Genomic DNA, 110,233 nt, shown 5'->3' on the forward strand with positions numbered 1-110,233 from the left:
CGAGGCCATCGATCGCGCCGTCGCCGACTGCCTTGCCGGTCACGCGGCCGCGGTCGTCACCTGTCCGATCGCGAAGAAGCCGCTTTACGATGCCGGCTTCGGCTTTCCCGGTCACACCGAATATCTGGCGCATCTGGCCTCGCTCCACACCGGCGGCACGGTGACGCCGGTGATGCTGCTCGCCGGCCCCGAATTGCGCACCGTTCCGGTCACCATCCACATAGCGCTGGCCGAGGTGCCGAAGACGCTGACGACGGAGCTGATCGTTGCCATCGCGCGCATCACCGCCGGCGATCTTGCACGCCGTTTCGGCATCGCCAGGCCGAGGCTCGCGCTGGCCGGCCTCAATCCGCATGCCGGCGAAAGCGGCGCCATGGGGACAGAGGACGAGCGCATCATTCGTCCTGCGGTCGACATGTTGCGGGCGCAAGGCATCGATGCCTTCGGACCGCTGCCGGCCGATACGATGTTTCATGCGCGCGCCCGCGCCGGCTACGACGTGGCGGTCTGCATGTATCATGACCAGGCGTTGATCCCGGCCAAGGCGCTGGCCTTCGACCAGGCCGTCAACGTCACGCTTGGCCTGCCGTTCATCCGCACCTCGCCCGATCACGGCACAGCCTTCGACATCGCCGGCAAGGGCATCGCACGTCCCGACAGCCTGATCGCGGCGCTAAAGCTGGCCCGCCGGCTGGCCGATACCGGCGCAAAGCCCGCGGTTGCATGAGCCAAAAATCATGAGCCCAAATCATGAGCCCAAAATTCATGAGCATTGACGGGCTGCCGCCGCTGCGCAAGGTGATCGAGCGCCATGGACTGCAGGCAAAGAAGGCGCTTGGCCAGAATTTCCTGCTCGACCTCAATTTGACCGGCAAGATCGCGCGCGTCGCCGGGGACCTTAGCGACAGTACGGTAATCGAGGTCGGCCCCGGCCCCGGCGGGCTGACCAGGGCGCTGCTCGCTGCCGGTGCCCGCCGCGTCGTCGCCATCGAGCGCGACGAACGCTGCCTTGCGGCCTTGGCCGAGGTCTCCAACCACTATCCGGGCCGGCTCGAGGTGATCAGCGGCGATGCGCTGAAGACGGATTTTGCCGCTCTTGCCAAGACCGCGTCACAAGGCGGCCCGGTGAGGATTGCCGCCAACCTGCCCTACAATATCGGCACCGAGCTGTTGATCCGTTGGCTGACCGTGACGGACTGGCCACCCTTCTATCAATCGATGACGCTGATGTTCCAGCGCGAGGTGGCCGAGCGCATTGTCGCCGGTGCCGGCAGCGATGCTTATGGCCGGCTCGGCGTGCTGGCGGGCTGGCGGACCGAGGCGAGGATCGCCTTCGACGTGCCGCCGCAAGCGTTCACGCCGCCACCCAAGGTAACGTCCTCGGTGGTGCATCTGGTGCCGCGCGCCAGCCCTTTGTCAACCGACGTGAAAAAACTCGGTCGCGTCACCGAAGCCGCTTTCGGGCAGCGCCGGAAAATGCTGCGGCAGAGCGTGAAGAGCCTGGGTGGCGAGGCACTGCTGACGCGCGCCGGCATCGATCCGACCCGGCGTGCGGAGACGCTCAGCGTCGAGGAATTCGTGCGGCTGACAAACGCGGTTTGACCGGCGGCGCTGGTCGGCCGTGGACCCAAATCGCATCCTGTGTGACAGCGACGACAAGCAGCATATAGCGGCATGCAGTTGCCGGTGAGTCGCCGAGCGTGATATTGTCGTCATATGAAAAAGAGTACCTCAAGCCTCCGGCCGACCCAAAATGGCCAGTTTGTCCTGACCAGCGGCAGGGGCGAAAAAATCAGCGCGGTTGAAGGCTTGAAGCTATCGCAACGTATGGGCTTCATTCTGAAGGAAAGCCGTGAGCGCGGCCTGAGCGGGGATGAGCGCAGGGCGCTTATCAAGGACCAAGTAACCCGCAAGAAGTAGGATCGGCAGGTGGTCTATGCCGCTGAACATGATCCGCTGTGCTACCCAGGCACGACCGTTCTCCGCAACAGGCTGAATATCAAAGACCAGGCCCAACTCGATGAATTCGAGTTGGCACTTTTCCTGACCAGGGCCGACGAACATATCCCCGCAGGCCGTCTGGATTTCGAGCACTACAAGGCTGTCCATCATCACCTGTTCCAGGACGTTTATGAATGGGCGGGAGAGGTTCGCGCCATCCGCATCGGCAAGGGGGGCAACTGGTTCTGCTATCCTGAGTATATCAACCAGGAAATGCATAGAATTTTCGGCGAACTCGCCGACGGTGATTATCTCTGCGAACTCGACCTCGACGCCTTCGCCGTTCGGGCCGCGCATGTTTTGGCCGAAATCAATGCCGTCCACCCGTTTCGCGAAGGCAACGGCCGCACGCAGCTTACCTTTCTGGCAATGCTGATGGAGAATGCGGGATTCCCATTCAATGCCGATATGCTCGGTCGCGAAAACGTCCTGAATGCGATGATTGAGAGCTTTGCCGGCGAGGAAACCCCATTGGCAGAACTCATAAAAGATATCGCCAGCCAGTAACAGATGCCCACAGCGTCCATATTGCCAGATCGTTTGCCAAAGACGCCTTCATGGGGACAGCCGGCCATCGGGGAACGACAGCTGCCTATTCCGTCTTCTCGTCCAGCAACCCCGAGACGAAATCGAACAGCCCGGGCCGGCGGTCGCGCCGCAGCCTTTCCGCCGTCACGATGCCACGCACTTCGGCGAAGGCGCGGTCGAGATCGTCGTTGACGATGACAAAGTCATATTCCTTCCAGTGCTCGATCTCGTTGCGGGCGTTCTTCAGCCTGGTCTCGATCACGTGCTCCTGGTCCTCGGCGCGGCGCTTGAGGCGCGACTTCAGTTCCTTCATCGACGGCGGCAGGATGAAGATCGAGACGATGTCGGCGCGCATCTTCTCCTTGAGCTGCTGGGCGCCTTGCCAGTCGATGTCGAAGAGCATGTCACGGCCCTGCGCCAGCGCCAGTTCGGCCGGCTCGCGCGGCGTCGCGTAGCAATTGCCGTGCACCTCGGCCCATTCGAGCAACGCGTCGGAATCGCGCAGCCGCTCGAACTCGCGCGTGGTGCGGAAGTGATAGTGGACGCCCTCGATCTCCGAGCCGCGGCGTGGCCTGGTGGTGACCGAGACCGATAATTCCAGGCTGCCGTCGCTTTCCAGCAGGTTGCGCGCGATCGTCGACTTGCCGGCGCCCGACGGCGACGACAGGACCAGCATCAGCCCGCGGCGGCGAATGCGGGATCCGAGATCCCTGGCAACCATCGGCTCCTTGCCACCCATTCGGGTTTACTCCAGATTCTGGACCTGTTCGCGAAACTGGTCGACCACCGCCTTCAGTTCCAGCCCGATGGCGGTGACAGTGGCGGCGTTCGACTTGGAACACAGCGTATTCGATTCGCGGTTGAATTCCTGCGCCAGAAAATCGAGCTTGCGGCCGATGGCGCCGCCATTTGCCAGCAGCGCTCTGCCCGACGCCACATGCGTCTTCAGCCGGTCGATCTCTTCACGGATATCGGCCTTGGTGGCCAGGAACGCCGCTTCCATGTGCAGCCGGCCGGCATCGAGATTGGCCGACGCATCCATCAGCAGCCGCACGTGTTCGGCGATCCGCTCGCGGATCGCCGCGGGTTCGCGCGACGGGTCGGCCTCGGCTTGAAGCGTCAGCGCCTCAATGGCGTCGATATGGCCAGAAAGCAGCGAACGCAGCGCTTCGCCCTCGTTCTGGCGTGCCTGCTCGAGACCTGTAAGCGCCGTTTCCAGCGCGGACAGGATTGACGCGTCGAGTGCTGCCCGCACCTCCTCGGTTTCGCTGGTTTCAGGGATATCGAGCACGCCGCGCAGGGAAAGCAGACCGTCGGCAGTTGCCGGACCAACACCGAACTGGTCCTGCAGCCGCTTGGCCAAGCCCGCCAGATCCCTGAGGAAGGCTTCGTTGACCACCGGCTGCGCCTGCTGGCCGGCGGCGCGGCCGACGGTCAGCGTCGCTTGGAAATTGCCACGCGAAAAGCGCTTCTGCAGCGTCTGCCGCACAGTCGGTTCGAGCCGCTCGAAACCTTGCGGCAACCGCAACCTGACCTCGACGCTCTTGCCGTTGACCGACTTGACCTCCCAGGCGATCGAGGCGCCGTCATGTTCGGCAACAGTGCGTGCAAATCCGGTCATGCTCTGCAAATTCATGATGCGGCTCGTGTCTCCCTGATGGTCCGATTCTATAAATTGCGCATGCGTTCGATATCACGGGCGGCGCGAATGTCAGAATCGCAATACCGGCAAGATGTTGATTTCCGCTGTCGTTTCGATCTCGCAGGGCTGAAATAGAGAAGCAGAGGCACCCGAGCAAGACCGAAAACGCTTCGAACCCCGCTACTCGTTCAAAGCAGCAGCGCGTCCGCCTCTGTCCGCGTTGCTTAAGGTCGATCCGTCTGAAAGCGCCGACCTGCTACTGGGCGGCACCCGTATCGCCGCCGGCATCACCGCTGTCACCGGCGGCATCGCCACTTGCGTCACCGTTGTCGTCGCCATCCGCCGGCGCATCGGTCTGGCCCGGAGTCTTGGCGCCCTTGGCGGCGTCTTCAGCCTGCTTCTTCTGCAGTGCCCGGTAGCGGGCAACGTTCTCATTGTGCTCGGCAAGCGTGGTGGCAAAGACGTGGCCGCCGGTGCCGTCGGCGACGAAATAGAGATCATCGGTCTTCGACGGGTTGGCGACGGCTTCGAGCGCGGCGCGGCCGGGATTGGCGATCGGCGTCGGCGGCAGGCCGTTGATCAGATAGGTGTTGTAAGGCGTCTGTTTCTGGATGTCAGATTGATAAATCGGCCGGTCGGCGGGTTTGCCCTTGCCGCCGAACAGGCCGTAAATGATGGTCGGATCGGATTGCAGCCGCATGCCCTTGGCCAGACGGTTGAGGAAGACGGCGGCAACGCGCGAGCGCTCGTCGCCCCGGCCGGTTTCCTTTTCGACGATCGAGGCCAAGGTGACGAAGTCGTCGACATTGGCCAGAGGCAGGTCGGGCGCGCGCCGCTGCCAGACCTCGTCGACCAGCTTCTTCTGGTCGGCGAGCAGCTTGTCGACCATCTGTTGGCGCGTGGCGCCGCGGGTAAAGCGCAGCGTGTCGGTGGCGAGGCTGCCCTCAGCCGGCTTGGCGGCCGGCATGTCGCCGGTCAGCGCATCCTGCTCGGCGATGCGCTGCAGCGCCTGCTCGACCGTCAGGCCCTCGGGAATGGTCAGCGAATACATCACCGACTTGCCGCTCTTCAGAAGCTCCATGATGTCGCGCATGGAGGCGCGCGGCTTTATCTCGTATTCGCCTGCCTTCAGCGCTGAATCATTGCCATAGACCCGCACGGCGATGCGGAAGATGCGGGCATCGCTGATCAGCCCACGCCGTTCGAGCTGGTCGGCAATATCCTGGACGCCGGTGCTCGGCTTGACCAGGAAGGTGTCGCCGGCCACCGACGGGCCCGGTTCGTTGAATGCCTGCTTGCCGAAATAGAGCGAAACGCCGGCGGCGAGGATCATCAACATCACCGCGGAGATGACGAAGTTCATGAACACGACGACTTGGCTGCGCGAGGCGCGCGAGCGCTTTGGTGGTGGTGTGCCGGCTTCCGGGCGCAAAGCTTCGGCCGCGGTCTTCGGCACGATCGGGCCGGTCTGCTGGTTTTGTCCGAATTGTCCGCTGCCGCCCGGATTGGTGTTCATTAGCGCCCTACCATCTGATCTCTTAGAGCGACCATGCGCCCGATTGGACGCACAGCGTGCCCTAACATTTCAAGCCTACGCATCGTGCTTTTAAAAAAAGCGCCTTCGGTTTCAGGCCGATGCGACGAATCCCCAGCGGCAGAGTAGGCTTGAATATGGCAAAATTGACGACAGACCGCTGGCGCGCCGGTCGATACCGCAATCAGCCTGTATAACGCTGGAATACCAGCGAAGCGTTGGTGCCGCCGAAGCCGAAGGAGTTGGACAGCGCCACGTCGACCTGGCGATGCCGTGGCGTGTTCGGAACAAGATCGATCGCGGTTTCGCGTTCCGGGTTGTCAAGATTGATGGTGGCTGGCGCGATGTTGTCTCTGATAGCGAGGATCGAAAAGATCGCCTCGGCGGCGCCCGCGGCACCCAGGAGATGGCCGATCGACGACTTGGTCGATGACATCGAGATTTTCGAGGCGGCGTTGCCGACCAGCCGCTCGACGGCGCCGAGTTCGATCGTGTCGGCCATGGTCGAGGTGCCGTGCGCGTTGATGTAGTCGACGTCGGCGGGCGTCAGCTTGGCCCGGTTCAGCGCCGCCGTCATGCAGCGGAAGGCGCCGTCGCCGTCTTCGGCCGGTGCAGTGATGTGATAGGCATCGCCGGTCAGGCCGTAGCCGGTGACCTCGGCATAGATCTTGGCGCCGCGCGCCTTGGCGTGTTCGAGTTCTTCCAGCACGACGACCCCGGCGCCCTCGCCCATGACGAAGCCGTCACGGTCGCGGTCATAGGGACGCGAGGCCTTCTCAGGCGTGTCGTTGCGGTCGGTGGACAGTGCCCGGCAAGCAGCGAAGCCGGCAAGCGATAGTCTGGTCACCGGCGATTCCGCGCCGCCGGCCAGCATCACGTCGGCATCGCCGAAGATGATCAGGCGGGCGGCATCGCCAATGGCGTGCGCGCCGGTCGAGCAGGCGGTGACGACGGCGTGGTTGGGGCCTTTCAGCCCATGCCGGATCGATACCTGGCCAGATACCAGGTTGATAATGTTGCCGGGAATGAAGAATGGACTGATACGGCGCGGTCCGCGCTCTTTCAGGATGATAGCGTTCTCGGCGATGCCCTCGAGGCCGCCAATGCCGGAGCCGATCATGACGCCGGTGGCGCAGCGCTCGGCTTCGGTGCTGGGCTCCCAGCCGGAATCCTTCAGCGCTTCGTCGGCGGCCGCAATCCCGTAAAGGATGAAGTCGCCGATCTTGCGCAGTTCCTTGGGCTCGAGCACGGCTTCGGGATTGAGCGTGCCGTTGGTGCCGTCACCGCGCGGAATGACGTGGGCTATCTTGCAGGCAAGATCTTCCACTTCGAACTCGGTGACGCGCTTGGCGGCGCTGCGGCCGGTCAGAAGTTCCTTCCAGCTGTGCTCGAAGCCCATGCCGAACGGCGAAACCAGGCCAAGGCCCGTGACGACGACACGCCTCATCGCAGGTCCTCCCCGGTGATGACTGCGGATAGTGTCAGGCCGAAGCCTTGTCGATGTACTTCACGGCATCGCCGACGGTCAGGATGGTCTCGGCCGCATCGTCCGGAATCTCGACGCCGAACTCTTCTTCGAAGGCCATGACGAGTTCGACCGTGTCGAGGCTGTCCGCGCCCAGATCATCGATGAAGCTCGCCTGCTCCGTCACCTTGTCGGCATCGACGCCAAGATGTTCGATGACGATCTTCTTGACGCGCTCTGCGGTGTCACTCATTTGGGGCATCCTCGTCTTTTGTTTGTCTGTCTTCGTTAGCGGGCAGAATGCCGCTAATCAAGCTGAAAGATGGTCCTGCCGGAAACGCAACGATGCCGGACCGGTTTTTGCCCGAACCGCCGGGTTGCGGGCCGCATTACACGAAAAATGGCTGAGGTCCAAGGCGAAATGGTCTCTTTTCACAAGCCGGCCATGTCTTCTTATCACCAGGCAATATCCCGTCAGATCATGGCCATGCCGCCGTTGACATGGATGGTCTGGCCGGTGACGTAGGCTGCCTCGTTGGAGGCGAGATAGGCGACGGCCGACGCCACTTCAACACTCGTGCCCATACGGCGCGTCGGGATCGCGGCCATTATCGCGTCTTTCTGCTTGTCGTTGAGCTTGTCGGTCATGGCCGATTCGATAAAGCCCGGGGCGACGCAGTTGACGGTGATGTTGCGGGTGGCGATCTCCTGCGCCAGCGACTTGGAAAAGCCGATCATGCCGGCCTTGGAGGCGCAATAATTGGTCTGGCCAGGATTGCCGGTGACGCCGACCACCGAGGTGATGTTGATGATGCGGCCATGGCGGCGGCGCATCATCGGATGGGTCAGCTCGCGGGTCAGCCGGAACACGGCGGTGAGGTTCACCTCCAGCACGCTGTCCCAATCCGCGTCCGCCATGCGCACGAACAGGCCGTCCTTGGTGATGCCGGCATTGTTGACCAGTATGTCGACGCCTTCGAGTTCGGCTTCGGCCTTCTGACCAAGCGCCTTGACCTCGTCACGGTCGGCAAGATTGGCCGGGAACAGCTTTACCCGGTCGCCGAGTTCGCCGGCCAGGGTCTCCAGTTTCTCGATGCGGGTGCCGTGCAGGCCGACAATGGCGCCTTGCGCATGCAGCACCCGGGCAATCGCCTCGCCAATGCCGCCCGATGCGCCGGTGACGAGCGCCTTGCGGCCGGTCAGTTCGAACATTTTCGTCTCCTGATCTTAAGAGAACACCCTTCCCACGGGAGGGGTTGAATCGCCAGTGGATTATGCAAGAGCGGCCAGCGCCGCCTCGACATCGGCCGGCGTGCCGACGGCCGATGTGGCGATGTCGCGGCTGATCCGCCGCGCCAGGCCGGAAAGCACCTTGCCGGCGCCGATCTCAAACAGCGTGGCGACGCCATTGGCGCCGAACCACTCCACCGTTTCGCGCCAGCGCACGCGGCCGGTGATCTGCTCGACCAGGCGGCGCGCGATCTCGTCGGGGTCGCTGGTCGGGACTACAGTGACGTTGGAGACGACGGGCACCACCGGTGCATTCTTGGTCACCCCGGCCAGCGCCTCGCGCATGACATCGGCCGCCGGCGCCATCAGCGCCGAATGGAAGGGGGCCGAGACCTGCAGCATCAGCGCCCGCTTGGCGCCCTTTTCGGTGCACAGTTTCGCGGCGAGTTCCACCGCCGCCCTGGCGCCGGAGATCACCAGTTGGCCGCCGCCATTGTCGTTGGCGATCTGGCAGACTTTGCCGGATCCCGTTGCGGCCTCGGTGCAAGCGGCTTCAACGTCGGGCTGTTCCAGTCCGATGATCGCCGCCATGGCGCCCTCGCCGGCCGGCACCGCCGCCTGCATGGCGTTGCCGCGGATGCGCAGCAGCCGGGCGGCATCGGCGACCGAAACGAAACCGGCCGCGGCAAGGGCGGAATATTCGCCGAGCGAATGACCGGCAACGTAGGCAACCTTGTCCTTCAGCGAAAAGCCGCGCGCTTCCAGCGAGCGGATTCCCGCCAGCGAGACCGCCATCAGCGCCGGCTGGGCATTGGCAGTCAGGGTCAGCGCCTCTTCCGGGCCTTCCCAGATCAGTTTCGACAGCTTTTCGCCCAACGCATCATCGACTTCCTCGAACACCCTGCGTGCCTCGGGGAAGGCGTCGGCGAGGTCCTTGCCCATGCCGACAGCCTGGCTGCCCTGTCCCGGAAAGGTGAATGCGACGGCCATTTGGGCGCTCTCCAGCGGCTGATTTTTCCTGCCTGTGACGCAAGGCGGACCGTCAAGTCAAGCCCGGAGGCGGCATTTCCGCTCTCGCTTGAACCGGAGCTGACCTCGAGTCCCTGTTCCCAAAGGCTTTTCGCCGATCACACCTGATGAAAACCGCTCACGAATCGTTTGCTGGCTCTTCTTATTTTCGCCACAGGCGCTAGCTTTTGCATGACAGTTCTATGACAGAACGGTGGCGCGAGTGGAAATTCGCGTTGCTTGGGCCGGGGGAAGAGACGTGGCTAGGATCAGGAAGGGCGCGGCCGTATCCGCGCCACAGTTCTTGGAAGACGATCCGTCCACCGGCTACCTGCCGGGGCGCAGATGGCCGGTCATCCGCTACGGTCTGGTCACGCTGCTTGCCTCCGCCATCCTGGTGTTCGCCATCGAATGGATCGTGCGCGGCGACTTCTTCGGCACAGTCGACTTCTTCCTGCAGCCATTCAAGCCGGGCTGGACCACCATCATTGTCTTTGCATTGGTGCTGATGGGACTGGACGCCGTGCTTGGCCGCAGTCACCAGAGCCTGATGATCGTGGCGCCGCTGACGCTGGCGCTGGCCTTTGTCGGGCATCAGAAGTCGCATTATCTCGGCGATCCGCTCTACCCAACCGATTTTCTTTATTCGCGCCAGATCATGGCACTGATGCCGCTCCTGGTGCGCGAGCGGCCTTGGACGGCGCTCGCCATGGCGGTCGGCATCGTCGCCGGCCTGTCGCTGCTGATCTATGGCTGGCGGTTGTGGCGCCGCAAGGTTCCGATCCTCAGCCGCAAAGGGCGGCTGGCGCGGCTGACGCTGGCAGTGCCGCTGCTCGCCTTCTTCGTCTCGATCATGGACTACGCCACCTTCTCATGGACCCGCGACCGGCTGCAGATCATCCCGATCATGTGGGACCAGAAGGAGAACTACGCCTCCAACGGGTTTGCGCTGGCCTTCGCGCTCAACGTGCCGATGGCGCATGTCTCGGCGCCGGCGGGCTATTCCGACAAGGCGATCGACGCGATCGACAGGCCTGCTGTGGCGGCCTCGGTACCGGATGAGAAACCCGACATCATCGTGGTGATGAGCGAATCTTTCTGGGATCCGACCAAGCTGCCCGGCGTCACAATCACGCCTGACCCGATCCCCAATGTGCGGGCGCTGCGTTCCGGCTATATGTTTTCGCCGGAATTCGGCGGCATGACCGCCAACATCGAATTCGAGGCGCTGACCGGCTTTTCCAATGCCTTCCTGCCGGCAGGCTCGATCCCCTACCAGCAATATGTGCGCACGCCGACGCCGTCGCTGGCGACCTTCCTGAAAAGCGAGGGCTACCGGGCGCGCGCCATCCATCCGGGCACCAACTGGTTCTGGAACAGAGGCGCCGTCTATGCCGATTTCGGTTTCAACGATTTCCGCTCGGAAGAGACGCTGCCGCCACTGGAAAAGCGCGGGCCGCTGGCTTCCGATGCGTCGATGACCGACGAGATCATCGCAGAGGCCGACGCCAGCGAGCGGCCGGTGTTCTTCTTCGCCGTCAGCCTGCAGAACCACGGTCCCTACGAGCCGTACCGCTATTACAATCCGACCCACAAGGTCGCGGCGCCGATCAGCACATGGGCGCGGGAATCGCTGCTCAGCTATGCCGAAGGCTCCGCCGATGCCGACCGTGGCCTCGAACGATTGATCGAATGGGCGAAGAAGCGCGAGCGGCCGACGGTCATCGCCTTCTTCGGCGACCATCTGCCGCCGCTCGGCCCCGTCTATGTCGAAACCGGTTACCTGAAGGACAATGTCGCGCCGCGCAAGGAACCGACGCCGGAGGCGGCACTGGAGCATCATCAGACGCCGCTGGTCATCTGGTCTAACCGCACCGGTCCGGCGCAGGATATGGGCGCGGTGAGCCCGGCCTTCCTGCCCTACCATATCCTTACCACGGCCGGGATCACGCACCCCTACTATACCGGCTTCTTAGGCGCGCTGCGCGAACGCTATCGCGTCGTGGATCGCAATCTGCTTCTGACACCGTCAGGTGAGGCCACGGCGGACTGGGCGCGGCAGAAGGACATCGATCCGGCGATCAACGATTTCCGCATGCTGCAATACGATATGATGTTCGGCAAGCGTAAGGCGGCTCCGGACTTCTTCCCCGAAACGATCAACGGTCGTACCCCGCATACGAGTTGATGCCTGGTCTTTTCCAACCCTGCGACGCCAGGACGCTGTCCGGAGCATGCGTTACCCTTGCCTTCCAGCCAAATTGCTAATATAGACGCCCGCAATCTGCCGGTCCTTGCTGGGGGCTGAACGGAGGGCCGGAGGTTTTACCCAAAACCTTCGTGTGAAGCCAGAAGCGCTTCCGCCTCCCGTGTCTCCGCTCTCGACCGTCTCGAAATGCTCCTTTCTTCCTCGCCCCCTCGGGACCAGCGGGTCAGAGAAGTTGCAGAGGCTTTTGCCGCGAGGATCCGGGAGAGAAACGAAGAAAGGCACTGAACCACTATGGCTCTATACGAACATGTGTTCCTTGCCCGGCAGGACCTCTCGCAGCAGCAGGTCGATGCGCTTGTCGAACAGTACAAGGGCGTCATCTCCGCAAATGGCGGGTCCGTCGGCCGGGTCGAGAACTGGGGACTGAAGTCCCTCACCTACCGGGTCAACAAGAACCGGAAGGCTTACTACACGCTTATGGACCTCAACTGCCCGCCGGCAGCGCTCAACGAGATGGAGCGCCAGATGGGCCTGTCCGAGGACGTGCTGCGTTTCCTGACCGTCAAGGTCGAGGCGCATGAGGAAGGCCCGTCGGCCATGATGCAGAAGCGCGAAGAGCGCTCGGAACGCGGCGGCTTCGGCGACCGCGACCGTGGTGATCGTGGTCCGCGCTCGTTCGGCGACCGTGATCGCGGCGACCGTGGCGATCGTCCGCCGCGCTCATTTGGCGACGCCGGTGGTGATCGTGGTCCGCGCCGTCCGCGCGAAGGCGTTGAAGGAGGTGCAGAATAATGGTCGACATCAATCAGATCCCGACCCGGCGCCCGTTCCATCGCCGCCGCAAGACCTGCCCGTTCTCCGGCGCCAACGCGCCCAAGATCGACTACAAGGACGTGCGTCTTCTGCAGCGCTACATTTCCGAGCGCGGCAAGATCGTGCCGTCGCGCATCACCGCCGTCAGCCAGAAGAAGCAGCGCGAACTCGCCAAGGCGATCAAGCGCGCCCGCTTCCTCGGCCTGCTGCCCTACGTGGTTCGCTAAGACTTTCGAGCGGGCGGTTCGCCGCCTGCTTCCTTCTCCCACGGCGACGGGCGCCGCAGGGGTAATTTGATGATGCATGTCGTTGTCCCAAAACCGGGACCACTCTTGGCGACATGCATTGAAATCCCGAGTTGAGGTGAAAAGCCTCTAACTGCCGCGACAGGCAGGACAGCGACACCGGCGCCAAGGCGCTCAGAGCTTCCTGACCTGTTCCATTCAATTCGGCGCCGATCCCGCGGTCGGTGCCCAGACGAAGGAACAAAACCATGCAAGTGATTCTTCTCGAACGCGTTTCCCGCCTCGGCCAGATGGGCGATACCGTCAAGGTCAAGGACGGCTTTGCCCGCAACTTCCTCTTGCCGCAGGGCAAGGCGCTGCGCGCCAACGAAGCCAACAAGAAGAAGTTCGAAGGGCAGCGCGCGCAGCTCGAAGCGCGCAACCTCGAGCGCAAGTCGGAAGCCAGCCAGGTTGCCGAAAAGCTCGACGGCAAGAGCTTCATCGCCGTGCGTTCGGCCGGCGAGACAGGCCAGCTCTACGGTTCGGTGTCGACCCGCGACATCGCCGACCTGCTGACCGCCGAAGGGTTCTCGGTCAACCGCAACCAGATCCAGCTCAACCAGCCGATCAAGACCATCGGCGTCACCAATGTGGCGATTGCGCTGCATCCGGAAGTCGAGGTCACCATCAGCCTCAACATCGCCCGCACGGCCGACGAAGCCCAGCGCCAGGCCAAGGGCGAGACGCTGACCACCGCCGAAGCCATCTATGGCGATGACATCAACGACAACGCACGGCCGGAGAACTTCTTCGACCCGAACACCGAGTTCGAAGGCGGCGAAGAAGACAACGCCTGATCCCGCACTGGGCCTGATCGGGAAGCGAGGGAGCAGCGCTCCAATCACTTCCTCGTCATCCAGCCTTTCTGGACCAATGCCCGGGCCTCTCGCCCGGGCATTTTTGTGCCAAATGGAACTTTTCGAACCCCTATATATTGTTGCAGAATTGGTCCGCCAGTCTGACCGTGAGGGGACATTTGGTGATGAATATTCTGTTGAAACGCGTTCTCGACCGCCTGGTGCGTACGGGCAATCTGAAAGTCACCGGCCCGAAGGGCTCGACAGTGGTTTTCGGCGACGGCAGCGGCGAGCCGGTGCATATGCACATCAAGACCGCGCATGCCGAGCGCGCCATTACCTTCGATCCGATGCTGGCGGTGCCGGAAGCCTATATGGACGGCGAACTCGACATCATCGAGGGCGGCGTACTGGGTATGATGCGCATCGCCTTCCAGAACATGGGCAGCGGCGGTATCGACGCCACCTGGTCGAAGGCTATCGAGGGCCTGCGCCACGCCTTTCGCCGCCTGCAGCAGATCAACACCGCATCGCGGGCGCGCCGCAACGTGCAGCGCCACTATGATTTGTCGGGTGACATCTACCGGCTCTTCCTCGACGAGGACATGCAGTATTCCTGCGCCTATTTCGAACAGCCGGACATGACGCTCGACGAGGCGCAGATGGCCAAGAAACGCCATATCGCCGCCAAGCTCAGGCTGAAGGCCGGGCAGACCGTGCTCGATATCGGCTCCGGCTGGGGTGGACTCGGCCTCTATCTCGCCAAGGCTTTCGATGTCGACGTGCAAGGCGTGACGCTGTCGACCGAGCAGCACGGCGTCGCCACCGACCGGGCGCATGCGCAAGGCTTGCAGGACCGCGTGCATTTCGACCTCAAGGACTACCGCGAGCTCAACGAACGCTTCGACCGCATCGTCTCGGTCGGGATGTTCGAGCATGTCGGCGTCAACCACTTCCGCACCTTCTTCGACAAGTCGGCGACGCTGTTGAAGCCCGATGGCGTCATGCTCTTGCACACGATCGGCCGCTCCGGCGTGCCGTGGGCGACCAGCGCCTTCATCCGCAAGTACATTTTTCCGGGCGGCTACATTCCCTCGCTGTCGGAGGTGATGCCGGCGATCGAGAAGTCGGGGCTTGTGGTCACCGACATCGAGATTCTGCGGCTGCACTATGCCGATACGCTGAAGCATTGGGGCCAGCGCTTTGCCGCCAACCGCGACAAGGCCAAGGCCATCTATGACGAGCGCTTCTGCAGGATGTGGGAGTTCTATCTGGCGGCTTCGGAAGCCGCCTTCCGCTGGCAGGATCTGGTGATCTTCCAGATCCAGATCGCCAAGAAGAACGACACGCTGCCAATGACGCGCGACTACATGGCAAAATGTGAAAAGGCGCTCGAAATGCGCGAAATGGGGCATCGTCAGGAGGCGGCGGCCGCCGAGCCTGCTGTCGCCAGGTCTGTGCCTGCCAGGTCCGTTGCTGTCAGGTCCGTTGCGGCCAAGCCAGCGCGCCGTCGCAAGGTGGCGGATCGCGAATAACGCCTCGATTGCGATTGCCGCTTGCCATTGACGGCTCTGACACTGAAAAAGGTCTCGTTCTCGCGAGACCTTTTTTAATGACCTGCCTGCCCACCATCGCCACCACCCTTGTCGAGTTCGCCCGCGCCTCGGTGCTCGCGGCACGCGGAGCCTGAGCGTGGAACTCCCCGCCTCGCTGCGACAAGGCGTCGAGCGCCTGCTCGAAACGATACCGCTGGCGGTGCTGCGCCAGGCGGCGAAGACGCTGTCTGACCGCTACCGCGCCGAATTGCGCGACGGCCGCCTGCACATGGCCGAAGAGATGGCGGTAAAAGCCTATCTGGCGACGCGGCTGCCGGCGACCTACGCGGCGGTACGGGCCGGTCTCGACGAACTCGCCTATGCGCGGCCCGATTTCCAGCCAACGAGCCTGCTCGATGTCGGCGCCGGTCCTGGCACGGTGCTTTGGGCCACTACAGACCTGTGGCCCGACCTCGAAGAGGCGGTTCTGGTTGAAGCAAGCGCCGCGGTGCGCAAGGTTGGCCAGTCGCTCGCCCTTGATACCATCGCCACCAGGATGGACTGGCGCGCCGGCGACGTGACCATCGACCTTGCCGATCTCAAGCCTGCCGATCTGGTCACCTGCGCCTATGTGCTGGACGAAATCGCGCCGGCATCGCTGCCGAAGCTTGTCGGCCGGCTCTGGCAGTTGACCGGCGACACACTGCTGATCGTCGAGCCCGGCACACCGGCCGGCTGGCAGCGCATCCTGGCAGTGCGCAGGCAATTGCTGGAGGCCGGGGCGCATGTGCTGGCGCCTTGTCCGCATGAGGCGCCCTGCCCGCTTGAGCCCCCCGACTGGTGTCATTTTTCGCGCCGCGTCGCCCGCTCGCGCCTGCATCGCCTGGCCAAGGACGCCGACGTGCCGTGGGAGGACGAGAAATTCATCTACGTCGCGGCTTCGCGGCAACCCGCGCCTGCACGTCAGCCGCGCGTGATTGCGCCGCCGAAATCGGGCTCCGGCAAGGTGCTGCTCAAACTGTGCCAGCCGGATGGCGGCGCCGGCGAGACACTTTTCACCAAGCGCGAGGGCGAGTTGTTCAAGGCAGCGCGGCGGCTGGACTGGGGCGATACATTGGACGGAAGAAGCGGATAATCACCGAGATTGTTCTTGCTCTGTTCCAACGACTCGGATAAAAGTCAGCGCCTTTCTGAGTCAACCGGAATCGGGGCGCGGAAACACTCTTCTGTGGACGGTTTGCCGCCCCTGTGAACAAACGGGGCATCAAGGTTGATTGGTCGTGCGGTGATGCAGAAAGGTCAGCACCGATTTATCTCGTTCTGATATCGAGAAGCCGGGATCAAAATCGGGGACATCATGGCAGAGGCAGCGCGAAAATTCGGCGTGGCGGAGCAGCAACCGCTTTATCGTGAAGCGCCGAACAACATCGAGGCCGAGCAGGCGCTGCTCGGCGCCATCCTCGTCAACAACGATGCCTTCTACCGCGTCTCCGACTTCCTCAAGGCCGGCCATTTCTACGAGCCGCTGCACCGGAAAATCTTCGAGGTCGCGGCCGAGCTCATCCGCATGGGCAAGGTGGCGACGCCGATCACGCTGAAAACCTTCCTGCCGGCCGACGAGAAGGTCGGCGACATGACGGTGGCGCAATATGTGGTTCGTCTGGCGGTCGAAGCCGTCACCGTCGTCAATGCCACCGATTATGGCCGCGCCATCTACGATCTGGCCACGCGCCGGGCACTGATTACCGTCGGCGAGGACATGGTCAACATCGCCTATGACGCGCCGGTCGACATGGCGCCGTCCGAACAGATCGAGGATGCCGAGCGGCGGCTGTTCGAACTGGCCGAAACCGGCCGTTACGACGGCGGCTTCGAGAGCTTCACCGACGCGGTCAAGACCGCCGTCGACATGGCCAACGCCGCCTATATGCGCGACGGCCATTTGTCGGGCCTCGCCACCGGCATGCGCGATCTCGACCGCCGCATGGGTGGCCTGCAGGCGTCGGATCTGATCATCATTGCCGGCCGTCCGGGCATGGGCAAGACGTCGCTCGCCACCAACATCGCCTTCAACATCGCCGAGATGTATGAGCCGGCGCAACAGGCCGACGGCTCGTTCAAGGCAGCCAATGGCGGCGTCGTCGGCTTCTTCTCACTGGAAATGTCGTCCGAGCAGCTCGCCACCCGCATCATTTCCGAACAGACGGAAATTTCGTCGTCAAAAATCCGCCGCGGCGAGATTTCAGAGATGGATTTCGAAAAGCTGGTCGCCTGCTCGCAGACCATGCAGAAGATCCCGCTGTTCATCGACCAGACCGGCGGTATCTCGATCGCGCAGCTGTCGGCGCGGGCGCGGCGGCTGAAGCGTCAGCGCGGCCTCGACCTCATCGTCATCGACTATATCCAGCTGATGCAGGGGTCGAGCGCGAAATCGTCGCAGAACCGGGTGCAGGAAATCACCGAGATCACCACCGGCCTGAAGGCGCTGGCCAAGGAGCTCTCCGTTCCGATCATCGCGCTGTCGCAGCTGTCGCGTCAGGTCGAAAGCCGCGAAGACAAGCGCCCGCAGCTGTCCGATCTTCGCGAATCCGGCTCGATCGAGCAGGACGCCGACGTGGTGATGTTCGTCTATCGCGAGGAATATTATCTGAAGAACCGCGAGCCGAAGCCCGGCACCGACGAGTACATCAAGTGGGAACACGAGATGAACGAGATGCGCGGCAAGGCCGAAGTCATCGTCGCCAAGCAGCGCCACGGCCCGACAGGTTCGGTGAGCCTCGCCTTCCAGGGCGAGTTCACACGGTTTTCCGACCTCGCCGAAGAGCATCATATTGCGGAGAGGTTCGAGTAGCTTTTTGGCCTACCGCAGCGCTCCGTCACACCCCCCTCTGGCCTGCCGGCCATCTCCCCCGCAAGGGGGGAGATCAGCAGCTTTGCGAATGGCGCTCATCTTGCGACGTTGGGGATTGGCGAAAGCAGCGACGATAGCCAATCTCCCCCCTTGCGGGGGAGATGTCCGGCAGGACAGAGGGGGGTGTGCAGGATCACCCTCCTTCGGTCATTTGCAGGCAGCATCACTCCATGGCTAAATCGCGCGTCCAGTTCATCTGCCAGAATTGCGGCTCGGTGCATCAGCGCTGGGCCGGTAAATGCGATGCTTGCGGCGAGTGGAACACACTCGTCGAGGAAGGCACGTCCGGCGGCATCGGCTCGGGACCGGCCAACACGCGCAATGCGCGCAAGGGCCGCGCCGTGGTGCTGACCAGCCTGTCCGGTGACATCGAGGATGCGCCGCGGATCATCTCCGGCATTGGCGAACTCGACCGCGCCACCGGCGGCGGTTTCGTGCGCGGCTCGGCGCTGCTGGTCGGCGGCGATCCCGGCATCGGCAAGTCGACGCTGCTCACCCAGGCCGCAGCAGCATTGGCGTCAAAAGGCCACCGCATCGTCTATGTCTCGGGCGAAGAGGCTGTCGCGCAGATCCGGCTGCGGGCGCAGCGGCTTGGCGTCGCCGACACGCCGGTCGAACTTGCCGCCGAGACCAATGTCGAGGATATCCTGGCAACAATAGCCGACGGCAGAAGGCCGGACCTCGTCATCCTCGATTCCATCCAGACGCTGTGGACCGACATGGCCGACTCGGCGCCCGGCACCGTCACCCAGGTGCGCGCCTCGGCGCAAGCGATGATCCGCTACGCCAAATCCACCGGTGCTGCCATCGTGCTGGTCGGCCATGTCACCAAGGAAGGCCAGATCGCCGGTCCGCGCGTCGTCGAGCACATGGTCGACGCCGTTCTCTATTTCGAAGGCGAAGGCGGCCATCACTATCGCATCCTTCGCACGGTGAAGAACCGTTTTGGGCCGACCGACGAGATCGGCGTCTTCGAGATGTCGGACAAGGGCTTGCGCGAGGTCGCCAATCCGTCGGAGCTGTTCCTCGGCGAACGCCACGCAAAATCGCCGGGTGCCGCGGTATTTGCCGGCATGGAAGGGACACGTCCGGTGCTGGTCGAGATCCAGGCACTGGTGGCGCCGTCCACATTGGGCACGCCGCGCCGTGCCGTCGTCGGCTGGGACGGCGCACGGCTGTCGATGATCCTTGCCGTGCTCGAAGCCCATTGCGGCGTGCGCTTCGGCACCCACGATGTCTACCTCAACGTAGCCGGCGGCTACCGGATTTCCGAGCCGGCGGCCGATCTGGCGGTTGCCGCTGCACTGGTTTCGTCGCTCACCGGTCTTGCCCTTCCCGCCGATTGCGTCTATTTCGGCGAAATCAGCCTGTCGGGCGCAGTGAGGCCGGTTGCGCATGCGCAGCAGCGCCTTAAAGAGGCCGAAAAGCTGGGTTTTGGAAGTGCGGTTCTGCCCTTGGGCAGCGAGGAGGTTGTCGGGGGGATCGGGGCCGGCGCTTTCCAGCCGACCGAACTTGCCGATCTCGTCGCACGCATAGCCGGCTCACGGCGCAGCCGTGTCGACGTGGAAGATTGACGCGGCTCGCCCGAGCCGTGAAAAGACAATCTGAGTGGGGCGAATGACATGCCGATTACGCTGCTGGACGGAATTCTCGTCGGCTTCACCCTGGTCTCGGCGATGCTCGCCATGGTTCGCGGCCTGTCACGCGAAATCCTGTCCGTCGTGTCCTGGGCGGCTGCCGCCGCGGCGGCATTCTTCTTCTACAAGCCGGTGCTGCCTTACGTTCAGCCCTATGTCGAAAGCGACAAGATCGCCATGGCGGCATCCGCCGGCATCGTCTTCCTCATCGCGCTGATCGTCGTTTCCGTCATCACCATGAAGCTTGCCGACTGGATCATCGATTCCAGGATCGGCGCGCTCGACCGTACGCTGGGCTTCCTCTATGGCGCCGCGCGCGGCGTCCTCGTCGTCGCCGTGGCGCTGCTGTTCTTCAACTGGCTGGCCGGCGCCAAGGCCCCTGCCTGGATCGCCAACGCCAAGTCGAAGCCGCTGCTCGAGACCATCGGCGCCAAGCTGGAAAGCCTGCTGCCCGAAGATCCGGAAAACGCCATCCTGAAGAAGCTCAATCCGAATCAGCCGGCAGCCGAGACGCCTCCGGCGGCCGATGCACCGGCGGCGGATGCTCCGGCAACCGGTGACGATACTCCCGCGCCCGACGACGAGACCGACGCTCCGGCCGATAACGCACCCGCGCCCGCTGCTCCGGCCGCGCCGGCAAACTGATACGGACGGATGGTGCCGGACAGGCGCCATCCCGGCAGTTCCGGCCTGACTACGTTGCTTTCGCGGCGCTATCGCACTATATGGCCATTTTAGCGGAGCTTGAGCCCCATGGCAGTTTCGAAGGCAGACGCGGACGACGTGCTTTCCGCCGAAGCAGACGATCATTTTCACGACGAATGCGGCGTGTTCGGCATTTTCGGCCGGCAGGACGCTGCGGCCATCGTCACGCTAGGCCTGCATGCGCTGCAGCATCGCGGCCAGGAAGCGGCCGGCATCGTCTCCTATGACGGCACGCAGTTCCATGTCGAACGCCATGTCGGCCTGATCGGCGACACCTTCACCAAGCAGCACGTCATCGACAGCCTGCAAGGCAACCGTGCCATCGGCCACACGCGCTATGCCACGACCGGCGGCGCCGGCATGCGCAACATCCAGCCTTTCTTCGCCGAACTCGCCGATGGCGGCTTTGCCGTCGCCCATAACGGCAATCTCACCAACGCCATGACCGTGCAGCGCGCGCTGCAGAAACAGGGCGCGATCTTCTCGTCGACCTCGGACACCGAGACGCTGCTGCATCTCGTTGCCACCAGCAAGGAACGCGATTTGAATTCGCGCTTCATCGACGCCGTGCGTCAGGTCGAAGGCGCTTTCTCGCTGGTCGCGATGACCTCCAAGAAGATGATCGGCTGCCGCGATCCGCTCGGCATCCGCCCGCTGGTGCTCGGCGACCTCGACGGCGCCTGGATCCTGGCCTCCGAAACCTGCGCGCTCGACATTATCGGCGCCCGCTTCGTGCGCGACCTGAAGCCCGGCGAAATGGTCGTGGTGACCTCGAAGGGCATCGAGAGCCTGTTCCCCTTCGAGCCGCAGAAGACCCGCTTCTGCATCTTCGAATATGTCTATTTCGCCCGCCCGGACTCCTCGGTGGAAGGCCGCAATGTCTACGAAGTGCGCAAGCGTATCGGCGCCGAATTGGCGCAGGAAAGCCCGGTCGAGGCCGATATCGTCGTGCCGGTGCCGGATTCCGGCACGCCGGCGGCAATCGGCTTTTCCCAGGCGGCAGGCATCCCCTTCGAACTCGGTATCATCCGCAACCACTATGTCGGCCGAACCTTCATCCAGCCCGGCGATTCGATCCGCCATATGGGCGTCAAGCTCAAGCACAACGCCAACCGCCGGATGATCGAGGGCAAGCGCGTGGTGTTGGTCGACGATTCGATCGTGCGCGGCACCACCAGCCAGAAGATCGTGCAGATGGTGCGCGACGCCGGCGCCAAGGAAGTGCACATGCGAATCGCCTCGCCGCCGACCAGCGCGTCGTGCTTCTACGGCGTCGACACGCCGGAGAAGTCGAAGCTTTTGGCATCGCGCATGTCGATCGAGGAAATGGCCGAGTTCATCCGTGTCGATTCGCTCGGCTTCCTCACCATTGACGGGCTCTACCGCGCCGTCGGCGAAGCCAGCCGCGACAATGAGCAGCCGCAATTCTGCGACGCCTGTTTCACCGGCCAGTACCCGACCCGCCTGCTCGACTTCGAAGGCCACGACAATGTGCGCACGCTGTCGCTGCTGGCGAACAACGGGGCGTAAAGCCCAACTGCTATCCTTGAAAGCGCTCGCATGACCCTCGACCTCTCCGGCCGCGTCGCGGTGGTTACCGGCGCCTCGCGCGGCATCGGCTACTTCATCGCCAGGGAACTTGCCGCCGCCGGCGCGCATGTCATTGCGGTTGCCCGGACCGTCGGCGGGCTGGAAGAACTCGACGACCAGATCAAGGCCGCGCGCGCGAAAACCGGCAAGGGCGAAGCGACGTTGGTGCCTCTCGACCTCTCAGACATGGCCGGCATCGACCGGTTGGGCGGCGCCATTCACGAGCGCTGGGGCAAGCTCGACATTCTGGTGGCCAATGCCGGTGTGCTCGGCGTCATCTCGCCGATCGGCCATGTCGAGGCCAAAACCTTCGAGAAGGTAATGACCATCAATGTCACCTCGACCTGGCGGCTGATCCGCTCGGTCGACCCGCTGCTCAGGCTGTCCGACGCCGGCCGCGCCATTCTCATGTCGTCCGGGGCCGCGCATTCGGCGCGCGCCTTCTGGGCGCCCTATGCGGCGTCGAAGGCGGCTGTGGAAGCCATGACGCGTTCCTGGGCGCATGAGACGCAGAGCCTGGCGCTCCGCATCAATGCCGTCGACCCCGGTGCCACCCGCACCGCCATGCGTGCACAGGCCGCGCCCGGCGAGGATCCGGAAACGCTGCCGCACCCCTCAGAGGTTGCAAAACGCATCGTGCCGCTGGCGAGCCCCGAGCTGAAAGAGACGGGGCTGATCTTCCAGGTCAAGAACAACCGCTTCGTCGCCTACCGGCAGCCGGAATAAACCGGGTTGTAGCGGGATTAAACAGGCCCCCAGTTACGTTTCTTCGAATGTAGGACATTCGAAACCGGAGGACCGACATGCGTAGACTTCTTCTCGTTGCCGCCGCCGCGATTGCCGCCACAGCCGGCGTGGCGCTGGCGCAAGACGCAAAGATGAGTTTCTTCGTCACCAGCGTCGGTTCCGGCAAAGGCGCCGATCTCGGCGGTCTCAAGGGTGCCGACGCGCATTGCGCCTCGCTGGCGGAAGCGGCTGGGGTTACCGGCAAGGAATGGCACGCCTATCTCTCGAGCGCCAATGTCGATGCGCGCGACCGTATCGGCAAGGGTCCCTGGGTCAACGCCAAGGGCGAGAAGATTGCCGATGACGTCGCCTCGCTGCACAGCGACGCCAACGCCATCAACAAGCAGACGGCGCTGACCGAGAAGGGCCAAGTGGTCAATGGCCGCGGCGACAAGCCGAACCGGCACGACATATTGACCGGCTCGAAGCCTGACGGCACCAAGATCGCCGACCAGACCTGCGGCGACTGGACCTTGAGCGGGGCGGAGGGCGCGGCGATGATGGGCCATCACGACCGCACCGGCCTTGATGAGTCGGCGGCGGCGAAATCCTGGAACTCCTCGCATGCCTCGCGCGGCGGCTGCAGCCAGGAGGCGCTGAAAGGCACCGGCGGCGACGGCCTGTTCTACTGCTTTGCCGCGAACTGAGAGACGTCTGGGAGCGGTTCGTTCACGGGTCTGTGATGGTCCGGCAGGTCCCTCCCCCATGGCCCTGCTTTCGCCATCAGCCGGGAGTTGCTAGGGTCGACCCGACTCCGACACCCAGCAAAGCGAGGAATTCCCATGGCTGCTCCCAGCGTAGCATTGGTCTGGTACCTGGTGATCGCCGGCCCGCAAGGCGGCATGGTGGTGCTGCCCAGCACCTTCGACACCCGCGAACAGTGCACAAACGCGATTACCGAATATCAGAAGCAGCCGACGCCGGCCGGCTGGGCGGTCAACTGCGTGCCGAGCGCCTCCCCGTTTACCGATGAGGGCGACGCGGAAGAGCCTGCGGCGCAGTAGCGCAATCTCCCCCCTCGAGGGGGAGATGGCCGGCAGGCCAGAGGGGGTCGCCTCGCGTAGAGTGCCAACCTCCTTCCGCACAAAGGGCGTCGCGTCCAGTCGGCCCGACCCCCTCTGTCGCCTTCGGCGACATCTCCCCCTCAAGGGGGGAGATCAGGCGCGCGCCTTCACCGTCAGCTCCGGCTTGCTGTTGATGGTCTGGAAGACCACGCAATAGCGTTCCGTCAGCTTGATCAGCGCGTCGATGCGATCCTGCGGCTCATCCGTGTCGAGGTTGAAATTCAGCCGGATGGCGCGAAAGCCCACGGGGGCGTCCTTGGCCACGCCCAGCGTGCCGCGAAAATCGAGATCGCCTTCGGCCTCGACGGTCGCCGCGCCGAGTTTGAACTCTAGTGCGGTGGCCACCGCCTTCAGCGTCACCCCGGCGCACGCCACCAGCGCCTCCAAAAGCATATCGCCCGAACACAATTCGAGCCCGGAACCGCCGGTCGCCGGATGCAGGCCGGCGACCGCCAGCGCCCTCCCCGTCTCGACCTTGCAGGCAATCGACTGGTCGTCGATGGAGCCTTTGGCGCGAAGCGTGATCAGCGCTCGAGAGGAATCGTCGCGATAAGCCTCCTTGATCGGTGCCTGCATGGCCTTGAGTGCGGTGGCGTCCATGTTGCATTCCTTTTCGAGTCCGTCGCGCTTTGATAGCACTGATATGCCGGCGAGACAGCGCCCCCCTCTGCCTGCCGGCCACCTCCCCACAGGGTGGAGATCTGCAGCTCCGCCGATGGCGCTTTCTACGCCGGCGATTAGCGAAGGCGGTCGCGACATCCAATCTCCACCCCTGTGGGGGGAGATGTCCGGCAGGACAGAGGGGGCTGAAGGAATGCTACCTCACGAAGAGTTACTTTGACTTCGACCGCCCCGGCCATACCTAAGCAGAGTCATTCCCGCGGAGACATCATGCCGTTCAAGCTGAAACTGATCTCGCTTACCCTGTTGGTGCTTGCAGCCTTCGCGCAGCCAGTCCTCGCCGAAACGCCCGAGCGCCCCGCACCGGCAGGCGGCGTGCTGTCGCTGCTGCCGGCACCGCAGACGACCAGCCATTCAATCACCATTGCCGGGCGCAAGCTGGACTATCAGGCTAAGGCCGGCACGCTGTCGCTGCTATCCGGCAAGGGCGAGGTCACTGCGGAAATCTTCTATGTCGCCTATACGCTGCCGCCACTGGCGGGCGCGGAGAAGGCTCGCCCCATCACCTTCGTCTTCAATGGCGGCCCGGGCGCGGCATCCGCCTATCTGCATCTCGGCGCACTCGGCCCGCGTGTCGTCGCGACCGGCGCCGATGGCCAATTCCTGCCGCCGCCGCAAAAGCTGATCGACAATCCCGACAGCTGGCTCGACATGACCGACCTCGTCTTCGTCGATCCGGTCGGCACCGGCTACAGCCGCGAGGCCCCCGGCCAGGACACGAAAGATTTTTGGGGCGTCAGCCCGGACGCCAGTTCGATCGGCGCTTTCATCCGGCTCTATCTCGCCCAGAACGGCCGCACCGGATCGCCGCTCTTCCTTGCCGGCGAAAGCTATGGCGGGTTCCGCGCGGCACTTCTCGCCAGGACCCTGCAGGAAGATGTCGGCCTGAGCCCCAACGGCATCGTGCTGATCTCGCCTGCACTGGAGTTCACGCTGGTGCTGCCCGACGAATTCCAGCCGCTGCATTGGGCGCTGGAACTGCCCTCGCTGGCGGCGGTGCGCCTGCGCAGCGAAGGCCTCAGCGGCGAAGCACTGCGCGAAAAGCTCGCCGAGGTCGAAAAGTATGCGCTGGGCGACTACCTCACGGCTCTGACCGGCGGGCTGGAACAGGGCGGGCGGCTGGCCAGCCAGCGCGTGGCCGATATCACCGGCCTGCCGCTCGACCTCGTGCAACGCAATTTCGCCCGCATCCCGACCGCCCTGTTCGCGCGCGAATTCCAGCGCGCCAGTGGCAAAGTGCTCAGCCCGTATGACGGCACCATCGCCACCAGCGACATCGCCCCGGAGAGCGCCCGCAGCGCCGGCCCGGATCCGGTGCTCGACCGCAGCGTGCCGGCGCTGACCTCGGCCTTTGTCGGTTATGCGCGCGACGAGCTGAATTTTCGCACCGATGTCAGCTACAGGTTGCTCAATGGCGATGTGACCCACGCCTGGGACTATGGCGGCTCGCGGCAAGGCTATGCCGGGGTGATGGACGATCTGCAGCGGGCGCGCTCGCTCAACCCGGGGCTCGGCGTGGTGATCGTCAACGGCGACACCGATCTGGTCACTCCCTATCTGGCCTCACGCTATCTGGTGAGCCAAATCCCGACGCTCGGCGGGGCAAAACCCATCCGTCTCGACGTCATCGAGGGCGGCCACATGATGTATCTCAGGCCGGGCGGCCGGCGCGCCCTGAAGGAGGCCGCTTCACAGCTCTACCAGGCAACACAGTGACGGCGTGCCCACGCTGTCGGCCAGGCTGCGCCAACGCAAGCTTGCCAGTGGCGTAGCGCCCCGCAGGCTTTCGCCCGTATAGCCTGCAATGGGAGCCTGATTGGGGCAGGCTTCTTCTTCGTCCTCTTGACAGCGCCGGACACGCCGCATGGCCGATATTGCCATTCTGGAAACCCGCGAAAGGGTGCTTGCCGGCATCCTGTTCACCGGCTGCGCCTATTTCCTGTTTTCGACGCAGGACGCCGCGATCAAGCTTCTGGTCGTCGGCATCAGCGTCTGGCAGATCATGTTCTTCCGCTCGATCGCTGTGCTTATCGGCTGTGCTGCAATCGGCGGACCGCCCATCTTTGCCGACACAATGCGCTCGCCCATCGTGCGGCCGATGCTGGTGCGCAGCGCCTTCACGCTCGGCGCCTGGCTCTGCTACTACAACGCGGCCCGCTCCCTGCAGCTGGCCGAACTCACCACCATCTATTACGCCGCCCCGATCATCGTCACCGTGCTGTCGGTGGTGATGCTTGGCGAAAAGGTGCCTCTGTTGCGCTGGCTGGCGGTGTTCATCGGCTTCGTCGGCGTCTTCATCGCCTGTGATCCCACTCGTCTCGGCTTGTCCGTGCCGATGCTCTTGGTACTGGCTGCGGCAGTGCTGTGGGGCATTGCCGTGGTGCTGTTGCGCAAGACGGCGCTGGCCGAGCGCACGCTGATCCAGCTTGTGCTCAACAATTTCTACTTCCTGGTGTTTTCCACGGTGCCGGCGCTGTTGGTCTGGCAGATGCCGGACTGGCGCCAGTTGCTGCTTTTGATCAGCGTCGGCGCGCTCGGCGGCGTGGCGCAATTTATGCTGTTCGAAGGCATGAAGCGGGCGCCGGTGTCGATCGTGGCGCCGTTCGAATACACCTCATTGGTCTGGGCCTTCGGGCTCGGCTTTGCGATCTGGGGCGACGTGCCGCGTCGCGAGGTGTTTCTGGGGGCGGCGTTGATCGTCGGCGCCGGCCTGCTGATCATCGGCAACGAGCATTTCCGCAAGCGGCTATGAGTACCCCGTGCTGACAGCATGGTGGCAGGAGAAGACGGATGGCTGCTGAGATGACGGAAGCGCTCGACGGCCCAGGCACCACAGATACCGCTGCCGAGCGTACGCTCGGCATCATGCTGGTGGCGGCCTCGGCGGCTTTCTTCGCCCTCACCGGCGTGCTGACCAAATCGATCCACGCCGACCCGCTGACCATCACTTGCTGGCGCGGCTTTGTCGGCGCGATCCTGATCACCTTCTATGTGCTGTGGCGCCGGCGCCGCTCCGGCGGGCGGGAAAGCTTGCGGCTTGGCTGGCGCGGCTGGCTGCTGGCCCTCGAGGGCGCCGCGGCCAGCATCGCCTTCATCTCGGCGTTCAAATTCACCTATGTCGCCAATGTCGCGGTCATCTACGCCACCGCGTCTTTCATCACCGCGCTGCTCGCCTTCGTGCTGGTGCGCGAGCCGTTCCGGGCGCAGACGCTTGCCGCCGCCGCCGTTTCGCTGTGCGGCGTAGCGATCGTGGTCGGCTCCGGCTTCGGCAGCGGTCATCTGTTTGGCGATGGGCTCGCGCTGCTGATGACCGCCGGCAGCGCGCTCTACATGATCATGGTGCGCGCCTTCCGCGACACGCCGGTGGTGTGGGCGGGCGCAGTCTCAGCGCTTCTGCTGTTCGTGCTCGGCTGGTTCGTCACCGACCCCTTGGCGATTTCTGCTCGCGACGCCGTGCTGCTCGTCGCCTTCGGAGGATCGTTCGCAGCGGCGTCGATCCTGTGGACCGAAGGCTCGCGGCTGATCCCTGCGCCTGAGTCCGGCCTTCTCGGTGCCGCCGAAGTGCCGTTTGCGATCCTGTTCGCCTTCCTGTTCCTCGGCGAGATCGCGCCGGCCGCCAGCCTGATCGGCGGCGGCATAGTACTGTGCGCGGTTTTCGCCCATGCGGGGCGCGACTGGCTGACCGCGAGAAAAAGTGGCGGCAACCCAATAATTATTTTCCAAGTCATGGAACCATCATGCGGATCAGGCAGTTTTAGGTGCGACGGGTCACCCCCCAAGTCCCCCCAAACCCCTCGACCCGTCCTCCTCAAAGCCGACCGTAAAGGTCGGCTTTTTCTTTGGACATCAGCCGGCAAAGCCGGGCTAGGCGAGGTTGTCGCTGAGCAGGATGGCAAGATCGCGCGCCGGCCGCTCAGCGCCCTGGCCGAGTTTTATCGCGAATTGCGCTGTCGGCACCGGCGGCAGGGCGAATTCGCGCGGTGCTTCGGCAATGCCTGAATGGGCAAAGCGGGCGGTGCGCAAGGTCAGCGCGATGCCGGCATTGACCGCCGTACGCAAGCCGGCAAGGCTGGCGCTGCCGGCGGCGATGCGGTAGCGGCGGCCGGCAGCATCGAGGGCCGCAAGTGCCGCTTCGCGAAAGCCGCAATAGGGATCGAGCAGCGCCAGCGGCAGTTCCTCTTCCCGCACGGCAAGGCCCTTTTGCGAACACAGCCACAGCATCGGTTCACTGAACAGCCCTACTTCGTCATTGGCCGGCGTCTTGCGCATGACAACGGCCAGATCGAGCTGCCCGGCCTGCAGCGCCTCGCCAAGCTCGGCCGAACGGCCGACGCGCAGTTCGACCCTGACGCGCGGATGGCTGGTCGCGAAGGCGCGCAGCAACTCCGGCAGGCCGCTATCAGCGAAATCCTGTGTCGTGCCGATGGCGACGCGACCAGCGGCACGCGCGCCCTTGAGCGCCAACCAGGCCTCGCTGTGCACGGCAAGAATGCGGCGGGCATGACCAACAAGATCCTCGCCGGCCGGCGTCAGCCCGCGCCCGCGCCCCTGCGCCACCAGCAGCGGTTCGCCGACGATCTCCTCCAGGCGCTGCATCTGCGCGGTCACCGCCGAGGGCGAGCGGCCGACAACAGACGCAGCCTGAGCCAGCGAGCCGCCATCGACAAAGGCAAGGAAGGTTTTGAGCAGATCGGGATCCAGCGTTTGCATACTTCGATAATACAGAACCTTCTGTTCGAAACAATTCGATTTTTTTGATTCAAAGATGATGGCATTGTCTCTCCAACGGCAAACAGACGCCGCTCAAACGAAGGAGAGAAAATATGCCCATCATCAACATCAGCGTCACCGGCAAGCCCGACGCCAAGCTGTCCGCCACAATCGCCAAGGAAATCACCGGCCTGACCGCAGCCCATCTGCGCAAGGACCCGACGATCACCGCCGTCGCCGTCACCTATGTCGACCCGCAGCATTGGTTCGCCGGCGGCAAATCGCTGGCGGAGCATGGCGCCAACACCTTCTGGCTCGACATCAAGGTGGTCGACGGCACCAACACCAAGCTGGAACTGGAAGCCTATCTGAAGGCGATCTTCGACACCTTTGGTAAGCTGCTCGGTGGCGTGCATGAGGAGAGCTATGCCTTCGTGCATGAAGTCCCGGCCGCGGCGTACGGTTATGGCGGCAAGTCGCAGGAGTTCCGGTTCATCAGCGGGCGGATCAAGGCGGCTTGAGCGCGCGGCAGCCTGGCCTTCTGGGAGAAGGTGGCCTCGCGAAGCGGGGTCGGATGAGGGGTGTTGGTAGGATGGCAATCTTCAAGAACTAAGCGCTTGATAGGTCTTGATTTTTCAACGTCTCACTCCGCTGGAACACCCCTCAACCGTCTCGACGCTGCGCGCCGATCCACCTTCTCCCCAAGGGGAGAAGGGGAGCTTGTCCCTTCCGCATTGACCTCGCCCCCCATTGCGCTACGCTCTCCCCGAAGCGGACGAAGAGCCGCGATATCGGAACGTTGGGAGAGACGCGGTATGATCCTGACACTGGCGCTGCTTGCAGGCCTCGTGCTGGCCTGGCTGCTGATTGGCGCGATCGAGACGTTTCGTCTCGACCTGCGCTTTACCCAGGCGCTGCTCTATGTGCCGTTCAAGCTCGCCTACCGGATCGATGACCGGCGCATCCGCATTGCCCGCAACGCGCCGACGCCGGTGATCTATGTGGTCTCGCACCAGTCACGCTTCGAGCCGGCGCTGATGCTGTCGCTGCTGCCCGACGACACGCTGCACATTCTCGACGAGGCCTCGGCGCGCTCGCCCTGGATGGAGCCTTGGCGCGAGCTTGGCCGCACCATCGCCTTCAACGCCGAGCATCTCTTCGTCAGCCGGCGGCTGGTCAGGGTGCTGAAGGGTAAAGGCCGGCTTGCCGTCTATCTGCCCGATGACGTCGAGCCCGATGTGAAGACGTTTCGCCTGTTCCGCGCCGTCACCCGCATCGCCATGCAGGCCGACGCCCGCATCGTGCCGATCTTCGTCACCGGCTCGCGCGACCTGCCGGTTTCCTTGACGCCAAAGAACCGGGCGCCGCGCCACTGGTTCCCAAAACTCTCGATCAGCGTGCTGGAGCCAATGACGATTGCCGAACTGGTGGCGCGCAACCCCGACCAGGCTTCCAACACCAATGCGTTGTTCGACCGCATCGCCGAGGCGCGGCTTTATGGCAGCAACCTCGATCGCGGCCTGTTCCTGGCCATGCGCGATGCCGCGGATCGCACCGGCGCCTCGCACCCGATCATCGAGGATGTGATCAGCGGCTCGCTCAGCTATCGAAAAATGTTCATCGGCGCGCGCGTGCTCGGCCGCCGTTTCGAGGCGGTGGCGGCGCCCGGCGAAGCGGTCGGGGTTTTGCTGCCCAACGCCAATGGCGTGGTGCTTTCCTTCGTCGGCCTGCTCTCGGCCGGCCGGGTGGCGACGATGATCAACTACACGGCAGGGCCGGCCAGCGTAACCGCCGCGGTGCGCACGGCAGTCATCCGAACGGTGGTTTCCTCGCGCGCGTTCGTCGAGAAGGCGGCGCTTGCCGACATCATCGCCGCGGTCGAGGCCGGCGGCGCCAAGATGCTGTGGCTGGAGGATGTGCGCGCAAGCGTCACCACACTGGAAAGGCTCGCAGCAGCGGTGCTCTGGCGGTTCCCGCTGCAGCGGCAGGATGCGGCCAAGCCCGCCGCAATCCTGTTCACCTCAGGCTCGGAAGGCACGCCCAAGGCCGTGGTGCTGTCGCACCGCAATCTCCACGCCAACGCCATGCAGGCCGAGGCGCGCATTACCATTTCGCCGTCCGACATCCTGCTCAACGTGCTGCCGGTTTTTCACTCTTTCGGCCTGACCGGCGGCACCATCCTGCCGCTGGTGACCGGGGTGAAACTGTTCCTCTACCCGTCACCGCTGCACTACAAGATCATCCCGGAGATCGCTCGCAAGGTGAAGCCGACCATCATGTTCGGCACCGACACGTTCCTTGCCAACTATGCCCGCACCGCGAAGGATGGCGATTTCTCCAGCCTGCGCTTCGTCGTCGCCGGCGCGGAAGCGGTGAAGCCGGAGACGCGGCGCGTTTATCGCGAGCGCTTCGATGCCTCGATCATCGAGGGGTTCGGGCTGACCGAGGCCGCCCCAGTCGTTGCCGTCAACACCGCCATCCATGGCCGCGACGGTACGGTCGGACGGCTGTTGCCGGCGATGCGCATGAAGCTCGAACCGGTCGAGGGTATCGAGGGTGCCGGCCGCCTGTGGCTTGACGGGCCGAATTTGATGATGGGCTACATGACCGCTGACCGGCCCGGCGAATTGCAGCCGCTGGACGGCTGGCACGACACCGGCGACATCGTCTCGGTAGACCGCGAAGGCTTCATCACCATTCGCGGCCGGGCAAAACGCTTCGCCAAGATCGCTGGCGAGATGGTGTCGTTGGGCGCCGTCGAGATGCTGGTGCAGTCGCTGTGGCCGGAAGAGCGCCACGCCGCGGTGGCGGTGCCGGACAAGAGGCGCGGCGAGCGCATCGTGCTGGTCACCACCGCCGACGACGCCGATCCGGAAGAACTGCGCGCCTTCGGCAAGAAGGCAGGTGCGGCCGAACTGATGGTGCCCAACGACATCGTCAAGGTCGAGGAGATCCCGGTGCTGGGTTCCGGCAAGACGGATTATGTCTCGACGCGGAACCTGGCGATCGAGAAGCTGGGGCTGGGCCTGGCGGCTTAGCGTATCTCCCTCCTTGAGGGGGAGATGGCCGGCAGGCCAGAGGGGGTCGCCTCGCGTGAAGCGCCGACGTCCTCTTCGCTCAAACGAGGTCGCGTCCGGGGCGTACCGACCCCCTCTGTCGCCTTCGGCGACATCTCCCCCTCAAGGGGGGAGATAACAACTACCCAATATCCGACGGCGGCACTTTTTCGCCCTCGCGCTTGGCGCGCTTCGAATACGCCCGCACGCTGAAAGGCAGGAAGATGAGATAGCCTGCGACAGAGGCGGTCAGCGTGTACCAGGGATAGGTCATCAACAGCAGGACGTAGAGAACGACCGCCAGGATGATCGGCAGCACCTTGTCGCCCGGCACTTTCAGGCTTTTGCCGGAATAGACCGGCAGCCGGCTGACCAGCAGGAAAGCGACCAGCACAGTGAAGCCGGTGGCGACGAATGCCGTCAGGCGGTCCGGCTCGAGACCGAGCCGCAGGAAGGACAGATAGAGCGGCAGCATAACCAGCACGGCGCCGGCCGGCGCCGGCACGCCGACGAAGTATTCGCTCTGCCAGATCGGCCGGTCATGGTCTTCGTCGAGCACGTTGAAGCGCGCCAGCCGCAGGCCACAGGCGATGGTGAACAGAAGGGCTGCGATCCAGCCGAAGGAGCCGGCGCGGTCGAGCAGGAAGGCGTAGAGCACCAGTGCCGGCGCGACGCCGAAATTGACGATGTCGGCCAGCGAATCCATCTGCGCGCCGAATTTGGATGTCGCCTTCAACATGCGCGCCAGGCGCCCGTCTATGCCGTCCAGGAAGGCGGCGAGCAGCACCATCACCACGGCCGGCTCGAAACGGCCCTCGAAGCCGAAGCGGATGCCAGACAGGCCGGCGCAGATGGCAAGCACGGTGACCAGATTGGGCAGCACCATGCGCATCGGAATTTCGCGGATGCGCGGGCCGCCGCTGCCATGGGCCTCGAACTTTTTGAACGGCGCGCCCACCGCTTACGAAATCCTGACGAGCGGGGTTGCGGAGACGCCGCCGAATTCGGCGAGCACGGTTTCGCCGCCGACCGCCGTCTGGCCGACGGCGACGCGCGGCACCGCGGTCGACGGCAGGAAGACATCGACGCGCGAGCCGAAGCGGATCAGGCCAAAGCGTTCGCCGACTGCAATGGAGCCGCCGGTCTCGGCCCAGCAGACGATGCGGCGCGCCACCAGGCCGGCAATCTGCACGGCGACAACGATGCCGTTGGGACTGTCTATGACCAGCCCGTTGCGCTCGTTCTCCGAGCTTGCCTTGTCGAGTTCGGCATTGAGGAACTTGCCCGGCCGGTGCTCGATTTTGGTGATGCGGCCGCGCACCGGAGCGCGGTTCACATGGCAGGAAAAGACGTTCATGAACACCGAGATGCGGGTCATCTCGGTGTTGCCGAGGCCAAGCTCGCGCGGCGGCACGGCCGGGCCGACCGCCGAGATGACGCCGTCGGCGGGACTGACCACCAGCCTGTCATCGACGGGGGTGACACGCTCGGGGTCACGGAAGAAATAGACGCACCAGGCGGTCAGGATCAGGCCGATCCAGAACAGCACCGAGGAGAAATAGCCGAGGAACAGCGTGCCCGCACCAAAGGCGGCAATGAACGGATAGCCCTCGCGATGGATCGGAACGAAGGCATTCTTGATCGAATGGACAAGGCTCATCGGCTGGGGCTCATGGGATGGGGGCGGTCCCTGTTTCAGGTCCGGCCTCAATACCGGAAAGGCTCCGCTGCCGCAACGCAACATTGGGCAAGGCCGCATCGTCCGCAGCCGGCAGAAACGGTGACGTGCCTGCCTGTCGGCTGCTTTGCCGCCAGAATTCGGGCCAACGCCGGCTGAACGCGCGGCGAAAAGGCCGACTGGCATGGCGCCGAATTCAGGCAAAACGTATCTTGTTGCCATACGATCGTCAGCCGTGGGTGCCGTTTGACCGTACTTGTGGCAGCGAGCGACCACGCAGTTGCGCAAGGCAAGCCATCCTTCGACTGCGCCAAGGCCGCCAGCGTGGCGGAAAAGGCCATTTGCGCCGATCCGGTCCTGGCGCAAGCCGATGCCGACGTCGCGAAGAATTATACCGCGCTGCTGAAGAGGCTCGATGCTCATGCCGGCAAGGCGCTGCGGGACGACCAAAGCGATTTCATCGCCTATCGCGACCAGATCGCCGGCTTCAACGAAAGTTCGCCCAAGAACCAACAGACTTTCGATCTCGGCGAATTCCTGCGCGACCGCGCAACCTTCCTGTCCGGCATACGCAAGCCCCCCGATGCAGGTTTGATCGGCACATGGAGCAGCGTGCGCGGCAGCGTCGACATCAAGGCTGTTGGCGGAGGCAAGGTCGAAATCTCGGAAGATGTCGTTTCCAATCCAGTCTCGGGAAGTGGGTCATGCGAGATCGACGGCACGGTCGAGGAGCGCAACACTCTGCGGCTGGTCGACCGTGCCGTCGACAACGACAACCCAACCGGTTTTGTCTTTACCTTCCGACGCGACGGCGATGCGCTTGTCGTCGAGCAGAGCGACGCCGGCAAGGATGGCAGATCGGAGCCACCGTCATGCGGCGCCACGGCCATGCCGATGGAACGTTCCTCCTGAGCGAAAAACAGTAAACCTGCTGTCGGCAAAACCACCCCTCACCCGTCCTTGGTGAGACGGCGATCATGGTTCCTTGCCATGATTGCGCACCCAACAAGGAGTTACCTCAAAATGCTGAACCAGACGCGTCTCGTTGCCGCCGGCCTCGCGTTCGGGGAGTCGCCGCGCTGGCATGACGGACGGCTGTGGCTCTGCAATTGGGGCACCGGCGAGATCGTCGCCGTCGATGCAGACGGCGACAGCGAGATCCTGCTCAAGATACCAGCCACCCTGCCCTATTCCATCGACTGGCTGCCGGACGGGCGGCTGCTGGTCATCTCGGGGCGTGAAGGGCTGCTGCTGCGGCAGGAGGCGGACGGGACGCTCGCCACCCATGCCGATTTGAGAGAACTGTCAAAGAGCCCGTGGAACGAGATCGTCGTCGACGGGCGCGGCAACACCTATGTCAATGGCGGCGGGTCGGCGCCTGCACCGGGCGAGCATTTCGGGCCCGGCACCATCGTGCTGATCACGCCGGACGGCTCGGTTCGACAAGTGGCCGAGAACATCGCTTTCGCCAACGGCATGGCGGTGACGCCGGACAACAGGACACTGATCGTGGCGGAGTCGCATGCCAACCGGCTGACCGCCTTCGATATCGCGGAGGATGGCGGGCTTTCCAACCGCCGGGTCTGGGCCGATCTCGATGGCTTTCCCGACGGCATCTGCCTCGATGCCGAAGGGGCTGCCTGGTACGCGGATGTTCCCAACAAGCGCTGCGTGCGGGTGCGCGAAGGTGGCGAGGTGTTGCAGACAGTCGATGCCGATCGCGGCTGCTTTGCCTGCATGCTGGGCGGGCCGGATGGCACGACACTGTTCATCGTCGCCGCCGAATGGCGTGGTTTCGAGAACATGATCAGCGATGCCCGCACCGGCCAGGTGCTGAGCGTCGAGGCGCCAGCACCTGGCACGGGCTGGCCCTCCTACATCTCAGGCAGACGCTGATAGTTGGCGATATCGGCCTTCACACCCAACCGGGCAATGGTCTCCTGCGGGTTGAAGCCCGCCCGCTCGTGGGCCGCCTTGACGATCGGCACGACATTGTCGACGGCCGCCTGGTTTTCCCATTCGACAATGGTGACCAGGTTGAACTCACCCGGACCCGAAAATTGCTCGAGCACGAAATCCTGGACGAAGCCTTGCTGCAGACGCAGCAATTCATGAGTCGCCCTGACCTTGCGAAGGATTTCTTCACGGGCCTCGGCAGGAACGACGAATTTGTCGACCCTGAACACGGCTGCCTCGGCAAGTTTATCCATTTGAATCTGTCTCCGTTCTTGAACGACTTGGGTTCGGTGGCTCAGGAAAGGGTTTGCGATCTCAACTTAGGTTGAGGTCAAGGGGAAATTTTCGGTGGTGATGATGGCGACGACGCTGCGTATCTCCCCCCTTGAGGGGGAGATGGCCGGCAGGCCAGAGGGGGTCGGTTCGACTGGATGCGCCCCCCTTGCGACCGATGAAGGTTAGCGCTCCACGCGCGGTGAGCCCCTCTGTCGCCTTCGGCGACATCTCCCCCTCAAGGGGGGAGATCGGCGCTCCGCCGCCTAGCTCACCTCCGAAGTCCTTCTGCGCACAACCACACCCAACTCATCGCTCTCCCTGGCAATCCGAAGCCTCTCTTCGGCTTCCGTCGCCTCGCGCTGGCGATCCCACATCGAGGCGTAGAGGCCATGTTGGCGCATCAGCTCGGCATGGGTGCCGCGCTCGGCGATCTCGCCGTCCTTGAGTACGATGATCTCGTCGGCGGTGATCACCGTCGACAGGCGGTGGGCAATGACGATGGTGGTGCGGCCCTTGCTGACTAGGTCGAGGGCGGCTTGGATCTCCTGTTCGGTGTGGCTGTCCAGCGCCGAGGTCGCCTCGTCGAGCATCAGGATCGGCGGCGCCTTCAAAATCGTGCGGGCAATCGCCACGCGCTGCTTTTCGCCGCCCGACAGCTTTAGCCCGCGCTCACCGACCATCGAGCGATAACCTTCCGGCAGCCGTTCGATAAACGGGCCGATCTGGGCAAGCTCGGCGGCTTTCTGCATATCCTCTTCGCTGGCACCGATGCGACCGTAACGGATGTTGTAGGCGATGGTGTCGTTGAACAGCACGGTGTCCTGCGGCACCATGCCGATGGCGCCGCGCAGGCTCGCCTGCGTCACATCACGGACATCTTGGCCGTCGATCAGCACCTGACCGCCCTGGACGTCGTAGAAGCGGAACAAGAGCCGCGAAATCGTCGACTTGCCGGCGCCGGACGGGCCCACGATGGCCACCGTCTTGCCGGCCGGAACCTCAAAGGAGACGCCCTTCAGAATCTTGCGGCTGGGGTCGTAGGCGAAGTGCACGTCGCGGAACTCGACCTTGCCGGCTGTAACAGCGAGCGGCTTGGCATCCGGCTTGTCGGTGATTTCCTGCGGCACATCGAGCAGGTCGAACATCTGCTCGATGTCGGTCAGCCCCTGGCGGATTTCGCGGTAGATGAAGCCGATGAAATTGAGCGGCACCGAAAGCTGCATCAGCATGGCGTTGATGAAGACGAAGTCGCCGACCGTCTGCGTGCCGGCCTGCACCTCCAGCGCCGACATGCACATGACGATGACGGTGCCGAGACCGAAGATGATGCCCTGGCCGAAATTCAGCCAACCGAGCGAGGTCCATATCCTGGTCGCCGCCATTTCATAGCGCGCCATCGAACGGTCGAAGCGCTCAGCCTCCATACCCTCGTTGTTGAAGTATTTGACGGTCTCGTAGTTGAGCAGCGAGTCGATCGCCTTGGTGTTGGCGTCGGTGTCGCTGTCGTTCATGTCGCGGCGGATCGAGATGCGCCAGTCGCTGGCGCGCACCGTGAACCAGACGTAGAGCCACACCGTGGCCGCCACCACGACCACATATTTCCAGCCATAGGTGTAGGCGAAGATGCCGGTGGTCAGCGCGAATTCGAGGATGGTCGGCGCCGTGTTCAGCATGATGAAGCGCACGATCGTCTCGATGCCCTTGGTGCCGCGCTCGATGATGCGCGACAGGCCGCCGGTGCGGCGCTCGAGGTGAAAGCGCAGCGACAGCTGGTGCATGTGAACGAAGGTGCGGAACGCAAGCTGGCGCACCGCATACTGGCCAACGCGGGCAAACAGCGCATCGCGCAGCTGGTTGAAGCCGAGTTGCACCAGCCGCACGACATTGTAGGCGACGACCAGCATCACCGGCGCCAGCAGGAAGGACGGCAGCGGCGGCGGCGATTTGGCGTCACCGGCCAGAGAATCGGTCGCCCATTTGAAGAAGTACGGCCCGGCAACCAGTGTCAGCTTGGCAACGACCAGAAGCAGCGTTGCCCAGGTGACGCGTGCCCTGAGATCGGCGCGGTCGGCCGGCCACATATAGGGCCACAGATTGCGCAAGGTGCTGAAGGTCGAGCTATCGGAAACGGTTTTTTCTGCCACTTGTCTTGCCTTTTGGGTGAGAAATCAGCGGCCGGAGCAGCAGGAATTGACGAGTGCGGTCAGCGATGCGGAAACGTCGGCGAGCGCGGCGCGGTCGACTTCGTAGCGCGAGCGCTGACGGTCGGATTGGAAGCGGACCAGCCCGGCTTCGACCAGGATCTTCAGATGCTGGGACACGGTGGACTGCGCCAGATCGAGATGATCGACCACCTCGCGGCAGCAGCAGGAATTGCTGGCCGAGAGATGTCTAAGGATCTCGATGCGCGCCGGATGCGAGAGTGCCGCGAAGCGGGCGGCAACGGCGCGGCTTTGGGGCGGTGCGCAGTTTGCGTGGTCTGGTTCAGCGAGCGAGTCTGCCATCGTTCATCGGCGATAGACGATGAACGGGTGCGTGGCAAGCTAACCCGATGGGTAGAGCGACCTAATCTCCCCCCTCGAGAGGGAGATGTCGCCGAAGGCGACAGAGGGGGTCGGTACGTCCTGACGCAACGTCGTTTGCAGCAAAGAGAAGGTCGGCGTTCTATGCGCGGCGACCCCCTCTGGCCTGCCGGCAATCTCCTCCACTCGGGGGGAGATTAGCCAATCGCCAAACTACTGCGTCTTCGTCTGCGCCGTCGTCGCTTGCTCGCCCATCGCCTTGAGGTCGGCGGCTTCGCCTTCCTTGGACTTTTCCGGAACCTTGAACACCTGCCCCGGCCAGATGCGGTCGGGATCGCTGATCTGGTCCTGGTTGGCGAGATAAATGGTCGAGAAGCGCACGCCGTGACCGTAGACGCGCCGCGAGATCCGCCACAGCGTGTCGTGCCTGCGGATGATGACCGCGCCGTCGGCATGTTCGAGCTTTGGCGCCACCGTCTCGGGCACGTCGGGCGTTGCCGCCGCGACGACGGCTGGAGCCTCAGCGGCGGGCGCTGCCGGTGACGCAGGTGCCTCGGCAACCGCCGGGGCAGCCGGAGCCGGGGCTTCAGCCGCCGGTGCGGCTGGTGCGGATGCGGCAGCAGCCGGTGCGGGCTTTGCAGGGGCAGCCGCGACATTGGCTGGCGCAGGCTCCGGAGCGGCTGGTGCTTCGGCAGCAGCCGGTGCGGCCGGCTCAGCAAGCTTTGCTTCGGCGGGCTTGGTCTCGGCGGGCTTGGCCTCCGCGGGCGCCACGGCGGCGATCGCCTCGCCGGGTTCGCGCTCGAACGGCACGGCGGCACGCGCTACCACCTTCACGCCGTCCGCATCGAGACCGTCGACATGGATGGTGTAGTTGCCGACCGGGATATCGCGCGTCGCCTCGACCAGGAAATGACCGTCGGGCGAGGTCACCGCATCACCAAGCAGGATATCGTTGGCATAGGCGCGCACCTTGCGGCCGGCGTCAGCCAGACCGGCAACGAAAATTTTGTCGCCGTCGATCTCGACCGCTTCGACGACGATCTTGGGTTCAGCCACGGCGGCAGCCGGCGGCGTCGCCGGTGCCGGCACCGGTGTTGCCGGAGCGGCGGCGGCTTCCACAGCCGGAGCTGCAGGCGCGGTTTCAGCGGGAGCGGCGGGTGCGGTCGCGGCAGGTGCATCGGCGGCCGGGGCAGCAGCCTGATCGCCGGCGGCCGGTGCCGCGGGCTTGGTCTCAGGCGCCGGGACGCTAAGCAGCTCGGCCGGCTTGCCGGGTTCCTCGACCATCGCCAGCACCTGGCCGGCGGCGTCCTTGGGAACCGAAACGACGGCGGTCTGCACGGAAGGGGTAACCACATCGTCGGCCGTCGCGCGCAACGCAATCGTATAGTCGCCGGGCTTCAGCGGATCGTCGAGAACGATGACGAAGGCGCCGTCCGGACCGGCGACAGTCGAGCCAAGCACCGAGGAGCCGTTGAGGATCTCGATCTTCGAATTGGGCGCAGCATTGCCGGCAACGACGATCGAGCCGTTGCTTTCGACGCGCACGACGTCGAAGCTCGGCGCAACCGGGCCGGCCGCGGCCGGCGCTGGGGTTGTTGGGGCAGCAGCGGGCGCGGCAGGTGCCGCCGGAGCCGCAGCTTCGGTCGCGGGAGCCGTTGCGTCGGCAGGCGCGGGTGCTGCGGGAGCCTTGGCATCGGTGGGCGCGGCGGGCGCCGGCGGCAGCCTTCCCTCGGTCCCCGGATCGGCCGGCTTTTCAGCCGGCGGCGTCAGCGATGCAATCGCCGCAGGCGGCGTGGGATTCAGATACGGGTCGAGTGCGCCCGATACATAGGCGGTTCCGACGACCGCGACGGTCCCACCGGCCGCGAACAGAAACGCCTTCAATGGATTAACAGCCATATTTCCCCTACCCCTTAGCCACCTGAAGCCGGTCTAGCGTGTTTTGCCGGCACCGACAAGAAAAAGCCCGGGCTTGTCAGCCCTTGGGGCTTGACCCCGCATTCAGACCCAATCACCAATCACGAATGAACACGATTCGATCCGTCTGCGTCTATTGCGGCTCGTCTCCGGGCCGCGATGAAATCTATGCCAAGGCCGGGCACCTGCTTGGCCGCTCGCTCGCCAAAGCCGGCCTGCGGCTGGTCTATGGCGGCGGCACCAAAGGCATTATGGGCGCAGTCGCCGAAGGCGCGCTCAAGGCCGGCGGCAAGGTAACGGGCATCATTCCGCGCTTCCTCATCAACAAGGAGGCGACCGAAACCGCGCTTGACCGGCTCGACGAGTTGCTGATCACCGACAACATGCACGAGCGCAAGCACAAGATGTTCGAGAAATCCGACGCCTTTGTGGCGCTGCCCGGCGGCATCGGCACGGTCGAGGAAATCGTCGAGATCATGACCTGGGGCCAGCTCGGCCATCACCGCAAGCCGATCGTCTTCGCCAACGTTCAAGGGTTCTGGGATCCGATGCTGGCGCTGCTCGACCATATGGCCAGCGAAGGCTTCATCCACACCGCACAGCGGGTCAGGCCGCTGGTGGTCGAAGACCCCGAGGCAATCGTCGCCGCCATCATGGTGGCGGGGTCGTCGGTCGATGCCCCGACGGAAGGCGTGCAGTCGGTGATTGATAAGATGTGATAGTGAATAGTGAGAGAGGCCCCGCTGCCCATCACGCCGTAGCGCGAAGATCCTCGACGATAGTGCCGGAGGCAGCGACCTCCGCTTCATGGTCCGGCTCCCGCCAGGTCTCGGCGAGACCCGCCGCATACCAGTCCTGCATCGCCGGCAGGCCGAGCAATTGCGCGGGATAGGCGGCAGCAGCACCTTCGAAAGACAATCCATAGGACTGGACGCGGAACGCCACCGGGGCGAAGAAGGCATCGACTGCGGTGAAATGGCCGCCGGCAAGGAACGGCCCGCCGAACCGGGCAAGGCCATCGTTCCAGAGATCGCCCAAACGGAACAGATCCTGCTTAAGCGCGTCCGACATCGGCAACGGTTTTACCCGCAAGCCGCAATTCATCGGGCATGCGCCGCGCAAGGCCGTGAAACCAGAATGCATTTCGGCGGCGGCCGAGCGCGCCCAGGCTCGCGCCTTGGCCTCGGCAGGCCACACGCCATGGTGGCGCTCGGCGAGATACTCGGCAATAGCCAGCGAATCCCAGACAGCCCAGCCGTCATCCACCAGGCAAGGCACGCGCCCGCTGGGCGAGAACGCCCGGTAGAGATCGAAACTGGGCCCGGTCGGAAACGGCGTCAATTGCTCCTCGAACGGAATGTCGAGGGTGCACATCAGCACCCATGGCCGCAGCGACCATGACGAATAGTTCTTGTTGGCGATATGCAGCACGTACATCGAAAGGCTCCCTACTTCGGGGCCAACGCCACCGGGCGGATTTCACGGCCACGAAACATCGACCAGGAATACATCGCCAATGCCGCCCAGATCAGCGCAAAGGCAATTGCTTGCGTGGTGCCGAACGGCTCGTCGAAAATCAGCACGGCGATCAGGAACACCATGGTCGGTGCGATGTACTGCATGATGCCGATGGTGGAGAGGCGCAGAAGCTTGGCGCCGAAGGCGAACAGAAGCAGCGGCACCGAGGTGACTGGCCCGCAGCCGATGAGCAAAGCCATATCGGTGCCGTTGCTGGAGATGAAATGGTCCTGGCCGTTGACGACTAGGAAGACGACGTAGGCAAGCGCCGGCACCGACAGCAAAAGCACTTCGAGCAGAAAGCCCTGGCTCGGGCCGATCGGCAGCGTCTTGCGGAAGAACCCATATGCAGCGAAGGAAAACGCCAGCGCCAACGATACCCAAGGCAATTTGCCGGCATCGACGGTCAGAACGGCAACTGCGACCGCCGCCAGCAACACGGCCGCGATCTGCAGCCGGTCGAGCTTCTCGCCGAGCAACAACGCGCCGACGACGATGCTAACTAATGGGTTGATGTAGTATCCGAGCGCGGTCTCGACGGTGCGGTCAACCGAGATCGCCCAGACATAGATGGCCCAATTGACGGAGATCAGGGTCGCCGTCAACGCCGCCATGGCGATGCTGCGTGGTGAGCGGATTGCCCCCTTGAAATCGGCGGTCCGACCGGCCCAGACCAGCACTGCAGCAGCAATCGGCACCGACCAAACGATGCGGTGGGCGATCACCTCGATCAGCGGCAGATGCGCAACCGCCTTCATGTAGAAGGGCAACAGCCCCCATAGCAGATAAGCGCCGAGCGCGAGGAGAAAGCCGTTGCGGGCTTTGGAGTCGGCGTCGGGCTGGATCGTGTCGCTGGCCATGGCAAACGCTATGGCCCAGTGGGCCATCCAAAACCATCGCAAAATTATGATGGATCAATGGACTTCCGCTGATGGTTCAAGGGGCGGCGCCAGTTCCTCGCCCCACTTCGGGGGGCGAGAAACCCACGTCTTGCAACCCTACTCCGCCGCCACCAATCCCGCCATGTCGCGGTTCTTCATCAGCTTGTAGACAATCGAATCCATCAGCGCCTGGAAGGAGGCGTCGATGATGTTTTCCGAGACGCCGACCGTCCACCAGCGTGCGCCGGTGCCGTCATGCGATTCGATCAGGACGCGAGTGATCGCCTCGGTGCCGCCATTGAGGATACGCACCTTGAAATCGGCGAGCTCCATGTCGGCGATCTCGCTCTGGAACTTGCCGAGGTCCTTGCGCAACGCGATGTCGAGCGCGTTGACCGGGCCGTGGCCTTCGGCCACCGACATTTTCTCCTCGCCCTCGACCATCACCTTGACGATGGCTTCGGAGACCGTCTTCAACTGGCCGTTGGCATCGAAGCGGCGCTCGACCATGCAGCGGAACGAAGTGACGTTGAAGAACTCCGGCAGGCCGTGCAGCATTTTGCGCGCCAACAGCTCGAAGGAGGCATCGGCCCCCTCATAGGCGTAGCCCTCGGCCTCGCGCTCCTTGACCACCGAGATCAGCTCATCGAGACGATGGTCGTCTCTGGGCACATCGATGCCGCGCCGCTTCAGCTCGGCGAGGAAATTGGCCTTGCCACCCTGGTCCGAAACCATAACGCGGCGGCGGTTGCCTACCGCCTCGGGCGGCACATGTTCATAGGTCGCCGGCTCCTTGGCCAGTGCGGAGGCATGGATGCCGGCCTTGGTGGCGAAGGCTGAGGCGCCGACATAGGGCGCCTGCGCTTCCGGAGCGCGGTTCAGCAATTCGTCGAAGGCGCGGGAAAGCCGGGATATCCCGGTCAGCGCCTCGGCCGAGATGCCGGTTTCAAACCGATCGGCGAAGGCCGGCTTCAGCGCCAGCGTCGGTACGATCGAGACCAGATTGGCGTTGCCGCAGCGCTCGCCGATGCCGTTCAGCGTGCCTTGGATCTGGCGCACGCCGGCCTCGACGGCGGCGAGCGAATTGGCCACCGCTTGGCCGGTGTCGTCATGGGCATGGATGCCGAGATGGCCGCCCGGAATACCTGAAACAATGACCTTGTCGACGATGGCGCGCACTTCCGAGGGCTGCGTGCCACCATTGGTGTCGCACAACACCACCCAGCGCGCGCCGGCATCATAGGCGGTCCTGGCGCAGGCCAGTGCGTAGTCCGGATTGGCCTTGAAGCCGTCGAAGAAATGCTCGCAATCGACCATCGCTTCCTTGCCGGCGGCAACAGCTGCTTCGACCGACGCGTTGATCGAGTCGAGGTTTTCCTCATTGGTGCAGCCGAGCGCGACGCGGACATGATAGTCCCAGCTCTTGGCGACGAAGCAGATGGCGTCGGACTTGGACTGCACGAGCGCTGCCAGGCCCGGGTCGTTGGATGCCGACACGCCTGCCCGCTTGGTCATGCCGAAGGCGACGAACTTTGCCTTCGCCGTGCGCTTCTGCTGGAAGAAGGCGGTGTCGGTCGGATTGGCGCCGGGATAGCCGCCTTCGACATAGTCCATGCCGAACTCATCGAGCAGCTTGGCAATCGCGATCTTGTCCTCGACGGAAAAGTCGATGCCCGGCGTCTGCTGGCCATCGCGGAGGGTTGTGTCGAAGAGATAGAGGCGTTGTTTGGTCATTGTTCTGTTGGCGCGCGAGCACCCCCCTCTGGCCTGCCGGCCATCTCCCCCTCAAGGGGGAAGATCGGCAGCTTTAGCGTCGGATCGTTTCCTGCAGCGACGGAGATTTGCGAAAGCGCCGATGACAGCCAATCTCCCCCCTTGAGGGGGAGATGTCCGGCAGGACAGAGGGGGGTGCCACGCGCTGTCATTTCCCCGCAAACCCATCCGTCGCGCGTATCAGCCGATCCAGAATCCCCGGCTCCGAATAGGAATGGCCGGCGCCTTCGATGAGGTGGAAATCCGCCTTCGGCCAGGCCTTGTGCAGGGCCCAGGCATAGCGCGCCGGGCACGGCATGTCGTAGCGGCCGTGGACGATTGTGCCGGGAATATCCGCGAGCTTATGGGCATCGCGCAGAAGCTGCCCCTCCTCCAGCCAGCCGGCGTGGACGAAATAGTGGTTCTCGATGCGGGCAAAGGCGATGGCGAAGTCGTCCTCGCCGAACTTGTCGCTGGTCTCCGGCTCCGGTAGCAGCGTGATCGTCTCACCTTCCCACAGGCTCCAGGCAAGGGCGGCTTCCAGCTCCGCCTTGCCATCGGCGCCGACCAACCGCCTGCGGTAAGCGGCCATCATGTCGCCGCGCTCGGCTTCAGGAATTGGCGCCAGGAAACGCTCCCATTTGTCGGGGAACATCTCGGAGACGCCGAACTGATAGTACCATTCGAGTTCGGCGCGGGTCAGCGTGTAGATGCCGCGCACGACAAGCTCGCTGACGCGATTAGGATGCGTCTCGGCATAGCCCAGCGCCAGCGTCGAGCCCCACGAGCCGCCGAACACCAGCCATTTTTCGAAGCCGCACATCTCACGCAGCCGCTCGATGTCGGCAACCAGGTGCCAGGTGGTGTTGGCCTCGAGCGAGGCGTTGGGTGTCGATTTCCCGCAGCCGCGCTGGTCGAACAGGATGACGTCGTAAAGCTTCGGGTCGAACAATTGCCGATGTTTTGGCGAGAAGCCGCCGCCGGGACCGCCATGCAGGAAAACGGCCGGCTTGGCGCCCCTGGTTCCGGAGCGCTCCCAGTAGATATGATGGCCGTCGCCGACATCGAGCATGCCGGACTCGAACGCCTCGATCTCTGGATAAAGAGTACGAAGTTCACTGTTCATTTCATTGCTCATATTTTCAGGCCGTGCGCGGGCCAGTCCGTGGTTTCGTGGTCGGGATGCTGGAAGGAGATGATCTGCTCCTGGCGGGAGTAGAAATCCGGATCCTGATGCATGGGCTGGTCAAAGATCGTTTCCACCCAAGGCAATCGGACCGCGTAGTTGACCTGGATCTGCGGCGCCAGATCGGAGCGGTCGTCGAAGGCGCCGATGGCGATCTCCAGTGCGCCAGGTTGGCGATAGGTCAGCGGTGTACCGCAGCGGGCACAGAAGCCGCGATCGATGTTGACCGACGACTGGAAATAGGTGGGCTCTTCGCGCATCCATTCGACGCCATCCTTGGGCACTGTCACCAGCGCGCCGAAAAACGAACCGAACTGTTTCTGGCACATGCGGCAATGGCAGATGGACGCCCGGCCGAGCTTGCCCTTGATGCGGAAACGCACGGCACCGCACTGGCAGCCGCCGGTTCGAACTTCATCGGTCATGATTTTCCCTCTGGCGGCCGGTGTTCGGTGTCCCATTGTTCGGTGTCATGGTCGGGATGCTGGTAGGAGACGAGCTCGGCGAGATAAGGCGCCGACGACATGTCGGCCATGGTGTCCTCGCCCGGCAATTGCGGGATGGTATCGACATAGGGAAGTTTTGCCTCCGTGCCCCACTGGATCAGCGGCACGATATCAGCCGGATTGTCGAAGGCGCCGATGGCGAGGCCGATGCCGTCGGGCGCGGTAAAGGTCAGCGGCGTGCCGCAATTGGCGCAAAAGCCACGATCGACATGGCTGGACGAGGCGAAATATTTCGGTTCGCCGCGCGTCCAGTCGAGTTTGGCGCCACGCACCGAGACCAGGGGCGCGTAAAATGAGCCGAACGCCTTCTGGCACATGCGGCAATGGCAGATCGAGGCGTCACCCAGCGCACCCTCGACGCGAAAGCGCACCGCGCCGCACTGGCAGCCACCGGTGTAGATCGGCCGGTTGTCGAGGCTCATGGCGTCTCACTCCGTTTCATAGTCATTCGGGCGCATGGCAGACGGCCTCGACATTGTTGCCGTCGGGATCCAAGACGAAGGCGCCGTAATAGTCCGGGTGATAATGCGGGCGCAGCCCCGGCCCGCCATTGTCCTTGCCGCCGGCGGCGAGCGCCGCGGCATGGAAGGCGTTGACCTCGGCGCGGCTGCGCGCGGTGAAGGCGACGTGCTGATGGGTCCTCGGCTTGTCATCGCTGGCCTGCAGCCAGAACACCGGCCGGTCGCGGCCATAGCCACCGACCTTCGCGCCGGTATATTCCAGTGGCACCATGTAGATCAGCGAGGCGCCAAGCGGCGCTATCGCCTGGTCATAAAAGGCTTTCGACGCGTCGAAGTCGGCGACATTGATGCCGAGATGGTCGATCATGAAACAAGCTCCTCCCTTGCTGGCGCCGGCACGTCGGCGCCGGCCAAGCCGGCCCCGATGACGATGTGCTGGCAGGCATTGTCGATATCGCGGATGACGTCGTCGTTCCAGAAGCGCAGGATGGTCCAGCCACTGGCACTCAATTGAGCGCTGCGTGCCTTGTCGCGTTCTGCATCTTCTACGTCGGCATGCTGACTGCCATCAACCTCGACTACGAGGTGGTGGGCCGAACAGGCGAAGTCGACAATGTAGGGTCCAATCGGTACCTGTCGGCGAAAGCTCATCCCGATCAGCCGGTGAGCCCGCAACTCATTCCACAGTTTCAGCTCGGCATCGGTCATGACGCGACGCATGGACTTTGCATTCTTGCGCTGACGCGATGGAACGAGGTCGTGACCCATGCTCAGGCCACTCCGCGCTGGCGATTAGCGAAAACCGAGGCGAGGGCTGATCTCCCCCCTTGCGGGGGAGATGTCCGGCAGGACAGAGGGGGGTGCTGTCCCGCCAGCGTCTCAACCGGCAGCCATTGCGTTCTCAGAAAGTGGCCTAAATGAAAGTGGGCAAGAAGGAACGCTGGCGTTCCTTCGAACCCCCCTCTGTCCTGCCGGACATCTCCCCCGCAAGGGGGGAGATTGGCTGTCGCTGCCGCCTTCGCCAATCTTACAACGGTGTCTCGCGCCACCCTCACCGCTTCACCTCCCACGTCGTCACGCGTTCGTTGGTGACAGGATCCTTGCCGTCCTTCAGCTGCACGCCTTGCTCCAGAAGCTCGTCGCGGATGCGGTCGGCCTCGGCCCAGTTTTTCGCTGCGATCAGTTCCAAGCGCTTGGCGATCGCCTTGGCGATCGCTGCCTCGTCGACCTTGGCCGCGCCGATATCGAAGCCGAGGAACAACAGCGATGCCTTCAGCGATGCGGCCGCTTCGTTGCCCTCCGCGGCCTCACCGGCAAGCTGCGTGAGCTGCTGGAAGGCGGCATAGGTGGCGAGGTCGTCAGACAGCGCCGCCACAATCTCCGCCGGGACTTGCCCTGCCGACGGCGCCAGGTCAGCCGCGCGTTTCCATTTGCGCAGCGTGTTCTCGGCTTCCTCCAGCTTGCGCACGGAGAAATCGATCGGCTCGCGGTAATGCGTCATCAGCATCGCCAGACGCAGCACCTCGCCCGGCCATTTGCGGCCGCCGAAAGTTTCGGTCTCCAGCAGTTCGGCGATCGCGTAGAAATTGCCGACGCTCTTCGACATTTTCTGGCCCTCGACCTGCAGGAAGCCATTGTGCATCCAGATATTGGCCATGACGTCGGTGCCGTGGGCGCAACGCGACTGGGCGATCTCGTTCTCATGGTGCGGGAAGATCAAATCGAGGCCGCCGCCATGGATGTCGAAGACATCGCCGAGATAGGCGGCCGACATGGCCGAGCATTCGATGTGCCAGCCCGGCCGGCCCCTGCCCCATGGGCTGTCCCAGCCGGGCTCTTCCGGTGACGACAATTTCCACAGCACGAAATCGCCCGGGTTCTTCTTGTGAGCGTCGACGGCAATTCGCGCACCGGCCTGCTGTTCGTCGAGATTGCGCTTCGACAGCTCGCCATAATCCGGCATCGAGGCGGTGTCGAACAGCACTTCGCCGGCGGCGACATAGGCGTGGCCGCGTTCGATCAAACGTTCGATCAAGGTGATCATGTCAACCTTGCCGTCGGCGCGGCGCGCGACGAACTCGGTGGCGCGTGGCTCGACCGTCGGCGGCAAGCAGCCGAGTGCGGCGACATCCTTGTGATACTGGTCGGCGGTTTTTTCGGTGACGCGGCGGATCGCCTCGTTGAGCGTCAGGCTTCCCGACGCGATCTCGGCGCCGAAATCGCGCAGCGCGCGGGCGTTTATCTTGTCGTCGACATCTGTGATGTTGCGCACATACGTGACACCAGCCTCGCCATAGAGGTGACGCAGCAAACGGAACAGCACGTCGAAGACGATCGCCGGACGCGCATTGCCGATATGGGCAAAGTCGTAGACGGTTGGGCCGCAGACATACATGCGCACATTCGACGGGTCGATCGGGAGGAACACGTCCTTCGTCCGCGTTAGCGTGTTGTAGAGGCTGAGACCCTTCGATGCGTCAGACATGCGTGCCCTTCCGGTCCGTTAAGTTCTGGAGAGAGCCTTACCTGTGCCAAGGCACAAATCGGGCTCCAGCCTGCTGGCCGGGGCGTTTGTCCACTCTGGGGAAAGATGAGGCGAAAACGTCCGGACCAGCGCGAAGCTAGCCAATAATGCAAATGCCACAAATGGCGAAAAACGTTTTCATCGGCGGCTTTATCGCCTTGGCCGGTGTTGCCGTCAAGTCGCAACTTCCGGCAAAAGCATCGCTGGTTCATAGGTCAGGAGCCGCTGAAACATTTTATTAAACATGTCGGCACAGTCATGAAACATTCGCCGGCTAGTTCACCATAGGTCACGATTCGGTCAGATTCGGCCGGCAAACGCAGACACGGAAATGTTACAGGGAAGAGATCGATGTCACGAACCAAGCAGGAATCGAGCCGCGCCAAGCAACCGGCGCTCGCCAACCACTACCGTGCGATCGGCCCGGCCGCGATCGTCGCCGCCCTTCTCCACACCGCGAAGAATAAAAAGCCGGCGCCGAAAATCACTTCGCCCCGCGCTGCCTGAACAGGCATCGTGCCGCCGCCGACAAGGCGTGCGCCGGAACGGAAGGCTGAGGCCCCATAGCGCGCCTGAAAACAACAGCTCTTCCTATTGAGCAGGTTCTTCCCGAAGACCGGACATGGCTTCTTGGGAGCGCGCTCTAAAACAGCGTCATCTGACTGTCGTCCGCTCCGGGCTTCTGGCGCCTGACCTTGCCGGGCTCGACGATGCCCATGTCCTGTATCTCGGGCCCGATGTTGGCGACCTTGTTGACGAGGTCGGAGACCGGAATTGCCTCGAAGAAATCGGGCAGCGCGGGCTTGAGCAGGTCGGCCACATCGCGCGGTTCGAGCGTGCGGCAGTCCAGCCAGCGGGCAAAATCTTCAGGCGCGATCACCACCGGCATCCGGTCATGGATATGGGCGGTGCCGGCATTGGCGTTGACGGTAAGAATAGCGCCGGTGTCCATTTCCGAACCGCCCGGCTCGGCATAGGTTTCGATCAGCCCGGCAAAGGCGATCAACCCGCCATGCCTCGGCCGTATCCAGTAGGGCTGGCCCTTCTTGCCGCTCCCGGATTGCTGCCACTCATAGAAGCCGGAGGCCGGCACCAAGGCACGGCGATGGCGCATGGCGGCTCTGAACGAGGCTTTTTCAATAGCGCCTTCCGAACGCGCGTTGATGAGCAGCGGAAATTCCCTGGTGTCCTTGACCCAGGTGGGGATCAGTCCCCAGCGCACCAGCATCGCCTGGCGATCCGGGAAATTCGAGCCCGGCATGCGCGGCGGCCCCGACAGCGCCATCAGCACTGGCTGCGTCGACGCGATGTTGTAGCGGGCCGGAAAATCCTCCAGCTCCGCCAGGCCGAGCAAGGCGGCAGTCTGGTCCGGCGTGGCCGTCAGGGCAAAGCGTCCGCACATGGGAAAGCTCGATGAAATGATCCGATCGCGAAAGTGGCGATGGAACCGGCGTTGCGCAACCGCTAAAGCTCAATGCCGCCGGCCGGTCCACAAGGGTCGGCCTCAAATAGGCGAAAACGAGATCGATGAACGAGCAGCGCAAGACACTTCCCGCAGTCTCGGTCGCCGTCGTGCGCGGCAGGACGGTGCTGCTGGTCAAGCGGGCGCGGCCGCCGTCGCAGGGGCTTTATGCCTTTCCCGGCGGCAAGGTCGAGCCCGGCGAGACGCTGCAAGAAGCAGCAGTGCGCGAGTTGCTGGAGGAAACCGGGCTGCGGGCGCAGGACTATCGTCCGCTTCGCGACATCCACATCGACGGCAGCGGCGAGAATCACCCGGTCGACTATCTGCTGACCGTGTTCGGCGCCGTTTATGCCGGCGGCGAAGCTACGGCCAGCGACGATGCCGAGACCGCCGCCTTCTATAGTCTTGATGAAATGGCGACGCTGCCGCTCGCGAGTGACGTCGTGGAGGTGGCTGAAGAGCTTTTGGCCTGAAGCAAACCGGTATCCGCCCCTCCGAGAATCGCCTTGCAGGCGACAAAATGTTTCGCCAGATAGACTTATGACCCGCACCTCGCTGTTCCTTGCCGCATGCCTCGCCGCCGCCACGGCTGTTGGCGTGCAGCCGGCGCTGGCCGCCGAGTCGCCGTTCGAGCCCGGGCTGATGCGACTGGCCGAGGTGCTGGGATCGCTGCATTTCCTGCGCAATCTGTGCGGCGAAAAGGGCGACCAGTGGCGCACCGAGATGGAAAAGCTGATCGATTCGGAAAATCCCGATCCGGAGCGGCGTGCCCGCTTCATCGCCAGCTTCAACCGCGGTTACCGTTCCTTCGGCGGCACCTATACCCAATGCACGCCGTCAGCGACCGAAGCCATCAGCCGCTACATGAAGGAAGGCGAGACGCTGTCGCGCGACATCGCCTCGCGTTACGGCAACTGACGAGCGCCAGACGGCGTTTAGCCAACGCCTTTTCGAGCACCCGCCTTGTATCCACGGCACGTTGATGCAATCTTGGTGTTGCACTTGCGCAACAGTATTAACGAAACGTTAGCGCGCGAATGCGGAATTAACTCAAACTGAAGGTTTTCATCCCGCTCACCGGTCTAATCGGCTAAGTTTGAATCGGACCGAACGCAGGCGACGAAGTTTGTAAAGACGATCAAAAAAATGTCGTATTTACAGATACTTACTTAGCCTGCGTGAGATAGGGGCAGCCCAAGCCGGATCCGACCCGTCGGACCGCCGCTTGAAAAGGTGGACATCGCAAATGGAACATGGCGTCAACGACATCGACGCGCTGGTCAGGGAAGAAAAGCGCCTGACCGCGGTGGAAAGCCATAGCGAGGCCTGGGCGGAAGGTCTGTCGGCCGGCATAGAACCTGAAATCATCGCCGAGGCAGCGCTTGAAACCGCGTTCGGCGAGATGCTGCGAGCCAATGGCGAGACCTCGGCCCTTGCCCTGCTCGACCGCATGCGTGAAAAGGTGATCGCCGGCGCCTTCGAGCCGGAGCGGTTTCGGCACTAGGCGGCGCGCGTCTCAGAGGGTGCATCGCCAGCTTACCGGTTCTTTGACGACGGCGCGCCGTTTGGGCATCATGCCTGAAGAGCCTAGGCCCAAGGAGAGGCAAGCGGTGAATTTTTCGATGTCAGGCCGGCCTCGCGGCGTGGCCCTCAGCATCTGGCTTGCCGCTTCCTGCGCCGCGGGTCCGCTGGCGTTTGTCCTGACCAGCAACCCTGCCTACGCGTTGAGCGAGATCAAGCGCGAGGAGCTTCCAGTTCCTGCCGGGCCACCAGCCAATGGTGAGACGGCGCCGTCTGAAAATTCAGTGCCAATGCCCGATCTGCCCGGCACGGCGCCACCGGCCGCCAGCCAGCCGAAATCGCCCACGGAGCCCGAACAAAGCCAACCGGAAGCCCCCGCCAACGATGGAGGCGTGGCCAACCCGCGTGCCGATCCAGAAGCGCCGGTGCCCGAAGTCGTCTATGACCTTTCCAAATTGCCCGAGCCCGTCAGGCGCATGCGCGATCTGATGGTCGAGGTCTGCGTCAGCGGCGACATCGAGAAGCTGCGGCCGCTGATCGGCAAGGGCGACACCATGACCCAATTGTCGCTGGGCGAAATCGAGGGCGACCCGATCGCCTTCCTGAAAGGGCTATCGGGCGACAAGGAAGGTCAGGAAATCCTCGCTATCCTGGAAGAGGTGCTCAATGCCGGCTATGTCCATGTAGACGTCGGCACACCGCAGGAACTCTATGTCTGGCCATATTTCTTCGCCCTGCCGCTGGACAAGCTCAACGCCAGGCAGCGGGTCGAATTGTTCAAGATCGTCACCGCCGGCGACTATGACGACATGAAGCAGTTCGGCGCCTACATCTTCTACCGCGTCGGCATCACGCCGGCCGGGCAGTGGACATTCTTCGTCGCCGGGGATTGAACGGCGATTCCCCCTGGGATGGCTACTGGCTAGGGCTAGAAAGCTCGAGGCCTGTGTCAGGCCATATGCGGATACCTTCATTTCGAAGGGCCGAAATCGCTTCGACCGCCGCGTTGGGATCCATTTGCAGCACCTCGGCGGCATGCCGCAATTCTTCCTTGTCCCGCAGCCTGTTTACCACCCAAGCCACCTTGCGCTCGATATCCACGCCATAGGCCGCCTTCGCCTTGCCAACAGCGTCGCTCGGGATTTCCTTATAGATGCCAACCAGCACTCCAAGATCGATGGCATCGCGATATGCAATTGCACGGTCCTGACATCGATCCGCGTTCGCCAGCAACTTCTCGGCAAACATATCCGCCGGGACCAGGGCGGATACATTCAGATCGTCGTCGAAATGGCCTCGCAGTTTTATGCGGCCTTCGCGGATGACTTCGAACTTGATCGTTTGGCCTTTCAACCGCACGATCGTCCGCAAGCCATATTGATCGATCTGGAAGTCCCGAACAGCCTCGACCGGCTCAGGAAAGAATGCTCTGACGCCACGTTCGGCTGCGGAGGTCCGCAATTCGCGATAGCCATCACTGTCGGCACACAGGAAGTCCACATCCAGTGAGCGGCGATATTCCCCGAATTTCATGACGATCGCAGTGCCACCGCCGAACCAGCACTGGTTTGCGGTCAGGAAATGGCGATCCATCAATCCGAGCGCTTCGGCAATGATCTGGTGCTCGGGCCTCTTGAATTCCATCATGACGCTCGCGGTGTGTCCTGTTGATATTCCGGCTGCGAGGAACGATCAGGTGAGGGAAATCAGCCGGCGGTCAAGAGCACGCCGTGACCGAATTTGTCTGCCAAACTTTGGATAAGCATCTTCTCACGCACAGTAAGACGCTTTTGATCGACAAACCGCCAATTACGCTCATACAGCGCAAATGCCTCTTCAGCCGGAATCGGGCGTGCCGCATCGCGGTTCCAGGCGAGCGCCTGGAGCTCCGGAAACTCCGCAGGGACAATCATGGGCGCGATATCTGCGTTCATAATGCCCTTAACGTAGTGGATAGCGCTTAAAAAATCCAACGCAGCAAGAAACCGCTAAGCCGGCAGCGCCTCGGAAAACTCCACCGGCCTGCCCTGTCCTGGCGTGACGATCTCGCCGTCCCACATCACGCGACGACCGCGCACGATCGTGCCGACCGGCCAGCCGGTGACTTCCTTGCCGCCATAGGGCGTCCAGCCGGCCCTGGAGCCGGCCTGCGCATTGGTGATGGTTTCGCGGCGCTTCATATCGACAATTGTGAAGTCGGCGTCGTAGCCGGCGGCGATGCGGCCTTTCCTGGCCATGCCGAAGATGCGCTGCGGGCCGTGGCTGGAGAGGTCGACGAAGCGCTGCAGGGTCAGCCGGCCTGAATTGACGTGGTCGAGCATGATCGGCACCAGCGTCTGCACCCCGGTCATGCCAGACGGCGAGGCCGGATAGGGCTTTGCCTTCTCGGCCAGCGTGTGCGGGGCGTGGTCGGAGCCCAGCACGTCAACGATGCCTTGCGCAATGCCGTGCCAGACGCCGTCGCGATGGCGTGCCGCCCGCACCGGCGGGTTCATCTGGATCAGCGTGCTCAGCCGCGCATAGTCGTCGGCGGCGAGCGTCAAATGGTGCGGCGTCGCCTCGCAGGTGGCGACATCCTTGTGCTGTTCGAGGAACACGATCTCTTCGGCAGTGGAGATGTGCAGGACATGGATGCGGGCGCGGGTGCTGCGCGCGATGCGCACCAGCCGCTCGGTGCAGCGCAAGGCCGCGATCTCGTCGCGCCAGACGGGGTGTGAGGACGGGTCGCCCTCGACGCGCAGGCCGAGGCGCTCGCGCAGCCGGAACTCGTCCTCCGAGTGAAAGGCGGCTCGGCGGCGGGTGTTGCGCAGGATCGATGCGACACCCTCGTCGTCCTCGACTAGCAGGTCGCCGGTGGACGAGCCCATGAACACCTTTATCCCGGCAGCACCCGGCAGCCGCTCGAGCTCACCGACATCATTGGCATTCTCGCGTGTGCCGCCAACCCAGAAGGCGAAGTCGCAATGCATCCGGCTGGTGGCGCGGCGCACCTTGTCGGCAAGCGCCGCCTCGCTGGTGGTCAGCGGATTGGTGTTGGGCATTTCGAAGACGGCGGTGACCCCGCCCAGAACAGCGGCGCGAGATCCACTCTCGAGATCTTCCTTGTGCTCCAGCCCCGGCTCGCGAAAATGCACCTGGCTGTCAACGACGCCTGGCAGGACGTGCAGCCCGCGACAGTCGATCGCTTCGCCGGCCGAAGCTTGGCGAAGATCGCCTACTGCGACGATGCGACCACCCTTGACGCCGACATCGCGCGCGGCTTCGCCATCATGGTTGACCACAGTGCCGCCTGTCAGGATGAGGTCGTAGGTGGTGGCCATGGGCGTTCGGTCTCTTGCGGGGGGAGTATCGTCGGCTTACGTAAAGGCCGACTGTTTTGCAAGATCAGGTTCTTTGCCGCCCATGCCTTTTGCCCTGTTCAAAGACCGCGCCCTCATTTCCGTGTCAGGCCCGGATGCCGAGCATTTTTTGCAGAATATCCTCACCACCGACCTCGACACGCTGGGCGCCGGTGCGGCAAAACCCGGTGCGCTGCTTTCGCCGCAAGGCAAGATCCTGTTTGATTTCCTGATCTCGCGTAGCGGCGAGGACGGATTCCGGCTGGATTGCCGTGCCGACGTCGCAGACGACTTCCTGCGCCGGCTGATGCTTTACAAGCTGCGCGCCAAGGCCGAGATCGCGAAGCAGGATCAAGTGCTTGTGACGGTTGCGTGGGGCGATGATTCAAGCGCCTCACCTTCTGATTCAACGACACTTGCCGATGCCCGCTTCCGCGATGTGGTTGTGAGCCGTTCCTATGGCGGCGCATCCGTAGGTGGCGATCCGGCTGCATGGCAGACGCTCCGCATCGCCAACGGCATTGCCGAAAGCGGTCCCGATTATCAGCTCGGCGATGCCTTCCCTCACGACGTGCTGCTCGACGAGACCGGCGGCGTCGGCTTCAAGAAAGGCTGCTATGTCGGCCAGGAAGTGGTCTCGCGCATGCAGCATCGCGGCACCGCCAGGCGGCGCGTGCTGATCGTTTCGGCCGACCGTGCCTTGCCCGCGGCGGGCTCGGAGCTGACGGTTGCGGGGCGGCCCGTCGGCACGCTCGGTTCCAGCGCGGGCACGGCCGGACTCGCCATTGCCCGCATCGACCGGGTCAAGGCGGCGCTCGACGCTGGCCAGCCGGTACTGGCCGGTGATGTCACCGTCTCGCTCGCCATCCCGTCCTGGGCGAAGTTCAGCTTTCCCAGGGAAGCCATCGGCGCGGAGGATGCCTGATGGCTGCCGATCGCGTCGGAGCGCCACCCCGCGCGTGGCAGCGCATGCTGTCGGGACGGCGGCTCGACCTGCTCGACCCCTCGCCGCTCGACATCGAAATCTCCGACATCGCCCACGGGCTTGCCCGCGTCGCCCGCTGGAACGGCCAGACCCGCGGCGATCACGCCTTTTCGGTTGCGCAGCATTCGCTGCTGGTCGAGGCGCTATTCAGCGAGTTGCAGCCGGACGCCTCGGCCAACGCTCAGCTGGCAGCACTGCTGCATGACGCGCCGGAATATGTCATCGGCGACATGATCTCGCCGTTCAAATCGGTAATGGGCGGCTCCTACAAGGAGTGTGAGCTGCGTCTCCAGCGCGCCATCCATCAGCGCTTTTCGCTGCCGCCCGAACTCGGCGTCGGCTTGCGCAAGGAGATCAAGCGCGCCGACCAGATCGCCGCCTATTACGAGGCGACGCTGCTTGCCGGTTTCTCGACCGCAGAAGCAACCGAGTTCTTCGGCCGGCCGCGCGGCTTCAATGCCGACCGCTTCGACTTTACGCCGCACTCGGTGACCTCCGCGCAAGCTGCCTTCTTCAAACGCTACGCAACGCTTGAAAAGCAACGCCAGGCAACGGTTGCCGTGCATTCGGCGCAGTGAACATACGCTAAATTAACCAGCGGTAACCACAGTACCGGGTTTCGATCACGGTCAGCAGGCACGCCTCATGTCCGTTGCGCACGTCAAGGGTGGTTCGCCCGTCAGCAGACGGGGAGCCGGAGGCGTCGCCGCGCCACGGCAGATCGCCGACGAACTGCGCCACCAGAACGAGCGCTTTTCGGCGGCCGTCGAGAATATGTCGCACGGGCTGTGCATGTTCGACGCCGACGAGCGGATGATCATCTGCAACGGCAACTATATCAGCATCTTCTCCCTCGACGCGAAGATCGTGCGGCCCGGCATCGCGTTCCTGGACATTCTAAAGCACAGCGTCGACATCGGTGTCGCCTCACAGAGCGCCGAAGACCTGTATGCCATCCGCAAGCCCTATATCGAGCGCGCGCAAGCCTCGACCTACGAGGAAATACTGTCGGACGGACGCATCGTTTCCATCACGCACCGGCCGCTGGCCTCAGGCGGCTGGGTGTCGATCTATGAGGACATTACGGAGCAAAGGCGGGCCGAGCAGGAACTGAAGGAGCAGCACCGCCGCTTCGATGCGGCGCTCGCCAACATGTCGCAAGGCCTGTTGATGTACGACGCCGAAGGCACGCTGATCGTGCGCAACCAGCGCTTCCTCGACCTCTACAAGGTCACGCCTGACGACTTCCCGCTCGGCATGAGCCAGCGCGCCCTGCTCGAACAGATGGTGCGACTGCGCATCTATCCGTCGATGGACATTGACGGCGAGATCGCCAACACCAGAGCCAGCCTGCAGGCCGGTGAGGAGCGTTCGACAGACCGCAGCCTTGCCGATGGCCGAACGCTGCTGGTTGCGCGCCGGCCGCTTGCCGGTGGCGGCTGGGTGGCGACCTTCGAAGACATCACCGAGCGCCGGCGCGCCGAAGAGCGCATGAGCCACCTTGCCCATTACGACACGCTGACCGACCTGCCCAACCGCTCGATGTTTCGCGAACGGCTCGACCAGGCGATGGCCGGCGATACACCGTTGGCGATCTTCTCGCTCGACCTCGATCGCTTCAAGGCCGTTAACGACACCTGGGGACACCCGGCCGGTGACTGGCTGCTGAAATGCGTGGCGGAGCGGTTGCGGCACAGCCTGCGCAGCGACACCGATGTGGTCGCCCGCCTCGGTGGCGACGAGTTCGCCATCCTGCAGTTCAATCCCAAAGGCGCCACCGATGCGGAACAACTGGCAAAACGCATCGTCGCTGTCGTCAGCCAGCCGTTTCGCGACAAGGGCCGCGACATGCATGTCGGCATCAGCCTTGGCATCGCACTGTATCCCGGTGACGGCAAGGACGCCGACACGCTTTTGAAGAACGCCGACATGGCGCTTTACAGCGGCAAGAGCGAAGGCCGCAACGTCTACCGCTTTTTCGAGCCCGGCATGGATGCCTTGGTGCGGGCGCGCCTGGCGCTCGAAACCGATCTCGAGACGGCACTGAAACGGCGGGAGTTCGTGCTGGAGTTCCAGCCGATCACCAACATCGCGTCGGGCAAGATCGTCGGCGCCGAAGCGTTGATGCGGTGGAATTCACCGACGCGCGGCCTGGTGGCGCCCGACGATTTCATCGCAGCCGCCGAAGACAGCGGGCTGATCGTTCCGCTGGGCGAATGGGCGCTGAAACAGGCCTGCAGCGTGGCCGCCGGCTGGCCGCCTGGAATGCGCATCGCCGTCAATGTCTCGGCAGTGCAGATCAGAAGCGCCGACTTTGCCCGCAGCGTGATTTCGGCGCTGGCCGTTTCCGGTGTGCCGGCCAGCCGGCTCGAACTGGAAATCACCGAGACCGTGCTGATGGATGAGAGCGAGACGGTGCTGAAGACGCTGAGACAGCTGCGCGAACTCGGTATCCGCATCGCGCTCGACGATTTCGGCACCGGCTATTCGTCGCTCGGCTATCTCAGGCGTTTTCCCGTCGACAAGATCAAGATCGACCGCTCCTTCATCCACGATATCGACAACAAGGACACGGCGGCGATCGTGCGCACGATCATCGGGCTTGGTGCCGAACTTGGCATCACCGTCACCGCCGAAGGCGTCGAGACCGAAGCGCAGCTCGACATATTGCGCAAGGCTGGCTGCGTCGAGGCGCAGGGCTTTCTGATCGGCATGCCGTCAAAGGCCGCCGACATGGCTCGACTTCTCAAGACGAGGGCAGCGTCCCGGCGCGCCTGAACATCCCCGGCGTCATTCCATGCGCGGCGCGGAAGGTGCGCGAGAGATGGCTTTGGTCGGAGAAGCCGGCCGCAAAGGCGGCACCGGCGAGATCTGAACCTTGCCGGATCAGCAGATCGGCACGGCGCAGCCTGCGGTCACGGATGAAGGCAGCAGGGGTGAGACCCAGCACTTTCCTGAAATCGCGGATAACTTGAAAGCGCGTCACGCCTGCGGCTTCAGCGAGCCGCTGCAAATCGAGGCCCGAGTTCAGATGGTCTTCGATGACCTGTTCATAGACCCGGAGCCGGCTTTTCGATCCGAAGCTTTCGACCGCCTCGCGCCGCCGGCCGCCCCAATCGCCATGGCGCAGGATGAGCTTGCGCAAGGCGATCAACATGGATGTTTCGGCGCTCGTGGCATCACCCGATGTCGAAGCCAAGTGCGCGACGCCTACTGCCTGGACGAGATCGGCATCATCTACGATCGCTTGTGAAAACAACGGCGGGCGATCCTGCCCGAGTTCGTCCGCGATCGCACCCACGAGCGAGGCCGAGGGATAGAAGGTGCGGTAAGCCCAGCCCTGGTCGGCGCCCGCCTCGCCGTCATGCCATATCTCCGGATTGACGAGCAGAACCGTGCCCGACGGCGCGAGGACAGTCTCGTTGCCGATGCGGACACGCTCGCACCCTTGCGTGATCAGGGCGACGACATAGGTGGGGTGCGTGTGCAGCTGGTAGCGATGCCGCGTGAAGCGCGCCTTGAGCATGCCAAGATCGCGAAAGCGCGGATGACGCCAGAACTGCGTCGTCTCCTGAGGCTGTTGAATTCCAGACACGGTCAATCCTGTTCAAGACGCTGCCGGCGCAAATCCTTTACGTGCTGGCATCGACAAGGCCGAATTTACGATAGCCGGCAAGGAGAGCGCAATGCTGCACAACGACCCCATCGCCGCCCTCACCCCGCAGGTGGTGGAATGGCGGCATCACATCCACGCCAACCCCGAACTCGGTTTCCAAGAGTATGAGATCGCGCGCTTCGTCGCCGACAAGCTGCGCACCTTCGGGCTCGACGAGGTTCATGAAGGCATAGGCGGCACCGGCGTGGTTGGCGTCCTCAGAGGACGACCAGGCGTGCGCGCCATCGGGCTTCGGGCCGAACTCGATGCCTTGCCCGTGCTGGAGAAGACAGGATTGCCATATGCGTCGAAGAAAGACGGCGTGATGCATGCCTGCGGCCACGACGGGCACATCGCGATGCTGCTCGGCGCCGCCAAGCTGCTCGCCGACAACAGAGCCTTCGACGGCACCGTCTGTTTCATCTTCCAGCCGGCAGAAGAAAATGAAGGCGGCGCCATGCGGATGATCGAGGACGGACTGTTCGAGCGCTTCCCCGTGGAAGCCGTCTACGCCGTCCACAACTGGCCGGGGCTGCCGCTCGGACAGATCGCGGCCCGTGCCGGGTCGATGATGGCGGCCGTCGACACTTTCGAACTGACCTTCGAAGGGACCGGCGCACATGCCGCCATGCCGCAGCTTGGCGACGACCCCGTGCTTGCGGCCGGCGCCTTCGTTCAAGTCGTTCAGCGCATCGTCAGCCGTTCGGTCGACCCGCAGGGGGCGCTGGTCGTCTCGATCACGCAGATCCATGGCGGCAACGTCGGCAACATCGTGCCGGGCAAGGTCTGGCTGCAGGGAACCTGCCGCTTCTTCGAGCCCGCTTTGTCGGACCATTGCGAAAGGCTGATCGGCGATATCGCCCAAGGCATTGCGTCGGCGCATGCCCTCACCGCCAAGCTCGCCTACAAGAAAGGCTACCCGCCGCTGGTCAACACGTCAGCCGCGACGGCCCAAGCCGTCCAGGCGGCAACGGCGGTTGTCGGCCGCGAGCAGGTCGAGACCGCATTCAACCCGAGCCTCGGCTGCGAGGATTTTGCCTACATGGTCCGCGAAGCCGGCGGCTGTTATGCGTGGATCGGCGCAGGAGCGGTCGGACCGGGCGAAGGGCTGCACGGCGATCGCTATGTCTTCAACGACGCCATTGTCCCCACCGTGCTCCGCTACTTCGTCACGCTTGTTGAGCAGACGCTACGCTGACGGCCGAGCGCCTCAGCGCAAGGTCTCGACGTATTTCTCGTGGAAGCTGACATAGCCGGGCTCGACCACCTTGAGATGCCGCTCGATCAGCTGGTGGAACGCCGGCAGCTGATGGAACGGCACGCCGGGATAGGCGTGGTGCTCGGCGTGATACGGCATGTTCCAGGCGACTTTGCGCACCAGCCAGTTGGTCAGCGTGGTGCGGGTGTTTTCCAGCATGTTGGCGACAAGCGGGCAGCGGCCATGCTCGGCCAGCAGATAGAGCCTGAGGAAGGGCTGGCCGAGCAGCGCCGGCACGATCCAGACATAGAGCAGTACACTTGCCTCGAACCACAGGGCTAGCGCGGCGACCACGACATAGAAAGCGATCATGGCGCGGGCTTCAGTGCGCACCTTGGGCAGGCCTTTCGGCGGCACGTAGCTGTCGTGGCAGCCGCCAATCGCGTTGGTGTAGAGTGTCTGCAAATGCCCCCACCACACCGGCAGGCCCGAGACGTGGACGATGTATTGCCGCATCGTCTCCGGTTTCGGGAAGGCGAGTTCCGGATCGTTCTCTGGATCCTGGGTGAAACGGTGATGGGCGAAGTGGAAATAGCGAAACCAGACGGCGGGCAGCGCGATCGCCAGGCTGCAGACCCTTGCGGCGGCATGGTTGAGCCACTGCGTCTCGAACGCCGTCCTGTGCACCGTCTCATGCAGCAGCGTGAACAGGAAGACGATAAGAATGCCTTGCGGCAACATCAACAGCGGCCAGTACGACACCTTGGCCGCAATCAGCCCGCCGATAGCCACAATCGCGCCGAGATGGAAGGCGAGTTGGACCAGACCCGGCCCGTCCGACTTGCCGGTCAGGCGGCTGCGCTGCTCATTGGTCAGGGACGCGATGACGTCGCGATGGTCTCTGGGTTCAAACTGGGCCGATACGGTCATGGCGCCAAGCTACTCGAATAAGAAAGCTTTCGAAAGACGAGGATTTCTGCGACACAGATAAGCTGACCTTACCTATCGGATCACCCAATGACCGCGCTTCCTTCCCTGAGAGGACTTCAAGCCTTCGAGGCGGCGGCGCGCTCGGGGAGTTTCGCCGCAGCGGCGGATGAGCTCTCGATCTCGGCGGCTGCGGTCAGCCAGCTCATTCGCACCGTCGAGGAGCAGATGGGTCGAAAACTGTTCCATCGCGTCAACCGCCGCGTGGTGCTGACGGAAGCCGGCGTCGAGATGCTGCCCCGGCTGACCCTGGCTTTTCGGGAGATCGGCAGCATCGCGCGTGGCAGCGATGCCTTCCGCCCGCGGCTTGTCGTATCGGTGCCGCCGTCCATGGCGATGGGCTGGCTTTCCGAACGCCTCGCCGGCTTTGTCGCCAGCCACGGCGCCGTCGACATATCCCTGCGCGGCGATGACGATCCGGTGCCGTTCGACCGCGAACTGATCGACATCCGGCTGTCCTTCGGCCCGCACTATCGTGAACACCCGAGCGAGGAGATCGTCAGGGACGCCGTCTACCCCGTCTGCACGCCAGAACTCACCGCCAAAACCGACAGCCTCGCCGGCCTGCCACTGATTCACACCGACTGGGGACCGACCGGCGCGTCGTTTCCGTCTTGGCGCACATGGTTCGAGGCGGCGGGCATAGAGCCCGGCCGCACAGTGCAGCGCGGCCTGTCGGCGAACTCGTCGCGGGCAGCGCTCGACCTTGCCATTTCAGGGCTGGGCGTGGCGCTGGCGCAAGGCATTTATTGCGCCGGGGCGCTGGAATTGGGCCGTTTGGTCCGGGCTAATGCCCTATCGATCGCGCTGCGTCAGCCCTATTGCCTGACGATCCCGGAACGCAGTGCAAGGCGCGACCTGGTGGCGGCGTTTCGCAATTGGCTGATTGAGGAATGCCGGCGGTCGGTGGGTTCGCCGGTGCTCGGCTGATGGACCGAACTGCTCAGAGATGGCCGGCCAGTGCGGCGACCATGTCCTTGTTCGTCGCCACGGGAATGATCTCGAATTCCACCAGGTCAGCCCATTCGATGACCCAGCGCTGCAGCAGCGTGGCGTCATCGGCCTCGACCAGCAGGAAGCAGCGGCTCATATCAGCCGCGATCCAGGAGTGGTGCACGACAAGCGCGTCCGGCTTCAATCTGCCGCGCTCGCCGAAACGGCGGTAGATCTCCTTGCGGTCGCAGCCGGTGAAATCCTCGATGACGATGAACTGCATTTTTCCCCCTCGGTTGAATTGCCGCCCGGGACGGCAAACTAACGCCCGGGACGGTCCAGCCGCTCCAGGAACCATTGCGTCAGCCGCACCCAGACTTCGTCCTTTTCGCCGGAATCCTCCCAGCCATGGTCGAGGTTCGGGTTGTCGTTGACCTCGATGACGAAGACGCCATCCTTGGTTTCCTTGAGATCGACGCCGTAAAGCCCGTCGCCGATGCAGCGCGCCGCCTTCACCGCGGTGTCGACGACATGCGGCGGCGTCTCTTTCAGCGTGAAGGTCTTGATACCGCCCTGGTCGGGCTTGCCGCTGGCCTTGTGGTTGACGATCTGCCAGTGTTTTTTCGCCATCAAATAATGCACGGCAAACAGCGGCTGCCCGCCGAGCACGCCGACGCGCCAGTCATATTCGGTCGGGATGAATTTCTGCGCGATCAGAAGATCGGAATCCTCCAGCCACTCGGTGGCGAGCGTCTTCAGTTCTTCGAAGTTGCCGCATTTCTTGACGCCGCGCGAGAACGATGAATCCGGGATCTTCAGCACCAGCGGAAAGCCCAGCGTCTGCGCCGCCAGTTCGAGGTCCGAGGTGCCGGCTATCATCACCGTCGGCGGCACCGGCACCTTGTTGTAGGCCATCAGTTCGTTGAGATAGACCTTGTTGGTGCAGCGGATCATCGACAGCGGGTCGTCGATCACCGGCATGCCTTCCTGCTGGGCGCGGCGCGCGAAGCGGTAGGTGTGGTTTGAGATCGAGGTGGTCTCGCGGATGAACAGCGCGTCGTAATTGGCGAGCTTGGCCAGGTCCTTCCTGGTGATCGGCTCGATTTCGACGCCCATCTTTTCGGCGATCTTGGCCCAGTAACGCAGCGAGGAAATCTCCGACGGCGGCAGTTCTTCATGCGGATCGACCAGCGTGGCGAAGGTGTAGCGTGCCGGCGTGCGGCCCTTGGTGTCGCGCCACTCGCGGTTGGTGTATGTCTCGAGCGCCTGCACGAAGAGGGCTTCTTCCTCCTCGGCCATCCTGGCCAGCGGCAGGAAGCCGATCTTGCGGATCGAGGCCCATTCGGCGCTGTCCTTGATGTGAACCTCAAGCGCCGGAGCGCGGAACCAGTCGAACAACAGCTTGGCGAAGCGGTCCCAGACCTTCGACGGTCCGATGCCGAAGAAGATGCAGATTTTTTGCGGGAAAACGCCTCCGAGATCCTTGCGGCATTTGTTGAGCGCCAGCTCCAGTTCCGGCAGCGCGTGCTCGTAGAGCTTGCGCTCGGACAGGTCGATCATCGTCTCGACCGTCGGGATGACCTTGTGGCCGCGCGAACCGGCGAGCAGAGAGGCATAATAGCCGCGGCTCTGGTAGGCGTAATTGTTCGATAGGTTGATGACCTTCGGCTGCTGGCCGCGAAACAGCGCCGGATGCGCAAGATAGTCACGGTTGGTGATGATCTTGTGCGGCGTCGCCGCCGGGTCGAGATCGTTCTGACGGCCGGTGAGGATGACCCAGGTCATTGTTATCAGCGTTTCCCAAGAGTGATGGCAGCACGCAGTCCGTCGCGGCCGAATTGCGCCATGTTCATGAAGATGCCGTGCGGCACGGGAATGTTGGCGGCATCGAGGATGGTCTCCTGTCTTTCGTCCTCGACCCAGGGATCGTGGATCAGGATGTGGTCGCCATCGTCGCCGATAGCCAGCACCCAATGCGGCACCTTCTTGCCGAACATCAGGAAGCCGCTGATCAGCACCAGCACCAGTTTTCCCTGAGCCAGGGCGCCGCGGATATCATCGATGGTGAACGGACGGTAATTCACCGGGATGCCGTAAAGTTCCGCGCGGCGGCGAAAGTCCACCTGGGCAAGTTCCATCACCCGGCGCTTGTCGTCGCTGCGCACCGATTGCAAGAACAGCGCGCCATAGAAGGACACGAAGATTTCCGCCGCAAGCCCGCTTTCGTAGCCGGAAACCGCAAGGCCGAAGGGCTCGCAGCCGCCCGGGCCGGACATCATGAACACGGTCGTTGCCTCGCGCCATAGGCGGATTTCCATGACCGGATCGGGCACGAAGCCGGAATCGAAATTGGCCATCGCCATCATCAGGCAGCATGGACCGCAGGTGAACTCGCAGGTCTGCTGGTAGAACGGGACTTTGGTGGCGACCGGAATATCGCCGCGCAAGGTCTTTTCGTAGCGCAGCGCGGTGGCGCCATCCTCGTAATAGTGGGGCTCGCCACCGATCTTGCGGTAGCCGCTCTGCTCATAGATGCCGATGGCGCGAAGATTGTCCTCGCGCACTTCGAGGCGCAACATCATGCGGTCGTGCTCGAAGGCAGCTTCTTCGGCCGCTGCAAGCAGCATGCGGCCAGTGCCGCGGCCGCTGAAAAACGGGCTGGTGGCAAGCGAATAGAGCCGGGCGACGCCGCTGCCCTTGCGAAACAGCACGATGGCGTAGCCGGCGACACGGCCATCGCTTTCGGCGACCAGCATCTCGGCTGTCTCGCGTTCGATCAACAGGCGGAAGGAGCGCCGGGAAATGCGGTCACTGGAAAAAACCGCCTTCTCGATGGCGGCGAGGTCATCGACGTCGGACGCGCGGGCCTTGCGAATCTCGGCAGGCATGCGGGTTTGGAAAACCTCGATTGGGTGGAGGAAAAGGCCGCGGTCAAAAACGTCGCAAACATCAGCCGAAACGCTGATATCCATCAAGCGCTATCGCACTTCGAATAGGGCCGAATTGTGACACTTTCTACCCAGGCGCATTCCCGAAACGGAACGCGCTTAACTGGCGATACCCGCCAGAAGCTGACCGTAGGCGCGCTTGGCGACCGCAGCCAGTTGCTCGCGCGGCAGCGAGCCGACGACGGCACAGGCATAGCCCTTGTCCAGCCAGTAGATCGCCTCGGGGCCGTCGGCGTCGGCCATATAGGTGCCCTTGGACTTGGCGGACGAATCAGCTGTCACAAACAAAGAGATGCGCTGGCCCTTGGCGTCCTCGTAAAGCAGCATCGCGGCCTTGCCCTGGCCGGCGGGCAGCAGCCGGCCGCCAACCAGCTGGAAACCTTCCGCCACCAGATCCGGCGCCACCAGTTTCAAGCCGACGCGGTTGGACAGCCAGGTCTGCAGGTGATCCTTGTCGCTTGCCGGCACTTCCACTGCATGGCGCTGTTCGGCGGCATAGATGACATGGGCGGCGATCGCCTCTTCGGCCAGTTGGTCATCGGCGCCATCTTCCCTGCCGATGCCGTCGATGCCGGCAAAATAGCCGCCAAGACCGCCGATGACGAGCACTGCGGCCGCCGCGGCCGCAAGCCACCAGCGCGACTGCCGCGCCGCCGCTTTGGTCGCGCCTTCACCGCTAACGATCTGCTTGAACAGCACCGGCACGGGCTCGTCGAGCACACCGGCAAAGGCGGCGCGCAACGCGGCGCGGTCGGCGGTGTAGCGGGCGCTTTTGGCCTTCATTTCGGGATTGGCGTCGATCCAGGCGTCGTAGGCGGCGCGCTCGTCGCCCGGCAGCTCGCCGTCGAGAGCCATGTGGATATCGCGTTCGGAAAAATCGCTGCGGGTCATTTCTCGACGATCCTTATCGAGCGGCGGCGCGCCGTGTCATCGAGCAGGCTGCGCAGCTCCTCGCGTCCGCGCGCTATGCGCGACATCAGCGTGCCGGCGGGCACGCCGAGAATGTTGGCGGCTTCGGCATAGGAAAATCCTTCGATGGCGACCATGACGAGAGCGGCGCGACGGTCGGGGCTGATCGCCTGCAATGCGTCGATGATCTCGCGCGAGGCGGCGTTCTCCGCCTGCTCGGCGGGGACTGCCTGCGCCTCGTTTGCGTCAAGCGGCAGGATCGCCGCCTCACCGCGCCGGTTCACCTTGCGCATCTGATCGATGAACAAATGATGCATGATCGTAAACAGCCACCTCCGGGGGCTTTCTCCCGTCTGCCAGCTTTCAAGCCGCAAGAGCGCTCGTTCGAGGCAATCCTGGACGAGATCGTCAGCGGATTCGCGGTCGCGCAGAAGCGAGCGTGCGTAGCGGCGCAGGCGCGGTATTTCGCCAAGGATTGCTGCCTTCTTTTCGTCCATGACCGCTGGTTCTGAGGTCGCCCTTGTTTAACCCGATTGAACGCGCCTTCCCGGCGCGGCGCAAGCGGCCAGCGCGAAGCGGTCTGCCGCCCCGGTCACCCAAGCAGTGAGATAACGAGTTGATCGGCTAAATTATTCCCGGCAATCAACAAAAGGGCCGAATTATCCTAAATCGGTCAGTGCGAAATCATGGCCTTTGTACAGCAGTGGAAGATCGCGGCTTTTCGCGCAGGCGTAAGCAAAACAGTCCCCGAGATTCAGATCCGCCTTGTGGCCAACGGCTTTGCCGTAACGGGCGCTCGCGTCAATGGCCCGAGAGCCGATGTTGTCGTCAATGGCCAGACTCTCTCCCATGATCTCCACAATGAACTCATCGATCAGATCGCGGGCATGGAGAAGGGCTTCAGCGCTGGGTCTGCGCGGGCCGGCGCCGGCCCTTGCCAATGCCTGTGTTGCTTCGAAGTGAACCAACGGAGAAACCCAGACCTGCCCGGAAAAACCGGATAGCTGCTTCAGCAATTCCTCCCACCCAGGTTCCTGGTTGAGAATGGCGACGATCACCGACGCGTCGACAAACATCAGTCTTCCCACATCTCGTCGGTGAACTTCTTCATATCGAAATCGGGATTGGGCAGGCCAAGCTTCCTGGCCCTGTCCTGAAGACTGGCGATCCGATCGCGCAGCGGCACCTTCGCCCGATTGCGCTCAAGTTCGTGCACGAGCGCGACCCGCACCGCCTCCGTTTTGCTCGGAGCGTTCGTCTCGCGTTGCAATCTGCTGGCCAGCGCATCCACTTCGTCGTCGCGGATATAGAGCGGCATCGAATATCCTCCGTTGGATATTCATATATTCCATCCCGTATATCACTTCAAGTTGCAGCGTTGGCCTCCCTCGCCGCCCGCGTCAGCAGCCGCTGGTAGAACAGGCCGATGCCGATCAGCACGGCGCCAAGACCGATGAAGGACAGCGCCCTGAGCACGCCTTCCAGTTCCGACATGTCGAACAGGAAGACTTTTACCACGGCAATCGCGATCAGCGCCGCCGAGGCGATGCGCAGCACCTGCGACTTCAGCCAGACGCCGGCGGTGAGCAGCACGACGCCAATGACCAGCCAGAGCGCCGAATAGGTGTAGGTCTCGAGCTGGCCGAGGCCGCTCCACAGGCCGATGAACTCGCCCTTGAACACGCGCCTGACCGACAGTGTGGCGTAGGCGAAGACAAGCAATGCCGCCACCACCGCCAGCATCTGCGCATACCATGGCGGCCGCTTGTCCCTGGCATAGAGCGCCAGCCCGCCGACAGCGATGGCCGGCAGGAGATAAGCCAGGAACAAGAGGTTGAACACCGGGATCTGGCCGGTCGATTCGTCGGTGAACAGCGGATTGAGCACCAGGAAATGCTGGAGGACGATGAAGGCGACCGAGAGCACGCCGGCAGCCATCGAGCCGTAGCGCAGCACAGAGCTTGGCGAGCGCATGTCGATGGCCACCAGTATCGCGCCGGCGCCGATGGCGATCAGCGTATAGATCGCCTGTTCGGCGAGCGTCACCGGGCCGGTGTCGATGACGCCGCCATGCATGGCGTGGCGCACCAGCATGGCGACGGTGAGCAGCGCAAACAGGGCTGCACCCGCCTCCATCGCTAGGCGCGGCCGGCCATTACCAGTTGTTGGTAGTGCGGGGGTGGTACGCGCGAGTTGCCAGGCGGCAAAGCCGAAGGCTAGCGCCGGTACGCCGTATCCCGGCAGCAGCCAGTTGAACACCCGCGTCGTCGTCAGGAACTCGGCGCCGACGATGGTCGGATCGAAGGCGACGCGGCCGAGCACGGCGACGACCGCGCCGACCGAAATCCAGCCCAGCACCGGATAAGAACGCCAACGCGTCGCCAGCGCCGGCACGATGGCGGCAACGCCGGCAAGCAACGTGGTCCAGCCGGAACCGAAGGCCATGTGCAGCATCAGGAGCCCGGCCAGAGCCGAGCCGCAAAGCGCGAAGGAGACGGCGACGTCGCCCTTGAGCGGCGGCTGTTCGGCGCGCGCAATCCATTCGCCGCCGGCGGCGAAGACGACGACCAGAAGGGCAGCTATCGCTGCGTAGACAAGGTCGCGGTCGGGATTGCCGTAGGCGAGCCACAGCGTCAGCAGAATAAGCAGCGGCGCAGCGACGCCCCATGCCGCCCAGCATGCCGCGCGGACCCGTGCTGAGGCGGCGAAGCGGCGTGCGGCCCAGAAGCCGGCGCCGATGAAAACCAGGCCGAGGGCAATGCCGATGCGCAGCGTCAACGGATTTCCGGCCGCCACCGGCATGCCGTCAAAGCCGATATTCCCCTGGGTTATGTCGGAGCCGATGGTGGTGGGCGGAATGATGCCGAGATGGATCATCACGCTCACCACGCCGGCGGCATGCAGCAGCGGCAGCGCGCGCGGCCGGTAGAGTGCGGTGGCGACAAGGGCGACGAGGACGAAGGCGCCCGGCAAGGCGCCACCGGCGGCGACCAGCGTCGTGTCGACGGACAGGCCTAGCGCTGAAAACGCAACGAAAACGCCTGGCACGATCGAGGGCCAGTCGAAGCCGGTCTTCGCCGTCTCCGCTTCGCTGTCACGTGTGCCCAGCCAGACAAAGGCAAGCACCGCCAGCGTCACCGCGTCGATGAACAGGATGACGGCAAGGTCGGCGACTAGCGTGCTCATCATGTAGACGATGGTCCAGGCGCCGGTGCCGAAGAAGGCCGCCGCAATCAGGAATTTCCAGTCGCGAATGCGGGCGATCACGGCTGTAGCGGCAAGCACGATCGCCAGGTAGACGAACAGCGCCCATGGGTTGGGCGCCTGCGAGGACACAAGCGCCGGCGTCGCCATCGAGCCGACGAGACCGATGCCGGCCAGGGCCTGGCCGTGGACGAGGGCGGCGGCAATGGTCGCCACGCCGATGGCGCCGAGCACGGTGAAGGCGAAGGCCGGCCCGACGAAACCGTAAATGGCATGCGCGGCATAGACCGTACCGAACAGGATGAAGGCGCCGGCAGCCGTCAGGATCGCCGGAATATAGGCGCCTGCAGCCCCTTGCACCGGCACCTTGAAGCCGGTGCGGCGGATGAACTCGCCGCCGCCGATCAGCACCAGGCCGAGCAGCGCCGCCAGGGACAGCCGCACTTCAGGGCCGAAAATGCCGGCCTCGATGGTGTAGCGGATCAGGAACAGGCCGCCCAGGGCCAGCGCGACGCCGCCGACCCAGACCGCCCAACGGGTGCCGAGCGCCGTTTCGACCTCTGACTGGCGGGCTGCCTTCGACGTGGCGGCAGGCGCGGATCCGGTGAATGCCGCCTTGGCCGCGGCCGACAGTTCTGGCACGGCCTCGCTGGTGGCCGCATCGGCTTCGGCGGCCGGTGCCTGGGCATGTGCCGCGTCTGCTGTTGTTGGCGAAGCTATGTCGGCAACTGGTGCGCTAGCGTGAGCGGCATCCGCCGGTGCGCTTGCAGCCTGCTCGGCCGGTTTGGCAACGGGCGGTGTCGCATGCACTCCGGACAGAACCAGGCTGCGCAGCGCTCCGAGCTCGCGCTCGATCAGACTGACGCGGCCCTGCTGGCGCAAGACGAGGACAAAAAGCACGATAACGACGACGGCGCCAATCAGGCTTTCAAACATGGCGGTTCCCCCAAACCAGGCCAGTTTTCACTGACAATTGCGGCGGCCACACGGCCACCCCAGACGGCTATTCAAGTCACGCCACCGCAATGCTGGCCGAAAAGAAGTTATCGAGCATGTTTCCTCGGCAAATTCCAGCGGCCTACGGTCTTTATCCTCACCCATCATCTGAGATAGCCAGGAATGGCATGCCGCCGCCACTTGCCCAGGAGCCATGCTATCCTCGGATGAACTACGAGGAAATCGAATGCCGAAACGAAGTGCAGGGCTGCTGATCCACCGGACAAGGGCCGGCATTCTCGAATTTCTGCTCGTCCATCCCGGCGGCCCGTTCTGGGCAAGGAAGGATGAAGGCGCTTGGTCGATCCCCAAGGGCCTCGTCGAGGACAATGAAGATGAGTTGGCCGCCGCCCGGCGCGAGGCTGGGGAAGAACTCGGAGTCAGCATCGATGGCGATTTCGAACCTGTCGGCAGCTATCGGCAAGCCGGCGGCAAGATCGTCATCGCCTGGAGTGTCGAAGCCGATTTCGATCCCGATGCCGTTAAAAGCAACATGTTCACGATGGAATGGCCGCCCAGGTCAGGCGTGACGAGGGAATTTCCCGAAATCGACAGGGCCGGCTGGTTTTCCTTCGCCGAGGCCAGCCTCAAGATCCTCGGCGGTCAGCGCGCCATCCTCGATGATTTCATGGAGCATCGCAAAGCCGGCTGAGGCTCTTGCCCTACGAGTACCCCCACCCTAACCCTCCCCACAAGGGGGAGGGAATGCTGCCGCATGCAGCTTTTGGTGTGAACCTGGACGGTTTGCGGAGGTCAGCACCCACCGAGTCTCCCTCCCCCTTCTGGCGCAGCGTCTGCCGTAAGGGCGGCCTTGCCGCCCGAATGATGCTTGCGCAAGGCGGCGAGGAAGCCGGCACGGGCATCGGGCTGTTCGATGCCGCGCGGCTCGTAGACATGGCGGGTGAAAAAGAAACCGGTCAGATGGAAGGCGTCCTCGAGTGCCGCGTGGTCCGCCCGCAAGCCGGAGCCGCGCCGCAGGAAGGCCGGCAGCGCCAGCATCTTGTCGCGCCATGGCGCGCCGGCCTGGCGCGAAACCGCGCGGCCGGATTTCGGCGAGACATAGGCCAGATCCTGCCTGGCGCCGGTCGCCGCGCACTGGCTGAGATCGAGGCCGAAGCCGAGTTCGTCGAGGATGAGCAGTTCGAAGCGCGCCACCAGTTCGCCGGCGGCATCCGAATCGTCCAGATGGGCGATCATCACGGCAAGCGTCTCATACAGGCTGCCATGGGCGTCGCGCTCCGGCAGGAGCCTGAGATGCGCGGCCATGGTCTGCAGGCCGTAGACGGCGACTGCGCTGTCCATCAACCGGGCGGCATTCATCTCGATCGCCTCGGCCTGGAAGGTGCCGAGATGCTCGTCGAGGCGTGCCCGCCACAAAAGGTCGACGCGGTTGCCGGGCTGCAGCACCGGCTGCTGCTTGCGCGAGCGCCCGCCGCGCACCAGGCCGAGATGGCGGCCATGCGCACGCGTCATTACCTCGAGAATGGCGCTGGTTTCGCCATGCTTGCGGGTGCCGAGTATGATTCCCTCGTCGCGCCATTCCATGGCAGGAGCTTGTCACCGGTTGCGTGGCTAAATCAAGATTTTGGCGCGCCGCGTGCGATCTGTGCTGACATTGGATCCCCACACATCGTCGAAAGGCTCTGATCACGCGAATTCCCGGTGATCGGCCAGGACGTCGTCGATGACGCGGCGCGATCGCTCGGCTTCGGCCTGGTTGGCGTCGTGTCCGGCAACCGTGATCAGCGCCTTCCACAGCGTCCAGCCGCGGCCGCGCGCCCAGGTCGCTTCATCGACGTCGATGGCGGCGCGGAACGCCTCCCGGCTCTCGCCCTGGAAGAACGTCCAGGCGATCGCCAGGTCGCAAGAGGGATCGCCGATGCCTGAGGTGCCGAAGTCGATGATGGCGCTCAAACGGCCGTTTTGGACCAGAAGGTTGCCCCAGGCGACGTCGCCGTGAAACCAGACGGGCGACCCTTGCCAGGTGGCGGCAAGGGCCGCATCCCAGACAGCGGTGGCCGCCTGGGTGTCGATCTGCCCCTCCAGCGCCTGGAGTGCTTCCCTTGTCTGGTTGTCATACACGCTCGGCGTTCCGCCGCGGAAGAAATTGTGCTGGCCCGCGGGCGGCCCGCCCGCCGGATCGATCCGCCGGAGCGCAATGAGGAACTTAGCGAGATCGACCGCGAACTGTGGGCGATCGGCGATTTCGGCGGTCTTGGCTGTTTCGCCGTCGATCCAGCGGTAGACGGACCATTGCCAGGGGTAGTCCTCCCCAGGCTCGCCCATCGCCAGTGGATCCGGGATCGGCAGCGGCAGAAGCGGCGCCAGCCTGGGCAGCCAGCGGTGCTCTTTTTCGACCTGCAAGGAATATGGTGCGGCACTCGGCAGCCGCACAGTCATATCATTGCCGAGGTGGAAGGTTCGGTTGTCCCAGCCGCCAAACGCCACCGGCCTCACCGGCAGATGCCGCCATTGCGGAAATTGCGCGGCGATCAACCGGCGCACGAGATCGGTATCGATGGTCGGTTTTGGATCAGGCATGTCATCGTCTCAAACTGCCGGGCGGCATTTCTAGACGATGAAGCTCAATGGGGAAACTCAAGCCCCATCTCGCGGTAGCGCTCGGGGTCGTCGCCCCAGTTTTCACGCACTTTGACAAACAAGAACAGGTGCACTTTCTGCTCGAGAATGCCGGCTATTTCCATGCGCGCCGACTGGCCGATGGCACGGATCGTCTCGCCCTTGTGGCCGAGCACGATCTTCTTCTGGCTGTCGCGCTCGACATAGATGGTCTGGTCGATGCGTACCGAGCCATCCGGTTTCTCTTCCCATTTCTCGGTCTCGATATGCGAGGAATAGGGCAACTCCTGATGCAGCCGCAGATACAGCTTCTCGCGGGTGATTTCGGCCGCCAGCTGGCGCATCGGCAGGTCCGAGATCTGGTCTTCCGGATAGTACCAGGGGCCGACCGGCAGCGCTTGCGCGAGATAGTCGAGCAAATCCTTGCAGCCGGAGCCGGTCAGCGCCGAGACCATGAAGGTGCGCTTGAACGGCACCTTTTCGTTTGCTGCCGCGGCCAGGGCCAGCAGCGCCTCGTGCTTGACCCGGTCGACCTTGTTGAGGATCAGCACCATCGGCTGGCGGACGTCCTTCAGCCGCTCGAGGATGGCGTCGGCGTCGCCCCTGATGCCGCGCTCGGCATCGATCAGCAGCAGCACGATATCGGCGTCCTTGGCGCCACCCCAGGCGGTGGTCACCATCGCGGTGTCGAGCCGGCGCTTCGGCTTGAAGATGCCGGGCGTGTCGACAAAGACGATCTGCGCGTTGTCATGCGTGGCGATGCCGCGCACGATGGCGCGGGTGGTCTGCACCTTGTGAGTGACGATCGACACCTTGGCGCCGACCAATTGGTTGACCAGCGTCGACTTGCCGGCATTGGGCGCCCCGATCAGGGCAACGAAACCGGAATGCGTGGCCTCCGCTGCCGGAGGGAGATCTTCGCTGCCGGTCACGCCGCACTCCCTTGGTTGGCCCAGATGCCCTCGCGCATAAGAAACGTCGATGCCGCCGCTTCTTCGGCTGCGCGGCGAGAGCCGCCCGTGCCGCTTGCCGGCGCAAAACCGCCGACCTTCACGGACACCGTGAAAACCGGTTGATGTTCAGGTCCCTCGCGTTTCTCGATCGCGTATTCGGGCCTGACATCGCTGGTCTTGGCGATCCATTCCTGCAGGTCGGATTTCGGATTGGGCGGCTTGGCCACCACCTTTTGCGAGCGCGGCTCCCAGTAGCGCAGGACGAATTGCCTTGCCGCATCGAGGCCGCCATCGATATAGACCGCCGCGATCAGCGCTTCGACCGCATCCGCCAGATAATTTCCGCCCGAGCCGCGCGAGCGCGCCTTCAAGGCAGCGTCGGCCCGAACCAGATCTTCGAGCTGCATTTCAATGCCGATCTCGGAGCATGTCCGCGCATCGACCAGGGCATTGAAGCGCGGGGCGATTTCACCTTCCGGCGCCTCAGGAAACTTTTCGAAAAGCAGGTCGGCAACGATCAGGCCGAGCACGCGGTCGCCAAGGAATTCGAGGCGCTGGTTGTTGCTGCTCGCCTTGACCGCACTGGAATGGGTCAGCGCGGTCTCGAGCAAACGGACGTCCCGGAAGGAATGGCCGGTTTTGGCTGTCACCAAATCGGCCAGAGTTTCACCCGTCGGGCGCTTCAAAGCCATCAATTCACGAAATGGAACAGGCGCGACAGGCGCACGAGCGACGGCCATTTCCAGATCTCGAGGGGGCTCGCCTTCCCGGCGATCGAGAAGAAGACGATGTTGGCGCGGCCGACAAGGTTCTCCGCCGGCACGTAGCCGACGCTGAGGCGGCTGTCGGAGGAATTGTCGCGGTTGTCGCCCATCATGAAATAGTTGCCGGGGGGCACGACGAACTCGCGGGTGTTGTCGGTGATCGAATTCGGTGTCAGGTCGAGCGTGTCGTAGCTGACACCGTTGGGCAGGGTCTCGCGATAGACGTCGACCGGCTCAGGCACTTCCGTGATATCAGGATTTTGGATCTGGCCGGTTTTCACACGAGGCACGCCCTGGCCGTTGATGAACAATTGGCCGTCCTTCATCTGGATCTTGTCGCCGGGCAGGCCGACGACGCGCTTGATGTAGTCGAGCGACGGATCCGGCGGGAACTTGAAGACCACCACGTCGCCGCGCTTCGGATCGGAACCCCAGATGCGGCCGGAAAAGATGTCGGGGCCGAATGGCAGCGAATAACGCGAGAAACCATAGGACCATTTGGTGACGAACAGATAGTCGCCTTCGAGCAAGGTCGGCCGCATAGAGCCGGACGGAATCGAGAAGGGCTGGAACAACAAGGTGCGGATGACCATGGCCAGCAGCAAAGCCTGGATGATGACGCTGACGATTTCGCCAAGCCCGCCGGATTTCTTCTCGGATTTTTCAGCCACGCTCATGTCGTCCTCGATTGTGCGTTGGATGGTATAGAGTCTCGGCGCGCGCTGGGCAACGTCAAGTCGGCGTTAGATAGCGGTCGTCTGATGCAATCAATGTGGCGCTTGTTCGGCGGGCAACGCCTCGATGATCACAAAGGCTTGAGCAAGCGGGAAATCATCGGTGATTGTGAGGTGGATCGCCGCTCTGTGCCCGTGTGGCAGGATTTTGGCCAGCCGTGCCGCCGCTCCCCCGGTCAGCGCCATGGTCGGCGCGCCGCTGGGCAGGTTGGCGACCCCCATGTCGCGCCAGAACACGCCCTGCGCCAGCCCGGTGCCAAGCGCCTTGGCGCAGGCCTCCTTGGCGGCGAACCGCTTGGCATAGGAGGCGGCGCGGCCCTTGCGGCCTTCCGAGCGGACCTGTTCGACCTCGGTGTAGATGCGCTGGATGAAGCGCTGACCATGCCGTTCCAGCGACTTTTCGATGCGTCTGATGTCGATCAGGTCGCTGCCGATGCCGATGATCATTCCGCCGGAACTTCCCGTCCGCGGTGCCCGGCCTTATGCGCCCGCTCTGCCATGCGCTTCCTGCGCTGCTCGCGAAAGGCTGTCATCCCCCAGCGGGTGATACCGTAGAAGATCAGCCCGAAGATCAGGCCGAGCGGCACAGCGCCGATCAGCATCGGCTCGAGCACCGGATGCCACAGTTTTGCAAACGACAGCGTGTGCATCATCTCACCAAGATGCGCAGGCGGTCCGTTCTTGGGCAGGCGTTCATGCAGGATCAGCTTGCCGACTTCCCAGGACGCTCCCCACAGCAGCGGGAAAGTCAGCGGATTGCCGAAGAATACCGCGCCGAGGGCGGCGGCCACCAGATTGCCGGCGACCACCCAGCAGAGCACGGCGGCGACGGCAAAATGGAAGCCGAGCGGAAAGAAGGAGGCGAAAACGCCGGCCGCGACGCCGGCCGCGACTGCATGCGGTGTCGCCTTCAGCCGCAGGATGCGCTTGGAGAAATATTGCAACGAGCGCGAAAACGAGCGGCGCGGCCACAGATAGGTACGCACCCGCTCCAGAATGCCATCAGGCTTTCGGCGTCGAAAAAGCACTCTGTTCCAGTTCCCGGTTCATCACGCCCAAATTGCAACCATCCCTGGCCGGGCGCGGTCGCTCCATCTTGCGCTTCGAGGGCGCAGAAAGGCAACAACGACTTTGATATAGCGACTGCCTTGCGGCGGAACAATGAAACGCCGCCGCGATGGTCTGCCGCAGGCGGGTAACAAGAGCGCCATTGGGGCGAAACTGAGGACAATATCGATGAAAGCTCCCCGACGACGGCAAGGCCCGCGCGAGACGACGCCGAGGCGGATAGATTATTCCCGATATTCGCTGACTTCGACCAAATTGCTGTCCGGATCGCGGAAATAGACCGACATCATCTTACCGCGGGCGCCGGTGCGCTCGACCGGACCGACTTCGATGGCAACGCCATTGGCTTCCAGACGGGCGCAAATCTCGGCAAGCGGCCTTGCGGCGACCAGGCAGAAATCGCCGGACCCAGGCATCGGCACCTTGGCCTTGGGCTCAAAGGTGCGGCCCACCTGATGCAGATTGATCTTCTGCGATCCGAACAGCAACGCCGTCGGCCGGTTCGGCTCGTCGAGGCGCTTGAGGCCAAGCACCCGCTGGTAGAAGGCGCAGCTGTCCTCCACAGAGCGGACCGTCAGCACGAAATGATCGATGCCGGCGATCATGGTGATGTCCCCTAGATGTTGCGGCTTCCTGGCTTAACGGCGGGAATGGCGGCAAGTTCCGGCGGCAGGCGGTCGGCGGGATAGGCCGGGACCTCGTATTCGGCAAGCGCGATCAGCGGCACGCCGACATTGGTCTTGCCGGCCGAGCGGTCGATGATGCAGGCCGCCGCCACCACCTCGGCGCCAATCGCGCGCAGGCAGTCGATGGTTTCGCGGATCGAGAGACCAGTGGTGACGATGTCCTCCACGATGACGACGCGCGATCCCGGCGCGATCTCGAAGCGGCGCAGCCTGAACTCGCCGCCTTCGCGCTCCACCCAGATTGCTGGCACACCGAGATGGCGCGACGTCTCATAGGCCGGGATCAGGCCGCCGATCGCCGGGCCGACGACGTAGTCGATCTTGCCCGGCACCGCCTTGCGGATCTTTTCGGCCAGCGCCTTGCAAAGCCGCTCGGTCTTGTCGGCATGCATGAAGACGCGCGCCTTCTGCAGGAAGACCGGGCTGCGCAGACCCGACGTCAGGATGAAATGTCCCTCCAGAACAGCGCCTGCCTCGCGGAAAATGCCCAGAACTTCATCGGTATTCATAACTCGCCCCATGTCCATGGTGAATGGTGAATGGTAGTGAGAACGCCTTCTTTCACTATTCACTATTCACTATTCACTATTCACCCATTCACACGCCGCGCATCGCTGACGCTCGAATTATCCTTGAGCTGCGACAGCAGCCGGTTGAGGTGCTTCAGATCCCAGACTTCGAGATCGATCAGCATTTCGGTGAAGTCGGGCGCGGTGCGCACCATCGACAGCGTATGAATGTTGGCGTCGTTGGAGGCAACGACCTGGGCGATGTCGGCGAGCGAGCCCGGCGCGTTGATGGCGGTGACCGAGACGCGCGCCGGAAAGCGCTCCTTGGTCTGCTCGTCAATGTCCCAGCGCACGTCGATCCAGCGCTCCGGCTGGTCGTCGAAGGCCTGCAGCGCCGGCGACTGGATGGGATAGATGGTGATGCCGGTGCCCGGCTGGACGATGCCGACGATGCGGTCGCCAGGCACGGCCCCTTCCGGCGCGAAACGCACCGGCAGGTCGCCGCGCACGCCGCGGATCGGCACCGCGCCATCGCGCGGCTGGTCCTTGTCCTTGCGCGCGGCTCGTGTGCCGGGCATCTGGAACAGCATGCCGGCGGCGTTGCGGATCTTCGACCAGCCCTCCTCGCGCTGCTTGGGGGCGCTGACGGTGACGCGCTCGTCCTTGTAGTCTGGGAAGACGGCCTTCATGACGTCGGTCGAGGCAAGTTCGCCGCGCCCGACCGAGGCCAGCACATCCTCGATGTCCTTGCGCGCCAGCCGGTGCAGCACCGGCTTCAGGCTTTCCTTGGTGAAGGTCTTGCCGGCGCGTTCGAAGGCGCGCTCGAGAATGCGGGCACCAAGACCTGAATATTGCTTGCGAATGGCGTTCTTGGTGGCGCGGCGGATGGCTGAACGCGCCTTGCCGGTGACCACCACCGACTCCCACGCCGCCGGCGGCACTTGCGCCTTGGAGCGGATGATCTCGACCTCGTCGCCGTTCTTCAGTTCCGTCATTAGCGGCATGATGCGGCCGTTGACCTTGGCACCGACGCAGGTGTCGCCGACATCGGTGTGCACGGCATAGGCGAAGTCGATGGGCGTGGCGCCGCGCGGCAGCGCAATCAGCATGCCTTTCGGCGTGAAGCAGAATACCTGGTCCTGGAACAGCTCCAGCTTGGTATTTTCGAGGAAGTCTTCCGGGTTGTCGCCTTCTGCCAGTTGCTCGATGGTGCGCCGCAGCCAGGCATAGGCGTTGGTCTCCTTCGAGATCGCATGGGCGGCACCGTTCGTCTTGCCGCCGGTGTCCTTGTAGATCGAATGGGCGGCGACGCCATATTCGGCGATCTTGTTCATCTCGCGGGTGCGGATCTGCAGTTCGACGCGCTGGCGCGATGGGCCGACAATGGTGGTGTGGATCGAACGGTAGTCGTTCTGCTTGGGCGTCGAGATGTAATCCTTGAAGCGGCCAGGTACCATCGACCATGTGGTGTGAATGGCGCCGAGCGCGCGGTAACAGTCTTCGACGCTGTCGACGACGACGCGGAAGCCGAAGATGTCCGAGAGCTGCTCGAAGGACAGCGCCTTGGCCTCCATCTTGCGGAACACCGACCACGGCTTCTTCTGCCGGCTCTTCACCCCGGCATTGATGGCATGCTTCTCGAACAGCGCCGACAGCGCCTTTTCGATGTCGGTCAGCACACCCTTGTTGCGCTCGAATATCTCGGCAAGCCGCGCGGTGACGGCGCGGTAGGCTTCCGGATTGATGAAGCGGAAGGCGATCTCTTCCAGCTCCTCACGCATGCCTTGCATGCCCATGCGCCCGGCCAGCGGCGCGTAGATGTCCATCGTCTCCTCGGCGATGCGCAGGCGCTTGGCCTCGGGCATGTGGTCGAGGGTGCGCATGTTGTGCAAACGGTCGGCGAGCTTGACCAGCAGAACGCGGACATCCTCCGAGATGGCCAGCAACAGCTTGCGCAGGTTTTCTGCCTGCTCGGCCTTCTTGGAGACGAGATCGAGCTTCTTCAGCTTGGTTAGGCCTTCGACCAGCTTGCCCATTTCGGGGCCGAACAGATCGTCAATCTCGGCCCTCGTCGCGGTGGTGTCCTCGATCGTGTCGTGCAGCAAGGCGACAGCGATCGTCGCCTCATCCATGTGCATTTCGGTGAGGATGGCGGCGACTTCGAGCGGATGCGAGAAATAGGGATCGCCGGAAGCGCGCTTCTGGTGGCCATGCTTCTGCATGGCGTAGACATAGGCCTTGTTGAGCAGCGCCTCATTGACGTCAGGCTTGTAGCGCGCAACGCGCTCGACAAGCTCATACTGACGCATCATGGGCGGGTTCTCACGGTGCTGAAATGATTGATGCGCCGCACTGATGTACGGCGCATCTCATAGATAGCCACGAAACACACGGGACGGAAGTGCCGGAACGATATTCCCGGCAGGTCCAGGGCAGCGATTAGTAGTCGTCGCTCTTTTCCGGGGGAACCAGGCCCTCGATGCCGGCCAAAAGGTCTTCCTCGGTCATGCGATCGAAGGTGACGTTTTCTTCCGCGTCGTCGGCGTCGGTAGCTGCAACTGCGTTGCCGGTCTGGTCGGCGATCGCCTCGCCGTCGGCCTCGGGCTCGTCAACTTCGACATGCTTCTGCAGCGAGTGGATCAGATCTTCCTTGAGGTCGTCGGGCGACAGCGTCTCGTCGGCGATCTCGCGCAGCGCCACGACCGGGTTCTTGTCGTTGTCGCGCGGCACGGTGATCGGCGCGCCCTGGCTGATCTGGCGGGCGCGATGGCCGGCAAGCAGCACGAGCTCGAAGCGGTTGTCGACCTTGTCGATGCAGTCTTCAACGGTTACGCGGGCCATTGATTGCCCCTTTCATGCCTGGATTTGATGGAAAACAGGCGCGGTCCATAACCCGAACGCCGCCAAAATACAAGCATTATGGCTCTGTGGCCCCATGGGCTGGCGAATGCCAGCTTCTGGCGCCGCTGAATGCCTTGCCGGCGAAGCCCGCCTACCGGGCGACGACACGGCTCCGATCACAATTGCTTGCAGTGCGCCCCGGCACCCTTGGATTGCCGTAAAACTGGCGCTATCTCGGTTGACGAAAGGTCAGCCGGTTTATTTGCGAGCCGAGCGATATAAACGACCCATTTCGATTAGTCCGCCACCTATTTCGAAAAAGGAATATTGCCATGTTCGACCCCCGTGAAAAAATCGCTCTTTTCATAGACGGCGCCAATCTCTACGCCACCTCGCGCGCACTCGGCTTCGACATAGACTACCGCAAACTGCTATCCAGCTTCCAGAAGCGCGGCTATTTGCTGCGGGCCTATTACTACACCGCTCTGGTCGAGGATCAGGAATACTCTTCGATCCGTCCCCTGATCGACTGGCTCGACTATAATGGCTTCAAGGTGGTGACCAAGCCGGCCAAGGAGTTCACCGACTCGACCGGCCGCCGCAAGATCAAGGGCAATATGGACATCGAACTGACCGTCGATGCGCTCGAACTTGCCGATGTTGTCGACCACTATGTCATCTTCTCCGGCGACGGCGACTTCCGCACACTGGTCGAAGCGCTGCAGCGGCGCGGCCGCAAGGTCTCGATCGTCTCCACCATGGCCTCGCAACCACCGATGATCTCGGACGATCTGCGCCGCCAGGCCGACCATTTCATCGATTTGACCTCGCTGAAGAACGAGGTCGGCCGCGATCCCTCCGAACGGCCGGTGCGCAGGCCCGAGCCGGCCGAAGTCGAAGAGGAAGACTATTGACGGCGGCGGCCTTGGACGCCGCTCCCGAACCCGACCGCGACTGCCCCCTCTGCCCGCGCCTGCATGATTTCATCGCAGACTGGCGGCAGCGCGAGCCGTCGTGGTTTAATGCGCCGGTGCCGACTTTCCTGCCGCCTGATGGCGAGGACGCCGTCGAGCTGCTGATCGTCGGGCTGGCGCCCGGCCTGCGCGGCGCCAACCGCACCGGGCGACCGTTCACCGGCGACTATGCCGGCGACCTGCTCTACTCAACGATGATCGCTCACGGTCTTGCCCGCGGCGAGTTCAAGGCGCGGCCGGATGACGGGCTCGAACTGATCGGCACCGCGATCACCAATGCGGTGCGCTGCGTGCCGCCGGAGAACAAGCCGGTCGGCGCCGAGATCGCCACTTGCCGCAGCTTTCTGGTGCCGACGATCGCGCGCTTTCCGAAATTGCGCGCCGTGCTGGCGCTGGGCTCGATCGCCCACCAGTCGACCGTCAGGGCGCTCGGTCAGCGCGTCGCTGCCTATCCGTTCAAGCACGGCGGTCAGTTGCCGGCCGGCGGCGTCACGCTGTTTTCCAGCTATCACTGCTCGCGCTACAACACCAACACTGGGGTGCTGACCGAAGCGATGTTCGTCAAGGTATTCAGCGACATCGCCGCCTTCTTGCGGAAGTAGCGTCCTTCAAAACCATCCAGCACGATCTTGCCCTTGGCTTGCCCGGGCGCGGATGACGAAGCTTGCCGAAAGGCGGGCATGACGAGACAGGCGCTCTCCAAAGCCTTGAGCGGCGACGGGAACCCGGAATTGCGACAATCATGAAAGTCCTGGAAGCGCTCGGTCTGAAACCGACCTTCGTTAGCGCGCAGACTGGCCGGAACGCTGGGTAGGGCCGATCAGCGCCGCGATGTTTGGTTCCAATCTCGCGCCGGTCGAGCACGCCAGGTCAAGGCGCGGCAAACAACTCAGCCAGCTTCTCCTGCCCGCCCCTCAGCACATTCAGATCGACATCGCCGGTGATGCCGTCGACGCGGCCCATATTGTGGTACTGCCAGTAGATCCAGTCGTTGCGACCTGGCTCCAGGAGCAACGAGCGACGCCAGAGCGGGCGAACGTCGATTTTCCCGGCATAGGCGTCCTCGGCCTCGTCGGTCAGGTAGATGATCGCCGGCTTGCCGAACGCAGCTTCAACCGGTCCGAGGAAGGCCTGGAGTTCCGCGCTCAGCTGCTCCGGCGACGGGCGTTGCGGGCAGTTGCCGCCGAATTCGATGTCGACGACCGGTGGCAGCAGCGGCTGGTCGTGCGGCACCACCGCGATGAAATTTTTCGCCTGGTCGGCGCCCGGCCGGCAGAAGGTGAAGAAGTGATAGGCGCCGACGGCGAGGCCCGCCGCGCGCGCCTCGCGCAGATTCTTGGCGAAGGCATCGTCGACATGGTCGCCGCCCTCGGTCGCCTTGATGACCGCGAAGGCGACATCGTCGGCGGCAACGCGCCGCCAGTCGATCTCACCCTGATGATGGGAAACGTCGATACCCCTGACCGGATAGCTGTCACGATCCGGCGAGAAGGCCCGGAAATAGAAGAAGCCGCCTGCCCCGACAAGACCCGCAAAGACCAGACTGGCCGCACCCCAGAGGATGATCCGGTTCTTCAAGCCTTCCCCCATCGTGTTTTGCTGCTGCAGCTGTTCGAAACCTGAAAGCCGACGTCTGGCTTTTCTGGGACTGCCCGAGGTTCTAGCCGCGTTCCTTCATGAGCCGGCCCTTTTCGCGCGACCAGTCGCGCTGCTTTTCGCTCTCGCGCTTGTCGTGCAGTTTCTTGCCGCGGCCGACGGCGAGCAGCAGCTTGGCACGGCCCTGGTCGTTGAAGTAGATTTTCAGCGGCACCAGCGTCATGCCTTCGCGGTCGATGCTCTGCGCCAGTTTTGCCATCTCGCGCTTGTTGAGCAGAAGCTTGCGACGCCGCCTGGGCTCGTGGTTGAAGCGGTTGGCCTGCAGGTATTCCGGCAGATAGGAATTGATCAGCCAGATCTCGCCACCCTCGACCGAGGCGTAGCTGTCCTGGATGTTGGCCTGGCCCTGGCGCAGCGACTTGACCTCGGTGCCGGTCAGCACCAGGCCGGCCTCGACCGTGTCGAGCACCTCATAGGAAAACCGCGCCTTGCGGTTTTCCGCAACGGTTTTGTTGTTTGGATCGGCTTTTCTGACCTGGTTCATGATGTGGAGAGGTGGCGCCTCATCCCTAGTTTATCAAGCCGGCGTGCTTCATCGCCGCATCGATCTTCTCGGCGGTCGACGCCTCGATGGTCACCAGCGGCGAGCGCACCACGTTCTCGACCTTGCCAATCTTCGACAGCGCGTATTTGACGCCGCACAGGCCGGGCTCAAGGAAGATCGCCTTGTGCAGCGGCAACAGACGGTCCTGCAATTCCAGCGCCTTGGCGCTGTCACCGGACAGTGTGGCTTCCTGGAATTCGGCGCACAGCCGCGGCGCGACATTCGACGTCACCGAGATGCAGCCGACGCCGCCATGGGCGTTGAAGCCGAGCGCCGAGGCATCCTCCCCTGAAAGCTGGATGAAATCCTTGCCGCAGGTGGCGCGCTGTTCGGACACGCGCTCGACCTTGCCGGTGGCATCCTTGACGCCGACGATGTTCTGGAAGTCGTGCGCCAGCCTGCCCATCGTCTCCGGCATCATGTCGATCACCGAGCGCGGCGGGATGTTGTAGATGATGATCGGCAGCTTGGTCGCCCTGGCGACAGCGGCGAAATGCTCGTACAAGCCGCGCTGTGTTGGCTTGTTGTAATAAGGCGTGACCACCAGAGCGGCGTCGGCGCCCGCCTGCTCGGCATATTGCACCAGACCGACCGCTTCCGCGGTGTTGTTGGAGCCGGCGCCGGCGACGACCGGAGCGCGCCCCTTGGCCACCTCGATGCAGACCTTGACGACATGGCGATGCTCGTCATGCGACAGCGTCGGCGACTCGCCGGTGGTGCCGACCGGGACGAGGCCCGTCGTGCCCTCGCCAAGTTGCCATTCGACGAAGGCGCGAAAGGCTTTCTCGTCGAAACGCCCGCTCTTTTCGAACGGTGTCACGAGCGCAGTAAGCGAGCCTCTCAGCATGTCGTCCAACTCCTTGGAACTTGTTTGTTTATGCGTATCATCGTCCCAAAACCGGTTCCCGCTTTTGGGCGACATGCATCGGGCGCCTTCTAGCCGAAAGCGAAGCCGCGCACCATAGTCTCGACACTGTTGCGCGGCAAGCATGCCGATGGTGCCAGCAAGCGCAATTCGAACGGCCTCGATAACCCTTTGTTTACGAGCTCTTCACGACCTAAGTCTAGGCTCTCGGGCACCTGGGCTTGCCACCTAAAGTGCCGCAACAGGGAAAGCAGGATCATGCCGGCCAGTCGGCCACTCCGCTTCATATTGCTTGGCGCCGTTGCCCTGCTGATAGTGGGGACGGCGGCAAACGAGAGCGTCGACGAGCAGACGACCTCATCGATCCCGATGCCTGACATGCAAGATGGAGCGCAGACCGATGCGCCCTCCGCCAATATCGCCGTGCTGAAAAGCGGTCTCGACGCGTTGGCGACCGGCGATATCGCCGCGGCACGAGCGGTGCGCGAAACATTGCCGGCCAGTTCGCTGGACCGCCATATCCTGGCCTGGGCGATCGCGCTCTATGGCGGCGACCGTGTGCCGAGCAGCGAGATTGCCGATACCGCAAAGATGTTGCCGAATTGGCCGGGCACCATCGCTCTGCGCAAGAACAGCGAGCGCGCGCTTTATCGCGAAAACCCCTCGCCGCAGACCGTGGTGAAAGCCTTTGACGGCAGCCAGCCGCTGACCTTTCAAGGCGTGGTCATCCTTGCCCGTTCTTATGTAGCTCTTGGCAACACCAAGGCTGCGCTTTCCGTGCTGTCGCCATTCTGGCGCACCGAGAAGCTGGAAGCCAGGGACGAGGCGGCCGTCAGCAAGGAGTTTGGCGCCATCATTCCGGCTGCCGACCATCGTTTCCGCATGGAACGGATGTTTTATGCCGACCGGGAGAATTCGGCACTGCGGGTCGCAGCACTTGCCGGCGCGCAACCGCTGGCCGATGCCTGGGCCGCCGCCTCGCGTGGCGACAAGAACGCGGCCAAGCTGTTGAAAGCAGTGCCTGCCGCACAGCAATCGGCCGGCTATTTCTTCGCGCAAGCCGAATATCTGCGCAAGCAGCGGAAGTTTGCGGACGCCGCCGCGGTGATGATGAAAGCGCCAACGAACCGCGACGCGTTGGTCGATCCCGATGCCTGGTGGGTAGAACGCCGCGTGCTGTCGCGCGCGCTGGTCGATCAGAGCGACTGGAAGACCGCCTACAAGATCGTTGCCGCGCACGCCGCCGAAAGTCCCGCCAGCGCCGCCGAGGCTGAATTCCACGCCGGCTGGTATGCGCTGCGCGGCCTCAACGATCCTGCGACGGCCTCGACCCATTTTGCCCGCATCGCCGATCTCGCGCAGGGACCGATGTCGCTGTCACGCGCCTATTACTGGCTTGGCCGCGCGGCGGAAGTCGGCGGTCCCGGCAATGCGAAGGATTATTTCACCAAGGCGGCAGCCTATGGCACCACTTTCTACGGGCAGTTGGCGGCGGAACGGGTTGGCTTGCGCACGCTGAACATCGCCTATCCCGAGCCAAGCACTGTCGACCGCCAAAGCTTTGACGGCCGCGAAGCCGTCAGCGCCATCAAGCGGCTGCAGGAGGCGGGCTACGACCGCTATGCCGAGACGCTTTACCGCGACCTCGCCGGGCAGTTGACCAGCCCCGGCGAGCTGGCGCTGCTTGCCTTGCTGGCGGAAAAGCAGGGCAATCATTTCATGGCGCTGAAGATCGGCAAGATCGCCGGCGCGCGCGGCATCGATGTCGGCGCGCTGTCGCATCCGCTGGGCGTCATTCCCGACACCGCCGACATTTCCGGCTCGGGCAAGGCGCTGGCCTACGCGATCGCCCGCCAGGAAAGCGAATTCAATGTCGGCGCCGTCTCCAGCGCCGGCGCGCGCGGCCTGCTGCAGCTGATGCCGGGCACCGCCAAGCAATTGGCGAAGAAGGCAGGACTGAGCTTTTCCCAGGATCGGCTGACCAGCGATGCCGGCTACAATGCGACGTTGGGGGCTGCCTTCCTCGGCGAGCAGCTCGACCGCTTCGGCGGCTCCTATGTGCTGACCTTCGCCGGCTACAATGCCGGCCCCAACCGCGCCAGCCAATGGGTAGCCAAGTACGGCGACCCGCGCGGCAAGGGCATCGACGCCGTCGTCGACTGGATCGAGCGGATTCCCTACACCGAAACAAGAAGTTACGTGCAGCGCGTGATGGAGAATTACGAGGTCTACAAGATGCGTATTTCGGGGAAGTACGACATCGTTGGGGATTTGGTGAACGGGCGGGGTTGAGGCGGCAGAGCTGTCGCCATGGGCAGACGTTGGCGATCCTTCGCGCCCCCCTCTGGCCTGCCGGCCATCTCCCCCACGAGTGGGGAGATCAGCTGTCGTTGCCGATTTCGCCAATCTCCAACGTCGAAGGAAGGGCGTAGCGCCTGAACCGCCAATCTCCCCCCTCGTGGGGGAGATGTCCGGCAGGACAGAGGGGGGCGCTGTCCCTCCGACATTTCCAAGAGTGTCAGCTTGCCGACAACCCTCGATTTGACCGCTCCCACCCTCGCCTGTAGCAGACGGAGACAATCCGGCCAGGGAGTCCTTTCAATATGTCGAGCACCGACGGCTTTTCCGATTTCTTCTACACAGCGCCGGACGGCCTCAGACTTCACGCTCGCATCTACGGTGAGACAAACTCGGGAAACTGGCCGGTGGTCTGCCTGCCCGGCCTGACCCGCAACGCGCGCGACTTTCATGAGTTGGCGCTTTATTTGTCACAGCGGGCCGACAATCCGCGCAAGGTCATCGCCTTCGACTACCGTGGCCGCGGCCAGTCCGCTTACGACCCTGATATCGGCCACTACACTATCGCCATCGAGGCCGGCGATGTCCTCGCCGGGCTGGCTGCCCTGGACGTCGAGGAAGCGGCCTTCATCGGCACATCGCGTGGCGGACTGATCATCCACGTGCTCGGCGCGCTGCGGCCAGCCATACTGAAAGCCATAGTGCTGAACGACATCGGACCCGTGATCGAGGCCGCGGGGCTGGCCCATATCCAAACCTATCTCGACCCGGCACCGAAACCGAAGAGCCGCCATGAGGCGATCGATGCGCAACGCGTCGCGCACGGAGCGGATTTTCCCGCTCTGACCGCGGCGGATTGGGAGCGGATGGTGTCGGCCCTCTACCGCGAGACGGACGAAGGCCTCCTGTTGCCGGATTTCGACCCCCAACTGGTCGAGACGGTGGCGGGCCTCGACCTCAGCAAGCCGTTGCCGGATCTGTGGCCACAGTTCGAGGCGCTGGCGGCGATATCTTTGCTTGCCATTCGCGGCGCCAACTCGAAACTCTTGTCGGCCGACACACTCGACGAGATGCAAAAGCGTCATCCCGGCATGGAAGCGACCACCGTCGAGGGCCAAGGCCATGCCCCCTTCCTGGAGACAGGCAACCTGCCGGGCGCTATCGCGGCCTTCCTGGATGGAGTACTAAATACGGCCCAGGATAAGTAAACCCCAAGATCATATGATCCTGGGGTTGCCATGGCAGTATATGAAAGCCTTGGGTAACTATTTGGCTTTCGAGCTTTTCCGGGGCGTCTTGGGTGCCTTCGCAGCTGCCGCTTTGCTCTTTTGGGCAGGTGCCGGCACTGAGGCCGTGGTCAGCGGCGATGCGAAGGCGGAGTTTTTTCCATCGCCGGATAACCCCTCGCCGCGGGGCGTTTCCAGCACGACAACGCAGCCGTCGAGATCGTTGGTGGCCAGATGCGCATAGCGCATGGTCATCGAAAGCGTCTGGTGGCCGAGCCACATCTGCACGCGGCGGATGTCGATGCCGCCCTGGACCAGACGTGAGGCACAGGTGTGACGCAAGATATGCGGCACCACCTGGTCGTCGGCGCCGAGGCCGACTTCGGCCTTGGCATCGTTCCAGATGGCGCGAAACTGCGCCTGGCTAAGTTTGGTGAACGGGCCCTTGGGCCGGCGGCCCACTGACGGAGGCAGTTTGATGACCTCCTTGACCCGCTCGGTCATCGGGATGGTGCGGCTGCGGCCGGATTTGGTGATCCAGAACGAGACGCGGTGTTCCTGGATGTCGTTCCAGATCAGTCCGAGCGCCTCGCCGAGGCGGCAGCCGCTGTCGACAAGAAAGACCGAGAGACGGTAGGCATCTTCGCTGCGGGTCCTGATGGCGGCAAACAGCCTTGCTTCTTCGTCCCTTTCGAGGAAACGAATCCGTCCCGCCCGCTCCTTCTGGCGGCGGAACTCGGGCAGGCTGTGGATATCCCCCATCTTGTAAGCCTTGCGCAGCAGTTTGCTGAGGGCAGCCATCTTTCGATTGATGGTTGCGTTGCTGTTGCCGCGCTGGCGCAAGGTGCCGATAAGATTATCAAGGGTGCCCTGGTCAAAGGCGCTGAACCGTTCTCCGAGGAGAATCTCGTCTATTTCGCCGATGAAGGAGCTGACATTGTATTTATGTCGCCCGTCATCCCAGAGTATGTCTCGGTACGCTGAAAAAAGCTCTCCGACCCGGTGCGACTTTACTTCTCTGATCTTGTTGTAGCTGTATTTTATCTTAGCATTTTGAGAAGAGAACATTGAGAAATGTTCGGAGGGGTCACCCTCTTGTATCGCGTCGATGGTCATAAATTGCCACACCCCCGAGTGGATAGAGTCAGACCTACCCGCTTGGAAGCGTCCTTTCAAGAGATTTAATCACGCAGTTGTGAATTCATCCGCCCATCAGCGGATCCCACGAACTCACCCTACGGACTGTTCAGCTGCCGATTCCCCCTGTTCCTTCTGCTTGTCTTGACCCAGTCGCGAAACAAAACAGCCCGGGCGTTGAAACGCCCGGGCTGGTATTCATTTGTTTAAAGCCAGCCCTTAGAACGAGCGCTGGAAGCGGAGCATACCGCCAATCTGGCTCTCGTCGTCAGCATTGGTCCAGTTGTGATTCGCGCCAAAGGCATCGTCATCCAAACTGCCCGCATTGAGGTAGTCGACCTCGGCCGTGACAGTGAAGCCGGGAACCACATCGTAGGCGATGTTCGCTGCGATGCCGAGGTTCTCACCTTCGTCATACGAGACCTGGACGTTGAATGAGGTCTTCTCGTTGATGGTGTAGGTGCCACCACCCCAGACCGCCCAGTTGCCATCCCACTGCTTGTAGAAGCCGCGGCCACCAGCATTGAAGACATAGGACTGATCCGTCAGATTGTCGTCGGTGCCATAGCCGCCCATGATGAACAGCGACAGGTTCTGCATCGGGGTGATGTCCAAACGAACCTTGCCGGCGACTTCTTCATAGTTGCTGTCGTAAGCGATGACGCCGGTGATGGCGCCCCAGCCCTGCGTGTACTTCAGACCGCCTACAACATGCGGAACGTAGCTGTCGATGGTGCCTGCGCCGTAGCGCCCAAATACGCCCCCGCCCGAGCCTTCTTCAAGCGAGAGGACGGCCGAGAAGCCGTTGCCCGCATCGAAGTAGTACTGGATGACGTTGGTGTCGAAATCGCCATAGGGAACGAGCGTATCCTGGATGACGTTGCCGGCATAGCCGATGAACGTATTGAAGGCCGATTCGTCCTTACCGACGCGCAGGCCACCAAGCTGGATCCAGGCGAAGTTCAGCGAAGCACCGGTGTTGCCAGCAGGGTTGCCATATAGGGTGGCATAGCGATTGCCATTCTGGAAGTTGAAACGGGTCTCGGTGTAGGTCTTCAAGGTGCCGAGTTCGGTTTCCTGGCCGGTCCAGGTCTTCAGCGCGAAGCGGGCCTTCTTGCGCCAGGTGTCGTTCTCGCCGCCATCCTCTACATCACGGGTCCTCGCACCGTCGAACGAGCCGACGTCGCCACCACTGATGTCGTAACGGATATAGCCGCCGATGCGCAGGCAGGTTTCGGTGCCGGGGATGTAGAAATAGCCCGAGCCGTAAACGTCGCAGATCTTGACGTATTCAGCCGGTTCCGGCTCAGCGACGACGACGGCGTCGGCGGCGCGCGCACCGGAAACTGCGATCAAGGCCGCAGCGGAGCCGAGAAGAAGGCTCTTAATGTTCATTTTCTGACCTCCAGTCAAAAGTTAAAAAACGGGTCTGGGTATTCTTTGCTGAAGGACAGCGTTCCCTGCCCCATCCCCACTACCGAAAAAGATGCGCACCGCGCCGCTCCTTCGAAATCGACATTACCCATGAGGCGGCGGCGTTCAACCACGATCGTACCGGCGAAAGGGCTATGCGGGCGCTATCCCCATGCGTTGTTGCACAAATGACACGATTTGGCCTCAGTCAGAAAGCTCTCATTAACTATCGAAGGGCCCGCAAGCCTTTTCCAGCGCCGCGCAATGCGGCCGAATCTGGCGATGGCCGGCCAGAATTGCGGCCATGTCGCCGACTCGCCAGCCAGGAACCGCCGCAGAATCGCCGCATGCAAAAGGCGGCGCTGCGGCCGAATGCGGATTTTTCAACGATTATCGCGCCGGCTTGTTGATTGTGCCGGCGCTTTTCTCTATCCAGCGGCGCAACGGAGAGGTGGCCGAGTGGTCGAAGGCGCTCCCCTGCTAAGGGAGTAGAGGTCAAAAGCTTCTCGTGGGTTCGAATCCCATCCTCTCCGCCATCCTGCTTCGCTCTTCGAGCTTCGCAGGACAAGCCCAACCCTCAGCGCGAAGCAGGATGGCGGAGAGGATGCCCTCCGAAGCCTTGGCGTAGGAGGGCCGGACCGTGTGGTGTGCTACGTGCCGCACAGCGTAAGCCCAGAGAATCCCTTGCAAATTCGATTGGCAGTCCTGCTTCGCTCTTCGAGCTTCGCAGGACAAGCCCACCTCAGCGCGAAGCAGGATGGCGGAGAGGATGCCCTCCGAAGCCCCGGCAAAGGAGAGCAGCTCATGTGGTATGTGTATCTTCTGGAGAGTACGGCTGCGGAAGGCGAACGCTATATCGGCATAACGACGGACCTGAAACGGCGGCTTGTCGAGCACAATGCGGGGAAATCCAGCCATACATCCAAGTTTCTGCCGTGGCGGATCGTCACCTATATGGCCTTTTCGAACCAGGCCAAGGCAGCTTCATTCGAGCGCTATCTCAAATCCGGTTCAGGGCATGCTTTCGCCAACAAGCGCCTGTGGTGATGGCCGCATCACCTGCCGCAAAGGTCCATCTTTTCAATAACTTCAACAATAACAATTGATTACAGCGAAAACGCTTGTCGCCGGCTTGACTATCTTGTTCGATTCTGACTGGAGGTCAGAAAATGAACATTAAGAGCCTTCTTCTCGGCTCCGCTGCGGCCTTGATCGCAGTTTCCGGTGCGCGCGCCGCCGACGCCGTCGTCGTCGCCGAGCCGGAACCGGCTGAATACGTCAAGATTTGCGACGTTTACGGCTCGGGCTACTTCTACATTCCCGGCACCGAAACCTGCCTGCGCATCGGCGGCTATGTCCGTTACGACATCGGCGCCGGCGACGTCGGCTCGTTCGACGGTGCGAGGTCCTTCGACCATAAGGATGGCGACGAGCAGGATACCTTCTACAAGAACGCCCGTTTCACGCTGAAGACCTGGACCGGCCAGGAAACCGAACTCGGCACCTTGAAGACCTACACCGAGACCCGCTTCAACTTCGGCAACCGCAACGGCTACCCGTCGGCAGACGATCCGGCAACGGAAGCAGACGAGTTCAACTCCAACCCTGCCGGCAACAAGAACGTTTCGCTGAACTTCGCCTGGATCCAGCTCGGTGGCCTGCGCGTCGGTAAGGACGAATCGGCCTTCGACACGTTCATCGGCTACGCCGGCAACGTCCTTCAGGATACGCTCGTTCCCTACGGCGATTTCGATACCAACGTGGTCCAGTACTACTTCGATGCGGGCAACGGCTTCTCGGCTGTCGTCTCTCTCGAAGAGGGCTCGGGCTTCGACACGATCGACAGCTACGTTCCGCATGTCGTCGGCGGTCTGAAGTACACGCAGGGCTGGGGCGCCATCACCGGCGTCGTCGCGTACGACAGCAACTATGAAGAAGTCGCCGGCAAGGTGCGTTTGGACGTCACCCCGATGCAGAACCTGTCGCTGTTCATCATGGGCGGCTACGGCACCGACGACAATTTGACGGACTCGAGCTATGCGATCGACGCCGGCGGCCGCGGCTTCTACAAGCAGTGGGGCGGTAACTGGGCATTCTGGGGTGGCGGCACCTACACCATCAACGAGAAGACCTCGTTCAATGCCCAGGTCTCGTATGACGAATGGAAGAATCTCGGTGTTGCCGCCAACATCGCCTACGACGTTGTTCCCGGCTTCACGGTCACGGCCGAAGTCGACTACCTCAATGCAGGCAAGTTCGACGACGCCAATTTCTCCAACTTCACCAACGCCGACAAGAAGAGCAGCATTGGCGGCCTGCTGCGCTTCCAGCGCTCGTTCTAACAGGCAGAGCCTGGCTCAAAATCGAACCCGGCGGGCGCCGCCGGGTTTTTTGGTCCGTCGCGCCTTTTTCAGACGTTGCAGGTGTCGACCTTCTCAACGGCTGCCCAGATTGCCGGAAAGGCGACGCGGTGTGCTCATGATGTCTGGATTCCAGATTCAGATCAGATATGAGCCAAATCGCCGAGGGCCTCAATCAGCGGCTGGATCTCGCTTTCGTAGTTCTTCCACCGCTTGACGGACGACGTATAGATAGGCTGGCGGACCTGCCAATCGCTGTAGGTGTTTACAGAGCCCCCCCTGTCAAAAAAGCGCAAGCAGGCATCGTGCCAAGGCAGTCCGAGATAATCTATGAGCCGGCGCGACTGCTTCTCTTGATTTTCAATCAACGTCTCGTACCGGTTTTCAAAGATACGGCCCGGGAAAATCTTGTCCCAATGCCGCATCAGGCGATCGTACTCCCTGTAGTAAAGTCCCAGCGTCTCAAGATCGGCGCTATAGCTATGCGCCGTACTGAACTGCAGGACAAAGCAAGAGATGCAGTTGTCGATGGCGTCGCGGCGACAATGAATGACACGCGCATTGGGAAAAAGAATGCCAATCAGGCCGACCAACTCGAAATTATGCGGCATCTTGTCGACAATTCGAAGCGCATCGGGCGCTCGCTCGCGCAGGTAGGCAACGTGCTCCGCAGCCAGCATCGTCGACAACTCAGGCGTCATCAATGCGAGCGCTTCCCTGGGGTTTACGTCGGAACCATACCCAAGATCGATCCCATTCGATATGCGTCTAAGCTTGGTTAACTCTCCAGCGCCATGAACAGCGGGGTGGCTGGCGCAGATCTGCTCAGTCAGTGTTGTGCCCGAGCGGGGCATACCGACCACGAACACAGGGACCTCCGAGGTATTACCGCGAGCAGACCTTGAAGCCACCAGTTCCGGTGTAAAGGTTTCGATCAGGGCGTCGACCCAGCGACGGTAGGATTGCAGATCGAATCTCTGGCCGCCGGCCTGATTTCCTTTTTTGAAGTGATCCATCGCCTCCTTGTAGCGGCGGAGGTCGTTGAGCAGTTTTCCGGCGGCGTGATGAAGCGCCGGCGCCCCTTCCGATCCGTGGTGGGGGTCTTGAAGTTCCGTCAGGATCGCCTCAAGTTCTGGCGGCTCTTCGGCGAATTTGCGCGTGCGTACAAGCGCGTTGTAGGCAGCAGGTATCGCAATGCGTCGTTCTATTGCCTCTTTCAGATGAGTCGCGGCTTCGTCCATACGGCCGAGACTTGCCAGCGCGCGAGGCAACCCTAACCGGGCTGCGGGATGATCCCGATCGACCCTGAGCGCCTTCTCGTAGAGAGGCAGCGCCATTTCCCCCTTGTCAAACGAATTGTATGCATCACCCAAGGCGCAAAGCGCTTCCACAAGATCCGGCTTCAAAGCCAGTGCGTGCTGAATGTGTTTGATCGCCGGCGTAAACTCGCTGAGCCTCAAATAGGCTTGACCGAGGCTAAGGTGGTAGTAGGGATTTAGAGGCTCCTGCGCGATCGCCCGACCAAAATACCGCAGGACCTTCTCGTCGTCGTACCCGATGCCCAGCGTACCTAGTACGTAGAGGGCCAGTGGATGTTCGGGCGTTCTCGCCAGAACGCGATGACAGAGTTCTTCCGCCTCAGGCAATCGATTCTGTTGCTGGAACTCGAGCGCCTGCCTCAACAACATATCATTGGCCTGAGCGCGAGACGGAGCCGCCATTGCGGGCTGAAGTTTCGGTTGCCCAACCTTCGGCGGTGCGCCCTTCGGTGCTGGTTGGGTTTTAAGGTGCTTGGCCCAAGCGGGCGGCAATCGGTTGCTCATTCTATCTCGCTAGCAAAACGGATCGGCGAAATCCAGTGCGGCATTGTCATCTTGCGCCCAACATGCCTCCACGCTAGCAAGAAGGCCCATTTTCTCGTGAGCCTTTGCCATGCGCCAGCGCCCTGCCCTCACGCCGCTTGTCGGCGCGCTTCCCTCGACGGTGCCGTTTGTCGGACCGGAAGCGCAGGAGCGCGAGCGCGGACGTGCTTTTCGCGCCCGCATCGGCGCCAATGAAAGCAGCTTCGGGCCTTCGCCGCGCGTTATCGCCCGTATGGAGCGCGTCGCGCGTGACCAGTGGATGTATTGCGATCCCGACAATTACGAGCTGAAGCAGGCTGCGGCCGCCCATCTCGGCATCGGCGCCGAAAACGTCGTGGTCGGCGAAGGCATAGACGGGCTGCTTAGCCTGGTGGCGCGCATGTATGTCGCGCTTGGCGACGCGGTGGTCACCTCGCTCGGCGCCTATCCGACCTTCAACTTCCACGTTGCCGGCGTCGGCGGCCGGCTGGTCACGGTGCCTTACGAGAACGACAAGGAAAGTCTGGACGGACTGCTCAAGGCAGTTATCAAGGAGAAGGCGCCGCTGGTCTATCTCTCCAACCCGGACAATCCGATGGGCAGCTGGTGGGAAGCGAGCGAGATCATCGGCTTTATCGAAGCCTTGCCGGAAACCACCATGCTGGTGCTCGACGAGGCCTATTGCGAATTGGGGCCGGCCTCGGCGCTGCCGCCGATCGATGTCGCGCGGCCCAACGTCATCCGCATGCGCACCTTCTCCAAGGCCTATGGGCTGGCCGGCATACGCTGCGGCTATGCGGTGGCCGAGGCTGAGGTGATCCGCGATTTCGAGAAGATCCGCAACCATTACGGCGTCAGCCGCATGGCGCAGATCGCCGGCGTCGAGGCGCTGGCCGACCAGGCCTGGCTGCACAGCGTGGTGGCGCGGGTCGCGGCCGGCCGCACACGCATCGCCGGGATTGCGGAGACGAACGGCCTGAAGCCGCTGCCATCGGCGACCAATTTCGTCACCATCGACTGCGGCCAGGACGGCGCCTTCGCGCTGAAAGTGCTGCAAAACCTTTTGTCGCGCGACGTTTTCATCCGCAAGCCGATGGCGCCAAGGCTCGAACGTTGCATCCGGGTCAGCGTCGGCCTCGATCATGAACTCGACATCTTTGCCGAGGAACTGCCCGGCGCACTCGCCGCGGCGCGGGGAAACTAGCGCCGCCGATTGCCATCGCAACAGAGCCTGCCGAGGCCGCCAAGGCCAAAACAGAATCAGCCGCGACCCCGACTCCGTCGATCCAGCAGCAATCCGAAGTCAAGCCTGTTGCTTTCGTCCGATTCCGCGCCAGTTTCTGTGCATGGGAGGCAACGATGGATGACCGGCAAAGGGCAGTGCAGGCGCGTGTGCATGGCAAGGTGCAAGGCGTCGGCTACCGGATGTGGGCGCGACGCGAAGCGACAGGGCTTGGCCTCGTAGGTTGGGTACGCAATGAACGAGACGGCACGGTGACGGCCTCGATTGCCGGTGCCGATGCTGCGGTTTCCACAATGATCGAACGGCTCCGGCAAGGGCCAAGGGGAGCTTCGGTTTCGAGGGTCGAGATCGAAGAATTCGAACTCCTCGACGCGCCCATCGACTTTCGGATCATTGTCTAGACGGAACCACTTTATTGCCGCTTGAATTAATTGAACGTTCGTTTTATTACTAAATACCGGGAGACTATCATGGCACGCACAACGGGATCCGACGGCGAAAAAACTGAAGCGGCCGTCCGCGAGGCAGCGGTCAGCCTGATCGCCCGCTTCGGCTATGAGGCGACGTCGATGCGGCAGCTTGCCGCCGAGGTCGGCGTCCAGGCGGCCGCGCTCTACCGCTATTTTCCGACCAAGGAAGACCTGCTGTTCACGCTGATGCGCGAACATATGGAAGGGCTGATCGAAGCGTGGGACGCCGCACGCCCCGACGCTGCCGATCCGGCAACGCGGCTTGCCGCCTATGTCGAAAACCACATCGCTTTCCACATCGAGCGCCGCCACTCCACCCATGTCTCGAACATGGAATTGCGCAGCCTGTCACATGACCGGCTGACGCAGATCCTTCGCATGCGCACCGCCTATGAGAAGGAGTTGCGCGCCATCCTGCGCGACGGCGCGGAGGCCGGCGCCTTCAGTGTCGATGACACCGGGCTCACTGCCATGGCGCTGATCCAGATGATGACCGGCGTCATCGTCTGGTTCCGGCCGGGCGAGCGGCTGTCGATGGCTGAAGTCACGGCGACATATCTTTCAATGACAATGCGCCTGGTTGGCGCGAACATAGACGGCAAGACTTACAGCGCCGCGCGTCCCTTCGGACGCGCAAATGACGCTGTAGCATTTTGATTTCGCGCATGATCCTTTCCGAAAATCAAAGTTGATTTCGGGGTCATGCGGCAGGAGGGAACGGCATGTACACGAACACACTCAGCTTCGGGCATGACGAGGACATCGAGGCGCTGCGCGATCTGGTGCGCCGCTTTGCCCAGGAGAAAATAGCGCCGATCGCCGCCGAGATCGACCGCAGCAACCAGTTCCCCGCGCATCTGTGGAAAGAACTCGGCGCGCTCGGCCTGCTTGGAATCACCGCCGATCCCGATTTCGGCGGTAGCGGCATGGGCTACCTCGCCCATGTCATTGCGGTGGAAGAGATTTCGCGCGCCTCGGGCTCGGTCGGCCTTTCCTACGGCGCCCATTCGAACCTCTGCGTCAACCAGATCAACCGCTGGGCGACACCTGCGCAGAAGGAGAAATTCCTGCCGGCATTGTGCTCGGGCGAAAGGGCAGGTGCGCTGGCCATGTCGGAATCGGGCGCCGGCTCCGACGTCGTCTCGCTCAAGCTGCGCGCCGAAAAGCGCAACGACCGCTATGTGCTCAACGGCTCGAAAATGTGGATCACCAACGGCCCCGACGCTGAAACGCTGGTGGTCTACGCCAAGACCGATCCGGAGCGGAAATCGCACGGCATCACCGCCTTCATCGTCGAAAAGACCATGGCCGGCTTCTCGGCATCGCCAAAGCTCGACAAGCTCGGCATGCGCGGCTCCAACACCGGCGAACTGGTGTTCGACAATGTCGAGGTGCCCTATGACAATGTGCTGCATGAGGAGGGCCGCGGCGTCGAGGTCCTGATGTCGGGCCTCGACTACGAGCGCACCGTGCTCGCCGGCGGCCCGCTCGGGCTGATGGCGGCGAGCCTCGACGTTGCCGTCCCCTATGTGCATGAGCGCAAGCAGTTCGGCCAGCCGATCGGCGAGTTCCAGCTGGTGCAGGGCAAGCTCGCCGACATGTATTCGACGATGAACGCCGCGCGCGCGTACGTTTATGCCGTCGCGGCTGCCTGCGATCGCGGCCAGACGACACGCAAGGATGCCGCCGGCTGCGTGCTGTTTGCCGCCGAGAAGGCGACGCTGATGGCGCTCGACGCCATCCAGCTGCTTGGCGGCAACGGCTATACCAACGAGTATCCGACCGGCCGGCTGTTGCGCGACGCCAAGCTCTACGAAATCGGCGCCGGCACCAGCGAGATTCGACGCTGGCTGATCGGGCGCGAGATCATGGCGGAAGGGGTGTGAGCGATTTCAATGCCTGGTTTGCCAAAATACCTTGGAGTATTAGCACGGACTATCGTCGCATTGATCCCATTGTCGGGATTCGCGAATGCCGCCTCTTCAGATATGCCGCAATTTCGAGACGTTGCAGCACTGCGGGTTGAAGTCATTTCCCGCCTGAAGGCTGACAGCCGAGTCAAGCAAGCAATTCCCAACCCCGCCGATCCGGCGCGTCTTGACGTAACCAGGGTCGGTTCTACCGGCAAGGATATTCATCTTCAGGTGGACGTTACGAACCTGCTAGGCCGCATTCGCGACCTGCCGGCGGGAGAGGCGGAAACCGAAATCGAACGTTTTCTAACCACGCTCGTGCTCAGCGATAGCGAAAGCGGCTTCCAGGCCGATCTACTGATTGCCAACATTCGACCGCGCGAACATCTCGACGCTTTCAAAGGCGATGGCACAGAGCCCGACAAAGGACCGGCGTTTGAAACCTTGGCGGGTGACGTCGTGATCCTTTACCAAATCGACAATGAGGACTCGCTCGCCAGCGTCCGGCTTGACGATGTTGGAGACCGCTCACTCGCACAGCTTCGCCAGCTTGCTCTGGAAAACATCAACAAGCAGATTACGAAGGTCAAGCAGGAGCGTATCCTCGACGGGATATCGATCTTCACCGTCGAAGGGGATGAGGCCATCTCACCCGCTCTCCTCCTGACCGAAAAATTCTGGGCCACGCTTGGACCGCAATTCCCCAACGGCGTTTTCATAGCCATTCCAAAACGCGATGCCATCGTCGTTGTAGACAAGCGGCTTCCCAATGCGGTTCAGTTTGCTCGCTCATTTATCGACAAGGTTTTCAAGACCGAACCTGATCTTCTCTCCGAGTACATTTTCGAGCGCCGTGACGGCAAGCTGCAAGTCGTGGCAGAGCAATAGGAACCGATGTGGCCGTACTCCAAACCCAGATCTCGCCCTCCTCCGAAACCTACCTCGCCAATGCCGAGCGCATGCGGGCGCTGGTTGCCGACATTGCGGACAAGGCGGCAACCGTCGAGCGCGGTGGCTCGGAGGAGGCGCGCGAGCGTCATGTTTCGCGCGGCAAGCTGTTGCCGCGCGAGCGGCTGGCGCAATTGCTCGACACCGGCTCGCCTTTCCTCGAGATCGGCCAGTTCGCGGCATGGTCCATGTATGGCGAGGAGATTTCCTCGGCCGGCATCATCGCCGGCGTCGGCCGTGTCGAAGGGACCGAGGTGATGGTCGTGGTCAACGACGCCACGGTGAAGGGCGGCACCTATTATCCGCTCACGGTGAAGAAGCATTTGCGCGCGCAGGAGATCGCGCTGCAAAACAATCTGCCTTGCGTCTATCTGGTCGACAGCGGCGGCGCCAACCTGCCCAACCAGGACGAGGTGTTTCCCGACCGCGAGCATTTCGGCCGCATCTTCTACAACCAGGCCAACATGTCGGCGGCCGGCATTCCGCAGATCGCCTGCGTCATGGGCTCATGTACTGCGGGCGGCGCCTATGTGCCGGCAATGTCGGACGAGACGATCATGGTGCGCAACCAGGCGACCATTTTTCTCGGCGGCCCGCCTCTGGTGAAGGCGGCTACGGGCGAAGATGTCAGCGCCGAGGAGCTTGGCGGCGCCGACGTGCACACCAGGCTGTCCGGTGTCGCCGACCACTATGCGCTGGACGACGAACATGCGCTCGCGATTTGCCGGCGCATCGTCAAGAACCTCAACCGGCGCAAGACCGTAAGCCTGAGCTTACAGGAACCCGCGCCGCCGCTTCACGATCCGCGTGAACTCTATGGCATCGTGCCGACGGATCTGCGCCAGCCCTATGATGTGCGCGAGGTGATCGCGCGCGTCGTCGACGGCTCCGAGTTCGACGAGTTCAAGCAGAATTACGGCACCACGCTGGTCACCGGCTTTGCCCATCTTCAGGGCATGCCGGTCGGCATCATCGCCAATAATGGCGTGCTGTTTTCCGAAAGTGCTGTCAAGGGCGCGCATTTCATCGAACTGTGCTGCCAGCGCAAGATCCCGCTGATCTTCCTGCAGAACATCACCGGCTTCATGGTCGGGCGGAAATACGAGGCCGGCGGCATCGCCAAGGACGGCGCCAAGCTGGTGATGGCGGTCGCCACCGCTCGCGTGCCGAAGGTGACGATGATCATCGGCGGCTCGTTCGGCGCCGGCAATTACGGCATGTGCGGACGCGCCTACTCGCCGCGGTTCCTGTGGATGTGGCCGAATGCGCGCATTTCGGTGATGGGCGGCGAACAGGCGGCGACCGTGCTGGCGGTGGTCAAGCGCGAGGGCATCGAGCGCAAGGGCGGTGAGTGGAGCGCGGACGAGGAAGCGAAATTCAAGAAGCCGATCCTGATGAAATACGAGCATGAGGGCCACCCGCTCTACTCCTCGGCGCGGCTGTGGGACGACGGCATCATCGACCCGGCGAAAACGCGCGAGGTGCTGGCGCTCAGCCTGTCGGCCGCGCTCAACGCCGAAATCGAGGAAACGAAGTTCGGCGTGTTCAGGATGTGAGATGAGCAAGTTCGGCGAACGGATACATGTCCACACCGCGACATCACCAGGCTTGCGGTCGATGCCATCGTCAATGCCGCCAATTCCTCGCTGCTGGGCGGCGGCGGCGTCGACGGCGCCATTCACCGCGCCGCCGGCCCGGAGCTCGAATTCGAATGCCGGATGCTGAACGGCTGCAAGTCGGCGAGGCAAAGCTTACCAAGGGCTATCACCTGCCGGCACGTTACATCATCCACACGGTCGGACCTGTCTGGCGAGGCGGCGGCAAAGGCGAAGCCGGACTGGTCGTATCCTGCTATATCAGGTCACTCCAAATCGCCGCCGCCAGGGATTGCCGGACCGTGGCATTTCCGGCGATCTCGACCGGCATCTACCGTTATCCGAAAAATGAGGCGACGCAGATTGCCGTTGGCATCGCAGGTACCTTCGTCGGACAGAACTCAACGCCCGAAACAGTTATTTTCTGCTGCTTCGACGAGCCAACAGCTCAACTATACCGACAAGCCGTTGCTGCCATTGGAGGATGCTAGTCTGCATGGATAAGATGGTTCATCCACCTACGCAAAAGCAATTTTCGGTGAGCAGGCTGGCGGCACTGGAGAATAGACGCTATTGTTCATCCCGCATTGGGCAACGGGGATGGGGTAAAGATGAGGCCGAAATATTCGGGAAAGACGACTGCGTCGGTACTTGCAGTCTTGCTTATATTTGCGGTACCCGGCGTTGGCGCCGCGGCATCGCTGGCGGGAAGCAAAGGCGACATCCATTTCTATCCGTATTTGCCGAAAAGCCCGAAAGACCAGTGCACCATGGCTTACAACGCCTATGTGGCCGCCGGCGGCCATTCGGCCTATGCGACCACGCCCTATGCCCGGATCCGTTCGTTGTACATCATCTGCGGCTCGGGCTTGAATGCACCGTCACAGAAGGCTGCCGAAGAACGGGCGATGAAATCCTGCGAGTCCGCCCGCAGCCATTACAAGGTCATTACAGGTGCGGGCTGCGAAGTTGCGGCATCGAAGTAGGCCGACAAGCATCGGCTTGGGCATTTTTCAAATGGGCGGCGCAAGATGAAATCGACACGCATCAAACGAATTACTGTATCGATGCTTGCCGGCCTGCTCGTATTTACGGCACCCGGTATCGGGGCGGCTGGATCGCTGGCGGGCAGCAAGGGAGACACCCGATTCTGGCCTCCGTTGTCACTGAATCCAAAGGAGCCCTGCACGAAGTCGTACAACGCCTATGTCGCGGCGAGTGGCCACTCGGCCTACGCGACCACATTCTACTCGCGCGTCGACGATCTTTACATCATCTGCGGTGCGCGGCTGAACGCGCCATCTCAGAAGGCCGCGGAAGAGTTGGCGTTGCGAAGCTGTCAGGTTGGCCTGAAAAAGTGGAAGGTTCAGACCGCGAGCGGCGGCTGCAAAATCGCGGCTTCGAAATAGGCTCATTCCTGCCAGACCGGCGCCGCCCGAGACAAACTCTGGAGGCTCCATGTTCGCCAAGATCCTGATCGCCAATCGCGGCGAGATCGCCTGCCGGGTGATATGCACGGCCAGGAAGATGGGAGTGCGCACCGTTGCCGTCTATTCCGACGCGGACGCCAAGGCCCTGCATGTCAAAATGGCCGACGAGGCAGTGAGTATCGGTTCCTCGCCGGTCGGCGAAAGCTATCTGCGCGGCGACAAGATTGTTGCGGCGGCGCTGGCGACCGGCGCCGAAGCAATTCACCCCGGGTACGGCTTCCTCTCGGAAAACCCCGATTTCGTCGACCTGGTGGTGGCGGCAGGGCTCACCTTCATCGGCCCGTCGGCCGCCTCGATCCGCGCCATGGGGCTGAAGGATGCGGCCAAGCGGCTGATGGAAAAGGCCGGCGTGCCGGTGGTGCCGGGCTATCATGGCGAGGCGCAGGAGATCGTGCTGCTGGCGTCCAAGGCGCGTGAGATCGGCTATCCCGTGCTGATCAAGGCGCGCGCCGGCGGCGGCGGCAAGGGCATGCGCCGCGTCGAACATCCCGAAGATTTTTCGGAAGCGCTGTCAGGCGCACGGCGCGAGGCCAAGGCCGCGTTCGGCGACGATCGCGTGCTGGTCGAAAAATACGTCGACAAGCCGCGCCACATCGAGGTCCAGGTGTTCGGCGACAATTTTGGCAATGCCGTGCATCTCTACGAGCGCGACTGCTCGGCGCAGCGCCGCCACCAGAAGGTGATCGAGGAAGCGCCGGCGCCCGGCATGACGCTGGCGCTGCGCGAGGCGATGACGGAAGCGGCGGTCAAGGCCGCCAAGGCGATCAGCTATTCCGGCGCCGGCACCATCGAATTCATCGTCGATGCCTCGCAAGGGCTGAAGGCCGACCGCTTCTGGTTCATGGAAATGAACACCCGCCTGCAGGTCGAGCATCCCGTCACCGAAATGGTCACCGGCACCGACCTGGTCGAGTGGCAGTTGCGGGTAGCCGCCGGCGAAAAGCTGCCGAAGACGCAGAGCGAAATCACGCTTTCCGGCCACGCCTTCGAGGCGCGCATCTATGCCGAGGACGCGGCGAAAGGGTTTCTGCCGGCGACCGGCACGCTGCATCACCTGGCGTTTCCCGACAACGCGCCCGAAGGCGCCAGCATGCGCATCGAGACCGGCGTGCGGGCCGGCGATGCGATCTCGCCCTTCTACGATCCGATGATCGCCAAGCTGGTCATCCACGCCAAGGACAGGCAGGCGGCACTCGATGCGCTCGGGACTGCGTTGTCGCAGACCGAGATTGCCGGCTCGACCGTCAACACCGCCTTTCTCGCGGCACTTGCCGCGAACGCCGATTTTTCGGCTGGTGATGTCGATACCGGCCTGATCGGCAGGCATCAGGAAGCGCTGACCGCGGTCGCCCCGCCGAGCAGCGAGATCGTTGCCGCGGCGGCCCTTGCCGCGGCGGGCGCCGGTGCTTTGCCGCCGTCGAACGATCCGTGGTCGTCGCTTGCCGGCTATGCGCATTTCCACAGCGTTGCGCGCCGCACGCGCCTGCGCCATGGCGAGGACGATATACTGGCGCGTGTTTCAGTGCGGCCGGACGGGCGCTTCGAGGTGGCGCTGGACGCGCCCTATGACAGCGTCAATTCGCATGATCTTCGCGCCGCCCCTCGCCTTGCCCGCTGGCCAGGCCACGTCACCGTGTTCGAAGGCGCGGTCGGCTACAGTTTCCTCGTCCCGGATCCGCTGGCGCGCACCGACGAGGCGGCCGCCGCTTCCGGCAGCCTGCGCGCGCCGATGCCAGGCGTGGTCAAGCTGGTGCGCGCGGCAAAGGGCGAAAGGGTGATCAAGGGCCAGCCGCTGTTGATCCTGGAAGCGATGAAGATGGAGCACACGATCGCGGCCAGCCATGACGGCGTGATCGCGGAAATCGCCACAGAGGGCGCGCAGGTCACCGACGGAACGGTGCTGGTGCGCTTCGTTGAAGAGGCTGCAAGCCGGCTGGAGGCTTGAACAAAAATGGCCGGGACAAGCCCGGCCATTTCCATGAGTACGCGGCCGCTTACTGCGCGATCGGTGCGTATTTGCCGTCGTGCCACTGGTTGATGTCGTAGCTGGCGTTCTTCAGATCGCCCTTCTCGTCGAAGGTCACGTCGCCGACCACGGTGCTGAAGGGCGTGCCGTTCTTCAGCGCTTCGGCTACCTTGACCGGATCGTCCGTTCCGGCGCGCTTGACGCCCTCTGCAAACGCCTGAACGACGGCGTAGGAGAACAGCGTAAAGCCTTCCGGCACGAAGCCGCCCGCCTTGATCTTGGCGATGGCCTCCTTGGCTTCCGGCTTGGCCTGCGGGTCCGACGGGAAGACGAACAGGGTGCCTTCACCGGCGGGGCCGGCGACCTGCCAGAATTCCGGCGAGGCGATCGAGTCCGGCATGATCAGCTGGAACTTGACGCTCTGCTCGGCCGACTGACGCAGGATAAGCCCGGCTTCCGGGTGATAGCCGCCGAAATAGACAACGTCGGCCTTGAGGTCCTTCAGCTTGGTGACGAGAGCCGAATAATCCTTCTCGCCGGCATTGATGCCTTCATAGTCGATCTCCTTGAGGCCACCGGCATTCATCGTCGCCTTCACGGCATCGGCAACGCCCTGACCGTAGGCGCTCTTGTCATGCAGGATAACGACATTCTTGCCGGCATATTTCTTGGCGATCCACGGGCCAATGAAGGCGCCCTGCGCGTCGTCACGCGTATAGAGACGCATGATCGTCGGCCAGCCGGCCTTGGCGGCGGCATCGGTCAGCTCGGGATTTGAAGAGGCCGGGCTCATCATCAGCGCGCCGGCCTCGGCGTAGACGGCGGAAGCCGGGATGCTCGAACCTGAACAGGCATGGCCGTCAATAAACTTGACGCTGTTGGCAACGATCCGGTTGGCCACAGAAACCGCCTGCTTGGGATCGCACTGGTCGTCCTCGATGTCGAGCTTGATTATCGAGCCGTTGACACCGCCGGCGGCGTTGATCGCATCGGCGGCTGCCGTTGCGCCCTGCTTGAACTGATCGCCGATCGTGGCGAGCTGTCCGGTCATCGGGCCGACCACCGAAATGGTGATGTCATCGGCAAAGGCAACCGGCGCGCTCATCATCAGGCCAAATACGGCCGCGCTCAAAATACCCGTTTTTTTCATGGTGATAGAACTCCTCCCACACTCGCGCAGCCGCTCTGGCCGCGCTTCTTTCCGAAGGCGGGACAATTTCATCCTTCATTGGGCCTGTCTAGGCGCATCGGCGCCGCTCGATTGGGCCTCATCAACGCAAAAAGCCACGCCAGCCTGTTCCGGCCGGTCGTGGCTTTTTGCTCGTAGCAGTCCCCATGCGCCCCCGCGCCACGAAAACCTGCCCGCCGTCCCCATTGTGCACGACTGGACCGTGCCGGCCTGCCGCGTTCTTGTTCTTTCATGGTCGGCCGTCTTGTCGCGGCCTCGTCGTTTCACCGGTTCCGACCGTCTTTGCGGTCTTGATCCCGGGGCTTCCCTGTTTTCGATAATCTGCCTGCGATAATCTGCTCGCGATCTCAGTGCATCGTCATCCATTCGCGGGCTTCGCGCAGCGCCTTGGCGATCTCGACCTTGGACATTGCGGCCGACAGTTCCGAGCGCAGTTCCGCGGCGCGGACCGAGCCCTTGATGGCGGCGATGTTGAACCATTTGTGGGCGGCAACGACATCGGTCTCGCAATCGCGGCCGGTCGCATACATCATGCCCAGTTCGAAAAGAATGTCGGCCTGGGCAGTTGCCCCCATGGCGCCGAAGCCGGCTTCAAGCATTTCAAAACGTGCCATTTTAGTCCCCTGTCTGGCTCCCGAGAGCGGGCCTCTTCTGTCCCCCGGTGTTCCCTGGGGAGCCGCTCTTTCGATGCTTCCGAGAATGAGGCCGAGCCTTGAATCCGTCGTTAAATGGCGTGCTTAATTTGGAGAAAACAAAGCTAAAACAAGAGGTAAACGCGGAAATTCGTTAAGGATACAAAGTCAGCAATCCCGCCGTTTCTCGACCGATTTGACGAAAATTTGCAAGGCGCCGATCAACACTCTGCTAACCACGCGAACCAAAGCCAACGCCTCGATCGTTTCATTTCCACGGGCTGCACTCTCCCGACCCCGCATGAAAATTGCGAAACCTTCCGTCGCGGCACGCTTTTGTTTTGCCGGGAGCTGGATTAGCTTACGTTTGCGTAAGGGGCAGAGAGGCGGCTGCCCCATCTAAACCAGGGAGGACAGATATGTTTCGCAAAGTGAGCTTGGCCCTGGCGGCCGCCGTGATGATGGCTGGTGCGGCTTGGGCCGATCCGATCGAAGGCAATTGGAAGACACAAGCCGGCGACACAGCAGTTATCGGCGGCAGCGGTTCATTCTCCATCACCCTGAAGACCGGCAAATATGCCGGGAAGACCATCGGTTCGCTCAAGGCGGCCGGGGCCAACAAATATGCCGGCAACATCACCGATCCGGCAAACGACAAGACCTATTCGGGCAAGGCAACACTGTCGGGCACCTCGCTCAAAATGAGCGGCTGCGTGCTCGGCGGGCTGATCTGCAAGAGCCAGACCTGGCACAAGCTCTGATCTTGCTGCTTTGAGTTGACCAACGGGGCCTTCACAGGCCCCGTTTTCTTTGCAGGACGGTCCGCGCCATAGCGACGACCGTGCCGTTTGCGGCGGCGCAAACCCGAACCGACGCTCTCTCTAAGACCTCGTCAATCACTTTGAACCGCAGATGAACGTCGGCATCAGCGCCGGTTCAGTCGCATCAGGGCATTTGATGGCGTGTTCAAGGAGACACTACGCAAATGCTCGCTCGCCGCTTCACCATCGTCTGCCTGTTGATGAGCCTGTTCGGGATGCTCTTCGCCATCCTCGTGGCCGAATCCGGCCGTCCGGCCCGTTCCTGGAATGCAGCCAGTTCCTGCCAATTCGATTGCATGAACCATTTTCGCCCCTGAGACGACAAAGACATAGATCCAAACAGAAAAGCAAAAGCCATGAACCGCATCGCCATCAACGCCCTCCAGACCCTTCGGCTCCTGCCGCGGGCGGCGCTCGTTCTGGTCGTGTTGTCGGCGCCGGTCCTGGCCATGCCGATGATGCGGGCCAATGCCGACACGACGATCGACGCGCCGGCGACGAAGAAGCATGGCGTCGGCTTTGTCTTGCTGGTCAGTCTGCAGCGCGGGTAAGGTGTGCCGGTATTAAGGTGATGCTGGCCTGCAAGTGGCGGCCTTGGTGCTCACATGCTTCGAGTACGCTCCGCTCCGGTTCTCGAAGCCAACCAGTTTGGTCGCTTCGCGCCCGTCCTCGACTCCGGCTCAGCCTTACCTGAATCTCAGCACACCTTGGGCGTGGACGAATAAATCGACCACTTGGCGGCCACCCTCCCCTCCCAAGTGCGGCCTCAAGTCTCTATATTGAGCCATGGAAAAGCGAATCTACCCACAAGCTATCGAATCGGTCGTCATGCCGGAGCCTTTCGGCAAGCAGAGCTTCGACGACGCCAAAAAGGCCGTGGCCGCCTTGCAGGTGCTCTACGACCGCAACACCAAGTTTCTGCGCGACTCCTTTGCCACGCTTGCCGCCGGCGGCGACGAAAGCAAGCGCTACCGCGCCTTCTACCCGGAGATCGGCGTCACCACCAATTCGTTCACCCAGATCGACTCGCGCCAGGCCTACGGCCACATGCCGACCCCCGGGCATTTCTCGACCACCATCACCCAGCCGGTGCTGTTCGAACGCTATCTCGTAGAGCAGCTTCGCCTGATCATGCGCAATCACGGCGTGCCGGTAACGGTTTCGGAATCGACCACGCCGATCCCGCTGCATTTCGCGTTCCTTGAAGGAACCCATGTCGATGGCGCCGCCGCCGACCGCATCAAACGGCCGATCCGCGACCTGTTCGACGTGCCGGATCTCGACGGCACCGACGACCAGATCGCCAACGGCACCTTCGAGGTCGCGTTCGGCGAACCAAGGCCGCTGGCGCCGTTCACGGCGCAGCGCATCGACTATTCGCTGCACCGCATGACGCACTACACCGCGACCAGCCCGCAGCATTTCCAGAACTTCGTGCTGTTCACCAACTACCAGTTCTACATCGACGAGTTCGTCGCCCGCGCGCGGGCCCAGATGGCTGAAGGCGGCCACGGCTATACCGAATTCGTCGAACCGGGCAATGTCATCACCAAGGCAGGGCAAAACGCGCCCAGCGAAGGCGTGGCGGCGCCGCGCCTGCCTCAGATGCCAGCCTATCATCTGAAGAAGCCGAACCATGGCGGCATCACCATGGTCAACATCGGCGTCGGCCCGTCCAACGCCAAGACGATCACCGACCATGTCGCGGTGCTGCGGCCACATGCATGGCTGATGCTCGGCCATTGCGCCGGCCTGCGCAACACTCAGGCGCTGGGCGACTATGTGCTGGCGCATGCCTATGTCCGGGAAGACCATGTGCTGGACGATGACCTGCCGGTGTGGGTGCCGATACCGCCGCTGGCCGAGATCCAGGTGGCGCTGCAGGAGGCGGTCGCCGAAGTCACCGGACTTTCCGGCTACGATCTCAAGCGCATCATGCGCACCGGCACCGTCGCCACCATCGACAACCGCAACTGGGAACTGCGCGACCAGCGCGGACCGGTGCAGCGGCTGTCGCA

Annotated in this window: 112 protein-coding genes, 1 tRNA gene and 2 pseudogenes (2 of these 115 only partly in view); 58 read left to right on the forward strand and 57 right to left on the reverse strand. The window is 63.1% G+C overall.

Annotated elements, in window-relative coordinates; genetic code table 11:
* The 4 genes from pdxA to ACYG9Y_RS17075 form a co-directional block, all read left to right on the forward strand.
* Positions 1 to 727, forward strand: the 3' portion of a protein-coding gene (gene pdxA / locus ACYG9Y_RS17060) for a 4-hydroxythreonine-4-phosphate dehydrogenase PdxA (protein ID WP_031253537.1). It extends 302 nt beyond the left edge of the window; 727 of the gene's 1,029 nt are visible here — the last part of the coding sequence; its start codon lies beyond the left edge, outside the window; it ends in the stop codon at positions 725 to 727.
* 38 nt (positions 728 to 765) lie between these two features.
* Entirely contained in the window at positions 766 to 1,602 is an 837-nt protein-coding gene (rsmA, locus tag ACYG9Y_RS17065; RefSeq protein ID WP_023738607.1) for a 16S rRNA (adenine(1518)-N(6)/adenine(1519)-N(6))-dimethyltransferase RsmA, read from the forward strand.
* Between the two features lie 114 nt (positions 1,603 to 1,716).
* Entirely contained in the window at positions 1,717 to 1,920 is a 204-nt protein-coding gene (locus ACYG9Y_RS17070) for a hypothetical protein (protein ID WP_023693963.1), read from the forward strand.
* 9 nt (positions 1,921 to 1,929) lie between these two features.
* Complete coding sequence (locus tag ACYG9Y_RS17075) at positions 1,930 to 2,508, forward strand: Fic/DOC family protein (RefSeq protein WP_023738606.1); 579 nt, start codon at positions 1,930 to 1,932, stop codon at positions 2,506 to 2,508.
* A gap of 85 nt (positions 2,509 to 2,593) precedes the next feature.
* Here ACYG9Y_RS17075 and gmk read toward each other — a convergent pair whose 3' ends face one another.
* From gmk to fabD, 7 genes are all read right to left on the reverse strand, one after another.
* Positions 2,594 to 3,268: a guanylate kinase gene (gene gmk / locus ACYG9Y_RS17080; protein WP_023672729.1), complete on the reverse strand. Its 675-nt coding sequence runs from the start codon at positions 3,266 to 3,268 to the stop codon at positions 2,594 to 2,596.
* 6 nt (positions 3,269 to 3,274) lie between these two features.
* Positions 3,275 to 4,165, reverse strand: coding sequence for a YicC/YloC family endoribonuclease (locus ACYG9Y_RS17085; protein ID WP_023738605.1), 891 nt, complete (start codon positions 4,163 to 4,165; stop codon positions 3,275 to 3,277).
* 262 nt (positions 4,166 to 4,427) lie between these two features.
* Positions 4,428 to 5,687: an endolytic transglycosylase MltG gene (mltG, locus tag ACYG9Y_RS17090; RefSeq protein ID WP_023672727.1), complete on the reverse strand. Its 1,260-nt coding sequence runs from the start codon at positions 5,685 to 5,687 to the stop codon at positions 4,428 to 4,430.
* Between the two features lie 202 nt (positions 5,688 to 5,889).
* A complete protein-coding gene (fabF, locus tag ACYG9Y_RS17095; protein WP_023685687.1) occupies positions 5,890 to 7,152 on the reverse strand; it encodes a beta-ketoacyl-ACP synthase II in 1,263 nt (420 codons plus the stop codon).
* 34 nt (positions 7,153 to 7,186) lie between these two features.
* Positions 7,187 to 7,423: an acyl carrier protein gene (locus tag ACYG9Y_RS17100; RefSeq protein ID WP_006203723.1), complete on the reverse strand. Its 237-nt coding sequence runs from the start codon at positions 7,421 to 7,423 to the stop codon at positions 7,187 to 7,189.
* A gap of 221 nt (positions 7,424 to 7,644) precedes the next feature.
* Positions 7,645 to 8,382, reverse strand: coding sequence for a 3-oxoacyl-[acyl-carrier-protein] reductase (fabG, locus tag ACYG9Y_RS17105; RefSeq protein WP_023685686.1), 738 nt, complete (start codon positions 8,380 to 8,382; stop codon positions 7,645 to 7,647).
* 60 nt (positions 8,383 to 8,442) lie between these two features.
* Positions 8,443 to 9,390 carry an ACP S-malonyltransferase gene (gene fabD / locus ACYG9Y_RS17110; protein ID WP_023705360.1) on the reverse strand — a complete coding sequence of 316 codons (948 nt, stop codon included), beginning with the start codon at positions 9,388 to 9,390 and terminating at the stop codon, positions 8,443 to 8,445.
* Between the two features lie 277 nt (positions 9,391 to 9,667).
* Here fabD and ACYG9Y_RS17115 point away from each other — a divergent pair, with 277 nt between their 5' ends.
* The 13 genes from ACYG9Y_RS17115 (at position 9,668) to ACYG9Y_RS17175 (ending at position 23,679) form a co-directional block, all read left to right on the forward strand.
* The gene (locus tag ACYG9Y_RS17115; protein WP_023738604.1) at positions 9,668 to 11,596 is read left to right on the forward strand and encodes an LTA synthase family protein; all 1,929 of its coding nucleotides are present in this window, start codon (positions 9,668 to 9,670) and stop codon (positions 11,594 to 11,596) included.
* A gap of 312 nt (positions 11,597 to 11,908) precedes the next feature.
* Positions 11,909 to 12,409 carry a 30S ribosomal protein S6 gene (gene rpsF, locus ACYG9Y_RS17120; RefSeq protein WP_023672722.1) on the forward strand — a complete coding sequence of 167 codons (501 nt, stop codon included), beginning with the start codon at positions 11,909 to 11,911 and terminating at the stop codon, positions 12,407 to 12,409.
* Complete coding sequence (rpsR, locus tag ACYG9Y_RS17125) at positions 12,409 to 12,657, forward strand: 30S ribosomal protein S18 (RefSeq protein WP_006203718.1); 249 nt, start codon at positions 12,409 to 12,411, stop codon at positions 12,655 to 12,657. Before rpsF ends, rpsR begins: the two co-directional genes overlap by 1 nt.
* A gap of 266 nt (positions 12,658 to 12,923) precedes the next feature.
* Positions 12,924 to 13,511: a 50S ribosomal protein L9 gene (gene rplI, locus ACYG9Y_RS17130; protein ID WP_023738603.1), complete on the forward strand. Its 588-nt coding sequence runs from the start codon at positions 12,924 to 12,926 to the stop codon at positions 13,509 to 13,511.
* A 185-nt stretch (positions 13,512 to 13,696) separates the two neighbouring features.
* Entirely contained in the window at positions 13,697 to 15,046 is a 1,350-nt protein-coding gene (locus tag ACYG9Y_RS17135; RefSeq protein WP_023738602.1) for an SAM-dependent methyltransferase, read from the forward strand.
* A gap of 157 nt (positions 15,047 to 15,203) precedes the next feature.
* A complete protein-coding gene (locus ACYG9Y_RS17140) occupies positions 15,204 to 16,181 on the forward strand; it encodes a small ribosomal subunit Rsm22 family protein (protein WP_023738601.1) in 978 nt (325 codons plus the stop codon).
* A 222-nt stretch (positions 16,182 to 16,403) separates the two neighbouring features.
* Complete coding sequence (locus ACYG9Y_RS17145; protein ID WP_023731144.1) at positions 16,404 to 17,897, forward strand: replicative DNA helicase; 1,494 nt, start codon at positions 16,404 to 16,406, stop codon at positions 17,895 to 17,897.
* A 230-nt stretch (positions 17,898 to 18,127) separates the two neighbouring features.
* On the forward strand, positions 18,128 to 19,531 hold the full coding sequence (gene radA, locus ACYG9Y_RS17150; protein ID WP_023672716.1) for a DNA repair protein RadA: 1,404 nt from the start codon (positions 18,128 to 18,130) through the stop codon (positions 19,529 to 19,531).
* A 48-nt stretch (positions 19,532 to 19,579) separates the two neighbouring features.
* Positions 19,580 to 20,239 carry a CvpA family protein gene (locus ACYG9Y_RS17155; RefSeq protein WP_023738600.1) on the forward strand — a complete coding sequence of 220 codons (660 nt, stop codon included), beginning with the start codon at positions 19,580 to 19,582 and terminating at the stop codon, positions 20,237 to 20,239.
* A gap of 108 nt (positions 20,240 to 20,347) precedes the next feature.
* The gene (purF, locus tag ACYG9Y_RS17160; RefSeq protein WP_023672714.1) at positions 20,348 to 21,829 is read left to right on the forward strand and encodes an amidophosphoribosyltransferase; all 1,482 of its coding nucleotides are present in this window, start codon (positions 20,348 to 20,350) and stop codon (positions 21,827 to 21,829) included.
* Between the two features lie 30 nt (positions 21,830 to 21,859).
* Positions 21,860 to 22,615: an SDR family NAD(P)-dependent oxidoreductase gene (locus tag ACYG9Y_RS17165; protein WP_023738599.1), complete on the forward strand. Its 756-nt coding sequence runs from the start codon at positions 21,860 to 21,862 to the stop codon at positions 22,613 to 22,615.
* Between the two features lie 77 nt (positions 22,616 to 22,692).
* Positions 22,693 to 23,322 (forward strand): hypothetical protein, encoded by a 630-nt coding sequence (locus ACYG9Y_RS17170; RefSeq protein WP_023708609.1) that lies wholly within the window; start codon positions 22,693 to 22,695, stop codon positions 23,320 to 23,322.
* 135 nt (positions 23,323 to 23,457) lie between these two features.
* Positions 23,458 to 23,679 (forward strand): hypothetical protein, encoded by a 222-nt coding sequence (locus ACYG9Y_RS17175; RefSeq protein WP_023689120.1) that lies wholly within the window; start codon positions 23,458 to 23,460, stop codon positions 23,677 to 23,679.
* A gap of 153 nt (positions 23,680 to 23,832) precedes the next feature.
* Here the strand turns inward: ACYG9Y_RS17175 and ACYG9Y_RS17180 are convergent, their stop codons facing one another.
* On the reverse strand, positions 23,833 to 24,339 hold the full coding sequence (locus tag ACYG9Y_RS17180; protein WP_023702954.1) for an OsmC family protein: 507 nt from the start codon (positions 24,337 to 24,339) through the stop codon (positions 23,833 to 23,835).
* A 291-nt stretch (positions 24,340 to 24,630) separates the two neighbouring features.
* Between ACYG9Y_RS17180 and ACYG9Y_RS17185 the strand changes: the two genes are divergently transcribed.
* The 3 genes and pseudogenes from ACYG9Y_RS17185 to ACYG9Y_RS17195 all read left to right on the forward strand — a co-directional run.
* Positions 24,631 to 26,136 carry a S10 family peptidase gene (locus tag ACYG9Y_RS17185; RefSeq protein WP_023738598.1) on the forward strand — a complete coding sequence of 502 codons (1,506 nt, stop codon included), beginning with the start codon at positions 24,631 to 24,633 and terminating at the stop codon, positions 26,134 to 26,136.
* A gap of 148 nt (positions 26,137 to 26,284) precedes the next feature.
* Positions 26,285 to 27,172, forward strand: coding sequence for a DMT family transporter (locus ACYG9Y_RS17190; protein ID WP_023689123.1), 888 nt, complete (start codon positions 26,285 to 26,287; stop codon positions 27,170 to 27,172).
* A gap of 50 nt (positions 27,173 to 27,222) precedes the next feature.
* Positions 27,223 to 28,110 (forward strand): annotated as a pseudogene (locus ACYG9Y_RS17195) (DMT family transporter); the annotation flags it as partial.
* Positions 28,111 to 28,284: 174 nt separating this feature from the next.
* Here ACYG9Y_RS17195 and ACYG9Y_RS17200 read toward each other — a convergent pair.
* Positions 28,285 to 29,130: a LysR substrate-binding domain-containing protein gene (locus ACYG9Y_RS17200; RefSeq protein ID WP_023738596.1), complete on the reverse strand. Its 846-nt coding sequence runs from the start codon at positions 29,128 to 29,130 to the stop codon at positions 28,285 to 28,287.
* Positions 29,131 to 29,243: 113 nt separating this feature from the next.
* Between ACYG9Y_RS17200 and ACYG9Y_RS17205 the strand changes: the two genes are divergently transcribed.
* Both ACYG9Y_RS17205 and ACYG9Y_RS17210 read left to right on the forward strand, forming a co-directional pair.
* Entirely contained in the window at positions 29,244 to 29,651 is a 408-nt protein-coding gene (locus ACYG9Y_RS17205) for a tautomerase family protein (protein ID WP_023738595.1), read from the forward strand.
* 294 nt (positions 29,652 to 29,945) lie between these two features.
* Positions 29,946 to 32,168: an AMP-binding protein gene (locus ACYG9Y_RS17210; protein WP_023738594.1), complete on the forward strand. Its 2,223-nt coding sequence runs from the start codon at positions 29,946 to 29,948 to the stop codon at positions 32,166 to 32,168.
* Between the two features lie 160 nt (positions 32,169 to 32,328).
* On the opposite strand, the gene pssA is transcribed toward ACYG9Y_RS17210, so the two are convergent.
* Together pssA and ACYG9Y_RS17220 are read right to left on the reverse strand one after the other, a co-directional pair.
* Complete coding sequence (gene pssA, locus ACYG9Y_RS17215) at positions 32,329 to 33,144, reverse strand: CDP-diacylglycerol--serine O-phosphatidyltransferase (protein ID WP_023672701.1); 816 nt, start codon at positions 33,142 to 33,144, stop codon at positions 32,329 to 32,331.
* Positions 33,145 to 33,147: 3 nt separating this feature from the next.
* Entirely contained in the window at positions 33,148 to 34,086 is a 939-nt protein-coding gene (locus tag ACYG9Y_RS17220) for a phosphatidylserine decarboxylase (RefSeq protein WP_348524253.1), read from the reverse strand.
* A 24-nt stretch (positions 34,087 to 34,110) separates the two neighbouring features.
* Here ACYG9Y_RS17220 and ACYG9Y_RS17225 point away from each other — a divergent pair, with 24 nt between their 5' ends.
* Both ACYG9Y_RS17225 and ACYG9Y_RS17230 read left to right on the forward strand, forming a co-directional pair.
* On the forward strand, positions 34,111 to 34,776 hold the full coding sequence (locus ACYG9Y_RS17225; RefSeq protein WP_198018624.1) for a lysozyme inhibitor LprI family protein: 666 nt from the start codon (positions 34,111 to 34,113) through the stop codon (positions 34,774 to 34,776).
* Positions 34,777 to 34,887: 111 nt separating this feature from the next.
* On the forward strand, positions 34,888 to 35,760 hold the full coding sequence (locus ACYG9Y_RS17230; RefSeq protein WP_031253539.1) for an SMP-30/gluconolactonase/LRE family protein: 873 nt from the start codon (positions 34,888 to 34,890) through the stop codon (positions 35,758 to 35,760).
* On the opposite strand, the gene ACYG9Y_RS17235 is transcribed toward ACYG9Y_RS17230, so the two are convergent.
* The 4 genes from ACYG9Y_RS17235 to ACYG9Y_RS17250 all read right to left on the reverse strand — a co-directional run bounded on the left by ACYG9Y_RS17235 (position 35,739) and on the right by ACYG9Y_RS17250 (position 40,517).
* Positions 35,739 to 36,074, reverse strand: a complete 336-nt coding sequence (locus ACYG9Y_RS17235) for an antibiotic biosynthesis monooxygenase (protein WP_023685667.1) — start codon at positions 36,072 to 36,074, stop codon at positions 35,739 to 35,741. The two genes, ACYG9Y_RS17230 and ACYG9Y_RS17235, sit on opposite strands and share 22 nt — an antisense overlap.
* Positions 36,075 to 36,359: 285 nt before the next feature.
* A complete protein-coding gene (locus ACYG9Y_RS17240; RefSeq protein WP_023738590.1) occupies positions 36,360 to 38,240 on the reverse strand; it encodes an ABCB family ABC transporter ATP-binding protein/permease in 1,881 nt (626 codons plus the stop codon).
* Positions 38,241 to 38,264: 24 nt separating this feature from the next.
* Positions 38,265 to 38,600, reverse strand: a complete 336-nt coding sequence (locus ACYG9Y_RS17245) for an ArsR/SmtB family transcription factor (RefSeq protein ID WP_352459640.1) — start codon at positions 38,598 to 38,600, stop codon at positions 38,265 to 38,267.
* Between the two features lie 231 nt (positions 38,601 to 38,831).
* Positions 38,832 to 40,517 carry a LysM peptidoglycan-binding domain-containing protein gene (locus ACYG9Y_RS17250; protein ID WP_352459641.1) on the reverse strand — a complete coding sequence of 562 codons (1,686 nt, stop codon included), beginning with the start codon at positions 40,515 to 40,517 and terminating at the stop codon, positions 38,832 to 38,834.
* A 125-nt stretch (positions 40,518 to 40,642) separates the two neighbouring features.
* On the opposite strand from ACYG9Y_RS17250, the gene ACYG9Y_RS17255 reads away from it, so the two are divergent.
* A complete protein-coding gene (locus tag ACYG9Y_RS17255; RefSeq protein WP_023705376.1) occupies positions 40,643 to 41,254 on the forward strand; it encodes an LOG family protein in 612 nt (203 codons plus the stop codon).
* 31 nt (positions 41,255 to 41,285) lie between these two features.
* Here the strand turns inward: ACYG9Y_RS17255 and ACYG9Y_RS17260 are convergent, their stop codons facing one another.
* The 9 genes from ACYG9Y_RS17260 to cysS form a co-directional block, all read right to left on the reverse strand.
* A complete protein-coding gene (locus tag ACYG9Y_RS17260; protein WP_023738589.1) occupies positions 41,286 to 41,972 on the reverse strand; it encodes a glutathione S-transferase family protein in 687 nt (228 codons plus the stop codon).
* Between the two features lie 11 nt (positions 41,973 to 41,983).
* The gene (rarD, locus tag ACYG9Y_RS17265) at positions 41,984 to 42,913 is read right to left on the reverse strand and encodes an EamA family transporter RarD (protein WP_023738588.1); all 930 of its coding nucleotides are present in this window, start codon (positions 42,911 to 42,913) and stop codon (positions 41,984 to 41,986) included.
* Positions 42,914 to 43,051: 138 nt separating this feature from the next.
* On the reverse strand, positions 43,052 to 44,668 hold the full coding sequence (gene cimA, locus ACYG9Y_RS17270) for a citramalate synthase (RefSeq protein WP_023738587.1): 1,617 nt from the start codon (positions 44,666 to 44,668) through the stop codon (positions 43,052 to 43,054).
* A 187-nt stretch (positions 44,669 to 44,855) separates the two neighbouring features.
* Entirely contained in the window at positions 44,856 to 45,812 is a 957-nt protein-coding gene (gene pip, locus ACYG9Y_RS17275) for a prolyl aminopeptidase (RefSeq protein WP_023738586.1), read from the reverse strand.
* Positions 45,813 to 45,820: 8 nt separating this feature from the next.
* Positions 45,821 to 46,297: a GFA family protein gene (locus tag ACYG9Y_RS17280; RefSeq protein WP_023687309.1), complete on the reverse strand. Its 477-nt coding sequence runs from the start codon at positions 46,295 to 46,297 to the stop codon at positions 45,821 to 45,823.
* Positions 46,294 to 46,800 (reverse strand): GFA family protein, encoded by a 507-nt coding sequence (locus ACYG9Y_RS17285; RefSeq protein WP_023687308.1) that lies wholly within the window; start codon positions 46,798 to 46,800, stop codon positions 46,294 to 46,296. Before ACYG9Y_RS17285 ends, ACYG9Y_RS17280 begins: the two co-directional genes overlap by 4 nt.
* A gap of 22 nt (positions 46,801 to 46,822) precedes the next feature.
* Positions 46,823 to 47,206 carry a VOC family protein gene (locus ACYG9Y_RS17290; protein WP_023738585.1) on the reverse strand — a complete coding sequence of 128 codons (384 nt, stop codon included), beginning with the start codon at positions 47,204 to 47,206 and terminating at the stop codon, positions 46,823 to 46,825.
* Positions 47,203 to 47,607 (reverse strand): endonuclease domain-containing protein, encoded by a 405-nt coding sequence (locus tag ACYG9Y_RS17295; RefSeq protein ID WP_023738584.1) that lies wholly within the window; start codon positions 47,605 to 47,607, stop codon positions 47,203 to 47,205. The genes ACYG9Y_RS17290 and ACYG9Y_RS17295 overlap by 4 nt, the downstream gene beginning before the upstream one ends.
* A gap of 283 nt (positions 47,608 to 47,890) precedes the next feature.
* Complete coding sequence (gene cysS, locus ACYG9Y_RS17300) at positions 47,891 to 49,324, reverse strand: cysteine--tRNA ligase (RefSeq protein ID WP_023738583.1); 1,434 nt, start codon at positions 49,322 to 49,324, stop codon at positions 47,891 to 47,893.
* Between the two features lie 390 nt (positions 49,325 to 49,714).
* Here cysS and ACYG9Y_RS17305 point away from each other — a divergent pair, with 390 nt between their 5' ends.
* Positions 49,715 to 49,870: a hypothetical protein gene (locus ACYG9Y_RS17305; protein WP_023673568.1), complete on the forward strand. Its 156-nt coding sequence runs from the start codon at positions 49,715 to 49,717 to the stop codon at positions 49,868 to 49,870.
* 136 nt (positions 49,871 to 50,006) lie between these two features.
* Here the strand turns inward: ACYG9Y_RS17305 and ACYG9Y_RS17310 are convergent, their stop codons facing one another.
* Positions 50,007 to 50,765, reverse strand: a complete 759-nt coding sequence (locus ACYG9Y_RS17310; RefSeq protein WP_023738582.1) for an SOS response-associated peptidase — start codon at positions 50,763 to 50,765, stop codon at positions 50,007 to 50,009.
* Positions 50,766 to 50,890: 125 nt separating this feature from the next.
* On the opposite strand from ACYG9Y_RS17310, the gene ACYG9Y_RS17315 reads away from it, so the two are divergent.
* The 4 genes from ACYG9Y_RS17315 (at position 50,891) to ACYG9Y_RS17330 (ending at position 53,239) form a co-directional block, all read left to right on the forward strand.
* On the forward strand, positions 50,891 to 51,298 hold the full coding sequence (locus tag ACYG9Y_RS17315; protein ID WP_031253485.1) for an NUDIX hydrolase: 408 nt from the start codon (positions 50,891 to 50,893) through the stop codon (positions 51,296 to 51,298).
* 67 nt (positions 51,299 to 51,365) lie between these two features.
* Entirely contained in the window at positions 51,366 to 51,743 is a 378-nt protein-coding gene (locus tag ACYG9Y_RS17320; protein WP_023684478.1) for a TIGR02301 family protein, read from the forward strand.
* Between the two features lie 328 nt (positions 51,744 to 52,071).
* On the forward strand, positions 52,072 to 52,329 hold the full coding sequence (locus ACYG9Y_RS17325; protein WP_023673564.1) for a hypothetical protein: 258 nt from the start codon (positions 52,072 to 52,074) through the stop codon (positions 52,327 to 52,329).
* A 106-nt stretch (positions 52,330 to 52,435) separates the two neighbouring features.
* The gene (locus tag ACYG9Y_RS17330; protein ID WP_023738581.1) at positions 52,436 to 53,239 is read left to right on the forward strand and encodes a hypothetical protein; all 804 of its coding nucleotides are present in this window, start codon (positions 52,436 to 52,438) and stop codon (positions 53,237 to 53,239) included.
* Between the two features lie 22 nt (positions 53,240 to 53,261).
* Here the strand turns inward: ACYG9Y_RS17330 and ACYG9Y_RS17335 are convergent, their stop codons facing one another.
* The 3 genes from ACYG9Y_RS17335 to ACYG9Y_RS17345 all read right to left on the reverse strand — a co-directional run bounded on the left by ACYG9Y_RS17335 (position 53,262) and on the right by ACYG9Y_RS17345 (position 55,666).
* Entirely contained in the window at positions 53,262 to 53,990 is a 729-nt protein-coding gene (locus tag ACYG9Y_RS17335; RefSeq protein ID WP_023684480.1) for a nucleotidyl transferase AbiEii/AbiGii toxin family protein, read from the reverse strand.
* 62 nt (positions 53,991 to 54,052) lie between these two features.
* Positions 54,053 to 54,280 carry a hypothetical protein gene (locus tag ACYG9Y_RS17340; RefSeq protein ID WP_027049982.1) on the reverse strand — a complete coding sequence of 76 codons (228 nt, stop codon included), beginning with the start codon at positions 54,278 to 54,280 and terminating at the stop codon, positions 54,053 to 54,055.
* Between the two features lie 54 nt (positions 54,281 to 54,334).
* The gene (locus ACYG9Y_RS17345) at positions 54,335 to 55,666 is read right to left on the reverse strand and encodes a dihydroorotase (protein ID WP_023738580.1); all 1,332 of its coding nucleotides are present in this window, start codon (positions 55,664 to 55,666) and stop codon (positions 54,335 to 54,337) included.
* Between the two features lie 82 nt (positions 55,667 to 55,748).
* Here ACYG9Y_RS17345 and ygfZ point away from each other — a divergent pair, with 82 nt between their 5' ends.
* The 3 genes from ygfZ (at position 55,749) to ACYG9Y_RS17360 (ending at position 59,447) form a co-directional block, all read left to right on the forward strand.
* On the forward strand, positions 55,749 to 56,609 hold the full coding sequence (gene ygfZ / locus ACYG9Y_RS17350) for a CAF17-like 4Fe-4S cluster assembly/insertion protein YgfZ (RefSeq protein WP_023738579.1): 861 nt from the start codon (positions 55,749 to 55,751) through the stop codon (positions 56,607 to 56,609).
* The gene (locus ACYG9Y_RS17355; protein WP_023738578.1) at positions 56,609 to 57,247 is read left to right on the forward strand and encodes an HD domain-containing protein; all 639 of its coding nucleotides are present in this window, start codon (positions 56,609 to 56,611) and stop codon (positions 57,245 to 57,247) included. Before ygfZ ends, ACYG9Y_RS17355 begins: the two co-directional genes overlap by 1 nt.
* A gap of 67 nt (positions 57,248 to 57,314) precedes the next feature.
* On the forward strand, positions 57,315 to 59,447 hold the full coding sequence (locus ACYG9Y_RS17360; RefSeq protein ID WP_023738577.1) for a putative bifunctional diguanylate cyclase/phosphodiesterase: 2,133 nt from the start codon (positions 57,315 to 57,317) through the stop codon (positions 59,445 to 59,447).
* On the opposite strand, the gene ACYG9Y_RS17365 is transcribed toward ACYG9Y_RS17360, so the two are convergent.
* Entirely contained in the window at positions 59,416 to 60,195 is a 780-nt protein-coding gene (locus tag ACYG9Y_RS17365; RefSeq protein ID WP_050587693.1) for an AraC family transcriptional regulator, read from the reverse strand. The two genes, ACYG9Y_RS17360 and ACYG9Y_RS17365, sit on opposite strands and share 32 nt — an antisense overlap.
* Before the next feature lie 160 nt (positions 60,196 to 60,355).
* On the opposite strand from ACYG9Y_RS17365, the gene ACYG9Y_RS17370 reads away from it, so the two are divergent.
* Positions 60,356 to 61,522 carry an amidohydrolase gene (locus tag ACYG9Y_RS17370; RefSeq protein ID WP_023738576.1) on the forward strand — a complete coding sequence of 389 codons (1,167 nt, stop codon included), beginning with the start codon at positions 60,356 to 60,358 and terminating at the stop codon, positions 61,520 to 61,522.
* A 12-nt stretch (positions 61,523 to 61,534) separates the two neighbouring features.
* Here the strand turns inward: ACYG9Y_RS17370 and ACYG9Y_RS17375 are convergent, their stop codons facing one another.
* Positions 61,535 to 62,452, reverse strand: a complete 918-nt coding sequence (locus ACYG9Y_RS17375; protein WP_023738575.1) for a fatty acid desaturase family protein — start codon at positions 62,450 to 62,452, stop codon at positions 61,535 to 61,537.
* A gap of 87 nt (positions 62,453 to 62,539) precedes the next feature.
* Between ACYG9Y_RS17375 and ACYG9Y_RS17380 the strand changes: the two genes are divergently transcribed.
* On the forward strand, positions 62,540 to 63,439 hold the full coding sequence (locus ACYG9Y_RS17380; protein WP_023738574.1) for a LysR substrate-binding domain-containing protein: 900 nt from the start codon (positions 62,540 to 62,542) through the stop codon (positions 63,437 to 63,439).
* Between the two features lie 13 nt (positions 63,440 to 63,452).
* Here the strand turns inward: ACYG9Y_RS17380 and ACYG9Y_RS17385 are convergent, their stop codons facing one another.
* The 8 genes from ACYG9Y_RS17385 to ACYG9Y_RS17420 form a co-directional block, all read right to left on the reverse strand.
* Entirely contained in the window at positions 63,453 to 63,725 is a 273-nt protein-coding gene (locus ACYG9Y_RS17385; protein WP_023738573.1) for a DUF3303 domain-containing protein, read from the reverse strand.
* 38 nt (positions 63,726 to 63,763) lie between these two features.
* Entirely contained in the window at positions 63,764 to 65,227 is a 1,464-nt protein-coding gene (locus ACYG9Y_RS17390; RefSeq protein ID WP_023692866.1) for a RimK family protein, read from the reverse strand.
* A gap of 5 nt (positions 65,228 to 65,232) precedes the next feature.
* Positions 65,233 to 66,330 (reverse strand): peptidase C39 family protein, encoded by a 1,098-nt coding sequence (locus tag ACYG9Y_RS17395; RefSeq protein ID WP_023738571.1) that lies wholly within the window; start codon positions 66,328 to 66,330, stop codon positions 65,233 to 65,235.
* Between the two features lie 159 nt (positions 66,331 to 66,489).
* On the reverse strand, positions 66,490 to 67,281 hold the full coding sequence (locus ACYG9Y_RS17400) for an anti-sigma factor family protein (protein WP_023738570.1): 792 nt from the start codon (positions 67,279 to 67,281) through the stop codon (positions 66,490 to 66,492).
* Positions 67,278 to 67,796 carry an RNA polymerase sigma factor gene (locus ACYG9Y_RS17405; protein ID WP_023670250.1) on the reverse strand — a complete coding sequence of 173 codons (519 nt, stop codon included), beginning with the start codon at positions 67,794 to 67,796 and terminating at the stop codon, positions 67,278 to 67,280. The genes ACYG9Y_RS17400 and ACYG9Y_RS17405 overlap by 4 nt, the downstream gene beginning before the upstream one ends.
* 162 nt (positions 67,797 to 67,958) lie before the next feature.
* Positions 67,959 to 68,375 carry a type II toxin-antitoxin system VapC family toxin gene (locus tag ACYG9Y_RS17410; protein ID WP_023692861.1) on the reverse strand — a complete coding sequence of 139 codons (417 nt, stop codon included), beginning with the start codon at positions 68,373 to 68,375 and terminating at the stop codon, positions 67,959 to 67,961.
* A complete protein-coding gene (locus ACYG9Y_RS17415) occupies positions 68,375 to 68,617 on the reverse strand; it encodes a type II toxin-antitoxin system VapB family antitoxin (protein ID WP_023670248.1) in 243 nt (80 codons plus the stop codon). Before ACYG9Y_RS17415 ends, ACYG9Y_RS17410 begins: the two co-directional genes overlap by 1 nt.
* 47 nt (positions 68,618 to 68,664) lie before the next feature.
* Positions 68,665 to 71,439 carry a DUF2339 domain-containing protein gene (locus tag ACYG9Y_RS17420; RefSeq protein ID WP_023738569.1) on the reverse strand — a complete coding sequence of 925 codons (2,775 nt, stop codon included), beginning with the start codon at positions 71,437 to 71,439 and terminating at the stop codon, positions 68,665 to 68,667.
* A gap of 247 nt (positions 71,440 to 71,686) precedes the next feature.
* On the opposite strand from ACYG9Y_RS17420, the gene ACYG9Y_RS17425 reads away from it, so the two are divergent.
* A complete protein-coding gene (locus tag ACYG9Y_RS17425; RefSeq protein WP_023670246.1) occupies positions 71,687 to 72,151 on the forward strand; it encodes an NUDIX domain-containing protein in 465 nt (154 codons plus the stop codon).
* 101 nt (positions 72,152 to 72,252) lie between these two features.
* Here ACYG9Y_RS17425 and recO read toward each other — a convergent pair whose 3' ends face one another.
* From recO to rpoZ, 11 genes are all read right to left on the reverse strand, one after another.
* Entirely contained in the window at positions 72,253 to 73,044 is a 792-nt protein-coding gene (gene recO / locus ACYG9Y_RS17430) for a DNA repair protein RecO (RefSeq protein ID WP_023738568.1), read from the reverse strand.
* A 102-nt stretch (positions 73,045 to 73,146) separates the two neighbouring features.
* Entirely contained in the window at positions 73,147 to 74,040 is an 894-nt protein-coding gene (locus tag ACYG9Y_RS17435) for an aminoglycoside phosphotransferase family protein (protein ID WP_023738567.1), read from the reverse strand.
* A 44-nt stretch (positions 74,041 to 74,084) separates the two neighbouring features.
* Entirely contained in the window at positions 74,085 to 75,011 is a 927-nt protein-coding gene (era, locus tag ACYG9Y_RS17440; protein ID WP_023670243.1) for a GTPase Era, read from the reverse strand.
* Complete coding sequence (gene rnc, locus ACYG9Y_RS17445; RefSeq protein ID WP_023738566.1) at positions 75,008 to 75,724, reverse strand: ribonuclease III; 717 nt, start codon at positions 75,722 to 75,724, stop codon at positions 75,008 to 75,010. Before rnc ends, era begins: the two co-directional genes overlap by 4 nt.
* Positions 75,724 to 76,473, reverse strand: a complete 750-nt coding sequence (gene lepB / locus ACYG9Y_RS17450; RefSeq protein WP_023670241.1) for a signal peptidase I — start codon at positions 76,471 to 76,473, stop codon at positions 75,724 to 75,726. The genes rnc and lepB overlap by 1 nt, the downstream gene beginning before the upstream one ends.
* A 90-nt stretch (positions 76,474 to 76,563) precedes the next feature.
* Complete coding sequence (gene acpS / locus ACYG9Y_RS17455; RefSeq protein ID WP_023738565.1) at positions 76,564 to 76,977, reverse strand: holo-ACP synthase; 414 nt, start codon at positions 76,975 to 76,977, stop codon at positions 76,564 to 76,566.
* The gene (locus tag ACYG9Y_RS17460) at positions 76,974 to 77,558 is read right to left on the reverse strand and encodes a DUF2062 domain-containing protein (RefSeq protein ID WP_023670239.1); all 585 of its coding nucleotides are present in this window, start codon (positions 77,556 to 77,558) and stop codon (positions 76,974 to 76,976) included. Before ACYG9Y_RS17460 ends, acpS begins: the two co-directional genes overlap by 4 nt.
* 264 nt (positions 77,559 to 77,822) lie before the next feature.
* Positions 77,823 to 78,203, reverse strand: coding sequence for a VOC family protein (locus tag ACYG9Y_RS17465; protein WP_023692854.1), 381 nt, complete (start codon positions 78,201 to 78,203; stop codon positions 77,823 to 77,825).
* Between the two features lie 11 nt (positions 78,204 to 78,214).
* Entirely contained in the window at positions 78,215 to 78,793 is a 579-nt protein-coding gene (gene pyrE / locus ACYG9Y_RS17470; RefSeq protein WP_023687283.1) for an orotate phosphoribosyltransferase, read from the reverse strand.
* A gap of 80 nt (positions 78,794 to 78,873) precedes the next feature.
* On the reverse strand, positions 78,874 to 81,105 hold the full coding sequence (locus tag ACYG9Y_RS17475) for a RelA/SpoT family protein (RefSeq protein ID WP_023670236.1): 2,232 nt from the start codon (positions 81,103 to 81,105) through the stop codon (positions 78,874 to 78,876).
* Between the two features lie 127 nt (positions 81,106 to 81,232).
* On the reverse strand, positions 81,233 to 81,634 hold the full coding sequence (gene rpoZ, locus ACYG9Y_RS17480; protein WP_023670235.1) for a DNA-directed RNA polymerase subunit omega: 402 nt from the start codon (positions 81,632 to 81,634) through the stop codon (positions 81,233 to 81,235).
* Between the two features lie 332 nt (positions 81,635 to 81,966).
* Between rpoZ and ACYG9Y_RS17485 the strand changes: the two genes are divergently transcribed.
* Entirely contained in the window at positions 81,967 to 82,548 is a 582-nt protein-coding gene (locus ACYG9Y_RS17485) for a LabA-like NYN domain-containing protein (RefSeq protein ID WP_023670234.1), read from the forward strand.
* The gene (locus ACYG9Y_RS17490; RefSeq protein WP_023738564.1) at positions 82,545 to 83,210 is read left to right on the forward strand and encodes a uracil-DNA glycosylase; all 666 of its coding nucleotides are present in this window, start codon (positions 82,545 to 82,547) and stop codon (positions 83,208 to 83,210) included. The genes ACYG9Y_RS17485 and ACYG9Y_RS17490 overlap by 4 nt, the downstream gene beginning before the upstream one ends.
* Before the next feature lie 268 nt (positions 83,211 to 83,478).
* Here the strand turns inward: ACYG9Y_RS17490 and ACYG9Y_RS17495 are convergent, their stop codons facing one another.
* The 3 genes from ACYG9Y_RS17495 to dapA form a co-directional block, all read right to left on the reverse strand.
* Entirely contained in the window at positions 83,479 to 84,198 is a 720-nt protein-coding gene (locus tag ACYG9Y_RS17495) for a glycoside hydrolase family 25 protein (RefSeq protein ID WP_031246407.1), read from the reverse strand.
* A gap of 70 nt (positions 84,199 to 84,268) precedes the next feature.
* On the reverse strand, positions 84,269 to 84,748 hold the full coding sequence (gene smpB / locus ACYG9Y_RS17500; protein ID WP_023687280.1) for an SsrA-binding protein SmpB: 480 nt from the start codon (positions 84,746 to 84,748) through the stop codon (positions 84,269 to 84,271).
* Between the two features lie 25 nt (positions 84,749 to 84,773).
* The gene (gene dapA / locus ACYG9Y_RS17505) at positions 84,774 to 85,655 is read right to left on the reverse strand and encodes a 4-hydroxy-tetrahydrodipicolinate synthase (protein ID WP_023732000.1); all 882 of its coding nucleotides are present in this window, start codon (positions 85,653 to 85,655) and stop codon (positions 84,774 to 84,776) included.
* A gap of 276 nt (positions 85,656 to 85,931) precedes the next feature.
* Here dapA and ACYG9Y_RS17510 point away from each other — a divergent pair, with 276 nt between their 5' ends.
* Complete coding sequence (locus ACYG9Y_RS17510) at positions 85,932 to 87,965, forward strand: lytic transglycosylase domain-containing protein (RefSeq protein ID WP_023732001.1); 2,034 nt, start codon at positions 85,932 to 85,934, stop codon at positions 87,963 to 87,965.
* A 311-nt stretch (positions 87,966 to 88,276) separates the two neighbouring features.
* Positions 88,277 to 89,179 (forward strand): alpha/beta fold hydrolase, encoded by a 903-nt coding sequence (locus tag ACYG9Y_RS17515; protein WP_023732002.1) that lies wholly within the window; start codon positions 88,277 to 88,279, stop codon positions 89,177 to 89,179.
* Positions 89,180 to 89,236: 57 nt separating this feature from the next.
* On the opposite strand, the gene ACYG9Y_RS17520 is transcribed toward ACYG9Y_RS17515, so the two are convergent.
* Positions 89,237 to 90,313 (reverse strand): tyrosine-type recombinase/integrase, encoded by a 1,077-nt coding sequence (locus ACYG9Y_RS17520; RefSeq protein ID WP_023732003.1) that lies wholly within the window; start codon positions 90,311 to 90,313, stop codon positions 89,237 to 89,239.
* A gap of 240 nt (positions 90,314 to 90,553) precedes the next feature.
* Positions 90,554 to 91,729 (reverse strand): porin, encoded by a 1,176-nt coding sequence (locus ACYG9Y_RS17525; protein ID WP_023738562.1) that lies wholly within the window; start codon positions 91,727 to 91,729, stop codon positions 90,554 to 90,556.
* Positions 91,730 to 92,051: 322 nt separating this feature from the next.
* Here ACYG9Y_RS17525 and ACYG9Y_RS17530 point away from each other — a divergent pair, with 322 nt between their 5' ends.
* The 4 genes from ACYG9Y_RS17530 (at position 92,052) to ACYG9Y_RS17545 (ending at position 94,089) form a co-directional block, all read left to right on the forward strand.
* On the forward strand, positions 92,052 to 92,231 hold the full coding sequence (locus ACYG9Y_RS17530) for a hypothetical protein (RefSeq protein WP_084014292.1): 180 nt from the start codon (positions 92,052 to 92,054) through the stop codon (positions 92,229 to 92,231).
* Positions 92,193 to 92,283: transfer RNA gene (locus ACYG9Y_RS17535), tRNA-Ser, on the forward strand. The genes ACYG9Y_RS17530 and ACYG9Y_RS17535 overlap by 39 nt, the downstream gene beginning before the upstream one ends.
* A gap of 268 nt (positions 92,284 to 92,551) precedes the next feature.
* Positions 92,552 to 92,794, forward strand: coding sequence for a GIY-YIG nuclease family protein (locus tag ACYG9Y_RS17540; RefSeq protein ID WP_023670218.1), 243 nt, complete (start codon positions 92,552 to 92,554; stop codon positions 92,792 to 92,794).
* A gap of 122 nt (positions 92,795 to 92,916) precedes the next feature.
* Positions 92,917 to 94,089, forward strand: coding sequence for a porin (locus tag ACYG9Y_RS17545; RefSeq protein WP_023732005.1), 1,173 nt, complete (start codon positions 92,917 to 92,919; stop codon positions 94,087 to 94,089).
* Positions 94,090 to 94,250: 161 nt separating this feature from the next.
* On the opposite strand, the gene ACYG9Y_RS17550 is transcribed toward ACYG9Y_RS17545, so the two are convergent.
* The gene (locus tag ACYG9Y_RS17550) at positions 94,251 to 95,930 is read right to left on the reverse strand and encodes a tetratricopeptide repeat-containing sulfotransferase family protein (protein WP_023732006.1); all 1,680 of its coding nucleotides are present in this window, start codon (positions 95,928 to 95,930) and stop codon (positions 94,251 to 94,253) included.
* A 109-nt stretch (positions 95,931 to 96,039) separates the two neighbouring features.
* Between ACYG9Y_RS17550 and ACYG9Y_RS17555 the strand changes: the two genes are divergently transcribed.
* The 10 genes and pseudogenes from ACYG9Y_RS17555 to ACYG9Y_RS17600 all read left to right on the forward strand — a co-directional run bounded on the left by ACYG9Y_RS17555 (position 96,040) and on the right by ACYG9Y_RS17600 (position 105,552).
* Positions 96,040 to 97,152 carry a pyridoxal phosphate-dependent aminotransferase gene (locus tag ACYG9Y_RS17555; RefSeq protein WP_023738561.1) on the forward strand — a complete coding sequence of 371 codons (1,113 nt, stop codon included), beginning with the start codon at positions 96,040 to 96,042 and terminating at the stop codon, positions 97,150 to 97,152.
* Positions 97,153 to 97,307: 155 nt separating this feature from the next.
* Positions 97,308 to 97,592: an acylphosphatase gene (locus tag ACYG9Y_RS17560; protein ID WP_023738560.1), complete on the forward strand. Its 285-nt coding sequence runs from the start codon at positions 97,308 to 97,310 to the stop codon at positions 97,590 to 97,592.
* A 69-nt stretch (positions 97,593 to 97,661) separates the two neighbouring features.
* Positions 97,662 to 98,318 (forward strand): TetR/AcrR family transcriptional regulator, encoded by a 657-nt coding sequence (locus tag ACYG9Y_RS17565; protein WP_023735525.1) that lies wholly within the window; start codon positions 97,662 to 97,664, stop codon positions 98,316 to 98,318.
* Between the two features lie 65 nt (positions 98,319 to 98,383).
* Positions 98,384 to 99,547, forward strand: a complete 1,164-nt coding sequence (locus ACYG9Y_RS17570; protein ID WP_023735526.1) for an isovaleryl-CoA dehydrogenase — start codon at positions 98,384 to 98,386, stop codon at positions 99,545 to 99,547.
* A gap of 9 nt (positions 99,548 to 99,556) precedes the next feature.
* Entirely contained in the window at positions 99,557 to 100,462 is a 906-nt protein-coding gene (locus ACYG9Y_RS17575) for a hypothetical protein (RefSeq protein ID WP_155922473.1), read from the forward strand.
* Between the two features lie 8 nt (positions 100,463 to 100,470).
* Positions 100,471 to 102,078, forward strand: coding sequence for a carboxyl transferase domain-containing protein (locus ACYG9Y_RS17580; RefSeq protein ID WP_023738559.1), 1,608 nt, complete (start codon positions 100,471 to 100,473; stop codon positions 102,076 to 102,078).
* Position 102,079: 1 nt separating this feature from the next.
* Positions 102,080 to 102,608, forward strand: a pseudogene (locus ACYG9Y_RS17585) (O-acetyl-ADP-ribose deacetylase).
* 120 nt (positions 102,609 to 102,728) lie between these two features.
* The gene (locus ACYG9Y_RS17590; RefSeq protein ID WP_023670207.1) at positions 102,729 to 103,103 is read left to right on the forward strand and encodes a hypothetical protein; all 375 of its coding nucleotides are present in this window, start codon (positions 102,729 to 102,731) and stop codon (positions 103,101 to 103,103) included.
* A gap of 45 nt (positions 103,104 to 103,148) precedes the next feature.
* The gene (locus ACYG9Y_RS17595; protein ID WP_023684512.1) at positions 103,149 to 103,526 is read left to right on the forward strand and encodes a hypothetical protein; all 378 of its coding nucleotides are present in this window, start codon (positions 103,149 to 103,151) and stop codon (positions 103,524 to 103,526) included.
* Between the two features lie 49 nt (positions 103,527 to 103,575).
* The gene (locus ACYG9Y_RS17600; protein ID WP_023738558.1) at positions 103,576 to 105,552 is read left to right on the forward strand and encodes an acetyl/propionyl/methylcrotonyl-CoA carboxylase subunit alpha; all 1,977 of its coding nucleotides are present in this window, start codon (positions 103,576 to 103,578) and stop codon (positions 105,550 to 105,552) included.
* Between the two features lie 49 nt (positions 105,553 to 105,601).
* Here ACYG9Y_RS17600 and ACYG9Y_RS17605 read toward each other — a convergent pair whose 3' ends face one another.
* Both ACYG9Y_RS17605 and ACYG9Y_RS17610 read right to left on the reverse strand, forming a co-directional pair.
* Complete coding sequence (locus tag ACYG9Y_RS17605; protein ID WP_023738557.1) at positions 105,602 to 106,723, reverse strand: ABC transporter substrate-binding protein; 1,122 nt, start codon at positions 106,721 to 106,723, stop codon at positions 105,602 to 105,604.
* 386 nt (positions 106,724 to 107,109) lie between these two features.
* Entirely contained in the window at positions 107,110 to 107,376 is a 267-nt protein-coding gene (locus tag ACYG9Y_RS17610; RefSeq protein WP_006199745.1) for an SEL1-like repeat protein, read from the reverse strand.
* Between the two features lie 437 nt (positions 107,377 to 107,813).
* On the opposite strand from ACYG9Y_RS17610, the gene ACYG9Y_RS17615 reads away from it, so the two are divergent.
* The 4 genes from ACYG9Y_RS17615 to ACYG9Y_RS17630 form a co-directional block, all read left to right on the forward strand.
* A complete protein-coding gene (locus ACYG9Y_RS17615) occupies positions 107,814 to 108,155 on the forward strand; it encodes a DUF2147 domain-containing protein (RefSeq protein WP_023687258.1) in 342 nt (113 codons plus the stop codon).
* 224 nt (positions 108,156 to 108,379) lie between these two features.
* A complete protein-coding gene (locus tag ACYG9Y_RS17620; RefSeq protein ID WP_023738556.1) occupies positions 108,380 to 108,532 on the forward strand; it encodes a hypothetical protein in 153 nt (50 codons plus the stop codon).
* Positions 108,533 to 108,571: 39 nt separating this feature from the next.
* Entirely contained in the window at positions 108,572 to 108,766 is a 195-nt protein-coding gene (locus ACYG9Y_RS17625; RefSeq protein WP_023670200.1) for a hypothetical protein, read from the forward strand.
* A 277-nt stretch (positions 108,767 to 109,043) separates the two neighbouring features.
* On the forward strand, positions 109,044 to 110,233 hold the 5' portion of the coding sequence (locus ACYG9Y_RS17630) for an AMP nucleosidase (RefSeq protein WP_023731828.1). It continues 271 nt past the right edge of the window; 1,190 of the gene's 1,461 nt are visible here — the first part of the coding sequence; its start codon is at positions 109,044 to 109,046; the stop codon falls past the right edge of the window.

The organism is Mesorhizobium sp. W050, from assembly GCF_054719535.1.

Bases quoted from the DNA above. Each gene is read 5' to 3' on its own strand.
- rsmA (WP_023738607.1), top strand. From the start codon at position 766: ATGAGCATTGACGGGCTGCCGCCGCTGCGCAAGGTGATCGAGCGCCAT.
- ACYG9Y_RS17070 (WP_023693963.1), top strand. From the start codon at position 1,717: ATGAAAAAGAGTACCTCAAGCCTCCGGCCGACCCAAAATGGCCAGTTT.
- gmk (WP_023672729.1), bottom strand. From the start codon at position 3,268: ATGGGTGGCAAGGAGCCGATGGTTGCCAGGGATCTCGGATCCCGCATT.
- ACYG9Y_RS17085 (WP_023738605.1), bottom strand. From the start codon at position 4,165: ATGAATTTGCAGAGCATGACCGGATTTGCACGCACTGTTGCCGAACAT.
- mltG (WP_023672727.1), bottom strand. From the start codon at position 5,687: ATGAACACCAATCCGGGCGGCAGCGGACAATTCGGACAAAACCAGCAG.
- fabF (WP_023685687.1), bottom strand. From the start codon at position 7,152: ATGAGGCGTGTCGTCGTCACGGGCCTTGGCCTGGTTTCGCCGTTCGGC.
- ACYG9Y_RS17100 (WP_006203723.1), bottom strand. From the start codon at position 7,423: ATGAGTGACACCGCAGAGCGCGTCAAGAAGATCGTCATCGAACATCTT.
- fabG (WP_023685686.1), bottom strand. From the start codon at position 8,382: ATGTTCGAACTGACCGGCCGCAAGGCGCTCGTCACCGGCGCATCGGGC.
- fabD (WP_023705360.1), bottom strand. From the start codon at position 9,390: ATGGCCGTCGCATTCACCTTTCCGGGACAGGGCAGCCAGGCTGTCGGC.
- rpsF (WP_023672722.1), top strand. From the start codon at position 11,909: ATGGCTCTATACGAACATGTGTTCCTTGCCCGGCAGGACCTCTCGCAG.
- rpsR (WP_006203718.1), top strand. From the start codon at position 12,409: ATGGTCGACATCAATCAGATCCCGACCCGGCGCCCGTTCCATCGCCGC.
- rplI (WP_023738603.1), top strand. From the start codon at position 12,924: ATGCAAGTGATTCTTCTCGAACGCGTTTCCCGCCTCGGCCAGATGGGC.
- ACYG9Y_RS17135 (WP_023738602.1), top strand. From the start codon at position 13,697: ATGAATATTCTGTTGAAACGCGTTCTCGACCGCCTGGTGCGTACGGGC.
- ACYG9Y_RS17145 (WP_023731144.1), top strand. From the start codon at position 16,404: ATGGCAGAGGCAGCGCGAAAATTCGGCGTGGCGGAGCAGCAACCGCTT.
- radA (WP_023672716.1), top strand. From the start codon at position 18,128: ATGGCTAAATCGCGCGTCCAGTTCATCTGCCAGAATTGCGGCTCGGTG.
- ACYG9Y_RS17155 (WP_023738600.1), top strand. From the start codon at position 19,580: ATGCCGATTACGCTGCTGGACGGAATTCTCGTCGGCTTCACCCTGGTC.
- purF (WP_023672714.1), top strand. From the start codon at position 20,348: ATGGCAGTTTCGAAGGCAGACGCGGACGACGTGCTTTCCGCCGAAGCA.
- ACYG9Y_RS17165 (WP_023738599.1), top strand. From the start codon at position 21,860: ATGACCCTCGACCTCTCCGGCCGCGTCGCGGTGGTTACCGGCGCCTCG.
- ACYG9Y_RS17170 (WP_023708609.1), top strand. From the start codon at position 22,693: ATGCGTAGACTTCTTCTCGTTGCCGCCGCCGCGATTGCCGCCACAGCC.
- ACYG9Y_RS17175 (WP_023689120.1), top strand. From the start codon at position 23,458: ATGGCTGCTCCCAGCGTAGCATTGGTCTGGTACCTGGTGATCGCCGGC.
- ACYG9Y_RS17180 (WP_023702954.1), bottom strand. From the start codon at position 24,339: ATGGACGCCACCGCACTCAAGGCCATGCAGGCACCGATCAAGGAGGCT.
- ACYG9Y_RS17185 (WP_023738598.1), top strand. From the start codon at position 24,631: ATGCCGTTCAAGCTGAAACTGATCTCGCTTACCCTGTTGGTGCTTGCA.
- ACYG9Y_RS17190 (WP_023689123.1), top strand. From the start codon at position 26,285: ATGGCCGATATTGCCATTCTGGAAACCCGCGAAAGGGTGCTTGCCGGC.
- ACYG9Y_RS17200 (WP_023738596.1), bottom strand. From the start codon at position 29,130: ATGCAAACGCTGGATCCCGATCTGCTCAAAACCTTCCTTGCCTTTGTC.
- ACYG9Y_RS17205 (WP_023738595.1), top strand. From the start codon at position 29,244: ATGCCCATCATCAACATCAGCGTCACCGGCAAGCCCGACGCCAAGCTG.
- ACYG9Y_RS17210 (WP_023738594.1), top strand. From the start codon at position 29,946: ATGATCCTGACACTGGCGCTGCTTGCAGGCCTCGTGCTGGCCTGGCTG.
- ACYG9Y_RS17220 (WP_348524253.1), bottom strand. From the start codon at position 34,086: ATGGCAACAAGATACGTTTTGCCTGAATTCGGCGCCATGCCAGTCGGC.
- ACYG9Y_RS17230 (WP_031253539.1), top strand. From the start codon at position 34,888: ATGCTGAACCAGACGCGTCTCGTTGCCGCCGGCCTCGCGTTCGGGGAG.
- ACYG9Y_RS17235 (WP_023685667.1), bottom strand. From the start codon at position 36,074: ATGGATAAACTTGCCGAGGCAGCCGTGTTCAGGGTCGACAAATTCGTC.
- ACYG9Y_RS17245 (WP_352459640.1), bottom strand. From the start codon at position 38,600: ATGGCAGACTCGCTCGCTGAACCAGACCACGCAAACTGCGCACCGCCC.
- ACYG9Y_RS17250 (WP_352459641.1), bottom strand. From the start codon at position 40,517: ATGGCTGTTAATCCATTGAAGGCGTTTCTGTTCGCGGCCGGTGGGACC.
- ACYG9Y_RS17255 (WP_023705376.1), top strand. From the start codon at position 40,643: ATGAACACGATTCGATCCGTCTGCGTCTATTGCGGCTCGTCTCCGGGC.
- ACYG9Y_RS17260 (WP_023738589.1), bottom strand. From the start codon at position 41,972: ATGTACGTGCTGCATATCGCCAACAAGAACTATTCGTCATGGTCGCTG.
- rarD (WP_023738588.1), bottom strand. From the start codon at position 42,913: ATGGCCAGCGACACGATCCAGCCCGACGCCGACTCCAAAGCCCGCAAC.
- cimA (WP_023738587.1), bottom strand. From the start codon at position 44,668: ATGACCAAACAACGCCTCTATCTCTTCGACACAACCCTCCGCGATGGC.
- pip (WP_023738586.1), bottom strand. From the start codon at position 45,812: ATGAACAGTGAACTTCGTACTCTTTATCCAGAGATCGAGGCGTTCGAG.
- ACYG9Y_RS17280 (WP_023687309.1), bottom strand. From the start codon at position 46,297: ATGACCGATGAAGTTCGAACCGGCGGCTGCCAGTGCGGTGCCGTGCGT.
- ACYG9Y_RS17285 (WP_023687308.1), bottom strand. From the start codon at position 46,800: ATGAGCCTCGACAACCGGCCGATCTACACCGGTGGCTGCCAGTGCGGC.
- ACYG9Y_RS17290 (WP_023738585.1), bottom strand. From the start codon at position 47,206: ATGATCGACCATCTCGGCATCAATGTCGCCGACTTCGACGCGTCGAAA.
- ACYG9Y_RS17295 (WP_023738584.1), bottom strand. From the start codon at position 47,607: ATGGGTCACGACCTCGTTCCATCGCGTCAGCGCAAGAATGCAAAGTCC.
- cysS (WP_023738583.1), bottom strand. From the start codon at position 49,324: ATGTCTGACGCATCGAAGGGTCTCAGCCTCTACAACACGCTAACGCGG.
- ACYG9Y_RS17305 (WP_023673568.1), top strand. From the start codon at position 49,715: ATGTCACGAACCAAGCAGGAATCGAGCCGCGCCAAGCAACCGGCGCTC.
- ACYG9Y_RS17310 (WP_023738582.1), bottom strand. From the start codon at position 50,765: ATGTGCGGACGCTTTGCCCTGACGGCCACGCCGGACCAGACTGCCGCC.
- ACYG9Y_RS17315 (WP_031253485.1), top strand. From the start codon at position 50,891: ATGAACGAGCAGCGCAAGACACTTCCCGCAGTCTCGGTCGCCGTCGTG.
- ACYG9Y_RS17320 (WP_023684478.1), top strand. From the start codon at position 51,366: ATGACCCGCACCTCGCTGTTCCTTGCCGCATGCCTCGCCGCCGCCACG.
- ACYG9Y_RS17325 (WP_023673564.1), top strand. From the start codon at position 52,072: ATGGAACATGGCGTCAACGACATCGACGCGCTGGTCAGGGAAGAAAAG.
- ACYG9Y_RS17335 (WP_023684480.1), bottom strand. From the start codon at position 53,990: ATGGAATTCAAGAGGCCCGAGCACCAGATCATTGCCGAAGCGCTCGGA.
- ACYG9Y_RS17340 (WP_027049982.1), bottom strand. From the start codon at position 54,280: ATGAACGCAGATATCGCGCCCATGATTGTCCCTGCGGAGTTTCCGGAG.
- ACYG9Y_RS17345 (WP_023738580.1), bottom strand. From the start codon at position 55,666: ATGGCCACCACCTACGACCTCATCCTGACAGGCGGCACTGTGGTCAAC.
- ygfZ (WP_023738579.1), top strand. From the start codon at position 55,749: ATGCCTTTTGCCCTGTTCAAAGACCGCGCCCTCATTTCCGTGTCAGGC.
- ACYG9Y_RS17355 (WP_023738578.1), top strand. From the start codon at position 56,609: ATGGCTGCCGATCGCGTCGGAGCGCCACCCCGCGCGTGGCAGCGCATG.
- ACYG9Y_RS17360 (WP_023738577.1), top strand. From the start codon at position 57,315: ATGTCCGTTGCGCACGTCAAGGGTGGTTCGCCCGTCAGCAGACGGGGA.
- ACYG9Y_RS17365 (WP_050587693.1), bottom strand. From the start codon at position 60,195: ATGCTCAAGGCGCGCTTCACGCGGCATCGCTACCAGCTGCACACGCAC.
- ACYG9Y_RS17370 (WP_023738576.1), top strand. From the start codon at position 60,356: ATGCTGCACAACGACCCCATCGCCGCCCTCACCCCGCAGGTGGTGGAA.
- ACYG9Y_RS17375 (WP_023738575.1), bottom strand. From the start codon at position 62,452: ATGACCGTATCGGCCCAGTTTGAACCCAGAGACCATCGCGACGTCATC.
- ACYG9Y_RS17380 (WP_023738574.1), top strand. From the start codon at position 62,540: ATGACCGCGCTTCCTTCCCTGAGAGGACTTCAAGCCTTCGAGGCGGCG.
- ACYG9Y_RS17385 (WP_023738573.1), bottom strand. From the start codon at position 63,725: ATGCAGTTCATCGTCATCGAGGATTTCACCGGCTGCGACCGCAAGGAG.
- ACYG9Y_RS17390 (WP_023692866.1), bottom strand. From the start codon at position 65,227: ATGACCTGGGTCATCCTCACCGGCCGTCAGAACGATCTCGACCCGGCG.
- ACYG9Y_RS17395 (WP_023738571.1), bottom strand. From the start codon at position 66,330: ATGCCTGCCGAGATTCGCAAGGCCCGCGCGTCCGACGTCGATGACCTC.
- ACYG9Y_RS17400 (WP_023738570.1), bottom strand. From the start codon at position 67,281: ATGACCCGCAGCGATTTTTCCGAACGCGATATCCACATGGCTCTCGAC.
- ACYG9Y_RS17405 (WP_023670250.1), bottom strand. From the start codon at position 67,796: ATGGACGAAAAGAAGGCAGCAATCCTTGGCGAAATACCGCGCCTGCGC.
- ACYG9Y_RS17410 (WP_023692861.1), bottom strand. From the start codon at position 68,375: ATGTTTGTCGACGCGTCGGTGATCGTCGCCATTCTCAACCAGGAACCT.
- ACYG9Y_RS17415 (WP_023670248.1), bottom strand. From the start codon at position 68,617: ATGCCGCTCTATATCCGCGACGACGAAGTGGATGCGCTGGCCAGCAGA.
- ACYG9Y_RS17420 (WP_023738569.1), bottom strand. From the start codon at position 71,439: ATGTTTGAAAGCCTGATTGGCGCCGTCGTCGTTATCGTGCTTTTTGTC.
- ACYG9Y_RS17425 (WP_023670246.1), top strand. From the start codon at position 71,687: ATGCCGAAACGAAGTGCAGGGCTGCTGATCCACCGGACAAGGGCCGGC.
- recO (WP_023738568.1), bottom strand. From the start codon at position 73,044: ATGGAATGGCGCGACGAGGGAATCATACTCGGCACCCGCAAGCATGGC.
- ACYG9Y_RS17435 (WP_023738567.1), bottom strand. From the start codon at position 74,040: ATGCCTGATCCAAAACCGACCATCGATACCGATCTCGTGCGCCGGTTG.
- rnc (WP_023738566.1), bottom strand. From the start codon at position 75,724: ATGGCTTTGAAGCGCCCGACGGGTGAAACTCTGGCCGATTTGGTGACA.
- lepB (WP_023670241.1), bottom strand. From the start codon at position 76,473: ATGAGCGTGGCTGAAAAATCCGAGAAGAAATCCGGCGGGCTTGGCGAA.
- acpS (WP_023738565.1), bottom strand. From the start codon at position 76,977: ATGATCATCGGCATCGGCAGCGACCTGATCGACATCAGACGCATCGAA.
- ACYG9Y_RS17465 (WP_023692854.1), bottom strand. From the start codon at position 78,203: ATGATCGCCGGCATCGATCATTTCGTGCTGACGGTCCGCTCTGTGGAG.
- pyrE (WP_023687283.1), bottom strand. From the start codon at position 78,793: ATGAATACCGATGAAGTTCTGGGCATTTTCCGCGAGGCAGGCGCTGTT.
- ACYG9Y_RS17475 (WP_023670236.1), bottom strand. From the start codon at position 81,105: ATGATGCGTCAGTATGAGCTTGTCGAGCGCGTTGCGCGCTACAAGCCT.
- rpoZ (WP_023670235.1), bottom strand. From the start codon at position 81,634: ATGGCCCGCGTAACCGTTGAAGACTGCATCGACAAGGTCGACAACCGC.
- ACYG9Y_RS17485 (WP_023670234.1), top strand. From the start codon at position 81,967: ATGTTCGACCCCCGTGAAAAAATCGCTCTTTTCATAGACGGCGCCAAT.
- ACYG9Y_RS17495 (WP_031246407.1), bottom strand. From the start codon at position 84,198: ATGGGGGAAGGCTTGAAGAACCGGATCATCCTCTGGGGTGCGGCCAGT.
- smpB (WP_023687280.1), bottom strand. From the start codon at position 84,748: ATGAACCAGGTCAGAAAAGCCGATCCAAACAACAAAACCGTTGCGGAA.
- dapA (WP_023732000.1), bottom strand. From the start codon at position 85,655: ATGCTGAGAGGCTCGCTTACTGCGCTCGTGACACCGTTCGAAAAGAGC.
- ACYG9Y_RS17510 (WP_023732001.1), top strand. From the start codon at position 85,932: ATGCCGGCCAGTCGGCCACTCCGCTTCATATTGCTTGGCGCCGTTGCC.
- ACYG9Y_RS17515 (WP_023732002.1), top strand. From the start codon at position 88,277: ATGTCGAGCACCGACGGCTTTTCCGATTTCTTCTACACAGCGCCGGAC.
- ACYG9Y_RS17520 (WP_023732003.1), bottom strand. From the start codon at position 90,313: ATGACCATCGACGCGATACAAGAGGGTGACCCCTCCGAACATTTCTCA.
- ACYG9Y_RS17525 (WP_023738562.1), bottom strand. From the start codon at position 91,729: ATGAACATTAAGAGCCTTCTTCTCGGCTCCGCTGCGGCCTTGATCGCA.
- ACYG9Y_RS17530 (WP_084014292.1), top strand. From the start codon at position 92,052: ATGTCGCCGACTCGCCAGCCAGGAACCGCCGCAGAATCGCCGCATGCA.
- ACYG9Y_RS17540 (WP_023670218.1), top strand. From the start codon at position 92,552: ATGTGGTATGTGTATCTTCTGGAGAGTACGGCTGCGGAAGGCGAACGC.
- ACYG9Y_RS17545 (WP_023732005.1), top strand. From the start codon at position 92,917: ATGAACATTAAGAGCCTTCTTCTCGGCTCCGCTGCGGCCTTGATCGCA.
- ACYG9Y_RS17550 (WP_023732006.1), bottom strand. From the start codon at position 95,930: ATGAGCAACCGATTGCCGCCCGCTTGGGCCAAGCACCTTAAAACCCAA.
- ACYG9Y_RS17555 (WP_023738561.1), top strand. From the start codon at position 96,040: ATGCGCCAGCGCCCTGCCCTCACGCCGCTTGTCGGCGCGCTTCCCTCG.
- ACYG9Y_RS17560 (WP_023738560.1), top strand. From the start codon at position 97,308: ATGGATGACCGGCAAAGGGCAGTGCAGGCGCGTGTGCATGGCAAGGTG.
- ACYG9Y_RS17565 (WP_023735525.1), top strand. From the start codon at position 97,662: ATGGCACGCACAACGGGATCCGACGGCGAAAAAACTGAAGCGGCCGTC.
- ACYG9Y_RS17570 (WP_023735526.1), top strand. From the start codon at position 98,384: ATGTACACGAACACACTCAGCTTCGGGCATGACGAGGACATCGAGGCG.
- ACYG9Y_RS17575 (WP_155922473.1), top strand. From the start codon at position 99,557: ATGCCTGGTTTGCCAAAATACCTTGGAGTATTAGCACGGACTATCGTC.
- ACYG9Y_RS17590 (WP_023670207.1), top strand. From the start codon at position 102,729: ATGAGGCCGAAATATTCGGGAAAGACGACTGCGTCGGTACTTGCAGTC.
- ACYG9Y_RS17595 (WP_023684512.1), top strand. From the start codon at position 103,149: ATGAAATCGACACGCATCAAACGAATTACTGTATCGATGCTTGCCGGC.
- ACYG9Y_RS17600 (WP_023738558.1), top strand. From the start codon at position 103,576: ATGTTCGCCAAGATCCTGATCGCCAATCGCGGCGAGATCGCCTGCCGG.
- ACYG9Y_RS17605 (WP_023738557.1), bottom strand. From the start codon at position 106,723: ATGAAAAAAACGGGTATTTTGAGCGCGGCCGTATTTGGCCTGATGATG.
- ACYG9Y_RS17610 (WP_006199745.1), bottom strand. From the start codon at position 107,376: ATGGCACGTTTTGAAATGCTTGAAGCCGGCTTCGGCGCCATGGGGGCA.
- ACYG9Y_RS17615 (WP_023687258.1), top strand. From the start codon at position 107,814: ATGTTTCGCAAAGTGAGCTTGGCCCTGGCGGCCGCCGTGATGATGGCT.
- ACYG9Y_RS17620 (WP_023738556.1), top strand. From the start codon at position 108,380: ATGCTCGCTCGCCGCTTCACCATCGTCTGCCTGTTGATGAGCCTGTTC.
- ACYG9Y_RS17625 (WP_023670200.1), top strand. From the start codon at position 108,572: ATGAACCGCATCGCCATCAACGCCCTCCAGACCCTTCGGCTCCTGCCG.